Source organism: Rhizobium leguminosarum (genome assembly GCF_019798305.1).
Classification (GTDB): domain Bacteria; phylum Pseudomonadota; class Alphaproteobacteria; order Rhizobiales; family Rhizobiaceae; genus Rhizobium; species Rhizobium leguminosarum_U.
Window position 1 is genome coordinate 166,095 of the sequence record NZ_JAAXDD010000009.1, and the last position, 114,740, is coordinate 280,834.

At 61.7% G+C, this 114,740-nt stretch carries 100 protein-coding genes, 1 pseudogene and 2 riboswitches (2 of these 103 cut by a window edge); of the genes and pseudogenes, 49 read left to right on the forward strand and 52 right to left on the reverse strand.

Translation table 11 applies throughout. The annotated features are described in order from the left end of the window. The 6 genes from rpsD to HFO99_RS17905 form a co-directional block, all read right to left on the reverse strand. A protein-coding gene (rpsD, locus tag HFO99_RS17880) for a 30S ribosomal protein S4 (RefSeq protein WP_017964499.1) crosses the window boundary here: on the reverse strand, window positions 1–123 show its beginning. Its footprint begins 495 nt before the window's first position; only the first 123 of its 618 coding nucleotides appear in the window; its start codon is at window positions 121–123; the stop codon falls past the left edge of the window. 224 nt (window positions 124–347) lie between these two features. Next, window positions 348–1,862 (reverse strand): ATP-binding protein, encoded by a 1,515-nt coding sequence (locus HFO99_RS17885; protein WP_222251477.1) that lies wholly within the window; start codon window positions 1,860–1,862, stop codon window positions 348–350. 180 nt (window positions 1,863–2,042) lie between these two features. Further along, complete coding sequence (murI, locus tag HFO99_RS17890) at window positions 2,043–2,843, reverse strand: glutamate racemase (protein ID WP_222251478.1); 801 nt, start codon at window positions 2,841–2,843, stop codon at window positions 2,043–2,045. After that, window positions 2,824–3,654 (reverse strand): RNA methyltransferase, encoded by an 831-nt coding sequence (locus tag HFO99_RS17895; RefSeq protein ID WP_221956427.1) that lies wholly within the window; start codon window positions 3,652–3,654, stop codon window positions 2,824–2,826. The genes murI and HFO99_RS17895 overlap by 20 nt, the downstream gene beginning before the upstream one ends. A 4-nt stretch (window positions 3,655–3,658) precedes the next feature. Continuing rightward, window positions 3,659–5,698 (reverse strand): FUSC family protein, encoded by a 2,040-nt coding sequence (locus HFO99_RS17900; RefSeq protein WP_222335166.1) that lies wholly within the window; start codon window positions 5,696–5,698, stop codon window positions 3,659–3,661. 95 nt (window positions 5,699–5,793) lie between these two features. Then, window positions 5,794–6,321: a hypothetical protein gene (locus tag HFO99_RS17905; protein ID WP_222362583.1), complete on the reverse strand. Its 528-nt coding sequence runs from the start codon at window positions 6,319–6,321 to the stop codon at window positions 5,794–5,796. Window positions 6,322–6,506: 185 nt separating this feature from the next. On the opposite strand from HFO99_RS17905, the gene HFO99_RS17910 reads away from it, so the two are divergent. The 3 genes from HFO99_RS17910 to HFO99_RS17920 all read left to right on the forward strand — a co-directional run bounded on the left by HFO99_RS17910 (window position 6,507) and on the right by HFO99_RS17920 (window position 8,951). Further along, entirely contained in the window at window positions 6,507–7,718 is a 1,212-nt protein-coding gene (locus HFO99_RS17910) for an NADP-dependent isocitrate dehydrogenase (protein ID WP_064246881.1), read from the forward strand. A 71-nt stretch (window positions 7,719–7,789) separates the two neighbouring features. Next, window positions 7,790–8,236 carry a GNAT family N-acetyltransferase gene (locus HFO99_RS17915; protein ID WP_222308743.1) on the forward strand — a complete coding sequence of 149 codons (447 nt, stop codon included), beginning with the start codon at window positions 7,790–7,792 and terminating at the stop codon, window positions 8,234–8,236. 88 nt (window positions 8,237–8,324) lie between these two features. Next, the gene (locus HFO99_RS17920) at window positions 8,325–8,951 is read left to right on the forward strand and encodes a glutathione S-transferase family protein (RefSeq protein ID WP_222335006.1); all 627 of its coding nucleotides are present in this window, start codon (window positions 8,325–8,327) and stop codon (window positions 8,949–8,951) included. 44 nt (window positions 8,952–8,995) lie between these two features. Here the strand turns inward: HFO99_RS17920 and HFO99_RS17925 are convergent, their stop codons facing one another. From HFO99_RS17925 to recA, 3 genes are all read right to left on the reverse strand, one after another. Further along, on the reverse strand, window positions 8,996–9,847 hold the full coding sequence (locus HFO99_RS17925) for a GyrI-like domain-containing protein (RefSeq protein ID WP_222362584.1): 852 nt from the start codon (window positions 9,845–9,847) through the stop codon (window positions 8,996–8,998). Window positions 9,848–10,071: 224 nt separating this feature from the next. Further along, complete coding sequence (alaS, locus tag HFO99_RS17930) at window positions 10,072–12,726, reverse strand: alanine--tRNA ligase (protein WP_222362586.1); 2,655 nt, start codon at window positions 12,724–12,726, stop codon at window positions 10,072–10,074. Window positions 12,727–12,880: 154 nt separating this feature from the next. Continuing rightward, on the reverse strand, window positions 12,881–13,969 hold the full coding sequence (gene recA, locus HFO99_RS17935) for a recombinase RecA (protein WP_003568997.1): 1,089 nt from the start codon (window positions 13,967–13,969) through the stop codon (window positions 12,881–12,883). 229 nt (window positions 13,970–14,198) lie between these two features. On the opposite strand from recA, the gene HFO99_RS17940 reads away from it, so the two are divergent. Both HFO99_RS17940 and HFO99_RS17945 read left to right on the forward strand, forming a co-directional pair. Next, window positions 14,199–15,143 carry a carbohydrate kinase family protein gene (locus tag HFO99_RS17940; protein ID WP_222251484.1) on the forward strand — a complete coding sequence of 315 codons (945 nt, stop codon included), beginning with the start codon at window positions 14,199–14,201 and terminating at the stop codon, window positions 15,141–15,143. Between the two features lie 86 nt (window positions 15,144–15,229). Then, window positions 15,230–16,156 (forward strand): pseudouridine-5'-phosphate glycosidase, encoded by a 927-nt coding sequence (locus HFO99_RS17945; RefSeq protein ID WP_222335002.1) that lies wholly within the window; start codon window positions 15,230–15,232, stop codon window positions 16,154–16,156. 268 nt (window positions 16,157–16,424) lie between these two features. On the opposite strand, the gene cckA is transcribed toward HFO99_RS17945, so the two are convergent. Further along, the gene (gene cckA / locus HFO99_RS17950; RefSeq protein ID WP_222362588.1) at window positions 16,425–19,028 is read right to left on the reverse strand and encodes a cell cycle histidine kinase CckA; all 2,604 of its coding nucleotides are present in this window, start codon (window positions 19,026–19,028) and stop codon (window positions 16,425–16,427) included. 299 nt (window positions 19,029–19,327) lie between these two features. Between cckA and HFO99_RS17955 the strand changes: the two genes are divergently transcribed. Both HFO99_RS17955 and HFO99_RS17960 read left to right on the forward strand, forming a co-directional pair. Beyond that, on the forward strand, window positions 19,328–20,410 hold the full coding sequence (locus tag HFO99_RS17955) for a flagellar biosynthetic protein FliO (protein ID WP_222362590.1): 1,083 nt from the start codon (window positions 19,328–19,330) through the stop codon (window positions 20,408–20,410). Between the two features lie 409 nt (window positions 20,411–20,819). Further along, window positions 20,820–21,455 (forward strand): DUF1062 domain-containing protein, encoded by a 636-nt coding sequence (locus HFO99_RS17960; protein WP_222362768.1) that lies wholly within the window; start codon window positions 20,820–20,822, stop codon window positions 21,453–21,455. Window positions 21,456–21,517: 62 nt separating this feature from the next. Here the strand turns inward: HFO99_RS17960 and dksA are convergent, their stop codons facing one another. Continuing rightward, entirely contained in the window at window positions 21,518–21,937 is a 420-nt protein-coding gene (gene dksA, locus HFO99_RS17965; RefSeq protein WP_017964517.1) for an RNA polymerase-binding protein DksA, read from the reverse strand. 276 nt (window positions 21,938–22,213) lie between these two features. Between dksA and HFO99_RS17970 the strand changes: the two genes are divergently transcribed. The 4 genes from HFO99_RS17970 to HFO99_RS17985 all read left to right on the forward strand — a co-directional run bounded on the left by HFO99_RS17970 (window position 22,214) and on the right by HFO99_RS17985 (window position 26,217). Next, window positions 22,214–22,708, forward strand: a complete 495-nt coding sequence (locus tag HFO99_RS17970; RefSeq protein WP_222362592.1) for a SixA phosphatase family protein — start codon at window positions 22,214–22,216, stop codon at window positions 22,706–22,708. A gap of 195 nt (window positions 22,709–22,903) precedes the next feature. After that, the gene (locus HFO99_RS17975) at window positions 22,904–24,379 is read left to right on the forward strand and encodes a YcjX family protein (protein WP_222362594.1); all 1,476 of its coding nucleotides are present in this window, start codon (window positions 22,904–22,906) and stop codon (window positions 24,377–24,379) included. Further along, complete coding sequence (locus tag HFO99_RS17980; RefSeq protein ID WP_222362595.1) at window positions 24,376–25,455, forward strand: YcjF family protein; 1,080 nt, start codon at window positions 24,376–24,378, stop codon at window positions 25,453–25,455. Before HFO99_RS17975 ends, HFO99_RS17980 begins: the two co-directional genes overlap by 4 nt. Before the next feature lie 210 nt (window positions 25,456–25,665). Next, window positions 25,666–26,217: a hypothetical protein gene (locus tag HFO99_RS17985; protein WP_017964521.1), complete on the forward strand. Its 552-nt coding sequence runs from the start codon at window positions 25,666–25,668 to the stop codon at window positions 26,215–26,217. Between the two features lie 69 nt (window positions 26,218–26,286). Here the strand turns inward: HFO99_RS17985 and folK are convergent, their stop codons facing one another. The 3 genes from folK to folP are packed head-to-tail and all read right to left on the reverse strand — an operon-like array spanning window position 26,287 to window position 28,029. Beyond that, the gene (gene folK / locus HFO99_RS17990; RefSeq protein ID WP_222362769.1) at window positions 26,287–26,805 is read right to left on the reverse strand and encodes a 2-amino-4-hydroxy-6-hydroxymethyldihydropteridine diphosphokinase; all 519 of its coding nucleotides are present in this window, start codon (window positions 26,803–26,805) and stop codon (window positions 26,287–26,289) included. Next, a complete protein-coding gene (gene folB / locus HFO99_RS17995; protein WP_017964523.1) occupies window positions 26,798–27,163 on the reverse strand; it encodes a dihydroneopterin aldolase in 366 nt (121 codons plus the stop codon). The genes folK and folB overlap by 8 nt, the downstream gene beginning before the upstream one ends. Further along, a complete protein-coding gene (folP, locus tag HFO99_RS18000) occupies window positions 27,160–28,029 on the reverse strand; it encodes a dihydropteroate synthase (protein ID WP_222362597.1) in 870 nt (289 codons plus the stop codon). The genes folB and folP overlap by 4 nt, the downstream gene beginning before the upstream one ends. A 101-nt stretch (window positions 28,030–28,130) precedes the next feature. Between folP and HFO99_RS18005 the strand changes: the two genes are divergently transcribed. Continuing rightward, entirely contained in the window at window positions 28,131–28,757 is a 627-nt protein-coding gene (locus HFO99_RS18005; protein WP_017964525.1) for a DUF922 domain-containing Zn-dependent protease, read from the forward strand. 316 nt (window positions 28,758–29,073) lie between these two features. Here HFO99_RS18005 and HFO99_RS18010 read toward each other — a convergent pair whose 3' ends face one another. Further along, window positions 29,074–29,394: a 2Fe-2S iron-sulfur cluster-binding protein gene (locus HFO99_RS18010; protein WP_003540151.1), complete on the reverse strand. Its 321-nt coding sequence runs from the start codon at window positions 29,392–29,394 to the stop codon at window positions 29,074–29,076. A 261-nt stretch (window positions 29,395–29,655) separates the two neighbouring features. Beyond that, a complete protein-coding gene (locus HFO99_RS18015; protein WP_017964526.1) occupies window positions 29,656–30,039 on the reverse strand; it encodes an Hpt domain-containing protein in 384 nt (127 codons plus the stop codon). Window positions 30,040–30,501: 462 nt separating this feature from the next. Between HFO99_RS18015 and HFO99_RS18020 the strand changes: the two genes are divergently transcribed. Continuing rightward, window positions 30,502–37,380 carry a hypothetical protein gene (locus HFO99_RS18020; protein WP_222362599.1) on the forward strand — a complete coding sequence of 2,293 codons (6,879 nt, stop codon included), beginning with the start codon at window positions 30,502–30,504 and terminating at the stop codon, window positions 37,378–37,380. 325 nt (window positions 37,381–37,705) lie between these two features. On the opposite strand, the gene HFO99_RS18025 is transcribed toward HFO99_RS18020, so the two are convergent. Further along, window positions 37,706–38,455: an aminoacyl--tRNA ligase-related protein gene (locus HFO99_RS18025; RefSeq protein WP_222362601.1), complete on the reverse strand. Its 750-nt coding sequence runs from the start codon at window positions 38,453–38,455 to the stop codon at window positions 37,706–37,708. A 385-nt stretch (window positions 38,456–38,840) separates the two neighbouring features. On the opposite strand from HFO99_RS18025, the gene HFO99_RS18030 reads away from it, so the two are divergent. Further along, the gene (locus tag HFO99_RS18030; RefSeq protein WP_222362603.1) at window positions 38,841–39,716 is read left to right on the forward strand and encodes a D-alanyl-D-alanine carboxypeptidase family protein; all 876 of its coding nucleotides are present in this window, start codon (window positions 38,841–38,843) and stop codon (window positions 39,714–39,716) included. A gap of 354 nt (window positions 39,717–40,070) precedes the next feature. On the opposite strand, the gene HFO99_RS18035 is transcribed toward HFO99_RS18030, so the two are convergent. The 4 genes from HFO99_RS18035 to HFO99_RS18050 are packed head-to-tail and all read right to left on the reverse strand — an operon-like array spanning window position 40,071 to window position 44,105. After that, the gene (locus HFO99_RS18035) at window positions 40,071–40,682 is read right to left on the reverse strand and encodes an ABC-type transport auxiliary lipoprotein family protein (RefSeq protein ID WP_064246898.1); all 612 of its coding nucleotides are present in this window, start codon (window positions 40,680–40,682) and stop codon (window positions 40,071–40,073) included. Between the two features lie 26 nt (window positions 40,683–40,708). Next, window positions 40,709–42,079 carry an MlaD family protein gene (locus HFO99_RS18040; protein ID WP_222362604.1) on the reverse strand — a complete coding sequence of 457 codons (1,371 nt, stop codon included), beginning with the start codon at window positions 42,077–42,079 and terminating at the stop codon, window positions 40,709–40,711. Between the two features lie 9 nt (window positions 42,080–42,088). Further along, window positions 42,089–42,934: an ABC transporter ATP-binding protein gene (locus tag HFO99_RS18045; RefSeq protein ID WP_222362606.1), complete on the reverse strand. Its 846-nt coding sequence runs from the start codon at window positions 42,932–42,934 to the stop codon at window positions 42,089–42,091. A gap of 1 nt (window position 42,935) precedes the next feature. After that, window positions 42,936–44,105, reverse strand: a complete 1,170-nt coding sequence (locus HFO99_RS18050) for an MlaE family lipid ABC transporter permease subunit (protein WP_222362608.1) — start codon at window positions 44,103–44,105, stop codon at window positions 42,936–42,938. Window positions 44,106–44,207: 102 nt separating this feature from the next. On the opposite strand from HFO99_RS18050, the gene dgcA reads away from it, so the two are divergent. Beyond that, complete coding sequence (dgcA, locus tag HFO99_RS18055; RefSeq protein ID WP_222362610.1) at window positions 44,208–45,191, forward strand: N-acetyl-D-Glu racemase DgcA; 984 nt, start codon at window positions 44,208–44,210, stop codon at window positions 45,189–45,191. Here the strand turns inward: dgcA and HFO99_RS18060 are convergent. Continuing rightward, window positions 45,143–46,363 (reverse strand): MFS transporter, encoded by a 1,221-nt coding sequence (locus tag HFO99_RS18060; protein ID WP_222362612.1) that lies wholly within the window; start codon window positions 46,361–46,363, stop codon window positions 45,143–45,145. The genes dgcA and HFO99_RS18060 overlap by 49 nt on opposite strands. Window positions 46,364–46,588: 225 nt before the next feature. Beyond that, entirely contained in the window at window positions 46,589–47,431 is an 843-nt protein-coding gene (locus tag HFO99_RS18065; RefSeq protein WP_222334987.1) for a UDP-2,3-diacylglucosamine diphosphatase, read from the reverse strand. 255 nt (window positions 47,432–47,686) lie between these two features. On the opposite strand from HFO99_RS18065, the gene HFO99_RS18070 reads away from it, so the two are divergent. Continuing rightward, the gene (locus HFO99_RS18070; RefSeq protein WP_222362770.1) at window positions 47,687–48,436 is read left to right on the forward strand and encodes a histidine phosphatase family protein; all 750 of its coding nucleotides are present in this window, start codon (window positions 47,687–47,689) and stop codon (window positions 48,434–48,436) included. 127 nt (window positions 48,437–48,563) lie between these two features. Here the strand turns inward: HFO99_RS18070 and HFO99_RS18075 are convergent, their stop codons facing one another. Continuing rightward, complete coding sequence (locus HFO99_RS18075; RefSeq protein ID WP_222362614.1) at window positions 48,564–50,003, reverse strand: FAD-binding oxidoreductase; 1,440 nt, start codon at window positions 50,001–50,003, stop codon at window positions 48,564–48,566. A 185-nt stretch (window positions 50,004–50,188) separates the two neighbouring features. Further along, the gene (locus tag HFO99_RS18080; RefSeq protein ID WP_222362616.1) at window positions 50,189–51,076 is read right to left on the reverse strand and encodes a LysR family transcriptional regulator; all 888 of its coding nucleotides are present in this window, start codon (window positions 51,074–51,076) and stop codon (window positions 50,189–50,191) included. Between the two features lie 103 nt (window positions 51,077–51,179). On the opposite strand from HFO99_RS18080, the gene HFO99_RS18085 reads away from it, so the two are divergent. Both HFO99_RS18085 and HFO99_RS18090 read left to right on the forward strand, forming a co-directional pair. After that, complete coding sequence (locus HFO99_RS18085) at window positions 51,180–51,800, forward strand: NADPH-dependent F420 reductase (protein WP_222362618.1); 621 nt, start codon at window positions 51,180–51,182, stop codon at window positions 51,798–51,800. Window positions 51,801–51,953: 153 nt separating this feature from the next. Continuing rightward, window positions 51,954–54,266, forward strand: a complete 2,313-nt coding sequence (locus HFO99_RS18090; RefSeq protein WP_222362620.1) for an NADP-dependent malic enzyme — start codon at window positions 51,954–51,956, stop codon at window positions 54,264–54,266. 182 nt (window positions 54,267–54,448) lie between these two features. Here HFO99_RS18090 and HFO99_RS18095 read toward each other — a convergent pair whose 3' ends face one another. After that, window positions 54,449–54,982 (reverse strand): ribonuclease H, encoded by a 534-nt coding sequence (locus HFO99_RS18095; RefSeq protein WP_222362622.1) that lies wholly within the window; start codon window positions 54,980–54,982, stop codon window positions 54,449–54,451. 248 nt (window positions 54,983–55,230) lie between these two features. Here HFO99_RS18095 and HFO99_RS18100 point away from each other — a divergent pair, with 248 nt between their 5' ends. After that, window positions 55,231–56,319, forward strand: coding sequence for a DUF2865 domain-containing protein (locus HFO99_RS18100; RefSeq protein WP_222362624.1), 1,089 nt, complete (start codon window positions 55,231–55,233; stop codon window positions 56,317–56,319). A gap of 74 nt (window positions 56,320–56,393) precedes the next feature. On the opposite strand, the gene bluB is transcribed toward HFO99_RS18100, so the two are convergent. Further along, window positions 56,394–57,083, reverse strand: coding sequence for a 5,6-dimethylbenzimidazole synthase (gene bluB, locus HFO99_RS18105; protein WP_222362626.1), 690 nt, complete (start codon window positions 57,081–57,083; stop codon window positions 56,394–56,396). Window positions 57,084–57,124: 41 nt separating this feature from the next. Next, window positions 57,125–57,313: riboswitch (cobalamin riboswitch) on the reverse strand. 50 nt (window positions 57,314–57,363) lie between these two features. Here bluB and HFO99_RS18110 point away from each other — a divergent pair. The 4 genes and pseudogenes from HFO99_RS18110 to HFO99_RS18125 all read left to right on the forward strand — a co-directional run. Further along, window positions 57,364–57,675: pseudogene (locus tag HFO99_RS18110) on the forward strand (MFS transporter); the annotation flags it as partial. Between the two features lie 305 nt (window positions 57,676–57,980). After that, entirely contained in the window at window positions 57,981–59,855 is a 1,875-nt protein-coding gene (locus HFO99_RS18115) for a methyl-accepting chemotaxis protein (protein ID WP_222362629.1), read from the forward strand. Window positions 59,856–59,915: 60 nt separating this feature from the next. After that, window positions 59,916–60,497 carry a hypothetical protein gene (locus HFO99_RS18120; protein WP_222334980.1) on the forward strand — a complete coding sequence of 194 codons (582 nt, stop codon included), beginning with the start codon at window positions 59,916–59,918 and terminating at the stop codon, window positions 60,495–60,497. 400 nt (window positions 60,498–60,897) lie between these two features. Further along, entirely contained in the window at window positions 60,898–61,959 is a 1,062-nt protein-coding gene (locus HFO99_RS18125) for a 3-deoxy-7-phosphoheptulonate synthase (RefSeq protein WP_222362631.1), read from the forward strand. Here the strand turns inward: HFO99_RS18125 and HFO99_RS18130 are convergent. Beyond that, the gene (locus HFO99_RS18130; RefSeq protein ID WP_222362633.1) at window positions 61,956–62,783 is read right to left on the reverse strand and encodes a TolB family protein; all 828 of its coding nucleotides are present in this window, start codon (window positions 62,781–62,783) and stop codon (window positions 61,956–61,958) included. The two genes, HFO99_RS18125 and HFO99_RS18130, sit on opposite strands and share 4 nt — an antisense overlap. 114 nt (window positions 62,784–62,897) lie before the next feature. After that, the gene (locus tag HFO99_RS18135) at window positions 62,898–64,577 is read right to left on the reverse strand and encodes an NAD+ synthase (RefSeq protein ID WP_222362645.1); all 1,680 of its coding nucleotides are present in this window, start codon (window positions 64,575–64,577) and stop codon (window positions 62,898–62,900) included. 182 nt (window positions 64,578–64,759) lie between these two features. Here HFO99_RS18135 and HFO99_RS18140 point away from each other — a divergent pair, with 182 nt between their 5' ends. After that, complete coding sequence (locus HFO99_RS18140; RefSeq protein ID WP_222362648.1) at window positions 64,760–65,290, forward strand: DUF1003 domain-containing protein; 531 nt, start codon at window positions 64,760–64,762, stop codon at window positions 65,288–65,290. A gap of 88 nt (window positions 65,291–65,378) precedes the next feature. On the opposite strand, the gene HFO99_RS18145 is transcribed toward HFO99_RS18140, so the two are convergent. Then, window positions 65,379–65,777 (reverse strand): GFA family protein, encoded by a 399-nt coding sequence (locus HFO99_RS18145; protein ID WP_222362650.1) that lies wholly within the window; start codon window positions 65,775–65,777, stop codon window positions 65,379–65,381. A 406-nt stretch (window positions 65,778–66,183) separates the two neighbouring features. Between HFO99_RS18145 and HFO99_RS18150 the strand changes: the two genes are divergently transcribed. From HFO99_RS18150 to HFO99_RS18160, 3 genes are all read left to right on the forward strand, one after another. After that, the gene (locus tag HFO99_RS18150; RefSeq protein WP_222362771.1) at window positions 66,184–66,558 is read left to right on the forward strand and encodes a TadE/TadG family type IV pilus assembly protein; all 375 of its coding nucleotides are present in this window, start codon (window positions 66,184–66,186) and stop codon (window positions 66,556–66,558) included. Window position 66,559: 1 nt separating this feature from the next. Continuing rightward, window positions 66,560–68,296: a pilus assembly protein TadG-related protein gene (locus HFO99_RS18155; protein WP_222362652.1), complete on the forward strand. Its 1,737-nt coding sequence runs from the start codon at window positions 66,560–66,562 to the stop codon at window positions 68,294–68,296. 256 nt (window positions 68,297–68,552) lie between these two features. Continuing rightward, window positions 68,553–70,391, forward strand: a complete 1,839-nt coding sequence (locus tag HFO99_RS18160) for an ABC transporter ATP-binding protein (protein ID WP_222362654.1) — start codon at window positions 68,553–68,555, stop codon at window positions 70,389–70,391. Window positions 70,392–70,571: 180 nt separating this feature from the next. On the opposite strand, the gene HFO99_RS18165 is transcribed toward HFO99_RS18160, so the two are convergent. After that, complete coding sequence (locus tag HFO99_RS18165; RefSeq protein WP_222334930.1) at window positions 70,572–71,945, reverse strand: class II 3-deoxy-7-phosphoheptulonate synthase; 1,374 nt, start codon at window positions 71,943–71,945, stop codon at window positions 70,572–70,574. 219 nt (window positions 71,946–72,164) lie between these two features. Here HFO99_RS18165 and HFO99_RS18170 point away from each other — a divergent pair, with 219 nt between their 5' ends. Continuing rightward, the gene (locus tag HFO99_RS18170; RefSeq protein WP_222362656.1) at window positions 72,165–73,448 is read left to right on the forward strand and encodes a TadE/TadG family type IV pilus assembly protein; all 1,284 of its coding nucleotides are present in this window, start codon (window positions 72,165–72,167) and stop codon (window positions 73,446–73,448) included. A 205-nt stretch (window positions 73,449–73,653) separates the two neighbouring features. Here the strand turns inward: HFO99_RS18170 and gor are convergent, their stop codons facing one another. After that, window positions 73,654–75,039 carry a glutathione-disulfide reductase gene (gene gor / locus HFO99_RS18175; protein ID WP_222334920.1) on the reverse strand — a complete coding sequence of 462 codons (1,386 nt, stop codon included), beginning with the start codon at window positions 75,037–75,039 and terminating at the stop codon, window positions 73,654–73,656. A 188-nt stretch (window positions 75,040–75,227) separates the two neighbouring features. Here gor and HFO99_RS18180 point away from each other — a divergent pair, with 188 nt between their 5' ends. Further along, on the forward strand, window positions 75,228–75,440 hold the full coding sequence (locus tag HFO99_RS18180) for a hypothetical protein (protein WP_029768127.1): 213 nt from the start codon (window positions 75,228–75,230) through the stop codon (window positions 75,438–75,440). A gap of 33 nt (window positions 75,441–75,473) precedes the next feature. Here HFO99_RS18180 and HFO99_RS18185 read toward each other — a convergent pair whose 3' ends face one another. The 3 genes from HFO99_RS18185 to rpiA form a co-directional block, all read right to left on the reverse strand. Then, window positions 75,474–75,758 carry an acylphosphatase gene (locus tag HFO99_RS18185; protein ID WP_222334919.1) on the reverse strand — a complete coding sequence of 95 codons (285 nt, stop codon included), beginning with the start codon at window positions 75,756–75,758 and terminating at the stop codon, window positions 75,474–75,476. Window positions 75,759–75,854: 96 nt separating this feature from the next. Beyond that, the gene (locus HFO99_RS18190) at window positions 75,855–76,418 is read right to left on the reverse strand and encodes a DUF2059 domain-containing protein (RefSeq protein ID WP_222362658.1); all 564 of its coding nucleotides are present in this window, start codon (window positions 76,416–76,418) and stop codon (window positions 75,855–75,857) included. A gap of 15 nt (window positions 76,419–76,433) precedes the next feature. Then, window positions 76,434–77,132: a ribose-5-phosphate isomerase RpiA gene (rpiA, locus tag HFO99_RS18195; RefSeq protein WP_222362660.1), complete on the reverse strand. Its 699-nt coding sequence runs from the start codon at window positions 77,130–77,132 to the stop codon at window positions 76,434–76,436. Between the two features lie 225 nt (window positions 77,133–77,357). On the opposite strand from rpiA, the gene HFO99_RS18200 reads away from it, so the two are divergent. Then, entirely contained in the window at window positions 77,358–78,074 is a 717-nt protein-coding gene (locus HFO99_RS18200) for an HAD family hydrolase (RefSeq protein ID WP_222362772.1), read from the forward strand. 138 nt (window positions 78,075–78,212) lie between these two features. Here HFO99_RS18200 and HFO99_RS18205 read toward each other — a convergent pair whose 3' ends face one another. Both HFO99_RS18205 and HFO99_RS18210 read right to left on the reverse strand, forming a co-directional pair. Continuing rightward, window positions 78,213–80,126, reverse strand: coding sequence for a murein L,D-transpeptidase (locus HFO99_RS18205; RefSeq protein ID WP_222362662.1), 1,914 nt, complete (start codon window positions 80,124–80,126; stop codon window positions 78,213–78,215). Between the two features lie 94 nt (window positions 80,127–80,220). Continuing rightward, entirely contained in the window at window positions 80,221–80,457 is a 237-nt protein-coding gene (locus HFO99_RS18210; protein WP_222362774.1) for a hypothetical protein, read from the reverse strand. A gap of 90 nt (window positions 80,458–80,547) precedes the next feature. On the opposite strand from HFO99_RS18210, the gene fumC reads away from it, so the two are divergent. Next, window positions 80,548–81,939, forward strand: a complete 1,392-nt coding sequence (gene fumC / locus HFO99_RS18215; protein WP_222362663.1) for a class II fumarate hydratase — start codon at window positions 80,548–80,550, stop codon at window positions 81,937–81,939. 127 nt (window positions 81,940–82,066) lie between these two features. On the opposite strand, the gene HFO99_RS18220 is transcribed toward fumC, so the two are convergent. Then, window positions 82,067–82,900: a VCBS domain-containing protein gene (locus HFO99_RS18220; protein WP_222362666.1), complete on the reverse strand. Its 834-nt coding sequence runs from the start codon at window positions 82,898–82,900 to the stop codon at window positions 82,067–82,069. A 231-nt stretch (window positions 82,901–83,131) separates the two neighbouring features. On the opposite strand from HFO99_RS18220, the gene HFO99_RS18225 reads away from it, so the two are divergent. Further along, the gene (locus HFO99_RS18225; protein WP_222362668.1) at window positions 83,132–84,739 is read left to right on the forward strand and encodes a fumarate hydratase; all 1,608 of its coding nucleotides are present in this window, start codon (window positions 83,132–83,134) and stop codon (window positions 84,737–84,739) included. A 41-nt stretch (window positions 84,740–84,780) separates the two neighbouring features. On the opposite strand, the gene HFO99_RS18230 is transcribed toward HFO99_RS18225, so the two are convergent. Next, window positions 84,781–84,939, reverse strand: a complete 159-nt coding sequence (locus HFO99_RS18230) for a hypothetical protein (protein WP_222362671.1) — start codon at window positions 84,937–84,939, stop codon at window positions 84,781–84,783. 349 nt (window positions 84,940–85,288) lie between these two features. On the opposite strand from HFO99_RS18230, the gene HFO99_RS18235 reads away from it, so the two are divergent. Beyond that, window positions 85,289–86,356: a GGDEF domain-containing protein gene (locus HFO99_RS18235; RefSeq protein WP_222362674.1), complete on the forward strand. Its 1,068-nt coding sequence runs from the start codon at window positions 85,289–85,291 to the stop codon at window positions 86,354–86,356. Window positions 86,357–86,566: 210 nt separating this feature from the next. On the opposite strand, the gene HFO99_RS18240 is transcribed toward HFO99_RS18235, so the two are convergent. Further along, complete coding sequence (locus HFO99_RS18240) at window positions 86,567–87,178, reverse strand: pyridoxamine 5'-phosphate oxidase family protein (protein WP_105006345.1); 612 nt, start codon at window positions 87,176–87,178, stop codon at window positions 86,567–86,569. A gap of 37 nt (window positions 87,179–87,215) precedes the next feature. Next, window positions 87,216–88,196, reverse strand: a complete 981-nt coding sequence (locus HFO99_RS18245) for an alpha/beta hydrolase (RefSeq protein WP_222362676.1) — start codon at window positions 88,194–88,196, stop codon at window positions 87,216–87,218. A 47-nt stretch (window positions 88,197–88,243) separates the two neighbouring features. Here HFO99_RS18245 and HFO99_RS18250 point away from each other — a divergent pair, with 47 nt between their 5' ends. Continuing rightward, window positions 88,244–88,711 (forward strand): MarR family winged helix-turn-helix transcriptional regulator, encoded by a 468-nt coding sequence (locus HFO99_RS18250; RefSeq protein WP_011652244.1) that lies wholly within the window; start codon window positions 88,244–88,246, stop codon window positions 88,709–88,711. Between the two features lie 3 nt (window positions 88,712–88,714). Here the strand turns inward: HFO99_RS18250 and HFO99_RS18255 are convergent, their stop codons facing one another. Together HFO99_RS18255 and HFO99_RS18260 are read right to left on the reverse strand one after the other, a co-directional pair. Beyond that, window positions 88,715–89,905, reverse strand: a complete 1,191-nt coding sequence (locus HFO99_RS18255) for a low temperature requirement protein A (RefSeq protein WP_222362679.1) — start codon at window positions 89,903–89,905, stop codon at window positions 88,715–88,717. 62 nt (window positions 89,906–89,967) lie between these two features. Further along, entirely contained in the window at window positions 89,968–90,342 is a 375-nt protein-coding gene (locus HFO99_RS18260; protein ID WP_032992510.1) for a gamma-butyrobetaine hydroxylase-like domain-containing protein, read from the reverse strand. A 136-nt stretch (window positions 90,343–90,478) separates the two neighbouring features. Between HFO99_RS18260 and moaA the strand changes: the two genes are divergently transcribed. After that, entirely contained in the window at window positions 90,479–91,525 is a 1,047-nt protein-coding gene (moaA, locus tag HFO99_RS18265) for a GTP 3',8-cyclase MoaA (RefSeq protein ID WP_222362681.1), read from the forward strand. Between the two features lie 275 nt (window positions 91,526–91,800). On the opposite strand, the gene HFO99_RS18270 is transcribed toward moaA, so the two are convergent. Then, window positions 91,801–92,586: a class I SAM-dependent methyltransferase gene (locus HFO99_RS18270; RefSeq protein WP_222362684.1), complete on the reverse strand. Its 786-nt coding sequence runs from the start codon at window positions 92,584–92,586 to the stop codon at window positions 91,801–91,803. Between the two features lie 115 nt (window positions 92,587–92,701). Here HFO99_RS18270 and HFO99_RS18275 point away from each other — a divergent pair, with 115 nt between their 5' ends. The 3 genes from HFO99_RS18275 to HFO99_RS18285 are packed head-to-tail and all read left to right on the forward strand — an operon-like array spanning window position 92,702 to window position 95,661. Beyond that, complete coding sequence (locus tag HFO99_RS18275) at window positions 92,702–93,838, forward strand: ABC transporter substrate-binding protein (protein ID WP_222362688.1); 1,137 nt, start codon at window positions 92,702–92,704, stop codon at window positions 93,836–93,838. Between the two features lie 6 nt (window positions 93,839–93,844). Then, entirely contained in the window at window positions 93,845–94,915 is a 1,071-nt protein-coding gene (locus HFO99_RS18280) for a FecCD family ABC transporter permease (protein WP_222362689.1), read from the forward strand. Beyond that, the gene (locus HFO99_RS18285; RefSeq protein WP_222334897.1) at window positions 94,909–95,661 is read left to right on the forward strand and encodes an ABC transporter ATP-binding protein; all 753 of its coding nucleotides are present in this window, start codon (window positions 94,909–94,911) and stop codon (window positions 95,659–95,661) included. Before HFO99_RS18280 ends, HFO99_RS18285 begins: the two co-directional genes overlap by 7 nt. Before the next feature lie 21 nt (window positions 95,662–95,682). On the opposite strand, the gene HFO99_RS18290 is transcribed toward HFO99_RS18285, so the two are convergent. The 4 genes from HFO99_RS18290 to HFO99_RS18305 all read right to left on the reverse strand — a co-directional run bounded on the left by HFO99_RS18290 (window position 95,683) and on the right by HFO99_RS18305 (window position 100,013). Further along, the gene (locus HFO99_RS18290; RefSeq protein WP_025394819.1) at window positions 95,683–96,633 is read right to left on the reverse strand and encodes a sugar-binding transcriptional regulator; all 951 of its coding nucleotides are present in this window, start codon (window positions 96,631–96,633) and stop codon (window positions 95,683–95,685) included. A gap of 21 nt (window positions 96,634–96,654) precedes the next feature. Then, window positions 96,655–98,121 carry an FGGY family carbohydrate kinase gene (locus HFO99_RS18295; RefSeq protein ID WP_222362691.1) on the reverse strand — a complete coding sequence of 489 codons (1,467 nt, stop codon included), beginning with the start codon at window positions 98,119–98,121 and terminating at the stop codon, window positions 96,655–96,657. Window positions 98,122–98,247: 126 nt separating this feature from the next. Next, window positions 98,248–99,204: a transketolase family protein gene (locus HFO99_RS18300; protein WP_222362693.1), complete on the reverse strand. Its 957-nt coding sequence runs from the start codon at window positions 99,202–99,204 to the stop codon at window positions 98,248–98,250. After that, entirely contained in the window at window positions 99,201–100,013 is an 813-nt protein-coding gene (locus HFO99_RS18305) for a transketolase (protein WP_222362695.1), read from the reverse strand. Before HFO99_RS18305 ends, HFO99_RS18300 begins: the two co-directional genes overlap by 4 nt. A 204-nt stretch (window positions 100,014–100,217) precedes the next feature. Here HFO99_RS18305 and HFO99_RS18310 point away from each other — a divergent pair, with 204 nt between their 5' ends. The 7 genes from HFO99_RS18310 (at window position 100,218) to ribB (ending at window position 106,700) form a co-directional block, all read left to right on the forward strand. Then, window positions 100,218–101,198 carry an ABC transporter permease gene (locus HFO99_RS18310; protein WP_131642397.1) on the forward strand — a complete coding sequence of 327 codons (981 nt, stop codon included), beginning with the start codon at window positions 100,218–100,220 and terminating at the stop codon, window positions 101,196–101,198. A gap of 117 nt (window positions 101,199–101,315) precedes the next feature. Continuing rightward, on the forward strand, window positions 101,316–102,245 hold the full coding sequence (locus HFO99_RS18315) for a sugar ABC transporter substrate-binding protein (RefSeq protein WP_003540275.1): 930 nt from the start codon (window positions 101,316–101,318) through the stop codon (window positions 102,243–102,245). 27 nt (window positions 102,246–102,272) lie between these two features. Further along, the gene (locus HFO99_RS18320) at window positions 102,273–103,751 is read left to right on the forward strand and encodes a sugar ABC transporter ATP-binding protein (protein ID WP_222362697.1); all 1,479 of its coding nucleotides are present in this window, start codon (window positions 102,273–102,275) and stop codon (window positions 103,749–103,751) included. Between the two features lie 22 nt (window positions 103,752–103,773). After that, window positions 103,774–104,562 (forward strand): SDR family oxidoreductase, encoded by a 789-nt coding sequence (locus tag HFO99_RS18325; RefSeq protein WP_128407320.1) that lies wholly within the window; start codon window positions 103,774–103,776, stop codon window positions 104,560–104,562. A 28-nt stretch (window positions 104,563–104,590) separates the two neighbouring features. Further along, the gene (locus tag HFO99_RS18330) at window positions 104,591–104,731 is read left to right on the forward strand and encodes a hypothetical protein (protein ID WP_222362699.1); all 141 of its coding nucleotides are present in this window, start codon (window positions 104,591–104,593) and stop codon (window positions 104,729–104,731) included. A gap of 97 nt (window positions 104,732–104,828) precedes the next feature. Then, window positions 104,829–105,611 (forward strand): glucose 1-dehydrogenase, encoded by a 783-nt coding sequence (locus tag HFO99_RS18335; protein ID WP_077978351.1) that lies wholly within the window; start codon window positions 104,829–104,831, stop codon window positions 105,609–105,611. A 177-nt stretch (window positions 105,612–105,788) separates the two neighbouring features. Next, window positions 105,789–105,939: riboswitch (FMN riboswitch) on the forward strand. A 125-nt stretch (window positions 105,940–106,064) separates the two neighbouring features. Then, entirely contained in the window at window positions 106,065–106,700 is a 636-nt protein-coding gene (ribB, locus tag HFO99_RS18340) for a 3,4-dihydroxy-2-butanone-4-phosphate synthase (RefSeq protein WP_222317945.1), read from the forward strand. An 86-nt stretch (window positions 106,701–106,786) separates the two neighbouring features. Here ribB and HFO99_RS18345 read toward each other — a convergent pair whose 3' ends face one another. Beyond that, entirely contained in the window at window positions 106,787–107,554 is a 768-nt protein-coding gene (locus tag HFO99_RS18345) for an SDR family oxidoreductase (protein ID WP_222362702.1), read from the reverse strand. Window positions 107,555–107,892: 338 nt separating this feature from the next. Here HFO99_RS18345 and HFO99_RS18350 point away from each other — a divergent pair, with 338 nt between their 5' ends. Genes HFO99_RS18350 through mobB form a run of 3 tightly spaced genes read left to right on the forward strand, consistent with a single transcriptional unit; the run spans window position 107,893 to window position 109,975 of the window. Beyond that, a complete protein-coding gene (locus tag HFO99_RS18350) occupies window positions 107,893–108,801 on the forward strand; it encodes a DMT family transporter (protein WP_222362705.1) in 909 nt (302 codons plus the stop codon). A gap of 26 nt (window positions 108,802–108,827) precedes the next feature. Continuing rightward, window positions 108,828–109,457 (forward strand): molybdenum cofactor guanylyltransferase MobA, encoded by a 630-nt coding sequence (gene mobA / locus HFO99_RS18355; protein WP_222362707.1) that lies wholly within the window; start codon window positions 108,828–108,830, stop codon window positions 109,455–109,457. Continuing rightward, window positions 109,454–109,975 carry a molybdopterin-guanine dinucleotide biosynthesis protein B gene (gene mobB / locus HFO99_RS18360; protein WP_077978355.1) on the forward strand — a complete coding sequence of 174 codons (522 nt, stop codon included), beginning with the start codon at window positions 109,454–109,456 and terminating at the stop codon, window positions 109,973–109,975. The genes mobA and mobB overlap by 4 nt, the downstream gene beginning before the upstream one ends. Here mobB and HFO99_RS18365 read toward each other — a convergent pair. The 3 genes from HFO99_RS18365 to HFO99_RS18375 form a co-directional block, all read right to left on the reverse strand. Then, on the reverse strand, window positions 109,907–112,072 hold the full coding sequence (locus HFO99_RS18365) for a response regulator (RefSeq protein ID WP_222362773.1): 2,166 nt from the start codon (window positions 112,070–112,072) through the stop codon (window positions 109,907–109,909). The genes mobB and HFO99_RS18365 overlap by 69 nt on opposite strands. After that, window positions 112,047–113,558, reverse strand: a complete 1,512-nt coding sequence (locus HFO99_RS18370; protein ID WP_222289171.1) for an ATPase domain-containing protein — start codon at window positions 113,556–113,558, stop codon at window positions 112,047–112,049. Before HFO99_RS18370 ends, HFO99_RS18365 begins: the two co-directional genes overlap by 26 nt. A 107-nt stretch (window positions 113,559–113,665) precedes the next feature. After that, window positions 113,666–114,559, reverse strand: coding sequence for a LysR family transcriptional regulator (locus tag HFO99_RS18375; RefSeq protein WP_222362710.1), 894 nt, complete (start codon window positions 114,557–114,559; stop codon window positions 113,666–113,668). Window positions 114,560–114,678: 119 nt separating this feature from the next. Between HFO99_RS18375 and HFO99_RS18380 the strand changes: the two genes are divergently transcribed. Continuing rightward, window positions 114,679–114,740 carry the beginning of a cupin domain-containing protein gene (locus HFO99_RS18380; RefSeq protein ID WP_222334887.1) on the forward strand. 334 nt of this gene lie beyond the right edge of the window, so only the first 62 of its 396 coding nucleotides appear in the window; the start codon lies at window positions 114,679–114,681; its stop codon lies beyond the right edge, outside the window.

Consider the following 114,740-nt stretch of genomic DNA (forward strand, 5'->3'; position numbering starts at 1 on the left):
GCGGCGCTGGCCGTGCTGGCCTGGGCCGTATTCGCGGCGGTTCACCGGGGACTTCGGACGGCCCCAGATGTTTTCGCCCATACGGCGGTCAATTTTGTACTTGGACGATTCGCGCTTGCTCATCGTATTTCCTTTCAAAGGTTTAAGACGGTTTGTTGCCAAACCGCACGAAGGAAACACGCCCTCCTCTGATCTCTGCCGAGATCTGACAGGATGTTCCGGTTAGCGAACAGGAACGATCCACGGGACATGTCAAATGAAACACCGGACATTGCTGCCCGGTGCTTGCGGCGGTCTTTAGAGGGCCGTCATGAAAATGTCAACAGCGGCAAACCCTGAAAGCGCCACTATTCCGCCGCCAGCGATTGGTCCCCGCCAGCATCAGGCGCGTTGGCGTCGCCCGGCGCCGTCTGGCAGTCCATATCAGGGAAAGCGACGATACGCTTGCCGGAAAAATCGGCGTGCACGACGATAATACCCTGCTCCTCGAAATAGCCGAGCAGGCGCCGCGCGCGGCGGGCGGAATGGGTGCCGTAGGCGCGGGCTATGCGGGCGTCCGACGGGCACGGTTCGCCGCAGACGGCGGCCTTGGCGAGCATCAGGAAGACGCCCTGAAGGTCGTCGGTGATAGTTGAAGATAGCGACAGCGCCGTCGCCCAGGCATCGGTCGCGGCCGTTGCCGCATCGACGCCGGAGCGCGAGATCGCCACACGCCGGCGGAAATCCTGCAGCGCGATCGGCGGTCCCGGCACGCGGCGCATGCGCAGCCTTACCAGAAAATCCTGGTAGAGCACCGAATCAGTACGGAAGGCGGAGGTAGGATCGTCGAGGATTTCGGCAAGCACGCCGGCCAGGCGCTCCTCCCGCTCCTCGGCGGAGACTTCCACCTGGCTCGCCCTCGCCTCGGCAGGTGCTGCCGATGCCGCCGGCGTCGAGCGCGAGAGTTCGGCTAGAATATCCGTCGTCGGCCGCGGCGCGGGCGGGGCGCGGCGCACCAGCGGGCGCTGGAATTCCTCCGGATCGGGCGTGAAGATCAGATCCTCGACATCCTGAGGCGCATCCGGCAGCGGCATCAGCTTCGGGCTGGAAGAGCGCGCCGAGGTCTCCACCGCGCCGATCTGGATCGGCAGCGGCCGACGCGACAGGGCCGGTCCGAGAGCAACGAAATTGCCGCGCTTCAGGTCGCGGAACATCTCGGCCTGGCGCCGGTCCATGCCGAGCAGGTCAGCAGCGCGCGCCATGTCGATATCGAGAAAGGTGCGGCCCATCAGGAAGTTCGACGCCTCGGCCGCGACGTTTTTGGCAAGCTTGGCAAGCCGCTGCGTTGCAATCACGCCGGCAAGACCGCGTTTACGCCCGCGGCACATCAGGTTGGTCATCGCGCCAAGCGACATCTTGCGCGCATCTTCCGAGACATCGCCGCCGACCGACGGCGCAAACATTTGCGCCTCGTCGACCACGACGAGAACCGGATACCAGTATTCGCGATCGGCGTCGAACATGCCGTTGAGGAAAGCGGCGGCGGCGCGCATCTGGTCTTCGAGATCGAGGCCTTCGAGCGTCAGCACGCAGGAAACGCGATGCTGGCGGATCCGGTTGGCGATGCCCGCCAATTCCGCCTCTGTGCGCTCACCGTCGACGACGACATGGCCGAACCTGTCGCTGAGGGTGACGAAATCACCCTCGGGATCGATGATGACCTGTTGCACCCATTGCGCCGATTGTTCGAGCAGCCGGCGCAGCAGATGCGACTTGCCCGATCCGGAATTGCCCTGCACGAGCAGACGGGTCGCCAGCAGCTCCTCGATATCGAGCGTCGCCGGGCTACCGGACGCCAATCCCATATCGATGCCAACCTGCAATGCATATCCTCGCGGCGAAGAGACTCACATGAACGAACCGCCATTCTTCCGAAACGGCATCGCCCCGTCTATCAAAGAATGCGCGGCTTTTCAGGATCGGATTTTGCCAACCCACAGGACAATTGCTGGCATCATCCGAGAAGCTGATCCATCGCCGCGATCGCGCATCTCTTCGCCAAACTACGCCCTCAATCCGAATCCCTGCATCAGCCGCCGCGTGGCGAAGTCCTGCTGACCCGAGGTAAAAACCGCGAAGTCGAAATTGTCGGGGTGCACGGCATCGGCGATCAGCGGCACCAGCGTGCGGGCGCGGCGGGCGATCGCTTCGGCGGGGTCAAGCCAGTCGACCGGCCAGGGCGCGAGCCGCCGGAAAAGGTTCGCCATGAAGGGATAATGCGTGCAGGCGAGCACGACGATATCGGTCTTTCGGCCGTCCTTCTCGACGAAACATTGGTCGATCTCGGTCAGCACCGCCTCATCGGAAACGGTATCACCGCGAATATAGGCCTCCGCCATGCGCGCAAGGTTCTCCGAGCCGACGAGCCGGACATGGCATTGCTGGGCGAAGGACTGGATGAGATCGCGGGTATAGGCGCGCTTCACCGTGCCCGGCGTCGCGAGCACCGAGACGAGGCCGGAACGCGTGCGCTCCGCCGCCGGCTTGATCGCCGGCACGGTGCCGACAAAGGTCATCTGGGGAAAGGCGGCGCGCAGGTCAGCGCCGACAAGCGTGAAGGCAGTGTTGCAGGCGATGATGCAGACCTCAGCGTCGTAATCCTCAAGTAACCGGCCGAAGAGCCCGATGATGCGCTCCTTCAGAGCTTGTTCCTCCCAGGCCCCATAGGGAAAGCCGGCATCGTCGGCGACATAGATGAAACCGCGTTCCGGCATCAGCACGCGCGCCTCGCGCAACACGGTCAGCCCGCCAATGCCGGAATCGAAGACGAGGACGGGTTTCAGCTCATGCGTCGGCGCTGTCATCTGGTGGTGTTTCCTTGGCCGCTGTCGGGAACCGGCCGCCGCGCGGGCTCTTGCGCGAGAAGCGGTCGAGGGAGGAGATGACGCCGCGCAGCACGCTGATTTCCTGCTCCGTGAAGGCCCGGCGGGATAGAACAGCGCGCAGATTGTCGATCATTTTCGGCTTTTTCCCGGCAGGATGGAAATAACCGCGCGCATCGAGTGCCTCTTCCAACTGGTCGAACAGGCCGAACAGCTGTTCCTTGGTCGAAGGTGTCTGCCCCATCGCTTGGAAGGGCACGGCACCGAGATCCTCCATGCCGGACTTCATCCATTCATAGGACATCAGCAGCACCGCCTGGGCGATGTTCAGCGAGGCAAAGGCCGGATTGACGGGAAAGGTGACGATCTCGTCGGCAAGCGCCACCTCCTCGTTAGTCAGCCCCCAGCGCTCACGCCCGAAGAGGATGCCGGTGCCCTCACCGGCGCGAAATCTCGCCCGCAGCGTTTCGGCGGCAATGACCGGCGAGCGCACCGGTTTGTAACCGTCGCGCTCGCGCGCCGTCGTCGCATAGACGAAATTGAGGTCGGCGACCGCCTGTTCCAGCGTATCGTAGACCTTGGTCGCCTCGATGACGTGATCGGCCTTGGAGGCGGTCGCCAGGGCTTTCTCGTTCGGCCAGCCGTCGCGCGGATTGACGAGGCGCAGTTCTGCAAGGCCGAAATTCGCCATGGCACGCGCCACCATGCCGATATTCTCGCCCATCTGCGGCTCGACCAGAATGATGGCCGGCCCTTCGGCCAGAAGTTGACGCTCGCTATTCGTGCCTGCCATGACCTTATCCCTGTTTCGAGCGCGCAATAACCTCGCCCGGTGCAAACGGCAAGACATCAGCCTGCGGATAGAGCCTTTCCAGCGCCGAACCGATCATTTCGAGCCCCAGCCTGGTGCCCTCGCGCGACAGTGGCAGGTGCCGGCCTGTTGTCCGCGATGCCTTGCGCTCGATGAAGAAAGAGGTCGAGCCTTGAGCGGCCGCATCCTTCATCAGCGCCAGATCCGCCGCGATCAGCCTCTTCAGCCCGTCGGCCTCGGCCGGCGCTGTGAAACTCTTCGCCAGGATGCGCGCCCAGTAAGTGCAGGAGAGGAAGATCGCCAGCGTCTGGCGGATCTGTCCCGGACGCGTTACCACCGACCAGGACGAGCCGAGCGGCTTGGCGGCCACCGTCACATCGCGGTAGCAGGCATCGATCTTCTGCGACAGGGCGATCAGCTCGAAACCGCTCTTGCCCTCACCGATCGCGTTCAGCAGGTCCTCCAGCGCCTGGAACCAGCGGGCAAGTGCAGCATCGAGCGCACCCCGCGTGCGGGCCGGAAAGACCAGGAAGGCGACCGCCGTTCCGGCCACCGCGCCGATCACCGTCTCGCCGATGCGCAGCTGCAGCAGGTCGAGCGTCAGCACGCCAGTCATGCCGTAGACCAGGCAGAGCACGATCGAAATGAAGAAGGTCATCGTCGCATAGGAAACCTGCAGGAAATAGAAGGCGAGGAAAATGCAAACGGCGGCAACCGGAATGGCGATCGCCAGCTGCCCCGAAATCAGCGTCGCCAGCAGGAGGCCGATGGCGATCCCGAACACCGTGCCCAGCGAGCGCGACAGCGCCTTCATCGCCGTGTCGCCGCGCGAATTGGTATTGGTGAAGACGAGGAAGGCGGCCAGCACCGCCCAGAACCAACGCTCGCGCGACAAAAGCAGGCCGAAGCCCATGGCGATCGCCGAAGCGAGCGTGATCTGCAGCGCCGAGCGCAGCAGCGGATTGGCAAAGGAAAAGTCGATCTTTTCAGGCCGCACACTGTCCTGAACGGCATCGATGCCGGCAAAGCCGGAGGCCTGCCCCGCGCCGATCGCCTGCGTTAGCTGCTGTCGCGCCTCGCCGAGCCAGAGAAGCGCCCGCACGGTTTCGCCTTGCGGCTCGTCCCTGATGGCTTCCGCCATGGCGCTATAGGGTGCAAGTTCGGCTGCATCCGCCTCGATCACCGCATGGACGAGTGCGAAGGGCGGCGGGCTCTGGAAGCTCAGCACGATCGCGCTCTCAGCAGCAAGATGCGCATCGAAGAGCCGGATCGCCAGCTCTGCGGCGGGATCGGCGGTGGCATCGAAAACCCCGCCGACCGGGCGTGGAATGAAGGTTTCGGCCATCAGCACCACTTCCTTCAGCCGGTCTTCCAGCTGACGCAGCTCCTGCCTGTCGGCTTCGCCGATCTCGGCGCCACCGGCAAGGGCGGCGAGCTTGAAGAGGATCTGGTTGATCCGGCCGCGCACGCTTTCGAGCGAACGCAGCAGGTCGCGCCGCCAATCGTCCGGCAGGAGCACAGCTCTCACCAGATGCCCGAAGAGCACCGAAACGACGGGCCCGATCGCCACATCAGGCAGCTCGGCAAGAGAAGGCCGGAAATAAGACCCCATGAAATAGGAGGTGAAGGCGAACATGCCGATCGCAAAACCGCGCGGCCCGAACACGCGGCCCGCCGATGCGAGCGCGATCACCACCAGGAAGATCAGATCGGAGAGAAACCGTCGATCCTCGAGGCCCGCCGCGATGGCGACAACACCCAGGCTTGCGACGCAACCGAAGAGCCGCGTCACCAGCTGTCGCGTATTGCCCTTGTCGCGAACCGCCACCCCGCCCTCGATCGACAGCACGATGCCAAGACCAAAGGCCGCCGTCGGCAGTGGCTGGATGAACATCTGGATGGCAAGGAGGACCAAGAAGGAGAAAACGATCGTCAGCGTCACCCGCGAAGCCATGCGCAGGCGCGAAAGCGCCGGATCGTTGGCAAGCAGCCAGTCGCGGAACTGAAAACCGGAAAACAAATGCAAGCCCCTCATGCCGCCCAGGGATCAACAGATACCGCCGCAAGAGCGGAAATCAAACCGCCCGAGATCGAATCTCGATGCTCGCGAATGTCGCGCGCCTATTGGCCCTTGGCAATCAGCGCCATTGTCGTCTTCAGGGAATCGCGCGCCTGCGTTTCGATATTCTCGGTGACGATATCGTCGATGACGGGTTTGCCGCCTTCTTCGACCACGAGGAAATGAACGGTCGTATAATCTTTGGCGTCAGGAGCGTCCGAGCAGGCGGATTTTCGGAAGCGCACCGTCACCTCGACCATCCCGTTGACCGGCGGTGCCGCGACCATCGTCAGATCCTCCAACGGGCAGGCATCCTGGCCATTGACTATGACGTCGTAGTCGAAGGGCGAAATGCCGTCGTCGTCGATGGCGGGAAACTGCGCCGCCGCCTGGTATTTCGCGACGAAATCGCGGCTGTAGAGATGGTCGAGCCGGCTCGCATCGAAGATGTCGGTCCAGTCGCTGTTATTGTCGGCCCAGTTGCTCTTGGTCGCCTCCATAATCTCCTTCACGGGAGCAATGATGTCGGCGGCATGGCCGATGCCGGAAAAGGCGATAAGGCTTGCGATAACAACGGCGATTGTCTTCATGGTCGAATGTCCGGGGCGGCAGTTGAGGCGGACACTAGCTAAATTCCGGCACTTGGCAATGGCGCCAAAAACGCATTGTCGAACCCCTTGCAGCTTTGCGTTCACTGATCACAATGCTATAGCGCTCCTCATCACATCACCCACCCGGGACGCCGGTCCCATTCAAGCTCGAACGAGGCAGATACATGAACAAGATCAAGGTCGCCAATCCCGTCGCCGATCTCGACGGCGATGAAATGACGCGCATCATCTGGCAGCTCATCAAGGATAAGCTGATCCATCCGTATCTTGACCTCGATATCGACTATTTCGACCTCTCGGTCGAAAACCGCGACGCCACCAACGACCAGGTCACCGTCGACGCCGCCAACGCCATCAAGAAATATGGCGTCGGCATCAAGTGCGCGACGATCACGCCGGATGAGGCCCGCGTCAAGGAATTCAACCTCAAGGAAATGTGGAAGAGCCCGAACGGCACGATCCGCAACATCCTCGGCGGCGTCATCTTCCGCGAGCCGATCATCTGCAAGAACGTGCCGCGCCTGGTTCCCGGCTGGACCAAGCCGATCGTCGTCGGCCGCCACGCCTTCGGCGACCAGTACCGCGCCACCGATTTCAAGTTCCCCGGCAAAGGCAAGCTGACGATCAAGTTCGTCGGCGAAGACGGCACCGTCATCGAGAAGGAAGTCTTCAACGCACCGGGCGCCGGCGTTGCCATGGCCATGTACAACCTCGACGAATCGATCCGGGAATTCGCCCGCGCTTCGATGATGTACGGCCTGATGCGCAAATGGCCGGTCTATCTGTCGACCAAGAACACCATCCTCAAGGCCTATGACGGCCGCTTCAAGGACATCTTCGAGGAAGTCTACGAGAGCGAATTCAAGGATCAGTTCAAGGAAGCCGGCATCACTTACGAACACCGCCTGATCGACGACATGGTCGCCTCGGCGCTCAAGTGGTCGGGCGGTTACGTCTGGGCCTGCAAGAACTATGACGGCGACGTCCAGTCCGACACCGTCGCTCAAGGCTTCGGCTCGCTCGGCCTGATGACCTCGGTTCTGCTGACGCCCGACGGCAAGACGGTCGAAGCCGAAGCCGCTCACGGCACGGTCACCCGCCACTACCGCCAGCACCAGAAGGGCCAGGAAACCTCGACGAACTCGATCGCCTCGATCTTCGCCTGGACCCGTGGCCTGGCGCACCGCGCCAAGCTCGACGACAATGCCGAGCTTGCCCGCTTCGCCGCGACGCTCGAAAAGGTTTGCGTCGACACCGTCGAATCCGGTTTCATGACCAAGGACCTGGCGCTGCTGATCGGCCCCGACCAGCCGTGGCTCTCGACCACTGCCTTCCTCGACAAGATCGACCAGAACCTGCAGAAGGCCATGGCGTAAGCCGGCCTTTCCGAGATAACATCGAAGCGGCGGGGATTTCCCCGCCGTTTTCATTTTGGGAGAATGAACCGATGACGGCCATCCTGCGACCGCTCGAATCCTCGGACCGCGCCGCTTGGGAACCCTTGTGGGAGGCCTATCAGCGCTTCTACGAAGTGGTCATCCCGCCCGAAACCACCGATCTCACCTGGGCTCGCTTCCACGATCCTGACGAACCGATGCATGCGCTGGGCGCCTTCGCCGAAGACGGCCATCTTGTCGGCATCGTGCATGCCATCTTTCACCGCTCCTGCTGGCTGCCGCAATGGACCTGCTATCTGCAGGATCTCTATGTCGACAACAGCCAGCGCGGGCTCGGCACCGGTGCCGCATTGATCGAGGCCGTCGCCGATCTTGCCCGCGCCAACGGTGCAGGCAGGCTCTATTGGATGACCCACGAAACCAATGCAACGGCGCGGCGGCTCTACGACAGGATCGCCGAGCGCTCGGGTTTCATCCAGTACCGCAAGGCGCTTTAAAGGCCTGGGGTTGCACAAAGGCCCCGCCGCACTATTGATTCCGCGGAACGGCAAGGCCGCAGAATAACGGGAACACGAGGAGGATCGCATGACTGAAGAACTGGTATTCTATACGAACCCCATGTCGCGCGGCCGCATCGCGCGCTGGATGCTGGAGGAGATCGGCCAACCCTATCGCACCGAACTCCTGACCTTCGGCGAAACCATGAAGGCGCCGGAATATCTCGCGGTCAATCCGATGGGCAAGGTGCCGGCAATCCGCCACGGCGATACCATCGTCACCGAATGCGCGGCGATCTGCGCCTATCTCGCCGAGACCTTCCCCGAAAAGGCCCTGGCGCCGAGGCCGGAGGAGCGCGCCCGCTATTACCGCTGGATGTTCTTTGCCGCCGGCCCGCTCGAATCGGCGGTGACGATGAAGGCGCTCGGCTTCGAAATTCCGAAGGAGCGGCTGCGCATGGCCGGCTGCGGCGCTTTCGGCGACGTCATGAACACGCTTGAGAAAGCCGTCTCTGCTTCGACCTACGTCGCCGGCGAGCGCTTCACCGCCGCCGACGTCTATGTCGGCTCCCATATCGGCTGGGGCCTCGGCTTCGGCGGCATCGAAAGTCGCCAGGCCTTCGTCGACTATGTCGGCCGTATCAGCGAGCGCGAGGCCTACAAGCGGGCCAACGCCCTTGACGACGAAGCCATCAAGACCATCCAGGCCGCTTGAGAGCACGGGAGCGCGGCAGATCCGCCGCGTCCCAATCGACGGCCTCAGACGAGCGGCATGTGAATGTCCGTCAGAAGCTCGGTCGGCGGCACCTCGCGCGGATTGTTGAGATACTCCTCGAACATGACCCTGTCCTTCAGCTGCCGACCGGATTTCGGCAGCCATTCTGCAAAGAGCCACTGATAAGACTTTGGCATATTGGCATAGGGACCCTTGTGGCGCAGCACCGCATAATCGCCGCCGTCGATCGTGTGCCGCTCAAACGGCGCATCGGCCGTCACGTCGGCAGCGCCGGTGACGCAGGCGATCGAGCGCAGCTTTTCCTCCGGCACGATATCGGGATCGTCGAGATAGATGCCGATCATCCGCATCTCGGGCTTGGCGAGGCCGCGGGCGTAAAGCGTGCCGAACAGCGTCTCGAAGGCTTTGTCGATATGCATGTAGGAACCGGTATGAGGCACACCGATCAGCTCGATCGGTCCGATCTCGCGTACGGTAACGTCTAACATGACTTTGGTCTTTCCGTCGGGTGAGGGTTCAAAGGCTGTGTGGCTTCCCTCTTTCCGATAGCGCGCCGGCGGCATGCCGTAGACCGCCTTGAAGATACGATTGAAAGATTGGAGATTGGGATAGCCTGATCGCTTCGCAATTTCGCTGACGGCAAGCTCCGTGCGGACGATCTCGCCCGCCGCGTGATGCAGCCTGAGCCGCTTGACGGTGGCCGCCAGCGTCTCGCCGTAGATCGCCCGGTAGATCCTGTGCCAGTGATAGCTCGACATGCAGGCGATCTCGGCAAGCCGCTCCATATCCAGCTCCTCGTCGAGGTGGTCGTGAATATAGGCCGAAACCCGTCTCAGACGGTTTTCATAAAGTGCCCATGCCGTGTCGCCATTCATCTCAGAACCTCGTGCAAATCGATCGGCTTGAGAGAACCATAACCCGATTTGACAAATCCTGCGGAGTTGCTGGCTCCGGAGCGCCAATGCCCAAGAGAGCCTCATCCCGAGGTGCCCCGCAGGGGCCTCGAAGGACGAGGCTGGTGCTCCGGCATCTCCCCAACCTCCTTCATTCCTGTGACGAGCACAGGAATGAGGGAGGTTAGGGTGACGTAACCGGCAGCTCAGCCGGCAAGTGCCACGGCAACCGCCTCGATCGCCTCATCGGCCTTCGAGCCGTCGGGGCCGCCGGCCTGTGCCATGTCGGGGCGGCCGCCGCCACCCTTGCCGCCGAGGGCGGCCGAGGCGATGCGGACGAGATCGACGGCGCTGTAGCGCTGCACCAGGTCCGGCGTCACCGCCACGACAGCACTTGCCTTGCCGTCATCGGAAACGCCGATCAGCGTGACGACGCCGGAACCGATGCTGGTCTTGCCGTCATCGGCGAGCCCCTTCAAATCCTTGGGATCGACGCCCGATATCGCCTTGCCGAGGAACTTGACGCCGGCAACCTCGCGCACGGCATCGGCCGAGCCGCCCTGCCCGCCGCCCATGGCGAGCTTGCGCTTGGCGTCAGCCAGTTCCTTTTCGAGCTTGCGGCGCTCGTCCATCAGCGCTTCGACGCGCGACAGCACTTCGGCCGGTTGCACCTTCAGCGACGTGGCGAGCGCCTTCACGCGTTCGTCCTGTTCGGCCAGATATTCGCGCGCCGATTCGCCGGTGACGGCCTCGATGCGGCGAACGCCGGCGCCGACGGCACTTTCGCCCAGAACGCGGATCAGGCCGATCTGGCCGGTGGCCCCAACATGCGTGCCGCCACAGAGTTCGATCGAATAGGGCTTGCCGGCTTTGACGCCGCGCACGCCCTCGCCCATCGCAACGACGCGGACCTCGTCGCCGTATTTCTCGCCGAACAGCGCCATCGCGCCTTCGGCGATCGCATCGTCGACGCTCATCAGCCTCGTGGTAACCAGCGAATTCTGCAGCACGATCTCGTTTGCCATGTCCTCGACGATCTTCAGCTCGTCGGCCGACATCGGCTTCGGATGCGAAACGTCGAAACGCAGGCGCTCGGGCGCGACCAGCGACCCCTTCTGCGCCACATGGGTGCCGAGCACTTCGCGCAGTGCCTCATGCAGCAGATGCGTTGCCGAGTGGTTGGCGCGCAGCCGCGAACGGCGGGCATGATCGACCGTCAGCACGACCGCATCGCCGTCCCTGACCACGCCGTCGATGACGGTACCCTGATGCACGAACAGGCCTTCGCCCCTCTTCTGCGTATCTGAAATCTCGATCTTGCCGTGGTCGGACGAGATCACGCCGGTATCACCCATCTGGCCGCCGGATTCGCCGTAGAACGGCGTCTGGTTGACGACGATCTGCACCTTGTCGCCGGCCTTGGCCTCGGTCGAAACCGCGCCTTCTTTGACGATCGCCTGCACGACGCCTTCAGCCGTTTCAGTGTCGTAGCCCAGGAATTCGGTTGCACCGTGTTTTTCCCTAAGCTCGAACCAGACGGTTTCCGTCGCCTTCTCGCCGGAACCCGCCCAGTGCGAGCGGGCTTCGGCCTTCTGGCGCTGCATCGCATCGGTGAAGCCGGAGATGTCAACGCCGATCTCACGGGCACGCAGTGCATCCTGCGTCAGATCGAGCGGGAAGCCGTAGGTGTCGTAGAGCTTGAATGCGGTCTCACCATCCAGCATATCGCCCTTGGAAAGATCCGTCGTCGCGTCCGACAGAAGCGACAGGCCGCGTTCCAGCGTCTTGCGGAAGCGGTTTTCCTCCAGCTTCAGCGTTTCCGAGATCAGCGCCTCGGCGCGCACCAGTTCCGGATAGGCGCGGCCCATCTGCTGCACCAGCGTCGGCAGCAGCTTGTAGACCAGCGGTTCCTTGGCGCCGAGCAGTTGTGCATGGCGCATGGCGCGGCGCATGATGCGGCGCAGCACATAACCGCGCCCCTCATTCGACGGAAGCACGCCGTCGGCGATCAGGAAGGCCGATGAGCGCAGGTGGTCGGCGATGACGCGGTGGCTGGCGCTGCCTTCCGCCTTGACGCCCATCGTGTCCTCGATGGTGCCGATCAACGTGCGGAAGAGATCGGTGTCGAACACGCTCTGAACGCCCTGCAGAACGGCGGCCATGCGCTCCAGCCCCATGCCGGTATCGATCGACGGGCGGGGCAGCGGGTTGCGAACGCCGGGTTCGGTCTGCTCGAACTGCATGAAGACGAGGTTCCAGAACTCCAGGAACCGGTCGCCATCTTCCTCCGGTGAGCCCGGAGGGCCGCCCCAAACATTCTCACCCTGGTCGATGAAGATTTCCGAGCACGGGCCGCAGGGGCCGGTATCGCCCATCTGCCAGAAATTGTCAGAGGTCGGGATGCGGATGATCTTGTCGTCGGAAAAGCCGGCGATCTTCTTCCACAGCGTCGCAGCTTCTTCGTCCTCGGAATAGACGGTCACCAGCAGGCGGTTCTTCGGAAGGTCGAAGCCTTCGGTGACGAGCTTCCAGGCAAGCTCGATCGCATTCTCCTTGAAATAGTCGCCGAAGGAGAAGTTGCCGAGCATCTCGAAGAACGTCAAATGGCGTGCAGTATAGCCGACATTGTCGAGGTCGTTGTGCTTGCCGCCGGCTCGGACGCATTTCTGCGAAGACGTCGCCGTCGAATAGGGACGCTTTTCGAGGCCGGTGAAGACGTTCTTGAACTGCACCATGCCGGCATTGGTGAACATCAGCGTCGGGTCGTTGCGCGGCACGAGCGGGCTCGACGGAACGATCTCGTGACCGTTCTTCTTGAAATAGTCGAGGAAGGTCGACCGGATATCGTTCACGCCGCTCATGCTATGCCCTTCAATGCTGCCGGAGGCAGGTAAATTAAATTCATCGGCTTTTAACGTTCGCCCCCGCCACTGTCCAGCAGACAAACAAAACCGGCCGCATTCTCATCAGGGAATGCGGCCGGTTGGAACTGTCCGATGAGTTTAAGCGTGAAAATCACATTTCCGCAGCGGAGTCGCCATCATCGGGGTCCGGTCCGCCATTCTGTAGGAAGCGGTCGGCGATCAAGCCGGCATTCTGACGCAGCGACAGTTCGATCTCGCGGGCGAGATCCGGATTGTCGCGCAGGAAGGTCTTGGCGTTTTCGCGGCCCTGGCCGAGGCGCTGGCTGTTATAGGAGAACCAGGCGCCCGACTTTTCGACGATGCCGGCCTTGACGCCGAGATCGACCAGTTCGCCGGTCTTGGAAACACCCTCGCCATACATGATGTCGAACTCGACCTGCTTGAAGGGCGGCGCCATCTTGTTCTTGACGACCTTGACGCGGGTCTGGTTGCCGATCACCTCTTCGCGCTCCTTGACCGCGCCGATGCGGCGGATGTCGAGGCGCACGGAGGCGTAGAACTTCAGCGCATTGCCGCCCGTCGTCGTTTCTGGCGAGCCGAACATGACGCCGATCTTCATGCGGATCTGGTTGATGAAGATCACCATGGTGTTCGACTTCGAGATCGAAGCGGTGAGCTTGCGCAGCGCCTGGCTCATCAGTCGTGCCTGCAGGCCGGGAAGGCTGTCGCCCATCTCGCCTTCGATTTCGGCACGCGGCGTCAGTGCCGCGACCGAGTCGACGACGAGAACGTCGACCGCACCGGAGCGCACCAGCGTATCGGTGATTTCGAGCGCCTGCTCGCCGGTATCGGGCTGCGAGATCAGAAGGTTCTGCAGGTCGACGCCAAGCTTGCGGGCATAGACGGGATCGAGCGCATGTTCGGCATCGACGAAGGCGCAAATGCCGCCCTTCTTCTGCGCTTCGGCAATCGTCTGCAATGCAAGCGTCGTCTTACCGGAGCTTTCCGGCCCATAGATCTCGATGATGCGGCCCCTCGGCAGGCCACCAACGCCGAGTGCAATATCGAGACCAAGTGAGCCGGTCGAGATCGTCTCGATCTCGACAACATTCTCGTTGGAGCCGAGTTTCATGATCGAGCCCTTGCCGAACGACCGCTCTATCTGTGAGAGTGCCGCTTCAAGCGCCTTGCTTTTGTCCACCGATTTGTCCTCTACCAGCCGCAATGAATTCTGAGACATCCGATCCACCTTTAGGTTATTGAAGCCGCTCTAGCAATGTCGAGTTTGTACCCTATTTGTTCCATTCTCGCAATAGGCGATCAAATAGTTGAAAGAAAAAGGTAAAACGGCACGTGTTCTGTATTTGTTTTATCGATGAAAAGCAACAGCTTAGGCCAGAAATGCCGACTCAACCGCCGCTAGGCGCAACGTATCGATTCGTCCTTCGGGCATCGGGAGAGCGGATCGGATGAAGAAAAAGATTCTTGTTCTCGGCGGCGCCCATCTCGACCGGCGCGGCCGCATCTCCGGCGAGACGGCGCCTGGCGCCAGCAATCCCGGCACATGGTTCGAGGAGCCGGGCGGCGGTGGTTTCAATGCGGCGCGCAACCTGGCAAGGCTCGGCTTTCAGGTAACAATGATCTCGCCGCGCGGCGGCGATCCGATGGGCGAGACGGTCGGAGAAGCTGCCGATTTCGCCGGCATCGACGACCGGCCCTTCGTCTTCCTCGACCGCAAGACGCCGAGCTACACGGCGATCATCGAGAAGGACGGCAATCTGGTGATCGCCCTTGCCGACATGGATCTTTACCGCTTCTTCGTGCCGCGGCGTCTCTCCATCCGCTGGGTGCGGGAGGCCTTCGCCACCCATGATTTCATCCTCTTCGACGCCAACCTGCCGGAAGAGACGATCGCGGCGATCGTCGCAAAGGCACGTTCGCTAGCCAAGCCCGTTGCGGCAATCGCCATCTCGCCTGCCAAGGTCGTCAGGCTGAAACCCTGCATCGGCGATATCGACTACCTGTTCCTGAATGAGGCTGAAGCCGCCGCCCTTGCCGGCGAGCGGCCGGAAGACGCCGCCGACTGGCCGCCGTTGCTGCATGAGATCGGCATCAGGAACGCCGTCGTCACGCGCGGCCGGCGCGAGCTGATCGCGCTTTGCGAGGGCCGCGCCGTAACGCTGCAGCCGCCGATCGCCGACACCGTCGCCGATGTCACCGGTGCCGGCGATTCACTCGCGGCCGGCACGCTCGCCGCCTTGATATCGGGCCTGCCGCTCGAAGAAGCCGTTCGCCACGGCACCGCGGCCGCCACGCTGACCGTCCAGTCGCAGCATGCCGTCAACGAAAATCTGACGCCCGATCTGCTGAATGAGGCGCTTGCCCTTGTTCCCAAGGTCAGAATTCTGCATTGAAGCGGCCAATTAAATAGTTGAGCATGATGTCGTCCGAAAACCGCTCGCACTTCGGCATCATGCTCTGTCGATCACAGGACAAGACCATGACCAAGCCCATCTCCCCTCTTCTGCCGATTGCCTACTCAAAGGAAGTCGCCAGCGCCAAGCAGCGCGGCGCGCCGCTGGTGGCGCTGGAATCGACGATCATCACCCACGGCATGCCCTATCCCGGCAATATCGAGATGGCCCGCAGCGTCGAGGCGATCATCCGCGAACAGGGGGCAGTGCCGGCAACGATCGCCGTCATTCACGGCACGCTGCATGTTGGCCTTGAAGCTGCGGAACTGGAACAACTCGCCAAGGCGACCGAAGTGATGAAGGTGTCGCGCGCCGATCTCGCCTTCGCCATCGCCGAGCGGCGCACCGGCGCCACCACAGTTGCGGCGACGATGATCGCGGCGGCGCGCGCCGGCATCCGCGTCTTTGCCACAGGCGGCATCGGCGGCGTGCATCGCGGCGCCGAGGAAAGCTTCGATATATCAGCAGATCTCGAGGAACTCGCTCGCACCGGCGTCATCGTCGTCTGTGCCGGCGCCAAGGCGATCCTCGACATTCCGAAGACGCTGGAAGTGCTGGAAACCCGCGGCGTGCCTGTCGTCACCTATGAGAGCGAGGAATTCCCCGCCTTCTGGTCGCGCTCCTCGGGCATTCGCAGCCCGCTGTCGCTGAACAGCCCGGCCGCCATCGCCAATTTCCAGACGGTGCGCGAACAACTCGGCGTCGACGGCGGCATGCTCGTCGCCAACCCCGTGCCCGAGGCCGACGAGATTCCGAGCGAAGAGATGGAAATCTATATCGACCGAGCGCTCGACAGCGCCGAGCGCGACGAAATCACCGGCAAGGCGGTCACACCCTATCTTCTGTCGACCATCTTCGACCTGACGGATGGCCGAAGCCTCAAGACCAATATCGCGCTCGTCGAAAACAATGCGCGGCTTGCGGCTGAGATTGCGGTGGCGCTGGGTGAATGAGAGGTGATAGGGCTGGGGCCAGCAGGGCCTTCAAAACGGTCGTGCCGTGCAAGCCCCCGCTGCCCTCCCGGGCATCTCCCCCACAGGTGGGGAGATGACAAGCGGCGAAATCTTCCCGTCACATCAACGTTTCGCCGAGCCGCAATGAATATTTGGTTGGGGAAGCCGACGCGCCCAGCCGATCTCCCTCCTTGTGGGGGAGATGCCCGGCAGGGCAGAGGGGGTGCGTGTGGCACGGCACAAATCTTCCTCGCCGACAAACCTCCCCTCACCCGTCCAAGGTCTCCTTGACGACGACGGCGAGTTGCTTCAGCGAGAAAGGCTTCGGCAGGAAGCCGAATTTCGCCTCCGGCGGCAGATTGCGGGCAAAGGCATCTTCGGCATAACCCGAGACGAAGATGAATTTCATATCTGGGTAGGTCTTGCGCAGTTCGCGAAGCAGCGTCGGGCCGTCCATTTCGGGCATGACGACGTCGGATACGACGATGTCGACCTTGCCGTCGAGTTCTTCCAAGATGGCCAGCGCCTCGACGCCCGAGCCTGCCTCGTGCACGGTGTAGCCGCGCGTTTCCAGCATGCGCTTGCCGCCGCGGCGCACCGCCTCCTCGTCCTCGACGAGAAGAATGACGGCCGATCCTGTCAGGTCCTCCGGCTGCTGCGGTGATACCGGCAGCGGCACCACTTCGGCCCCGGCGATGGCGCCGTCGATCGAACCCGCTTCGGCGGCAACCGCCGGCTCCGGAATGTGGCGCGGCAGGAAGACGCGGAAGGTGGTGCCCTTGCCGACTTCGGATTCCGGCTGGATATAGCCCCCCGACTGTTTGACGATGCCGTAGACCATGGCGAGGCCAAGTCCTGTTCCCTTGCCGACATCCTTGGTGGTGAAGAAGGGCTCGAAGATCTTGTCCATGATTTCAGGCGCGATACCGGTGCCGTTATCGGCGACTTCGACAAGCACCATGTCCTCGGCCGGCATGTAGGAATAGTTGAAGGCCGAGACCTCGGCGGCGGTCAGATTGCGAGTGCGCAATGTCAGCTTGCCGCCTTCGGGCATTGCATCGCGCGCATTGACGCAGAGATTGATCAGCACTTGCTCGAACTGCGAAAGGTCTGTTTTGACAGGCCAGAGGTCGCGGCCATATTGCACGTCGAGCTTGACGTTGGTGCCGGAAAGCAGCCGGTCGACCAGCATGCGCAGGTCGCCGACGACATCGGTGAGGTTCAGCACCGAGGGCCGCATCGTCTGCTTACGCGAGAAGGCGAGCAGCTGGCGCACCAGCACGGCGGCGCGGTTGGCGTTGCGCTTGATCTCTATCAGGTCGGCAAAGCTGGCATCGGCCGGCCGCGCCTGCAATAGCAGATGGTCGGCGGAAAGCAGGATCGCCGTCAGCACGTTGTTGAAATCATGCGCGATGCCGCCGGCCAGCGTTCCCACGGCATTCATCTTCTGCGTCTGCGCCATCTGCGCTTCCAGCGCCTTCTGCTCGGTCACCTCAACGGCATAGACGATCGCCGCCTCCTCGGGCGCCTCGTCGCTCTGGTCGATGACGGCATTGACATAGAAGCGGAAATAGCGCGCCTCGTCGGTCGGCGTGCGGGTGTCGAGGGGCGCGATGTCGCCCTGCCGGTCCTTGGCAGCCGCCAGCGCCGCGGCCAGCTGTGGCCGGTCGCTTTCCTGCACGATGGTTTCAAGATGCGGCGCCTTTTCGAGATCGTCGCGCGAAACCACGCCGGAGAACATTTTCAGGAACGGCGCATTGGTCCGCAAGATGCACCCGTTGCCGTCGACCGAGGCGATCGCCATCGGCGTATTGTTGAAGAAGCGCGTGAAGCGCATGGCGGCGGCCGAAGCGGACTGGCCGCCGGCATCGCTCTTTTCACGCGCCAATACGATCGTCCGGCTTTCGCCGGGTGCGCCGTCGCGCATCGAGGTGACGCTATGGATGATCTGCACCGGCAGGCTCTGGCCGTTGCTCTTGCGCAGGTCGAGATCGAGCGTCACGGTCTTCTTCAGACCCGGTTCGGCCTGCACCGACTGGATCAGCGCCAGTCCCTCGCCCGCCACGACATCGCCGATCGTCATCGAGCCCGGCACGAACTTGGTGAGGTCAAGGCCCAGCCATTCGGCAAGCGTCGCATTCAGGTAAAAGATCTCGCCCTTCCTGCCGGCGGAAAAGAAGCCGGCCGGCGCATGGTCGAGATAGTCGATCGCGTTCTGCAATTCCTTGAAGAAGCGCTCCTGGTCGTCGCGCTCAGTGGTGATGTCGGTGATCTGCCAGATCTGCAGCGGCTTGCCGCCGTTCTCCTCCGGCTGCAGCAGCCGCGCCTTCAGCCGGTACCAATGCGCGCCGGAGCTGTTGCTGCCAGGCCCGACGGCGCGCAGCAAGCGAAATTCCTCCCGGCCTTCCTTGCCCTCGCGGAGCCCGTTGACCAGTCTGTAGAGCGCCTCGTTGGATTCGCGGTGGCGCGACAGCAGCGTTTCCAGCGTCTGCACCTCGGTCGCCTTGCGCGCGCCGGTCAGCGCGCCATAGGCGGCATTGGCATAGATGATCCGGCCCTTTTCATCGGTGATCAGCGTACCGTCGGGATGGCTGTTGAGGAAGGCGCGCGCCAGGCTGTCGGACTGGCGCTGCGGCATCACCTCGATGAAGCCGATGACCGAGGATACCAGGAAGAAGATGCCGACCATGGCGAGCACGCCGAGACCGCCAAGCACGACCTCGTTGTCGAGCGATTTCTTGAAGAAGACGAATGCGCCGGCCGCCGCGATCAGCACGAGCGCCAGCAGAAGAATGCGCAACACCGTGCCAGAACGCCCCCCACGATCCACAAGCGGTGCGTTATAGTCGTCGGCCTGACGCGGTTTCGTCATATATTCCTCACATAAGCCCTCCTGCTTCGTAGCACGAACACGAAGCAGGAATCAGGCACTCTCTACCTTCTTAGCAATTTGCCGCGTCGGCAAAAACACCGCTAGCCGGCAAGACTGCTTGAATTCACAGGCAACAGCGCCATCTGCCCCAGAAGCCAACGCTGCCACCCGCGCGCAAGGTCGCCGGGTGCCAAGCAGCGGAACACGAAATCGCGTTCTCCCATGACTGGACAGCACCGGCGGCCCTTGCCTAAGGAACGGAAAAGTCGTCAATATGTGCCGAATGCGAAATGGAGTAAGTGACTATGTTGGATGATGTTGTCGGAGCTTATGGCAGCCGTTTCCTGCTTGCGGCCGGTGGCGTCGGCTTGGCGCTTCTCCTGCTCATCATCGTGCTCTGGGTGATCCGCAGCCGGGCGCCCTCACCTTTCGTGCGCGGCGGCCGCAATCGCCAGCCCCGCCTGCAGGTGCTGGATGCCGCAGCCGTCGATGCCCGTCGCCGGCTGGTGCTGGTGCGCCGCGACGACGTCGAGCACCTGATCATGATCGGCGGCCCGAGCGATATCGTCATCGAAAGCCGTATCCTGCCGGCAGCGGCCGAACAGCCGGACGGCGCCAGCCGCCCGCAACCCGACGAGCAGCGGCCGATATCCGTCGCGCGGCCGGAAATGCCACAGGAAACGCCACCGGTTTCGCCACCGCGCCCAACGGTCGCAGCCCGGGTCGAGCCCGCCGCCGAGCCCTCTTTCGCTGCGCCGGCTTCGCCAGAGCCGCGCCCGCGCCCAGAGCCGTCGACCCAGCCGTCGACCCAACCGCCTGTCCAGCCGGCCGTGGCACCGCCGGTGGTCACGAGCCCTCTTCCGGCAGAGCCGGTGACTGCTCCGCTGTCGGCCGAACGCGACAATCCTCTGCGTGCTGCCCCGCCGCAGCCACGCCCGCCGGAGCATCCAGCCGCTCCCCCAGCGGCTCGGCCCGCACCGTTCCACGATACCTCAAGTGCCGCCGAGATCCTCGATGCCGCCCGTCAGCGCGTGCTGCCGCAGCACCGCATCGAACCCGAGGTCTCCGCCCCGCCTGTCCAGGAGATGCCGGCGGCCGCACGCGCCGCACCGGGTAGCGCCGAAGACGATTCGGCTGCGCAGTCGGCAGCAGCGAGCCGTCTTGATTTCCAGCGGGTGCTGGAACAGGAAATGTCGAACAATCTGACTGCCGAACGCATCGTGCCGGCGCCGGCAAACCAGGCGCCCCGGCCCGGAGCGCCGCAACCCGGAAACCCGCCGCGCCGCGATCCGGAAATGGCCCCGATCACCGGCGCCGATACCGATCTGCAGAAGGAAGTCGCCCGCATCTTCGGCGAGATGAGCGTCAACCGCGACAAATGATCGGGCGCGACAAGTGAGCGGAACGCACGTCCGACCTTCCTTCATCACCAAGTTGCATTAAAGCCGCAATGCGGCGACTTTCGGTTCCCGACGCAACAGGGGACTCCATCTTGTGCTGATAATTTGTTATCGCTCCGGTTGAAGAGCGCTGGCGCATCGAGGTCATACTTTGCCTAAGTAAATACCGGTCTCACTCCAGTTTCACCTGTACTGCCGGGCAGCGACACGCTGACGGCGTATGAACATGTTCATCGGGTGGCGGCGAGAGACCGGTTTGGCATTGTTACAATGTGCCATGTGCAGCTCCGCTGTCTCAGCTCTTCAGCCGCCCAGAACATCGCCACACCGCGCCCGCGAGGCTTTCTCACGCATCATTCTGATGGACTTCCGAACGGAAGACCAACACGATATGTGCAATACCCTTCGGGTCCGATGGACCATTCTGCCGAAAACAGCGCCCCAGCCCTGGATTGTATGCAGCGCCTGCGGGGGCCTCAGAGCTTTCCGATGCAGCGACAAGATCCGGCTCAACGCCAATGGCCGCAAGCTCGATGCCTGGCTTATCTACAAATGCTCGACATGCGAAAAGACGTGGAACCGTCCGATCTTCGAGCGTCGGAATGTTCGCGACATCGATCCCGCAGTCATCGAGGCGTTGCAGTCCAACGATCCGGATTGTATCCGGGCAGAAGCGTTCAACCTCGAGGCTCTCAGGCGCAAGTCGCTGCGTGTTGACGGGTTTGCCGAATTTGAAATCGCAAAAGAGATGCAGCAGGAAACTGCCAATTGGACGAGATTGGAAATCGAACTGATGGTCCCGTTTCCATCAAGCACGCGCCTCGACCGCCTGCTGGCGTCCGAGCTGCAAGTTTCACGCACCCGGCTACAGGCTCTTCACGATGATGGCATGCTGCGGACGGATTCGAATCGAGCCGACGTTTTGCGGCGGCGGATCAAGAACGGCACCAGAGTTGCAGTCGACCTCGCCGCCGAGACCGGCCGGGAGCAATGGTGGAGGTCTGTGGCGACCGGAAGCTCACTGTAATTGTAAAAGGCGCCGCGATCGGATCGCGGCGCCTTATTCACTTCATGCCTGCATGAAAACTCTCATTCGTCGCGATAGACCTTTTCGCGGCGTTCGTGACGCTCCTGCGCCTCGATCGACAGTGTCGCGATCGGGCGGGCGTCGAGGCGCTTGAGGCCGATCGGTTCGCCGGTTTCCTCGCAATAACCGTAGGTGCCGTCTTCGATGCGCTGCAGTGCCGCATCGATTTTGGAAATCAGCTTTCTCTGCCGGTCACGGGCGCGAAGTTCGATCGCCCGATCTGTTTCCGACGACGCTCGGTCAGCGAGATCAGGATGGTTTGCGCTTTCCTCGGCCAGATGGTCGAGTGTCTCGCGCGCCTCTCTAAGGATATCATTTCTCCATGCAACCAGCTTGGCCCTGAAATAGGCACGCTGGTTTACGTTCATGAACTCTTCCTCTTCCGAGGGAACGTAATTGCTAAGATCGATCTTCTCACTCAACGCGATTCTCCTGAAGAACATCTCATCTGGCGGGGTGTATATCCCAAGCGCTAGCCGCGATTCAAGCCAAATACGACAGGTAAACAGATTTTTAAATCTGTCACAGTTTTCGGCTAACAGACTATTTTCTCATCATTATTCCGGCTTGCGTTTTTTGCTTCGCCTTCAAAACGCCGTGTTATCAGCTGCGTTTTGGGCAGCTGGAGCAGCGCTGACGGTTGACGCCGACCGATTGCAACCGCTACTGAAAAGGCCCGCTGGATCCTGGATTTGCCCATGACCGTACCCCTGCCTCCGCCCAACCGCATCTATCTCCTGCGCCATGCCGAGGCCGCCTGGGCCGAACCCGGACAGCGCGATTTCGACCGGCCGCTCAACGAAAAGGGCTTTGGCGATGCCGAGATCATCGCCGATAAAGCCGCCGACAAGGGCTACCGTCCCGATCTTCTGATCAGTTCTACGGCGCTGCGCTGCCGCGATACCGCCGATGCGGTGTACCGGGCGATGGGCCTCACGCTCGAGGTTCGTTATGTCGACGCACTCTATAACGCCACGGTCGACAACTATCTCGAGATCATCGATGCGCAGAACGAGGCCGCTGTCATGCTGGTCGGCCACAATCCGACCATGGAGCAGGCGCTGGAGGCACTGATCGGCCATGAGGCGATGGCAGGCACTCTTCCCGGCGGCTTCCCGACGGCTGGCCTTGCCGTGCTCGATTTCGATGCTTCGGCCACCGCCTGGCGCCTCACCGATTTCGTGGTCGTCTGAAGACTTGATTCCAGCAACAGAGTGCCGCGGTTTTCCCAGACAAAGCGCGAAGCGCTTTTGCCGGGAATTGCGTGAAAACAAGGAAATAGAGCATTTCCGTGATTCGAAGAAAAACGGAAATGCTCTAGCGCCGCTTCTTTCGCGGGCGGGACGCCCTCCCTATATTGCAGGGCAGTCACCAACCGGAATCGCGCCTTGCCGCCACGCCTGACATCCTTTGCCGACGATGCTCGCATCGCGTTTGACAATCTCGCCGACCGGGCGAGCGGCCTCGTCAATCCGACCGTGCGGCTCGGTGTCACCGGCCTTTCCCGCTCCGGCAAGACGGTCTTCATCTCCTCGCTCGTCCACAATCTCCTGCATGGCGGCCGTCTGCCGCTGTTCGAACCGGTCCAATCAGGCCGCGTCTCGGCGGTACGGCTCGAGCCGCAGCCCGACGATGCCGTGCCGCGCTTCCAGTACGAGGACCATATCCGTGCGCTGGTGAAGGACCGTATCTGGCCGGATTCGACCCGCGCCATCTCAGAGCTGCGCATCACGCTGGATTACCAGAGCGCCAGCGGCTGGAACCGGTTGTTTTCGCCCGGCCGCCTGTCGATCGATATCGTCGATTATCCCGGCGAATGGCTGCTCGACCTGCCGCTGCTCGGCAAGGATTACCGCACGTTCAGCGAGGAAACGTTAGCACTTGCCGAAACCGGCGTCCGCTCCGAGCTGTCGCGCCCATGGCTGGCGCTGACGCGCGCCACTGACATCCATGCCGGCGCCGACGAGATGATCGCCCGCGACCTTGCCACCGCTTTTGCCGATTATCTCAAAGCCTGCAAAGCCGACGAACGCTCGCTTTCCACCCTGCCGCCTGGCCGCCTGCTCCTGCCCGGCGATCTCGACGGCTCGCCGGCATTGACCTTTGCGCCGCTGGCTCTGTCGCCGGACGGGCGTCCCGGCCGCGGCTCGCTCTGGACGATGATGGAGCGGCGCTACGAGTCCTATAAATCCGTCGTCGTCAAACCCTTCTTCCGCGAGCATTTCGCCCGCCTCGACCGCCAGATCGTCCTGGTCGATGCGCTGCAGGCGATGAACCGCGGCCCCGAAGCCGTGCAGGATTTGGAGCGCGCGCTGGCCGATGTGCTTGCCTGTTTCCGCCCCGGTACCAATTCGCTGCTCTCCTCCCTGCTCGGGCGGCGCATCGACCGCGTACTGGTTGCCGCCACCAAGGCCGATCATCTCCACCATGAAAGCCACGACCGGCTGGACGCGCTGACCCGCCGCCTGGTGGACCGCGCCATCGACCGCATCGGCATGGCCGGCGCCGGCATCGACGTCATGGCGCTTGCCTCCGTGCGGGCAACCCGTGAGGCGACCGTCAAGCGTGACGGCCATGAACTGCCGGTCATCGTCGGCACGCCGATGGAGGGCGAAACCATCGCCGGCGAGCGCTTTGACGGCCAGAGAAAGACCGCGATTTTTCCCGGCGACCTGCCGGAGAATCCGGAAAGCCTGTTCGACCGCATCGCCTCGGGTGTAACAGGTGTGCAGCTGCCCGATGTCAATGTCGTCAGGTTCCGCCCGCCGCACCTTGAGGAAACCGGCGGCGGCATCAAGTTGTCGGTGCCGCATATCCGCCTCGATCGCGCCATGCAGTTTCTGTTCGGAGACCGTCTCGCATGAGCAAGCCCCCGTCCGATCCGCCGCGCCGCGCACCCGCCGCCTTCAGCTATGAGGACGAGGCTGCCGATCCGCGCGACAACGGCCGGCAAGGAGGTGAGCGGCGCAAGCCGGAAAGCTTCTCCGAGAATATCGTCGTGACACCTGATGAGGACGATCCCTTCCTCAATCCCGACAAGGATCTGAGCGCGGTCCCCGTTGCCGCGCCGCGCAAGCGGCGGACCTCCTTCGGCAAGATCGCCGCCGGCGCCTTCGGCATCCTGCTGTCGCTCGCCATTGGCCTCTGGACCGATAGCCTGATCCGCGATCTCTTCACCCGCGCCGACTGGTTGGGCTATGCCGCCCTTGCCGTGCTCGCGGTCGGCATCCTTGCCGTGCTGGCCCTCGTCATCCGCGAAACCGTCGGCATGATGCGCCTTGCCGCCGTCCAGAAGATCAAGGCCGAAGCCGAGGCGGCGATCCTCGAGACTCGGCCGGCCAAGGCGCGCGCCGTCGTCGCCCAGCTGACTGCGCTGCTCTCGGCAAATCCCGAGACATCGAAGGGCCGCGCGACGCTGAAGGCGACCGAGGGCGAGGTCATCGATCCCCCACATCTGATCGCGCTGGCCGAACGGGAACTGCTCGCTCCGCTCGACCGCAAGGCCCGCGCCCTGATCGTCAATGCCTCCCAGCGCGTCTCGATCGTCACTGCCGTCAGCCCGCGCGCCGTGGTCGACCTGCTCTACGTGCTCTATGAAGCCGTGCGCCTCATTCGCGCCATGGCCGAGCTTTACGGCGGCCGTCCCGGCACGCTCGGCATGTTCCGCCTGCTGCGCGACGTGCTGGCGCATCTGGCCGTCACCGGCTCGATCGCCGTCGGCGACAGCCTGGTGCAGCAAGTGCTCGGCCATGGACTGGCGTCCAAGCTCTCGGCGCGGCTGGGTGAAGGCGTCATCAACGGGCTGATGACCGCCCGCATTGGAATCGCGGCAATGGATCTCTGCCGACCGCTCGCCTTCCGCGCTCTGAAGCGGCCGGGAATCGGTGATTTCATCGGCGATCTCACCCCGTCCATGTCGCCGCGCGGCAATAATCCCTGAATGACGCACTGGTTCGGCAGCTTTCGCCTTGCCCCACGTAAAGTGTATGAAGTTTCAGCGGATTCAATGCTTTAGTGGCGGAGTGTTGAAGTCTCCGTCACGCGAAAGCCCAGCATTTCCTTGCATTTCGGCACAATCGAAAGGAAGGATTAACCATTCTTCGGCAAAACTTGCAGCCAGTTCGTGAGTGGTGTTTGCCAAGGAAAATCCATGTATTCGCGCAAGTTTCTCATCGTATGCGGCTTGGCCGCCGCGGCATTGTCTCCCGTCGCAGATGTCGCACCGGCAGCCACCGCTGCAACCCGTGACAAGGCCTTCTTCGATTCCGTCGCCGGCTCCTGGAAGGGCCCCGGCGAAATCGTCGCCGGCAAATACAAGGGCACGAAATTCACCTGCAACCTGATCGGCGAGCCCACCGGCGACAGCAGCGCCGGCATCAAGCTCGACGGCACCTGCCGCGTCGGCGTCTTCAAGCAGCCGATGACCGCCGTCATCTCGCAGTCGGGCTCGACCTACAAGGGCAAATTCCTCGACGGCGCTGCCGGCAAGGGCCTTGACGTCGTCTCCGGCGCTGTCAGCGAGGATACCGTCGTCGTCGGCATCAACCGCGCCAAGCTGAACGGTGCGATGATCGCCCGCGTGCGCGATGACAAGACGATGAACGTCACCGTTTCGGTCAAGGTCGAAAGCCAGATGGTGCCGGTCATCGGCCTGACGCTGACCCGCCAGGTTGACGAGATGGCCGTCGGTTCCATCGAGTAGACAATCCCTACAGCGGATTTTCCTGAAGCGGCGGGTTTCCCGCCGTTTTGCGTTTCAGGTCCCCTTGCTTCAGGCGCTCAGCCACCAGTCGCGACTATCGTCGGCGACCTCGATTCCGATCACCTCGGCATCCGACAGCCACTCACTCACCGCCCTGCCTCTGACGAGCAGACCCGGCGCGACATCGGCAAGCGGCATCAGCACGAAACCGCGATCGGTCATGCGCGGATGCGGCAGTTCCAGCCGCGGCGCGTCCTGGATCACATCGCCATAGGTCAGCACGTCGATATCGAGCGTCCGCGGCCCCCAGCGCTCGATGCGCTCGCGTTTCATCTCCCGTTCGATCGACAGGCAGACATCGAGCAAAGCCTCGGGCGCCAGCCTGGTCTCGACGGCGGCGCAGGCGTTGAAGAAGAAGGATTGGTCGGTCTTGCCCCAGGGCGGCGTGCGATAGAGCCGCGAGACCGCCGTAATCCGACAGTCGTCCCGTCCGTCCAGCCTCTGCAGCGCGGCCGCCATCGCCTTTACGGGATCGCCGATATTGCCGCCGAGACCGAGCGTGGCGGATTGCAATGCGGCCTCAGGCAAAATGCTCAACGCTCACCTGCACGAAATCGAGCACGCCAGGGACCGGCGCGTTCGGCTTGCGCACCGTGATCTTCGCCCGCCGCACCTGCGGGAATGTCTCGCAGAGCCCCTTGGCGATATCGAGCGCCAGTGCCTCGATCAGATAGCGCCGTTTGCCCGTAACGATCTGCTCGATCACGGTGAAGGCGACACCGTAATTGACGGTATCGTTGATCGAATCGCTTTCCAGCGCCTCGCCGGCGACGACATCGAGCTCGGCATCGACGAAGAAACGCTGACCAAGGAATTCCTCCTCGTCATGCACGCCGTGGCGCGCGAAGAAGGCGCAGTTCTGCAGCGTAATCGTGTAGGTGGTCATGTCGGCCGCTTCCTCTCGAATTCCTGGCGCGCATTCAGCATAGCATCGGCGATATCGAGTGCATCCCTGTTGATTGCGACATTGTGCACGCGGAAAACCGCAGCCCCTTGAAGTCTGAGCAGCGCGCTGGTCGCAGCCGTCGCTGCATCCCTGTCTTGCGCCTCACGCCCCGTTACCGTGCCGAGGAAGCGTTTGCGCGACGTGCCGGCAAGCAGCGGCAGGCCGAAGCGGGAAAGTTCGGAAAACCGCGCCATCAGCTCCAGGTTCTCCTCCGCCGTCTCCTTGGCGAAGCCGAAGCCCGGATCGAGCACGATGCGGTCGCGGTTGACGCCTGATGCAGCGGCGATATCAAGCGACCGTTCGAGGAAATGCACCTGGTCGGCAATCACATCGACAAGTTTTACCCTGTCGCGGCCGGTATGCATGATGCAGAGCCCGGCCCCGGTCACCGCGGCAATATCGGCGATATCGGGCTCCTTCTGCAGCCCGAAGACGTCATTGACGATATGGGCGCCGGCACTGATCGCAAGCCGCGCCGTCTCGGAGCGATAGGTGTCGATCGAGATCAGCGCCTGAGTGCGGCCGCGCAGTGCCTCTATGACGGGCAGCACGCGCGCCTGCTCCTCAGAAGGACTGACCTTTGCTGCGTTCGGCCGGGTCGATTCACCGCCGATATCGACAATCCCGGCACCCTCGCTCACCGCCCGCAGCGCCTGTTCGACTGCTGCATCGACGGTTTCAAAGCGTCCGCCGTCGGAGAAAGAGTCCGGCGTCACGTTGATGATCGCCATGATCGTCGAACGACGACCGAGTTCGATCTCCCGGCCATGGCCGACACGCCACAATCTGCCTTCGAGCCCTGTCACCAGACTTATCCCATTGGAGACGAAAAAAGCGCCATCCGATATTGCGCTTGTGGTGGCTATGCCCCAAGCTCCCGTCGATTTCAACACGGGTTGCGTTCAGAATGCCGCTTGCAGTGCGTTATATGGTCCTTCCTATCGCCTTTTCCATTGCTCTTTCCCTCTGCAGCCCCGTGGCAGCCGAAGTGATCGCATCGAAAAGCTATTCTTATTTCGACATTCGCGGCAAAACCGCGGATGAGCTCGACCGCGAACTCAGCCGGCGCGGGCCGACAGCGAGCGGCTCTTCGGCGCGTCATCCCGGCGCCACGAAGATCCGCTTCGGTGGCGAGGCAACCTATATTCAGGATAACGGGCGCTGCCGCGTTGGCAACGTCAAGGTCACGGTCCACACCCAGATCATCCTGCCGCGCTGGAGCAGCCGCAATGGCGCCAGCAAGGAGCTGTCGATGATCTGGGACGCACTGTCGAGCGACATCAAGCGCCATGAGGAACGCCATGCCGAGATCGCCCGTGATCAGGCCCGCGCCATGGAGCGCGCCATTCGGGCGCTGCGGCAGCAGCGCAGCTGCGAAGCCATGCAGGAACTCGTCTCCGGCGAATCAGCTCGCGGTATAGAGGAGCACGACCGGCAGCAGGCGCGATTCGACCGGGTCGAGGCGGTCAATTTTCAGAAGCGCATGTTGAGGTTGCTGAACAATCGAATCAATGGTCGAGCCGGCGCAAAATAAGGCTTTTTCGGTCTCGTTGCGAGCGGAAAACCTTAGCTGTACAACGAAACTTGTGCGAAACTTGCACCCTCCCCAGCGATTGAATGGTCATTTTTCATCCTGGCAGACTCAACCGGAACGCGTTAATATGAACACATTCGAAAGTTCAGGTACGGCATCTGCACTTTCATCGCTGGGTTCTCCTGGCGCGTTCCGAAGCCGCGGATGTTCCTCCCTCATCCGTAGGTAATGCGCCCGCCTCGCCTCGCTCGCTCTAGCGCGCGAGGCGTCTTTTTTGATATCGAATTTTTCGGCGACGTTTGAAGCGCAGCGCGCTTCAGGCCTGGCGTTCCGGCACGTGCACCACGAGCCCGTCATAGACAGCCTTCATCCGGATCTGACAGGACAGCCGCGAGGTCGGGCGTACATCGAAGGCGAAGTCGAGCATGTCCTCTTCCATCGCTTCCGGCTGGCCGACCTTCTCCGTCCACTCCTCGTCGACATAGACATGACAGGTCGCGCAGGCGCAGGCGCCGCCGCATTCGGCCTCGATGCCGGGCACCGAATTGCGCACGGCATTCTCCATTACGGTGGAGCCTTGGTCGACGTCGAGGTCGAAGCGCGTGCCGTCGAAGGCGACGATGGTAAGTTTGGGCATCAGAACTATTTCCGGTCTTCAGGTGGATGGGCGGATTTTCTTCCGACAATTCGACGCGTCAGTCAACATTGGGAAATCGGCGACAGCCTCGCAGATCGGGCCTTCGCCCGCCGTCTTCAAAGCGTCATAAGGGACGTCGCAAAAAGACCCGTGGTTCCGCAATGGAACAACGGGCCTCGTTCGAACGGTACTTCATGCATCGCGGCCAAAAACGTGCGGCGGTTTTGGGACAACGACATGCGTCAGACGAAGACCTAGAGATCAGCCGCGGCAGAGCTTCAGGATGAAATTCTCGGCATCGATAACGGCAGCGCCGAGCGCTGCCGTCGCGCCGGCATCACCGCCGGTTTCCTCGACGGCTTCCGCCGTCTGCGACACGCGGAACGCGCCGACCGAGCTTGCCGCACCTTTCAGCCGGTGCGCGGCTGCGCCAATACGGATGGTTTCGCCACTCGCAATATCCTGGAGGCAGGCACGGGCCTGGCGCGCAAACATCTGAAGGACTTCGATTTCCAGCGTCTTGTCGCCCATCGTCTGCTTTGCGAGATGGACCAGGTCGATCGGCCGGACCTTCGAAGGACACGGTCCCTTTGCATTATCCGGCGCCTCGAATACGATGTTCAATGCTGCCATCTGGGCTGCCATTGCCAATTCTCCCGTCTCTATCGTCCGCAGTTGCAACAGTTCTGCGTCCGGAGAGTGGCCATCACGTTAAATTCCGACACATTCAGGGCGGAAATCTCGCCATATGGTTAACGTCCGTTAAATATCCCTAAATTATTGGTTTTTAAGCGATGCCTCGGATTCAAAGATGTTAACAACGGGTTAACGAGCCGTGAATCTCAAGCCTTCATTAATTGTGTGAGCAGCCCAGATGTGTCACTACGATACTGGTGGAGCGGGTTTATGGTACGCGCCTTTGCCGAGCGAGTGGATAATGGTAGTGTTTTGATACCTTCCGTTTGAAAAAGCGGCTATCTACTCTGAAATGACATGCTTATCCGTCCTTCGTTGGGATGGAAGGCTGGAACGGCAAAGTTGTTCCCGGGTGAGGCGGAAGCCAGGGATGCGCGGTTGGGCCGGCTGACAGTAACGAGGCATACCCGAATGGCGAACAACAAATACAACGAGTCAATTGAGGACAAGGCGTTCAAGGCATTGGACGAGGCGCTCCAGATCGATTTTAGCAAGGATAACGTACCGTCTCGCCGCGGCGACGCGCCCCAGGCCCCGGAGGCTAATGTGTCTGATCCATCGAATGCGCGTAATCAGCAGGCTCAGGACGAAGCGCAGCGCCGCAGCCGCCGCGGTGCCGCCGGCGAGCAGACTTCCAGGGGTCCGGCCTTCACGCCCGCTAACGATGCCAGCCGCAATACGCCCGCTTCGATCCTGAAATCCTTTGACGGCGCCTCCAGCCGCTCGGCTGTGCGCACCGCCATCCTGTTTTCCGTGCTTTGGGTCATGGCCGGCCTCGGCCTGATGTCGCTGCTTTATGCTCCGCAGATCTGGCAGATCCGTTCGCTCGCCGATCTCGTCGCCCTGCCCGGCGTCATCGCCGGCCTCGTCGGCATCATCGTTCCCGTGATGATGTTCTACGCCTTCGCCATCATGATCTCCCGCGCCCAGGACATGCGCAACGCCGCCCGCTCCATGGCAGAGGTGGCATTGCGCCTGGCAGAGCCGGAAACCATCGCCTCCGAGCGCATCATGACGGTCGGCCAGGCCGTGCGCCGTGAGGTCTCGGCCATGAACGAGGGCATCGAGCGCACCATCGCGCGTGCCTCCGAGTTGGAAACGCTCGTCCATTCCGAAGTCAATGCGCTTGAACGTTCCTATGCCGACAACGAGTTGCGCGTGCGCGGCCTCGTCCACGAACTCGGCTCCGAGCGTGAGGCGATCGTCAACCATGCCGATCGTATCCGCACCTCGATCGGCAGCGTGCACGACCAGCTGAAGGAAGAGCTGTCGCTTGCGACCGAAGAGATCGCGGTGCGGCTTGCCACATCGGGCGAAGCCTTCGCTTCGCTGATCGATACGCGCGCCGCGACGATCCTGGAAAAATCGGACAGCGCCCTGCAGTCGATGGGCAGCCTGCTCTCTGCCAAGACCGATACCTTGCTACAGACCCTGAATGCATCGGGTTTTGCGCTCGCCACAGAATTCGACAACCGCCTCGAAGCGCTCTCCGTCAATCTCAACGACCATGGCGAAAGATTGCTCAGCCAGTTCGAAACGCGCGCCTCGACCATGGACAGCAGCACCGAGAAGCTGAATGCGGCGCTGAACGAGCGCACGCACCAGCTCAACGAGATCCTGATCGCCCGCACCCGCGAGATCAACGAGAGCCTGACGTCAGGCGAACGCACCATCGGCGGCACGCTTGACGACGTGCTGTCGAAGCTGAACAGTGCGCTCGACGAAAAGGGCGCAAGCTTCCGCCAGAGCCTGCAGACCACCGCCGACGACGCCGTCATGGATCTCGATGTGCGCTCCGGCTTCTTCGAGGAGCGGCTGCAGACGACCGTCGCCCAACTGTCTACCGCCTTCGACGAACGCGTCGCCGAGTTCACCAGCGCCTTCGACAAGCGAACCGGCTCGCTCGACACCAAGCTGATGGAGAGCCTCGCTCGTATCAACGAGACGCTGACCGGCGGCTCGGATTCAATCGACGGCATCCTGAATTCCGGCATCGACCGGCTTGGTTCGTCGTTGACCGACCAGTCGCTGGCGCTCGCCACCGCGCTCGCCACCGGCCACGACGTGCTGGAAAGCACGCTCGGCAGCCGCGCAGACGAAATTACCACGGCACTCAACAGCCGCACCGGCGAACTGACCTCGGCGCTGCAGAGCGCTACGTCTGACATCGCGCTGACCCTTGCGACCGGCACCTCCGAGCTGCAGAGCAACCTTCAGACACGCTCGGCCGAATTCCGCGACACGTTGCGCACCACCACCACCGATCTGACGACTGCCGTTGCCGCCGGCACCGAGCAGGTGACCGCTGCCTTCGGCGGTCGCGCCGAGGAGCTGAGCGGCGTGCTTGCTGCGCGTGCGGCCGAAATCAGCGAGGCGCTTGGCACGGCCCACGGCCGTATCGACAGCATCATGGCAGAGCGCGGCGGCGCACTGGTCGAGGCGCTGACCACCCATCACGGCCGCTTCGAGGAAGCGCTGACGACCCGCTCCGACGCCATCATCAATGCCGTCTCCGGCACCCATGACCGTCTTGCCGAGACGCTCGACGAAAAGGCGATGGCGCTTGCCATCTCCCTGAACGAGAGCCAGGCCCGCATCGAGGACACGCTCGAGACCCGCTCCGAGGCCTTCCTCAACGCCGTGTCGGGCACGCATGATCGCCTGTCGGAAACGCTGGACAGCAAGGCGGCCGCCCTTACGACCTCGCTCGACGAGCGCCATGCCCGCATCGAGGATGCGCTTGGAACGCGCGCCGAGGCACTGCTGAACACTGTATCCGGCACCCATGACCGTCTTGCCAAAACGCTCGACGAAAAGGCGATGGCGCTCGCCATGTCCTTGAACGAGGGCCAGGCCCGCATCGAGGATACGCTGGAAACCCGCTCCGCGGCGCTGCTGAACGCCGTCTCCAGCACCCATGATCGTCTCTCGGAGACTTTGGACGGCACGGCGGCAGCTTTTGCCAACTCGCTGAGCGAAGGCCAGGCCCGTATCGAGAATACGCTCGAAACCCGCTCCGCAGCGCTGCTGAACGCAGTCTCCGGCACCCATGATCGCCTCTCCGAGACGCTGGACGAAAAGGCGATGGCCCTCGCCATCTCGCTCAACGAGAGCCAGTCGCGGATCGAAGACACGCTGGAAGCCCGCTCCGAGGCCTTCCTGAAGGCCGTGTCCGGCACGCACGACCGTCTCTCGGAAACGCTCGACGAAAAGGCGACGGCGATCGCCGCCTCCCTGAACGAAGGCCAGAGCCGCCTGCAGGACACGCTGGAGAGTCGCTCGGAATCCTTCCTCAATGCGGTCACCGCCACCCACGACCGCCTGTCCGAGACACTCGACGATCGGTCGATGGCGCTTGCCATCTCGCTGAACGAGAGCCAGAGCCGTCTCGAGGAGACGCTAACAACAGGTGCCGATGCGATCACCAATGCGGTTTCCGGCACGCATGTCGGCCTGAACGGTGTGCTCGACCAGAAGGCCGCCGCCCTCGCCGCCTCGCTGAGCGAAGGCCAGGCCCGCCTCGAGGAAGCCTTGGGGCACCGCACCGCCGCGATCATCGGCGCCGTAACGGCAACCCACGATCGGCTCACCGATACGCTCGACGAAAAGACCATGGCGCTCGCCATTTCGCTGGACGACAACCAGAGCCGCTTCGACAGTGTGCTCGAAGCCCGCAGCAACGCCATCATGGAGGCCGTCTCCGGTGCCGAGGCCCGGGTCGCCGGCGCCTTCTCCGACAAGACCGATGCGATCCGCACCGCCTATACCGACAATCAGCAGCGGCTCGAAAATGCGCTTTCCGAACATAGCGCCGCCCTCTCAGGCGTTCTCGATGCCGGCGGCACCCGCTTCGAGGATCTCGTCGGCGGCTTGACCGGCCGCATCGAAGGCCGTCTGACCGATGCACATACACGGCTCGGCGGCCTCGCCGACGAGGCCGCAGCGCGCATCGAGGGCGGGCTCGCCTCTGCCCATGAACGCATGCGCACGACCCTCGAAGACCGCGCCAACGCTATCGACCTGTCGCTGAACCAGGCCCATGCACTGATCAGCGATACGCTGGCCGAACAGGCGACCAGCATCGGCACTTCGGTGGCGACGAGCGTCGGCATGCTCGAATTGTCGCTGGAACACCGTGAAGCCGCGATCCGCCAGGCGATCGATGCCGGCGCCCAGACATTGGAAGATCGCATGCATGCCGGCGCCGGCCAGATCGCCGGCCGCTTCCAGGAGGCGGCAAGTGCGATTTCGAGCTCCACCCAGGATTTGTCCACCCATCTCGATCGGTCGGTCGAAAGTCTGACGGGCCGTTTTGAAGAAACCGGATCGCGTGTGGAAGCCGGTCTTGCGGCGATCGAGACCCGCATCCGCGACGGCGTCGGCGGCGTTGCCGAAAAGGTCGAAGCTGCCAGCGGCCAGCTGTCCGGCGTGCTTGCCGACGGCGTCTCCCGTATCGGCGCGCTCAGCGATGACGCCACTCAGCGCATCTCGGCGACGCTCGAAGGCAGTGCTGCAAACCTCACTCAGGCGATCGACAGCCGCACCGCCAATCTGGCCGAGACGCTGGACAGCCGCACCACCAGCCTGACCGGCGCCATCGATGGCCGCACCGCGAGCCTCGCCGAAACCCTCGACCGCGGCAATGAACGCATCGAGGAACGCCTCTCTACGATGGACCGTGCGTTGACCTTCGGCCTCGAGGCCGTCAACCGCACCATCGAAGGCAAGGCCGCCGGTCTCGCCTCGACGCTGCGCAACGCAGTTGCCGACGCGGCCCAGGGAATGGAAGGCGAAGCGACGAGAACCACCGAACTGCTCGGCAAGACCGGCCAGCAATTCGCCGAGGATCTCAATGTGAAAAGCGACGAATTCACCCGCACCATGGATGAGCGCTCGTCGCAGATCGTCACCCGCGTCGCCGAAGCTCAGAACCGGCTGGCAAGCCAAGCCGCTGCCGTTGCCCAAACCTTCTCGGAAGCCGGCAACGCCATCGTCAACAAGGTCGCCGAGGCTGAGACCATCGTCGGCACGCAAGTCAATGCCATCTCAAAGGTGCTGTCGGATGCCGGCCAGTCTCTGGAGGCGCGCGGCAGTGCCATCCGCTCGGCGCTGTCGGGCACTGGCAGCGAGATTTCCGCCACCATGGCGGATGTAGACCGGGCGCTCGAAGCCCGCAGCAGCGCCATCCGCTCCAATCTCGAGGAGCGAGCCCGCGAGATCGATACGACGTTCTCCGAAATCGACCGGGCGCTCGAAGCGCGCGGCAACTCGATCCGCTCGACGCTCGAGGAGCGCACCCGCGACCTCAACTCGATGCTATCAGGCCGGTCGGTCGAATTGACGCGCATCCTCGACGAAACGGCCCGCCCGATCATCGACCGCTACACCGATGCCGGCGAGCAGGCCGCCGCCAGCATCACTGCCGCAGCCAACCTCAGCGCCGACCGTCTGCGCGCCGAAAACGAAGCTCTCGCCAGCGCCGTTGCCGCCCGCACCGAGAATGTCGCCAATGCCGTCAGCGCAATCGAAGACAGCCTGGTCGGCAACGTCAACGGCCTCGTCCAGCGCATGTCGGAAAGCAGCGCGGCGATGGCGATGATGATGAACCGCGCCGCCGAGCAACTGACCAGCGTCGACGGCCGTCTCGGCGACACCACCACGCGCTTTGCCGACTCCGCCACCAAGGCCGCCGAGATGGTCTCCGCCTCGACCAGGCTTCTGGAAGGCAAGGTCGACCGTCTCTCCGATATCTCGGGCCAGACGCTGGCACAGGTCGGCGGCATCATCGGCCGCTTCGACGAACACTCCAAGGTTCTGACCCAGGCCTCGCAGCTTCTCGGCGCCGCCCAGTCCAACCTCGCCTCGACGCTCGAGGAACGCGAGAGCGCTCTGCAGACACTCTCTGTCGGCTTGGTCTCGCGCTCCGCCGAGATCGAAAAGACCATGCAAGGCCTCGGCAGCATGATCGAGACCGTGTTCGAGCGGGCAGAACAGCGCTCCAGCCAGGTCACCGGCAATCTGCGCCAGGGTGTGCAGTCCTCCTTCGCTGATATCGGCCGCATTCTCACTGAAACCGAGAAGCGCGCCCAGGAAGCGGCAGAAACGATGCGCGAGGCAATTACCCGCGCCGGCGACGAGGCCAATACGACGATCGACGGCACCTTTGCCAATGTCGAGCGCCGTTCCGGCGATCTCTCCAATCGCATTCGCGGCGGTCTCACCGCCTCGCTGTCGGAAGTCGAGCGCATGCTCGGCGAAGCCGGCCGCGCCTCCGACGGTGCCGCCCAGCACATGCGGGAAGCGCTGCGCGAGGCGATCGACGATGCAGTCGGCCGCTTCTCCGGCGCCACCGAAGATATCCGCCGATCTGCCGCCGACATCCGCAGTGAGCTCGACGCCACCCGTGCCGAACTGAAGCGCGGCGCCTTCGATCTTCCCGAGGAAGCCAAGGAAAGCGCCTCGGCCATGCGCCGGGCCGTTGCCGAGCAGATCAAAGCGCTGCAGGATATCTCCCAGCTCGTCGGCCGCTCCAGCCAACAGCTCGAGATCTCCGAGCCTGTCGCCCGCACGCTCGCTCAGGTGCAGCCGGCCCCGCGTCCCGCCCAGCCGGTCGCAGCCCAGCCGCCACAGCCGGCAGCGCCCCCGCCGCTTGAAGCGACGGGCCTGCGCGGAACGATCGCACCGTCTGCGCCAGCTGCCGCCCCACCGCGCGCCGCGCCGCAGCCTGCCCCCGCTCGCCAGGAAACAGGCCGCCCGGAAACAGGTCGCCCAGGAACAGGTCGCCAAGAGCCGGCTCGTCCGGAAAGCGGCGGCTGGATCAGCGATCTCCTGCGTGGCGCATCGCGTGAGGAGGCTGCCGACGAGGCAGCTGGCCGTCCTCCGGTCCGCCAAGCGGAAACCGCCGCCCCTGCGACGCGCAGCAACAGCGACAACCGCAATCCGCGCCACGTCGTCGAATCGCTGAATTCGCTTTCAGTCGATATCGCCCGCGCCATCGATCACGACGCCTCGGTCGATCTCTGGCGCCGTTATCAGCGCGGCGAGCGCGACGTCTTCACCCGCCGCCTCTACACGCTGAAGGGCCAGCAGACCTTCGACGAAATCAAGCGCAAATACGACCGCGAACCGGAATTCCGCACCGCCGTTGACCGTTACATCGGTGATTTCGAAAAGCTGCTCGCCGACGTCGCCCGCACCGACCCGAACCGGACGGTGACGCAGTCCTACCTCACCTCGGATACGGGCAAGGTCTACACCATGCTCGCCCACGCCGCAGGCAGGCTCGGCTGAGTCTGATGCGTAAAAACCGGAGCCACCAAGCGGCTCCGGTCGACGGCCGCGGCAGACCTTCTTCTCTCCAGCGGGTCCGAAGGACGGGTCGAGACCTGTGGCTCGACCACGGTCCGTGCCGGAGCGATAGCGAGGCGATGAGGGGGTGAGCGGCAAAGCCGCGAATGCAACGCAAGCGAAGAGCAATGAATGGCGCGTCGTGTGGCCCCCTCATCCGACCCTGCGGGCCACCCCACCTGGGTCGAGCCACGTGTCTCGACCCGTCCTTCGGACCCCCGCTGGGGAGAAGAAGGAGCAAGCCACGCCGGACCCGGCTTCCCGTATACTACCGATCGGCCGCTGTGTTCCAGTTGTAGATACAGCGATCGAGACCGATGGCGATCTCAAGCACGAGCACGTCGTGGTCGACGGCAGCTCCCTTCTTCGGCTGCGACCGGTAACGCTGCGGAAAATCCGTGCGCCGCGAGATCGAGCAGACCTCCATCCACTTGTCGCCATTGTCGACCTCGATATCCATCGTCACCTCGGAATAGGCCGGCAGCCGGTCGGAGGGTACGATCCGCGTCGGCAGATGGATCAGCGATGCGATCATCCGGCGGACCGGCTCGAGGCAGGCGGCGTGATAGTCGTTACCGCTATCGGCCGTGAAGGCGCATTGGAATTCGAGCTGCCAGAATTCCTTCAGCCGCATATGTTTGGTCGGCTGTTCCTGCTCGCGACGATAGGATCTGCCCGCTTGCCAGACGCAGAGCGGCAGCCGTGTCTTGGAATGATTGCCGAGAATATGCTGCATATAGATGTAGGTCGAAGGCGTGGTCTCCGGTCTCAGCACCAGCGCGGCCTCGCTGGTGGAGAGCTGTTCCTGGACCCAGATATCGGCGTTCGAATAGGCGGTTGAAACAAGTGACCGCGGCATCAGCGCCGGCGCCTCGACCCTCCTGACATCCCAGGCCGGATTGACGGATCTGAGAAAACGGCGGACTTCTTGCGAGAAGAAGCCGATCATATGATCGCGCAGATGGATCTCGGGCTCCTCCCAATGGACGAGCGAATTGACATGATAAATATTGAGCACGGTGCCTGTCTCCCTGGCAGCCTTGATTGACGTGGTGAGGGGCTTTACGTCCAGCAGCGCGCCGGACGCCGATAGCGCCCGTACGTCACAGCAGGACGCGGAGACCTCGTCCGTCAAAAGCGCGCAAGATCGCAACCTGCGGGCAGGTGCTGATATGACGGGAGATGGGCGCGCGCTTCGTGCTCATGGCGAAATTCTCTACGTGCCCAGCCGGACATTGTCAAACGGCCGCAGCGACCGGACGTCCGTCGAAGGACATGGTGAGACAAAAGGGATCATCTGTGGATGGCCCTTTTTTGTTGCCCCCGATCCTTCATTCCGTCACAAACCTTTTTAATCCCCTTGCGTTCAAGCTAATGACCAAACGATGGAGACAGCAACATTGATGATTAAGACGACATCCAGGCTCCTTGCCACCGCGCTCTCCTCTGCTTTCCTGATGGGCGCCGTCACGCTGGCTGAGGCCGGCCAGGCAAGTTTCGTCGTCGATGCGCAGTCCGGCCAGGTCCTTGAAGGTTCCAATCAGGACGATCTGAACTATCCCGCGTCACTGACCAAAATGATGACGCTCTATCTCGCCTTCGAGGCCCTGCATAACGGACGCCTCAACTGGGATCAGAAGCTCACCATGTCGGAAAATGCCGAAAGCAAAGAGCCCTTCAAGCTTGCCGTCGGGGCTGGCCGCAAGGTGACGCTACGCGAAGCGGTCGAAGGGATTGTCGTGCTGTCCGCCAACGACGCTGCTGTGGCGATCGCCGAGCAGCTTGGCGGCTCCGAAGAGGCTTTCGCCAAGGCGATGACCGACAAGGCACGCCAGCTCGGCATGAAGGATACGGTCTTCAAAAATCCATCGGGCCTTCCCGATCCTCAGCAAGTCACCACGGCGCGGGACATGGCGACACTTGGCGTTTCGCTGATGCGGGACTTTCCCGAGGAATTCAAGCTCTTCTCCATGCGCGGCTTCCAGTTCCGCGGCATGAAGCTGCGCGGCCACAACAACCTCATGTATCGCTATGACGGCGTCGATGGCATCAAGACCGGCTACACCGGCGCATCGGGCTACAATGTAGTGACCTCGGCGTTGAAGGATGGCCGCCGTGTAGTCGGCGTCGTCATGGGCGAAAAGACCGCGAGCATACGCGACGATAAGATGGCAAGCTTGCTGGACAGCACTCTGTCGCCGTCATCGACTGCCACTGCTTCCACGACACCCGGCAGCCAGCCGGGAACGACGATGACGGATTCGCAACCGACCAAATAGGCCCGATAGCAGAGACCTGCCGGCCCGAAAATCGGAAGCGATTTCCGGAAAGCACTATACGTAGGCTCAAAGAGTTAGAGCGTCCGAAAGTACGCACGGCGCCCTCGGAGCGTCGAGCAGATCGAGTTGCTGCAGCGCAGCCAGGCGAACATCTTCGCGCTGGATCGCTTCCGATGACGATCTCCCGAATACTCGTGCAACCACCATGCAGCATTCCTCCTGAAAGGGACTGTATGATGCGTTCCATAAATTCATCGAAAAATTGAATACGATGACGACCCTGGCGTCATCAGGGTCGAAAATTTTTCAAAAGACGGCAAGGCCGCACGCGAAATCCCGTCCTGGAAACGCAGATCAGATCGAACGCAGCGTCCAGCTGACGATCTCCGACGCGACCGTGGAGAAGGCGCGGTCGAGGCCCTTGACGAAGCCGTCATTGTCGCCGCCGGCCGGCGCCATGGCGCGGAACACCTCCTGAGCGCGCACCGAGCCGTTGCGGTCATTGAGGATCTTGGCGGAAATCTCGACCACCGCCTGGTTGCCGTTCGAAGCATCGATCTCGAAGGAGCGGATATCGGTGACGATCTGGTAGTCGATCGCCAGCCCCTGCCCCGGCATGCCGACGCCGCCGAGCTTGCCGGAGTTCTCGAAGGCTTCCACCAGCTTCGACTGCACTATGCGCGGCAGCTTGTCGCCCCACTGCGCCTTCGAGAGATACTGGATTTCCGAAGGCGAAACACGGATGACGATCTGCTCGCTGTCGAGCGACCTTAGCGCCGTCGGGCTGGCGATCAGGATCTGGCGGGATTTGGCCGCGGGCCCGCTGCCATCGACGGCGGCGGGCAGGTCATAGGTGTCGTTCTTGGCCGCGGTGCCGCACCCCGAAAGGATCAGCGCCGTCAGCGGCAGCGCGATCACCGTTCCCCTGATCCAAGAACGGCGTGACGACAGATGCGATGCGACCATATTCGGCTACCCCTGACTTCCCCAGTTTAACGCCGCGTCCGGCCGTCATATTGCTTGACCGTTTCCCCGCCGAAGATCAGGCGTTGCGGATTGCGGTCGAAGTTGCTGATCGTATCGTTCAGATTGCTCACGGTTCCGCGCATGTCGTTGACGAGAGTCTGCACGTCGCGCAAGCCGCCGCTCGAGAATTTCTGCAGATTGTCGGCGATCGGCCCGATGCGAGAATTCAGGCTGTCGGCCACCTTCTTGAAGGATTCCAGCGTCTCGCGCGCCTCAGTGAACAGCGATTGCGTATTGTCGGTGCCGAGCAGCGCATCGACCTTGATGAGAATGCCGTCGATGCGGGTCGAGGCCGAATTCAGCTTGTTGGAAAGCTGCGACACGTCCTGGATCGTCTGGTCGATATCTTTCTGACGCGCCGAAACCGTGTTGGCGACATCGCGGATCGAGGCGACGGCAGCGCGCGCATCCTTGGTCGCCTGCGCGATATCGTCGACCGAACCCTTCACCTTCGCCGGGTCGATCTGGGCAACGAGCGTATCGACGCGGTCGAGTGTCGCCTGCGCCTGCTTGCCGAAATCGTTGAAGGTGGTGGCCGTCTCGTCGAACTTCTGGATCGCGCCCTTGAGGTCGCCCGAAGCATCGGCGACATTGGCGGTAATCTTCTCGGCATTGGAGACGATGTTGTCGATCTTCTGTGCATCGACCGCCTTGACCAGCTTTTCGACGGCTTGAAGCGTCGAATCGACACGACCGGAGACCGCCTTCACCGTATTGGAGAGTTCACCCACGCTCTGCAGGAAGGAGTCGATATTGCCGGAATTCTTGGCAAGCGCATCCGAGAACGTCTCGGCATTCTTGAAAGTCTCGGTCAGCGGCCCGCGCGAATCTTCGATGAAACCTTGAAGTTCACCAACCGCGTCGTTGGCACGATCGAGGATCTTGTCGGCTGTTGCCAGCAGATTGGTGACGCTTGACTGGTCGGCGACGATGACGGCGCGTTTACCGTTGTCGATCGCATGCTGGAGGATGCTTTCCTCGCCCTTCCGGCCGCCTGACAGTTCGATATAGGCAGCGCCGGTCAAGCCCTGGATTTCAAGGGCGGCCTTGGTCGAGGGGTAGATCGGCGCATCGGTTCGCACCTGGGTGAAGGCCAGCGAATATTGCGGATCGTCGGCATCGATCGACAACGTCTGCACCGAGCCGATCTGGATGCCGTTGAAGCGCACCGGCGAGCCGACGCTGAGGCCGTTGGCCGAGCCCGGAATACGCACGATCAGTTCCGTCATCGGGCCGCCGCGGCCATATTCGGCCATCCAGTAGACGAAGCCGAAGGCAGCCGCGATCACCAGCACCGTGAAAAAACCGACAATCGTGTAATTGGCTTTGGTTTCCATCTTATCCGGTCACTTTCCGCTGCTGTCGTGCCGCGCGGCAGCAGCGTTCTGCGGCACGATCGACCGCGCGCGTTTGCCCTTGAAATAGGCCTGCACCCACGGATCGTCATAGGCCAGCATGTCGTCGATCGTGCCTTCCACCATTACGCGCTTCTTTCCGAGCACGGCAATACGGTCGCAGACCGAAAACAGGCTGTCGAGGTCGTGCGTGACCATATACACGGTCAATCCCAGACTATCGCGCAGGTTGGCGATCAGTTCGTCGAATTCGGCCGCGCCGATCGGGTCGAGGCCGGAGGTTGGCTCGTCCAGGAAGACCAGTTCCGGATCGAGTGACAGCGCGCGCGCCAGAGCTGCGCGCTTGATCATGCCGCCGGACAGTTCGGATGGATATTTGTCGGCGGCATCGGCTGCAAGCCCGACCATACGGATCTTCAGATACGCCAGCTCGTCCATGAGCGAGGTCGGCAGGTCGAGATATTCGCGCATCGGCACCTGGATGTTTTCCTTGACGGTCAGCGACGAAAACAGTGCTCCCTGCTGGAACAGCACGCCGAGCCGCATGTCGAGCGCGTTGCGCTGCGGCTCGTCGAGTTCGTCGAAATTCTGGCCGAGGATCTTGATCGTGCCGGAGCGGCGCGGCAGCAGCCGGAGCACAGTGCGCATCAGCACCGATTTGCCGGTGCCAGACGCGCCGACGAAGCCGAGGATCTCGCCGCGGTAGATATTGAGGTTCAGATTGTCGAGCACGACCTTGGAGCCGAAGCCGACGGTGACGTCGCGCGCCGACAGCACGATGTCCCTTTCGTCCTTGTCTTCCATATCGATCGGTTTCTCGTCCACGCGGTCCGCCATCCTAGAAATCGATCGCTGCATAGAACATCGCAAAAAGCCCGTCCATCAGGATGACGACGAAAATCGCCTTCACCACCGAGGCTGTCACATGCTGGCCGAGGGATTCCGCGCTGCCACCGACCTTCAGCCCCTCGACGGCGGCGACGATGCCAATGACCAGCGCCATGAACGGCGCCTTGATCATGCCCGACAGCACCGTCGACAGCGTCACCGCCTCGTGCAGGCGCGACAGGAAGTTGGCGAAGGTGATGCCGGAATATCCCCAGGCGACGGCGGCAGCACCGCCCAGCGAAGCGAAATTCGCGAGCACCGTCAAAAGCGGAAGCGCGATGGTCAGCGCCACCAGCCGGGGGAAGATCAGCACGCCGATCGGGTTCAGGCCCATCACTTTCAGCGCATCGATCTCCTCGCGCATCTTCATCGAGCCGATTTCGGCGGTGATCGCGCTGCCCGAGCGGCCGGCGATCATGATCGAGGTCAGAAGCACGCCGATTTCGCGCAATTGCAGAATGCCGACGAGATCGACGACAAAAACCTCAGCGCCGAAGTAGCGCAGCTGAAAGGCGCCCTGCTGAGCAATGATCGCCCCGATCAGAAACGACATCAAAAGAATGATCGGGACGGCGCGAACGCCCATATGATCGATCTGGTTGACGATCGAGGCCGGTGAAACGCCGCTGCCGCGGCCGAACTTCATCTGGGCGCCACGCACCGCCGAGCCGAGGATATACATGGCGGCAGCGAAATTGTCCCAGACCTCATAGGTCATTTTGCCGATCGGTGTGAAGATGCGTGCAATAAGCGAGACTTTCTCCGTCTGCTCCGGCTCGGGCTTGGCCGGCTCCTCGGAAAACATCTCCAGCATTTCGTCGATATGCGGATTGGTGCCTTCGAAGCGAACCACCCGGCCGCCCGCTTCTTCTTGTTTCTTCAGCCGGCACAGCAGCCAGATGCCGGCGGTGTCGATATCCGAAACGGCCGAGAGGTCTACAGTCAGGTCACCGGTCTTTTTCTGCAGCAGCTTTTCGAAATCGCGCAGCACCAGATGGATGTAGGCGCTGCGCCAATTTCCTTGAAGACGCACACGCTGTCCCGAGCCATCAGCCTGGTCGTCCACATCAAGAGAGGCAACGTTGCGATTCTCGGCGTTCAAGATACTTGTGTCTTTCAAGGCTTATAGCGACATTGCCGAATCGCGAAGCAGATCGTTCGTCGCCCGGCGCGTCAATATACAGAAGCACCGTGCAATTTCCATGCTCGTAGGAGAGCAATAATGCCGCGCACCCTCGATATCCAGATGAATTCCTTTCCGATTGCCGGGACCTTCACCATCTCGCGCGGGGCAAAGACCGAAGCCGAGGTCATCACCTGCACGCTTGTCGAAGCGGGCGCGCAGGGGCGCGGCGAATGCGTGCCTTACCGCCGCTACGGCGAGACCATGCAGAGCGTTTTCGCCCAGATCGAAGCGGCGCGACCGCTGATCGAGGCCGGCATTTCCCACCATGACCTACTGTCGGCCATGCCGCCGGGTGCGGCCCGCAATGCCGTCGACTGCGCCCTCTGGGACCTCCAGGCGAAGCAGACCGAAGACAGCGTCGCCGCCCGCCTCGGCATTGCCGCTCCGCAGCCGCTCACCACCGCCTACACCATCTCGCTCGGCGAGCCGGAGGTGATGGCCGCCCAGGCACGCGAGCATGCCGGCCGCGCCCTGCTGAAGGTCAAGGTCGGCACCGGCGACGATGAAAGCCGCATCCGCGCCGTCCGCGTCGCCGCGCCCGATGCCGCCATCATTCTCGACGCCAATGAGGGCTGGCCGGAGGCCGTGTTGGAGCGTTATCTCCATATCGCCGCGGAAGCAGGCATCGCCCTCGTCGAGCAGCCGCTGCCGGCTGGCCGCGATGGGCTGCTCGCCGAAATCCGCCGCCCGCTTCTCGTCTGCGCCGACGAGAGCGTCCACCACACCGGCGATCTCGCAAGCCTTGCCGACCGCTACGACGCGATCAACATCAAGCTCGACAAGACGGGTGGCCTGACGGAGGCGCTGTCGATGAAGGCTGAAGCCGAACGGCTTGGATTCAGAATCATGATCGGCTGCATGGTCGGCACCTCGCTTGCCATGGCGCCCGCCGTTCTGCTCGCCCAGAATGCCGATTTCGTCGATCTCGACGGTCCGCTGCTGCTTGCCCGCGACCGCGAACCCGGCCTGCGTTACGCCGCTTCCCTGGTCTTTCCACCCGAAAGCACCCTCTGGGGCTGAAGATAATAGGCTGAGATGACGAGGCCGAGTCCGGAGAACGCGACCACGGCCATGACGTAATAGCTGACGACGCCAAGCCAGGAATAGAGATAACCCGATGCCAGGGTCATCAGCGCCATCGCCATGCCGACATAAAAGAAATAGGCGCCTTGCGCCGAGGATTCCTGCGTCTCCTGCACCGTCGCCATGATCCGCCGCTGCACACCGGTATGCACGAAGGCGTAGGTGAAGCCGTGGAAACATTGCAGCAGGAAGAAACCGGCAAAGCCGGTATTCATCGGAAACAGGATCCAGCGGCAGACGCTGACGGCGCAGCCGAAGCGGATCAGCGTCCAGGCGTCATAGCGACGGTTGAGACGCTTCGACAGGAAGAACACCGTCACTTCCGAAGCGACGCCGGCGCTCCAGAGCAGCCCGACCTCAGTGCCGGAGAAGCCGAGCTGATGCCAGTAGATCGAGGAAAAGGCGTTCAGCACCGCATGGCTCGACTGCTGGATGGCGACGCCGATCAGAAGCAGAAGAAGATGCGGCTCGCGCAGGCCGCTGCCGGTAGCGGCCGGAATATTGATCGGCTGGCCGCGCCGCCGTGTCGGCCCGATGCGCGGACAGAAGATCGCCATGACAACGGTCATGATAAAGCCGAATACCATGACCGGCAGTACCATCTCTCCGCCCCACCGACTGATCAACTGGCCGCCGGCCAGCGTCGAAACGATGAAGGCGATCGAGCCCCATACGCGCATCGACCCGTAATCAAGCCCCCAGCGGCGCACACCCGAGATGACGATCGATTCGACGACGGGCACATAGGGCGCGAAGGTGGCGCCCTGCAGCGCATAGACGATCGTTACGGGCCAGAAGGTCGTCGTCCAGAAGAGCGTGATCGCCGTCAGCAGCGACAGGCCGCCCGACCAGAGCAGCACGTCGGCGCGCTCCTTCAAGCGGTCGGCGATCATTGCGACGACAGGCGCCACCAGCACGCGAACCACCATGGGTATCGCAAGGATAATGCCGATCTCGTGGTCGCTGAAGCTGTGGGTTGCGAGCCAGACGGGAAAGAACGGCAGAACGATGCCGTTGACGAGCAGCGGCGCACAATAGGAAAGCGCGCTGAGCAGCCGGAAGCGCGGCGGCGCTCCCTCACCCGTCGGGGAATTTTGAGCGGGAATCATGGGTGGACCTGCAGGAAACTGGACGCTGTCCTAACACACAACCCTGGAGGCGACTATTGCGAGAAATTGCCGTTCTGAAACGTTTTAGAAAATAAATGGGGCCTGTCGCCAAACGGTAACGGCCAAATACCTGCTGTATTATTTTAAGTGTTTACGGCGTCCTTTACGGGTCTGAAAAGACGCGCGGCGCTGTAAAGCGCAGGCGCGGACGCCCCGCCGCCGGAATTAAGCGGCCTGCGGGGCCAGTTCGTCCTCATCATGCATTTCGATGGCGGCAAGCGCCGGCACGCTACTGGCAAGCGCCCGCCATGTTATCAGTTCGAACGTGCCATCCTCGTGCTCGGCGACCGCCGTGCAGCTTTCCACCCAATCGCCGGTATTGATGTAGCGGATGCCGTCCATGTCCTGGATGATGGCATGGTGGATATGTCCGCAGATCACCCCGTCGGCGCCGTTTTTGCGGGCTTCCTCGGCTACGACGCGCTCGAATTCACCGATGAAATTGACGGCATGTTTGACCTGCAGCTTCGCCCAGGCCGAGAACGACCAATAGGGCATGCCGAGCCGGCGGCGCACCGCCGCCAGGATGATGTTGATGCGGATCGCCGTGTCATAGGCCCAGTCGCCGAGATAGGCCAGCAGTCGGGCGTTGCGGACCACGATGTCGAACTCGTCGCCGTGCAGGATCAGATATTTCTTGCCATCGGCACCGTCATGCATCATGCGCTCGACGACTTCGATGCCGCCGAAATGCATGCCCGGGAAGGCGCGCAGGAATTCGTCGTGATTGCCGGGAATATAGACGACGCGGGTGCCCTTGCGCGCCTTGCGCAGCAGCTTCTGGACGACGTCGTTGCAAACCTGCGGCCAGTACCAGCTGCGCTTCAGGCGCCAGCCATCGACGATGTCGCCGACGAGCACGATCGTATCGGCCTCGTGGTGGCGCAGGAAATCCAGCAGGAAGTCGGCCTTCGCGGCCTTCGAGCCGAGATGGACATCGGAAATGAAGAGCGTGCGGAAATGTCTGGGTTCCATCATGTCTTTCACGAGCTGCCGCTCATGTCCCATCTTTCATCTAGCCTTCCAAAACCAGACTCGTGTTTCAGGAAGATGACAAGCTGGGGAAAAGCCCTGCAAACCTGTTCATCCCGCGCGGCCGCCTGGCCGTCGCCGCGCGGCCGCCTGGCCGTCGCCGCGCGGACAGCATGCCCATCGCCGCGCGGGCAGCACGCCCGTCACCGCCAAGCCCACTGACGAGGTTGCCCTGTGCATTCAGGGCGTTCATGATGACGGCGATTCATGTCCGACAATGCGGGATGGCTGATGCGTCTCTTTCTCGTTCGCCACGGCGAATCCCTCGGCAACATCAACGAACGGGCCTACCGCCAATTCGGCGATCACAATGTGCCGCTGACGCAGTGGGGCCATCGGCAGGCTCTCGAAGCAGGCGGCGTGATCGCATCCTATCTGCAAGCACTGCCGAGCACAGCTTTCGGCAAGCTGGATATCTGGTATTCGCCCTTTCTGCGGACGCGGCAGAGCAAGGATGCGCTGCTCGAAGCCCTGCCGGAAAGTTTTATCGGCGATATCAGGGAAGATTATCTGCTGCGCGAGCAGGATTTCGGTCTCTTCACCGAAATCTACGACCACGCCGAACAGAAGCAGAAGTTTCCCGAGGAGTTCGAAAAATGGGCGAGGCTGCGCAGCAACAGCGGCAAGTTCTACGCACGGCCGCCGGATGGCGAGAGCCGGGCGGATGTGGCCCAGCGGGTGCGCCTGTTCCTCCAGACCGTCATGCACGATGCCGAAAGTAGCGACCACAACGTGGTGATCGTCGGCCATGGCGTCACCAACCGGGCGGTCGAAATGAATTTCCTGCACCGCCCCGTCGAGTGGTTCGAGCGCTCCGACAATCCTGGAAACGCCGATATCACGATGATCGAGGGGACGCGCTCGCAAGGATACGAGTCGATCCTGCTGCATCAGGCCGCCGACCGGCAGCCGGGACAGGAAGGCGACCTGCGCGATGCCTATGGCGCTGACGTGACGATCACGCCGAAGCCCGGCGGATAGCGACGCCGGACTGAAACGGTCGGCATGTTACCGGCCAAGGACATCATGCTACGAGCGCCAGAACATCGTGCCGCCGCGCGTAAACGCGCAGCGGAGGCTCCAACGCCTTGATTTTGCGCCATTCCCGTTAGGCGGCGCGTACGGCCGCCACGGGTTTGACGTTCTGGTTCATACGGAACAGGTTGTTCGGATCGTAGCGCAGCTTGATTTCGGCAAGGCGGTGGTAGTTGGTCCCGTATGCCATTTCGACCCGATCGGTTTCGTCTTCCGGCATGAAGTTGATGTAGGCGGTTCCCACAGCATGCGGATTGGTTGCCTCGAAAAGCTCCCGCGCCCAACCGATACAGCTTCCATCCATCCCGGTCTCCCGCCAGCGCGCATGCACATTCATGACGAAATGCGAACTTCGCTGCGGAAATGCGGTGGCCTCGGTGGGCACGCGGCCGGCAGCGCCGCCGACATGGCCGATGAAGATCTCGCATTCCGGGCCGGGCAGCTTGCGCACGGCACCGAGCAGGACGTCGATCGCCGGATCCGAAAGCGAGGCGAAATCCTGGCTCTTCCAGTAATTGCGCGCACCTGGCGTGAGCAGCGGGTCGAACGCCTGCTGCCAACCGGTGAACGGCACCGGGCCGACGACGTCGGCAATCGGATTTCCGATCGCGCGCAATCTGGCCGTCGCCTTTTCGCCGTCCGCGATATCTCCGCAATAGCACATGGCGAGCACGACTATTTCCTTGCCGTGCCATTCCGCAGGAAGGAACGGCAGCGGCGGCGCCTGGCGCATCACCACCCAGCAGGTCAGTTCGTCAGGTGCCGCTTCCAGCGCCTGTCGGTACTCCTTGAGCACCATTTCCGCATCGGCGAAGGGATGCACGACGAGCCCAGCGAGAACCTCCGTGTTGAGGGGGTTGAGGTTGAACTCGAACGAGGTCACGACGCCGAAATTGCCGCCACCGCCGCGTAGCGCCCAGAAGAGGTCGGGTTTTTCCGTCTCGCTCGCCTTGACCAATTCGCCGTCGGCCGTCACCACATCAACCGAAAGCAGATTGTCGATGGTCAGCCCGAATTTGCGGGTCAGCCAGCCGAAGCCGCCGCCGAGCGTCAGGCCGGCGATGCCGGTGGTGGAATTGATGCCGGTCGGCAGAGCCAACCCGAAGGCCAGCGTTTCCTGGTCGACGTCGGCAAGCGTTGCGCCCGGCTCGATCCTGGCGCGCCGCATTTGCGGATCGACCCGCACCGATTTCATCGCCGACAGGTCGATGACGACACCGCCCTCGCAGACCGCATTGCCGGCAATGCCGTGGCCGCCACCACGCACCGAAAGGAGCAGATTATTGTCGCGTGCAAACCGCACCGCCCGCACGACATCGGCAGCACCGGCGCAGCACGCGATAAGCCCGGGCCGGCGGTCGATCATCGCATTCCAGATCGTCCGCGCCTCGTTGTAATCCATGTCTTTGCTGGTCAGGAGACTGCCGCGAAATCCGGCGGCAAAAGCGTCGATGGCCACGTCATTGACCATCGTCTGCCCCTTTTGCAGGGTCGTCAGGTTCAAATTGTCCATGGTTTCCTCCATGCGACCGGCGCCCCGCACCGTCGCGGCCGGCATTTTGCGCTTGCTGCGGTCCTCAAACAAGTTTCGAAAAGGATTAGCCCTCGGCGGCAGCAAGGAAAGGAAGCGACTTCCTATTGAATTTTCATGGGAAATCGACGCCTACGGCGGCAATCCCGCAAGCGGCGGAACAACCGCTAATCCCGCAGCCCCCGAGCAATGGCATCAATGACCGCGCCAATCCTGCCGGGCACGAACCGGCGTGACGGATGGATGCCGTGGATCGGCAGCACCAGTTTCCGCCAGCCGGCAAGCACCTCCACAAGCCGGCCATTCGTTATGTCTTCCGCCACGAGATCCACCGGGACGTAGATGATGCCTGCCCCGGCAAGCGCCGCCGTCCGCAGCGCCTCTCCATTGTCGATCTCGATGTTGCCGCGAACCCCGACCGTGAAACTCTCCCCGCCCTTTGTCACGAACGGCCATTCGTCGCGGGGAACGAGATTGAGGTTGAGGATGCAGCGGCCGAGGCGAAGATCCTCAGGCCTCTCCGGCACGGCAAATCTATCGAGATAGGTTGGAGAGGCGCAGCAGACGAAATGATAGCTGCCGACGCGCCGCGCGATAAGCGACGAGGGCTTCAATTCGCCGATGCGGATCGCCAGATCATACCCTTCGGCCACCAAGTCGACATTGCGGTCGCTGAGATTGAGCTCGACCGAAAGTGCTGGATGCCGCTCCGCGAGTTCGGCCATCACAGGTGCAAGCCGCTTGATTCCCAATGTCGTCGGAGCGCTTAGACGCAGGCGTCCCGACATGGCCTCGGCGTCGGGGCGAGAGATCTCGTTGAGTTCCTCCAGCTCATCGATGATTCTGTTTGCCTTGACCAGGAAGCGGGACCCGACCTCGGTCAGCCGCTGCGTACGCGTCGTGCGTTCGATCAGCTTGACCCCATACTCCTGCTCCAGCGCCTGAATACGCCTGCCGACAATGGCAGGCGAAATGCCGAGCCGTTTCGCCGCGCCGGCAAAGCTTCCCGCTGTCGCCGCGGCAATGAGGGTCTGCAAGTTCAAGAGATCGGGCATTCGATACTTTTATGCAATTCTATTATCGGAATCAACGCAATTAACGACGGAATATTTCGGATGTATCCCTGTGACCATCGCATCGCAAACAGGAGACAGAATGATGAAGACTGCAATTATCGGCATCGGAAACATGGGCAAGGGCCTGGCCACGCGGCTTGCCGGGAAGACGGACCTGATCGTTGCGGGACGCAACGAGCAGGCCGCGCGCAGCCTTGCCGAAAGCCTCGGTGTTGAAAGCGCCACCATTGTAGAGGCGATCGCCGCCGCGGGTATCGTCATCCTCGCCGTTCCCTATGCCAGCGCCCTCGAGATTGCCGCCTCGCCGTCACTCTCTGGCAAGATCGTCGTCGACATCAGCAATCCCCTGAAGCCTGATTTCTCCGGTCTGCTCTTTGGCCACGAGACCTCCGCCGCCGACAAAATCCAGAATGCCGCGACCGGCGCCAAGGTGGTCAAAGCTTTCAACACCATCTTCGCCGAACTCTTCAACGCGTCCCGCGATGCCACGGCCAAGGTGCCGGTTTTTGTCGCCGGAAATGACGAAGACGCGGTGGAAAAGGTTTCCAGACTGGTCGTGGACGCAGGATTTGCCGTCGAAAAGACCGGAGGCCTCGACGCTGCCAAGCTCCTGGAACCGCTGGGCATGCTCAATATCCGCCTCGGCTACGGCCTTGGCCGGGGAACCGCCATCGCCCCGGCCTGGATCAACATCGCCGCCTGAGGTCTCTCATCGATCAGCAGACCGACATCCCGCCGTGAGGGCGGGATGTTTTTGTTGCCCGGACAAAAACTCGCCAACTCCGCCATTTCCATACTGTCGCCCGTAGCCGATTGATGTATGGAGGGAGCTCAAAAGACGTGCACGGAGGCGGCGATGGATCACCTGGAAAAATCGAAGACGGAAAAGAACCTGACGAGCGGCGATCTCGACGAGCAGGCGCTTTTCTTCCACCGCTATCCCCGCCCCGGCAAGCTGGAAATCCAGGCGACCAAGCCGCTCGGCAACCAACGCGACCTGGCGCTCGCCTATTCTCCGGGCGTTGCCGCCCCTTGCCTTGCCATCCGCGACAATCCCGAAATGGCGGCCGAATATACCTCGCGCGCCAATCTCGTCGCCGTCATCTCCAACGGCACCGCCGTGCTTGGCCTCGGCAATATCGGCCCGCTTGCCTCCAAGCCCGTCATGGAGGGCAAGGCCGTGCTCTTCAAGAAATTCGCCGGCATCGACGTCTTCGACATCGAGATCGACGCGGCAGCCGTCGACCAGATGGTTTCGACCATCGCCTCGCTGGAGCCGACTTTCGGCGGCATCAACCTTGAGGACATCAAGGCGCCGGAATGTTTCGAGGTCGAGCGGCGCCTGCGCGAGAAGATGAAAATCCCGGTCTTCCACGACGACCAGCACGGCACGGCGATCATCGTTGCCGCCGCGATCCTGAACGGGCTGGAACTCGCCGGCAAGGATATCGCCGACATCAAGATCGTTGCCTCCGGCGCCGGTGCTGCCGCCCTTGCCTGCCTCAACCTGCTGGTCATTCTCGGGGCGAAGCGCGAAAACATCTGGGTCCACGATCTCGAAGGCCTCGTCTATGAGGGCCGGGTCGAGCTGATGGACGAATGGAAATCCATCTACGCCCAGAAGAGCGAGACGCGCACGCTTGCCGAAAATATCGGCGGCGCCGACGTCTTCCTGGGCCTTTCCGCCGCCGGCGTACTGAAGCCGGAACTGCTGGCGCAGATGGCCGACAAACCGCTGATCATGGCGCTCGCCAATCCGACGCCGGAGATCATGCCCGATCTCGCCCGTGCCGCCCGCCCCGACGCAATGATCTGCACCGGCCGTTCGGATTTCGCCAACCAGGTCAACAACGTCCTCTGCTTTCCCTATATCTTCCGCGGCGCGCTCGATTGCGGCGCCGAGACGATCAACGAGGAAATGAAGATGGCGGCGGTGCGCGCCATCGCAGCCCTTGCCCGCGAAGAGCCGTCCGATGTTGCCGCGCGCGCCTATTCCGGCGAGACGCCGGTCTTCGGCCCCGATTACCTGATCCCGTCGCCCTTCGATCCGCGCCTTATCCTGCGCATCGCGCCTGCCGTTGCCAAGGCCGCAGAACAGAGCGGCGTCGCGCGCCGCCCGATCCAGGATTTCGACGCCTATCTCGACCAGCTGAACCGCTTCGTCTTCCGCTCCGGCTTCGTCATGAAGCCGATCTTCACCGCGGCCAAGGCCGCCGAGCGCAAGCGAGTCATCTTTTCCGAAGGCGAGGACGAGCGCGTGCTGCGCGCCGCCCAGGTGCTGCTCGAGGAAGGCCTTGCCGAACCGATCCTGATCGGCCGCCCGCAAGTCATCGAGACGCGCCTCAAGCGCTACGGACTGCGCATCCGCCCGCTGCAGGATTTCGAGGTCATCAATCCGGAAGACGATCCACGCTTCCGCGAATATGTCGATCTCTATTTCTCCCTCGTCGGCCGCCGCGGCGTCATCCCGGAAGCTGCCCGCACGATCGTGCGCACCAACACCACCGTAATCGGCGCGCTGGCGCTCAGGCGTGGAGAGGCCGATGCGCTGATTTGCGGCCTCGAAGGCCGCTACGAGAAGCACCTGCGCGATGTCCGCCAAATCATCGGCAAGCGCAAGAATGTCCGCGATTTCTCCGCCCTCAGCCTGATGATCTCGCAGCGCGGCGCCACCTTCTTCACCGACACCTATGTGACCTTCAATCCGACCGCCGAGGAGGTCGCCGAGGCGACGGTGCTGGCGGCCGAGGAAATCCGCCGTTTCGGCCTCACGCCGCGCGCCGCGCTGGTCTCGCATTCCAATTTCGGCTCGCGTGAATCCGAAAGCGCCACGAAGATGCGCAACGCCCTGCAGCTCGTGCGCGACGCCGCGCCCGACCTTGAGGTCGACGGCGAGATGCACGGTGAAAGCGCCATCACCGAGGCACTACGCAAGCGCGTCATGCCGGACACGACCCTGCACGACGAGGCGAACCTCCTGGTCTTCCCGAACCTCGATGCCGCCAACATCACCCTCGGCGTCGTGAAGTCGATGACCGACGGCCTGCATGTCGGCCCGATCCTGCTCGGCACTGCCCTGCCCGCCCACATTCTCGCCCCCTCGGTCACCTCCCGCGGCGTCGTCAATATGGCGGCACTCGCCGTCGTCGAGGCATCGCAACCCGCCTGAGCCGGCTGAGACCGCCGACAAAGCCGGCAACGCCTCTTTCGTCATGCTCGGGCTTGCCCTGGCTTGTCCCGGGCATCTGCAGCCGGTTGATTTGCAGCAGATATCAGGGCACGGGGCCTCGGATAAAATCCTTTGGTACGAGCGGCCATCGAAGCCGCTCCGACATATGTTCTGATGCCATATCAGGCGCCCCGTAACGACAGGCATCCTCTATCCGCAAGCGCATCCGCGCGCTCGTTACCGGCAATGCCGGCATGGCCCTTGCACCAGGCAATGGTCACCAGAACGTTCTGGGATAGTCGAAGATCGACTGCTTTCCAGAGTTCCACATTGGCGATCGTTCGGTTTCGGGCATTGCCATTCGGGTTGCTTTTCTTCCAGCCGTTGTTTTTCCAGATATGTCGCCGGCTGTTGCAGCCTTTGATGGCGTAGACGGAATCGGACCAGATTGTCGCGGGCTCGCCGCTTGCCTCGCTGTTGATCCAGACCACAGCCTTGAGGACGGCCATCACTTCCATCGAATTATTGGCGGAATCTTCCGCGCCACCAAAGCCGGACGCGATTTCCGCTGCATCGCGATTAACGACGAATGCCCAGCCTCCGTGCCCAGAACCGGGTTCATAACAACCGTCCACGAAGACATGGAGGCCGTGTTGAGCTTCGGGTATCCCGACTGTCGTTACGGGGGAGCGGAGTTCGTTGGCAATACCTGTCATTTTCGACGTCCGGATATGAGTACGTTCCCAGCGACCGAGGAGATTGGAGTGGAGTACTTGGCCTCGTTGATTACCATCGGTAGCGTCTTCATAATCGAACACTGGGTCTCTAGCGGTCCGCTGGATAAAATCGCGAAAATACGCTAGGAATTTAGCCCAGCTTATTAAGAGAAATACACTAAGAGAAACCCGCGGCGATCGGGGCCGCAAACGACCGATCGATTCTTTGCTCATTTCGGGACGACGCCGTGAAACGCCGAAACCTGTCTCTTGCCCTCTTCCTTGTCTTCGCAGCACCCGCTGCCGCGCAGACCATTGCTATCTGTGAGGATCTGCGTGGCCGCCTCGCCGACCTGCCGAGATCGATCGGTAACGGCAATGGTCCGGAAGCGCGCCAATACGCCAGCGCCATGGCCGAGCAGAACCTCGAGCTGCGCAAGGTCCGCAACGAGCTGCGCAGCAATGGCTGCACCTCGGGCAGCTTGGTCGTCATCGGCGGCGAGAATGCCGATTATTGCGGCGAACTCGCGCACGCCGAAGCCCGGATGATCGACAATATCCGCTATCTCCAGGATCGCCGTGACGAGCTGCGCAACCAGACCGACGGCAATGACGGCGCGCGCCGCGAACTCATTGCCGCTCTCGACCGTAATGGCTGCAACAGCGAAAACTTCTATGCCCCGAGCGATCGCAGCGCCGACGAACCGGCTCCGAGCATTGAGGAACAGGCGATGCGCACCGATACCTTCATTCCGCTCGGCGGCGGTGACGAGGTCGATCCGCGTTACGGCGTGCCGCGGGCCGAGATGCTCTCTCCGGTCAGCACCATGTGCGTGCGCAGTTGCGACGGCGGCTTCTTCCCGATCAGCTCGAACGCCACGTCGGTCGATTTCGGCCGCGACGCCCAGACCTGCGCCAAGATGTGCCCGGGCATCGAGACCGAACTGTTTTATCGTGACGTGACGAGCACCGAAGCCTCGAACATGATCTCGGTCGCAACCGGCACGCCCTACAGCGCCATGAAAAATGCCTTTGCCTACAAGAACCGCACGCCCGGGGAAAAGTCCTCCTGCGCCTGCAATCTCACCGCTTACTATGAGGAGATGCGCGGCAAGCAGGCGGTGAGCGAACCGCCGCAGCAGGGCTCGATCACCACCATCCGCACCAATCCGCCGGTAAAGGATGCCGCCGCGCCGCAACCATCCGTTCCCGAGCGCCCCTACGATCCCACGCAGAACCGCGTCCGTCAGGTCGGCCCGCAGTTTCTGGCCGGCGACCAGGGCTCGATCGACCTCGCCAATCCGGCAACGCCGGGCCCGCAGCCACAGCAGCAGTGATATCAATCAAGCCACCCAAAACCGCGCGGCGGTTTTGGGACTGCGACATGCATCTTCGATGCGACGCACTTTATTTACGGCTCGTTTCGTCCCCATCCATCATGAAAGATCAGTTCATCGAGCGGCAGCCGCTGCCGCCAACCTTTGACGGAGAGTTCCGGCTCGTCATAGAGCCGATCGACGAAACCGGCACAGAGCCAGGCGACCACCTCGATATGCTCGGGTATGCCGAGAATGCTCTTCAGGTCGCCTTCATGAAAGATGCTGACCCAGCCGATGCCGACCCCTTCCGCCCGCGCCGCAAGCCAGAGGTTCTGGATGGCGCAGACTGTGGAATAGCTATCCATCCTCGGATTGTGCGTACGCCCCAGCACCACGCTGCCGCTGCGCGTGGGATCGCAGGTCACGCAGATCCCGAGCGGCGCCTCGACAATGCCTTCGAGCTTGAGCGAGCGGTAGGCCTGCCGCCGTTCGCCTTCGAACATCAGCGCCGCCTCCTCGTTGGCGCTGGCAAAGGCATCCCGGACGCGCGCCCGCATAATCGGGCTTTTCACCAGAATGAAATTCCACGGCTGCATGAAACCAACCGACGGCGCGTGATGGGCGGCCGTCAACAGACGCTCCACAACATCGTCTGGCAAGGGATCGGGCAGGAACTGGCCGCGAACGTCGCGCCGCGTCATGATCGCATGATAGACGGCCTCGCGTTCGGCCAAGGAAAAACCGGACGCCGCCGAAAGGGCATCCTCATCAAAGGGTCGCATCGTCAAATCCCCAACAACGCAACCGCCCCGCCGTCCGCGCGGATCGGTCTATCTAGCCAGGCCGGTCTTCTGACTGGGCGTCATCCGTCTGCCGCAGCCTTCCCGGCAAGAAGCCAGTGGCGTGATGAAGCGGCAAACGTCGGCCTTACAGCGTTGGGCACGTTCCGGCTTTGCACCGGATTCCCGATTCTCCCGCCTTACCGGCGGGCACCTGACGGCACATCTATTTCAGGAAAGCGCGGCGGCGGCAAGGCGGCCCGCACGCCGCCGCCGACACGCTGCATTGGCCTTCGGCGATGTCGATGACGCCGACAGCAGCCAGGCGACCGCGATCAATGCCGTTGCCTAGCGTATCTCCATGGCGATGGGTGTGGCGATCGCCGGCGGCTTCCTCGAAATTTCGAGCAGCTTTCACGACGGCAGGCTGCTGGTCTCGGATTTCCACCTCGCCTTCTTCAGCGTCTCGGCGATTTCGGCACTGGCCTGTATCACCATCCTGCGCCCGCCGCGCGATGCCGGCGCGGAACTGACGGCGCGTGGCCGCAAGCGCCGTCGCATCGAGCCTGAAGAGGTCGTGGCGGAAAATAGCTGATCGAAACAGATCTGCCTTGCGCGATGGAAGCATTCCTCCACCGTCCAGCGCGATACGGCAGTACCCGCCGGTTCGCTGGGGTTGGCGCCGGCAGGCGCCAGGGTGAAACGACCCGCGTGTACGCCAGCACCCCATTCTACTTTATGATTTATTCACATATCAAATACACACTGCGTTTGCGCGTTTTGGGTTGCTATCAGGACATGGGCATGAGGGCTCGTGATGTGACCGTCAGCGTCGATGCCCGTATTGATACGCCAGTCGGGAACATGTCCGACTGAGCCGCAATTCTAGGCCGCCGCGGAATGTTCCAATTTTTGAAAACGATGCCTCTGACCGCCAAGCTGGCGGCGATTATCGTTGCCGTGAACCTCTGCGGTATTTCCGCTTTCGCCACCTATACCTGGATGTACGAAACCAGGGCCTTGATCGATGGCGCCAAGGCGAACTGGTCCAAGGATGCCGAGCAATTTGCATCTCTGGCAGCGGGCGGCGTGAAATGGGGGAAGGCGAACGCCGTTCGAGAGGCTTATTCGCTCTACCGCGACGACCCCTCACTCGATCTTGTGCAGTTTGCCGCATTCAACGCCGAACCTGCCGCCGTCGATACGTGGGCGCGCGATGGCGTCAGTGGTTTGCCTGCACCAGCCGATCTGGCGAAGAGCCTCAGCGCGAAACCGGAAAAGACGACCATCGATGACGGTAGAATATCTGCCGGCGTCGTGACGATCATCGCGCCGCTCCCGCTGGATAAATCGGGCAAGGCCACCGGCTACATCGTCACGAACTGGTCCGTCGAAAAAATCGCTTCCGAAGTCAGGCGGAAAGTTCTCATTTCGCTGCTCACGCAGTCCGCGATCACCGCCATGGCCGTCGTTGCCTTCCTTCTCGCTATGCGCAGCCTGGTCGGCCGGCCCATCAGGGTGATCAGCGAACGAATCAGCGCGTTGCAGAAAGGCGATCTGGTCTCTCCCGTCACCTACAGGGAAAATGGCGACGAGATCGGCTTTCTGGCGCGTGCATTGGAAGTTTTCCGTCACGAGGCGATTGCGAAGGTCGAGAGAGAGCAGGCCGCTGCCGAGCAGAGCGCTTCGCTCGGCGCCGAACGGGCGCGCAACGCATTGCTGACCGAAGAGGCCAGCAACACGCAACGGCTGGTCATGAACGCTCTCGCAAATGCATTGGAAGGGCTCGCCGCCGGCGACTTCTCGATACACCTGGCCAATGTCGGTCCGGAATTTGATAAATTGCGTCAGGATTTCAACAAAATGGTCGATGCGGTCGCGGCCGCTCTGACAGAGATCAAGACCGCTTCCGTGGCGGTTGAAACCGGCTCCAGCGAACTGGCGGTCTCCGCGGATCAACTCGCCAGGCGGACCGAGCAACAGGCAGCAGCATTGGAACAGACCGCTGCGGCACTGGATGAGGTGACCAACACGGTCAGAACATCGTCGCAACGGGCTGAAAATGCCGGGCAGTTGGTCGAGGAGACAAAGCGGAGCGCCCATGTCTCGGCGACGGTGGTGCGCGATGCAATCGGCGCGATGGACCGGATTCAAACCTCGTCAAGCCAGATCGGCCGCATTATCGGCGTCATCGACGAAATCGCCTTCCAGACGAACCTGCTGGCGCTGAACGCCGGTGTCGAGGCGGCGCGCGCCGGCGAGGCCGGCAAGGGTTTTGCGGTCGTCGCGCAGGAAGTGCGTGAACTCGCCCAGCGGTCGGCAAATGCCGCAAAGGAAATCAAGAACCTGATCAACGTATCCGGCCAGGAAGTTGCCGCGGGCGTCGGGCTGGTGAACGAAACCGGTGACGCCCTGCTGAAGATTGAAGAGCAGATCAACCGCATCAGCGATAGCATCGCTTCCATCGTCCAATCCTATCGCGAACAGGCGACGGGCCTGCAGGAAATCAACAGCGCGATCAACCAGATGGATCAGACGACACAGCAGAACGCGGCAATGGTCGAGGAAACCAACGCGGCTTGCCACGAACTGCTGTCGCAAGGACGCCTGCTGCAGGACTCGGCCGGTAGGTTCGTAGTTGGTGCGTCTACCGCCAGCCAGCCCAAACCCGTTCAAGCCGCCCGCCAAGCTCGTCCCGAGCCCAGAGCCTTCACGCAACGTCATGCAGGTAGCGCCGCCGTTGCCGCTGCTCCCGGTGCCTGGGAGGAGTTCTGACGTCGTCTGCATCCGATAAACCTTAGTTCTCAGCAACCTATAATCAGGAAGGAAACGCTTATGAAGAAAATCGTGCCCGCATTTCTTTTGGCCTGCACCGCATTTGCCATGCCGATCGGCGTATCCATGGCACAGGATGCCAAGCTTGCCCCGATCTCCGACTACGTGACAAGCGATGTAAAGCCCTGGCTTAGCGACCCCGCCATCATCGAGGCTATCAAGGTGCAGAACGCTGCCAACGCCAATCTCAGTGCTGCTGATGTCGACGCCCTTGACAAGAAGTGGCGTGCCGAAGTCGATGGCTCAGACCACTCAATGATCGATGGCGTGCTCAACAATGCCCTGTCGAAATTCCTTCAGGGAAAGAAGGAGGCTTCCGGCGGCAAGATCACGGAAATCTTCGTCATGGATACAAAAGGCCTGAATGTCGGTCAAAGCGACACCACATCGGATTACTGGCAGGGCGATGAGGGCAAGTTCCAGAAGTCTTTCGGAGCCGGCAAGGACGCTGTCTTCGTCGATGAGATCGAAAAGGATGAGTCGACCCAGACACTGCAGTCGCAGGCAAGCGTCACGATATCAGACGACAAGGGAACACCAATCGGCGCCATCACCGTCGGCGTGAACGTCGACGCCCTGTGATCTCAGGAACTCAGTTTTCTAGAACAGTGCGAATGACCGTCGGCCGGAAGCATCTTTAGGGCGACAGGTTTAAATAAAGCTTTGAGCGCGTCGCATGCACGAGATCGAGTGCGACGCGCTTCTTGCCTCGCCGGGGATGTCCCTTCCGCAGAAGCCGTTGCCATCTCCGGGAACGCCGGATTTTCAAGCAGAAAATTCTGCGTGACAACGCGTGGCCGTGACACTACATACGCCTCATGTCGATCACATCAATCTACGCCTCGCGATTTTATTGGTACCGCTACTCTCAGCGGATGCGGGTCCATGCGTAACTGAATTCGACGCGACGACAACCCGAACAGCCGCTAGTCTACCTGGCGGCTTTTTTGTTCCGCCGGTATGACCAAACAGGAGCCATACCGTGTCTGATACCATTGACGATCTGCGCATCGTCGAAATCACCCCGCTGACCAAACCCGCCGATATCATCGCGGAAATTCACCGCAATGCTGCTGTCACCGACACCGTGACCAGCAACCGTGATGCGATCCATAAGATTCTCCGGGGCGAAGACGATCGCCTGCTCGTCGTCATCGGCCCCTGCTCCATCCATGACCCCGTTGCCGCCAGGGAATATGCCAAACGGCTGGCGGAACAGCGCCGCCGCTTCGCCGGCGATCTCGAGATCGTCATGCGCGTCTACTTCGAAAAGCCCCGCACGACCGTCGGGTGGAAGGGCCTGATGAACGACCCGCATCTCGACGGCAGCTACCGGATCGAGGAAGGGTTGAGGATTGCGAGACGCCTGCTGCTCGATATCAATGCCATGGGCCTTCCGGCCGGCTGCGAATTCCTCGACACGATCACGCCGCAATACATCACTGATCTCGTCAGCTGGGGCGCGATCGGCGCGCGCACGACCGAAAGTCAGGTGCACCGGCAGCTTGCCTCCGGCCTTTCCTGCCCGATCGGCTTCAAGAACGGCACCGATGGAGGCGTGCGCGTCGCGCTGGATGCCATCCTCGCCGCCTCGCAGCCGCATCATTTTCCGGCAGTGACTAAAGACGGACAGGCAGCAATCGCCTCGACGACAGGCAATGAGGACTGCCACATCATCCTGCGCGGCGGTAAGCGACCGAACTATGAGACGGCTGATGTCGAAGCCGTCACCAGCGAAGCCGTCAAGCTCGGCGTGGCCCCGCGCATCCTCATCGATGCCAGCCATGCCAATAGCGGCAAGGACCCGATGAACCAGCCGCTCGTCGTCAGATCCGTTGCCGCCCAAATTGCCGCCGGAAACGGCGACATCAACGGCATGATGATCGAAAGCAACCTCGTCGCCGGCCGCCAGGACCTCGTTCCCGGCAAGCCGCTGGTTTACGGCCAGTCCATCACCGACGGCTGCATCGACTGGGATATGTCGGTCGCAGTGCTGGATGACCTGGCGACATCCGCCCGCGAGCGCCGCCGGACCCGCGTTTAGTCGGCGGGGAAATAGCGGACATAGGCGAACTCTTCGCCGTCAGGAGACCAGCAGGGCACGTTGATCGTGCCCTGCCCGCCGAAGAGCTCGAACAGCGTCCTCAGATTGCCGCCGTCCATGTCCATCAGCCGAAGGCGCACGTCGAGATCGCGCGGATGGTCGAACACCGAAGGGTCATAGGACAGGATCAGCACCTTGTCATTGGCAGGCGATGGATGGGCGAACCAATTGCCCTGATTGTCCGAGGTCACCTGCTCGAGCTCGGTGCCATTGGGATGGATGCGCCAGATCTGCATCAGCCCGGTGCGGCTGGAGTTGAAATAGATCCACTGGCCATCCGCCGACCAGTCCGGCCCGTCGTTGCGTCCCTCGCCATGCGTCAGCCGCGTTTCGGCGCCGCCATCGACGGAGATAGTGTAGATATCGAAGAGGTCGTCGCGGATACCGCAATAGGCAAGCTGGCGCCCGTCCGGCGACCAGCCATGCCAGTAGGATGGCAGGTTCTGGGTGACGAGCCGCGGCGTGCCGCCTTCGATCGGCAAGGTGTAAATCGCCGATTTGCCGAATTCGGTCTTGTCGGAGATGACAATCTTCGTCCCATCGGGCGAAATGCCGTGGTCATTGTTGCAGTTGACGGCAAAGCCGGTATCGACCTTGACCACCTCGCCACCATCGAGCGGCAGGCGATGGAGCAGCCCGTCGCCATTCAGCAGCAGGTAGGAACCATCCGGCGAGAAGTTCGGCGCCTCCACCAGCCTGTCCGTTTGCCAGACCTCGCGGGCCCTGCCCGTCCTGACATTGTAGATCTCGACCGAGCTGCGCATGTTTCCTCCCGAAAATCTTACAGCGCCGCGCGTCGTTCAGACGCGTAAAGGACGCTGGAGCACTTTGAATTGCCGCCGTCAGTGATCCCGATTGCGTCAGCGATCCCGATTGCGTCAGCGATCCCTGAAGCGGTTGGTGATCGGATAACGCCGGTCGCGGCCAAAATTCTTCTTGGTGATCTTAACACCCGGCGCCGATTGCCGGCGCTTGTATTCGGCGAGATAGAGCAGATGCTCGACCCGGTGGACGGTCGCAACATCATGGCCACGCGCGACGATCTCCTCGACCGCCATTTCCTTCTCGACAAGGCATTCGAGAATATCGTCGAGCACGGGATAGGGCGGCAGCGAATCCTGGTCCTTCTGGTCGGGACGCAGCTCGGCCGATGGCGCCTTGTCGATGATATTCTCCGGGATCACCTCGCCTGACGGCCCCAGCGCACCCGCCGGTACGTTTTCGTTGCGCCAGCGGGAAAGCGCATAGACCTGCATCTTGTAGAGGTCCTTGATCGGATTGAAGCCGCCGTTCATGTCGCCGTAGAGCGTGGCGTAGCCGACCGACATTTCCGACTTGTTGCCCGTCGTCACCACCATCGAACCAAACTTGTTGGAGATCGCCATCAGGATGACGCCGCGCGCCCGGCTCTGCAGGTTCTCTTCGGTGATGCCGCTATCCGTACCCTGGAAGAGAGCGGAGAGCGCAGTGCTGAAGCCCGTCACCGGCTGTTCGATCGGCACGATGTCGTAGCGGCAGCCGAGCGCCTTGGCGCAATCGGCCGCATCCTTCAGCGAATCCTCGGAAGTATAGCGGTAGGGCAGCATGACGGTGCGCACCCGCTCCTCGCCGAGCGCATCGACGGCGATTGCCGCGCAGATCGCCGAGTCGATGCCGCCGGAAAGGCCGAGCACCACGGTTTTGAAGCCGTTCTTGTTGACGTAGTCGCGAAAGCCGAGCAGGCAGGCGCGGTAATCGGCCTCCTCGCTTTCAGGGATATGCGCCATCGGCCCTTCAGCGCAATGCCAGCCGTTTTCGCCGCGCTTCCATGTCGTCACCGCGAGCGCCGTCTCGAACTGGCTCATCTGGAAGGCTAGCGACTTGTCGGCATTGAAGGCGAAGCTTGCCCCGTCGAAGACGAGTTCGTCCTGGCCGCCGAGCTGGGCGGCATAGATCAACGGCAGGCCGGTCTCGATCACCTGCTTCAGCACCACCTGATGGCGAATATCGACCTTGCCGCGATAATAGGGCGAACCGTTCGGCGACAGCAGGATTTCAGCCCCGCTTTCGGCCAGCGTCTCGCAGACGCCGAGATCGCCCCAGATATCCTCGCAGATCGGAATGCCGATGCGCACGCCGCGGAAATTCACCGGCCCGGGCATAGCGCCCTGGTCGAAGACGCGCTTCTCATCGAACTCACCGTAGTTCGGCAGGTCGATCTTGTCACGCACCGCGAGCACCTTGCCGGCGTCGAGCACGGCGACCGAATTGTAGCGGCCGGTCTCGTCCTGCCGGGGAAAGCCCATGATGACGCCCGGCCCGCCATCGGCAGTATCGGCCGCCAAGCTCTCGACCGCCTTCCAGCAGGCGCGGATGAAAGCGGGTTTCAGCACCAGATCCTCCGGCGGATAGCCGGAGATGAAAAGCTCGGTCAGGACGAGCAGATGCGCGCCCTCCCGCCCCGCATCGGCACGCGCCTCGCGCGCCTTGGCAAGATTGCCGGCGACATCGCCGACCGTCGGATTGAGCTGGCCGATGGCGATGCGGAAGATATCAGAAAGGGCGTTTTCCTGTGTCATGTCATTTATTTAGCCTGCACCTTTCACGACCGCAACATGTTGGCGCCAAAAGCGGCGCCTAACGGTGACGAAATTTTTATGAACGGATTGCGCATGGCGCCGCGCGGCGCCGATACGCATTGCAATTTACCGGCGGAGCGGAATACTGGCGCCGAAGTGATAACGGGCATCGGAAACAGGCCATGTATAATCTTTCGAATTTCGTGCATCTTCATTTCGATAAGCCGGCCGATGAACTCGGCGAGATCGAAAAGCGCGTGCTGGCGAAAGCACACGAACGCAAGATCATCTCCACGGATGTCAACGCCGCCTTCTCAGCCGACGCCTCCTTCGGCGAGCGCATCGCCGACAGCATCGCCCGCATCGGCGGCTCTTGGTCCTTCATCATCGCCTTCTTCGTTTTCCTCATCGCCTGGACTGTCATCAACACCATCATTCTGATGACCGGCGCCTTCGATCCCTATCCCTTCGTCTTCCTGAACCTGATCCTGTCGATGCTTGCCGCCATCCAGGCGCCGATCATCATGATGTCGCAGAACCGCCAGGCCGAGCGCGACCGCTTCGAGGCCGCCAAGGATTACGAGGTCAACCTTAAGGCCGAGCTCGAAGTACTCTCCCTGCACCAGAAGATCGACATGCACGTACTGACCGAGCTGACGGGGCTGCGCGAGGACGTGGCCCGCCTCAGCGCCGCGCTTGCCGCAAAGAGCTAATGCATGTCACCCAAAGTGTGCAGCGGTTTTGGGACAACGACATGCATCAGATAAAAGCTTAAAGCGCGTCACATGAATCCGACGCCCTTTAAGGTGGATTCACCGCGTATTGCGGAAGGCCATCAGGGATCTCGTAGAAATCGGCCTTGTCGGCACAGAAAATATGATAGCCGAAGGCCAGGCCGCTCGGTGCATCGAAGGCGCCGGCCATGACCGAAATCTGCGCCGATCCGTCGCGCCGCCAGAACAGCGCGGAACCGCAATTCGAACAGAAGCCGCGCTGCGCGCCCTCGCTCGATCGGTACCAGCGGATCGCCTCAGCGCCCTCGATCGAAAGAGCCGCGCGCGCCACGTCGGCGGCGGCGTAGTATAGCCCGGTCTGCCGGCGGCATTGCGAGCAATGACAGCCGACGACAGGTCCAGGCTTCGCCGTCGTTGAAAATCGCACGGCGCCGCAAAGGCAGCCGCCTGCATGTCGCTCGGTCATATCAGTCCCCTGTTCCTGAAAGAAACGTTGCCGCCGATCTTCTCCGGCGTCAAATCCATTTCCCTGAACGAGCCATCAGAAATCTTGAAGGTCGCAGGTCTTGTGCGTGCGTGTAGCAGCGAAACATCGGCGCAGCGCGGGAAACGGAAGCCCCTTATGCGTGCATCTCCTTACAACTTACCTTTGGTTGCATTGCAAAAAAAACTCCTCGGAAAGATTTTGATTTTCCGGAACATACCAAATTTCATAACATTCCTGTACATCCATTACGTTTATTAGATATTCCAAATTAATATCCTTTGATCTACAGTCGCAACCACTGATCGATATCCAGCGCGGTCAGCCTGCGAGGTGAAAGATGAGTATTCTCCACCGCTTCTCTTAGGACAACCGCGGCGCTGCGGCGATCGAATTCGCGATCGTCGCGCCGCTGTTCCTCCTTGTCGTCCTGACAATGATTGCTTACGGCATCTATCTGAGCGCTTCCCACGCGGTACAACAGCTGACCGCCGATGCCGCGCGCACCGCCGTTGCTGGCATGACCAGCCTGGAGCGATCGCAGCTAGTCGATGATTTTATCAGTCAGTCGACCATCGACCATCCGCTGCTCGATAAGACCAAATTGCACGTCACCGATACCACCGACCCCGGCAATGCCAACCAGTTCACCGTGACGGCGGAATACGACGCCAACAACCTGCCGATCTGGAATCTCTACACTTTTCCTCTGCCCGACCACATGATCCGACGCTTCGCGACCATCCGGATGGGAGGGCTTTGAGATGCGCACCTTCAGCGCCCGCCTGCGGTACCTCGCCACCAATCCGTCAGGCAATATCGCCATCATGGCAGCGCTCTCAGCCCCTCTCATCCTCTATTCGCTCGGTCTCGGCGTCGACTACGGCATGATGACGCTGCAGCAGCGCCGGCTGCAGCAACTGAGCGATATCGGCGCTATCGTTGCCGCCGCCGACATCAACCACGCCGCCGACAACCTCGTCGCCAATTTCGGCCAAAACGGCCTCAACATCGCCGTCCGCACCGACACGGGCTATGCGACGAAGAAGGGCGCGCAGCCGTTGACATCAGACCTCACGCAGTTCGACGCCGTCGCCGACTACACCCCCGGCACCTATCTCGCCGATGCCTCAGTGCCGCTCGGCAGCCGTTTTGCCGCCGGCACGCAGCCCTACGACGCGGTGAAGGTCGGCATCTCTCAGAAGGCGGAACTGATCTTCGCCACAGCCTTTGCCGCCGCTCCCAACCTGAGAGCGGTCGGCACCGCCTCGGCCTCCAAGCTTGCAGCCTTCTCGATTGGTTCACGGCTGGCGAGCCTCAATGGCGGCGTGCTGAACTCGCTGCTCGGCAGCCTGCTCGGCACGAGCCTCTCGCTGAAGATCGCCGACTACGAGGCACTCACATCAGCCGATATCAAGCTGCTCCCCTTTCTCGACATGCTGGCGACCGATCTCAACCTCACCGCCGGCACCTATGACGAGTTGCTGGCGACTGACATCTCTTATCCCAGACTCTTGAAGACGCTCGGCAAGACAGGCGGCCTGACGCCCACCGTCACCAATGCGCTCAATACGATCGAAAAGGCGCTCGGCACGACGCAGGTCAAGATCAACCTCGAGGATCTCTTCGATCTCGGCCCCACCGGCGAGCGCGGCATCGGTAGCGGCTCCCACCTTTCAGCCGAGGCGAGCGTGATGGATATCGTCTCGGCGGCAGCCGTTGCGGCGAACCAGAAGAAGCAGGTCGCCGCCAATCTCGGCGGCTCCGTGCCCGGGCTTGCCACGGTCAAGCTGACGCTTGCCATCGGCGAGATGCCGAAGGGTGCGGCCTCGAACGGGATCGGCGCCGCTGGCGCCACCGTCCGCACCGCACAGGTGCGCCTGGCGCTCGAAGTGTCGGTGCTCGGCGCCAATTCCCTCGCCGGGCTGAAGGTACGGGTGCCCCTCTATCTCGAGGTCGCCCATGCCGAGGCCAGGCTCGCGAGCATCACCTGTCTCGGCGGCGGTGCCAGAAACGCGAGCGTTGGGGTCGACGTGGTACCCGGCGTCGCCGAAATGTCGCTCGGCGACGTCGATCCCAAAGCCTTCGTCAATTTCGACAGCCCGGCACGCGTCAACCGCGCCACGATGATCGACGCGTTGCTACTCAGCGTCTCCGGCATGGCGCATGTCAACCTGAGCAACCTCAGCAAAAGCAAGCTGACCTTCCAGCCGACCGACATCGCCGCCAAGACCATCAAGAACGTCTCGACCAAGGATACGCTGACTTCGGCCTCGCAGTCGCTGATGAAGGAAACCGATATCCAGGTAAGCGTGCTCGGACTCGGCGTCGGTCTGTCGAAAACCGTCGTGCAGGCTGCCGTCGCCGATATGCTCTCGGGGCTGACCAAGCCACTCGACGAACTGCTCTTCAACCTCCTGACCCTGCTCGGTGTCAAGATCGGCGAGGCTGACGTGCGCATCACCGACGTACGCTGTCAGCAATCGGTGCTAGTGCAATAAGACCCTTTGCATCGCCCGTGCCTTGTCCCAAACTGCAGTTGGAATCTGTTGCCTGTCGACAACACCCGCCAACCTCATCCCATCGCTGCATTGAATCGGCGGCGGTTGTCGGCGATACTTACAGCGCCGCGCGTCTTTTCAGACGCGCAAAGGACGCTGTAACACTTAGAATTTCTCGATCAACCTCAGGAGACTGACATGAGAGCGAACCTGTCCAAACAGAAAGGAAACATCCTCCACAAGGACATTCAGCTTCATGAACATCTGGTTCTCCCGCGCGAGGAAAAACTCGCGACGCCATAACCCCTTCGTAAACCTCCTACGCGATCATCCGACTTCTGCAGACCGCAAGCGGCGCTGGCCGCGCATGCGCAAATTCCTCTTCTACTATCGCCCGCATCTGCCTCTACTGCTGGCGGATCTGCTTTGTGCCATCTTGGTCGCTGGCACGGCGGTCGCCTTGCCGCTCTGCGCCAACATCGTCACGAGCCGCCTTCTCGCTCTGCCCGATGCGCCGCAGGCCTTCGCACAAATCCTTGCGATGGGCGGCGTCATGTTGGCCGTCCTGGCAGTCCAGATCGTTGCCATCTTCTTCGTCGACTATCGCGGCCACGTGATGGGCGCCCGCATCGAGGCCACGGTGCGGCAGGAACTCTTCGAGCACTGCCAGAAGCTCTCATTCAGCTTCTACGACCAGCAGCGCACCGGGCAGCTGATGAGCCGCATCACCAATGACAGTCTGTGGCTGGGCGAGCTCTTTCACCACGGCCCCGAGGATCTTTCCATCGCCGTGCTCAAATATGGCGGCGCCATGCTGGTGCTGTTCCTCATCGATCCGCCATTGGCAGCCCTGATCCTGCTGCTCACCCCGGTGGCGGTGGCCTATGCGCTCTATTTCAACCGGCGTATGAGCCGCGCGCTCGAAGCCAGTAAACGGCAGATCGCCGCCGTCAACGAGCGCGTCGAGGATGCCCTTTCGGGTATTCGCGTCGTCCAGTCCTTTGCCAACGAGGCGCTGGAGAGGGAGCGCTTCGCCGAGCAGAACCGGCGCTTCCTGCAAAGCCGCGCCGAGGGCTATCGCAGCGAGGCCTGGTTTTCGGTCGGCGCCGAAACCTTCGCCCAGCTCATCACCATAATCGTTATCGTCATCGGTGGCCTGCGCATCCTGACGGCGGAACTGACCGTCCCCGATATGCTGACCTTTCTGCTCTGTGTCGCCGTGCTGGTCGATCCGGTGCAGCGGCTCGCCAATTTCGTGCGTCTCTGGCAGGAGGGCTACACCGGTTTTATCAGGGCCATGGAGATCCTGGAGATCGCCCCCGATATCACGGACCGGCCGGCCGCCCATCCGATGCCGGCGCCAACGGGCGAGATCCGTTTTTCCGACGTCGCCTTCGGCTACGAGGGCGATGGTCCGCGGGTGCTCGAGCAGCTCTCGCTCACCATCGCCCCCGGGGAGTTCGTCGCCTTGGTCGGTCCTTCGGGGGTCGGCAAGAGCACGCTTTGCGCGCTGATACCGCGTTTCTACGATGTCGAGGTTGGCACGATCCGCATCGATGGCACCGATATCCGTGACGTGACGCTGGCTTCGCTCCGCCGCCATGTCGGCGTGGTGCAGCAGGATGTCTACCTCTTTGCCGGCACGGTGGCCGAAAACCTGCGCTACAGTCGGCCGGAGGCCAGCGATGCCGAACTGGAAGCGGCCGCGCGCGCCGCCAATGCGCACGACTTCATCATCGCCCTGCCTCAGGGCTATGACACCGATATCGGCCAGCGCGGCGTCAAGCTCTCAGGCGGCCAGCGACAGCGCCTCACCATTGCCCGTGCCTTCCTCAAGAATCCCCAGATTCTGATCTTCGACGAAGCGACCAGCGCGCTCGACAACGAAAGCGAACGGGCAGTGCAGCAGGCGCTGCTCAGCCTCGCGAACGGCCGAACCACCCTGGTCATCGCTCACCGCCTGTCGACCGTCCGCCACGCCGACCGCATCCTGGTCCTGACGGCTGATGGCATCGTCGAACAGGGCACCCATGACGAGCTGATGGCGCAAGACGGCGTCTACGCCAACCTGCACAGCGTCCAGGCCAGCATCTGAGCGCTTGGTCCGTCCCGCGCAACAAAAAAGCCCGGCGTCACTGCGCCGGGCTTTTCATCATCCGTTTCAGGCTGCTGCATAATTCCTTAAATCGGAATCGATTTAAGGGCAAAATTAAGCAGCAATTCAAAATGCTACAGCGTGCTTTGCGCGTCTTTTCAGACGCGCGGCGCTGTAGTCTCAGCCGTTGGCGACCATGCGCTTTTCGTCGCGGCCGCCTTTCATGCGCTCGGCAAGCAGGAAGGCCAGCTCGAGCGCCTGGTCGGCATTGAGGCGCGGATCGCAATGGGTGTGGTAGCGGTCCTGCAGGTCTTCTGCGGTAACGGCGCGGGCGCCGCCGGTGCACTCGGTCACGTCCTTGCCGGTCATCTCGATATGGATGCCGCCCGGATGCGAGCCTTCGGCGCGGTGGATCTGGAAGAAGCTTTCGACTTCCGACAGGATCCGCTCGAAGGGACGGGTCTTGTAGTTGTTGAGCGTAATCGTGTTGCCGTGCATCGGATCGCAGGACCAGACGACCTTGCGGCCCTCGCGCTCGACCGCGCGAATGAGCTTCGGCAGGCTGTCGGCGACCTTCTCATGGCCGAAGCGGCAGATCAGCGTCAGTCGCCCGGCCTCGTTGGCAGGATTCAGGATGTCGATCAGCTGCAGCAGGTCGTCGGCCTGCAGAGACGGGCCGCATTTCAGGCCGATCGGGTTCTTGATGCCGCGGCAATATTCGACATGCGCATGGTCGGCCTGGCGCGTGCGGTCACCGATCCAGATCATGTGGCCCGACGTTGCATACCAGTCGCCCGAGGTGGAATCGACGCGCGTCAGCGCTTCTTCGTAACCGAGCAGCAGCGCCTCGTGGCTGGTGAAGAAATCGGTCTCGCGGAGCGCCGGATGGTTTTCCGACGTGATGCCGATCGCCGTCATGAAATCCATGGTCTCGCTGATGCGGTCGGCAAGCTTGCGGTAGCGCTCGCCCTGCGGGCTGTCCTTGACGAAGCCGAGCATCCACTGGTGCACGTTTTCGAGATTGGCGTAGCCGCCCATCGCAAAGGCGCGCAGAAGATTCAGCGTCGCGGCCGACTGGCGGTAGGCCATGGCCTGGCGCTCCGGGTTCGGAATGCGCGACTCCTCGGTGAATTCGATGCCGTTGATGATGTCGCCGCGATAGGCCGGCAGCGTCACGTCGCCCTGCTTCTCGACATTCGACGAACGCGGCTTGGCGAACTGGCCGGCGATGCGGCCGACCTTGACGACCGGCAGTTGCGCCCCGAAGGTCAGTACGACGGCCATCTGCAGGAAGGCGCGGAAGAAGTCACGGATATTGTCGGCGCCGTGTTCGGCGAAGCTCTCGGCGCAATCGCCGCCCTGCAGCAGGAAGCCGTTGCCTTCGGCGACATTGGCGAGATGCTTCTTCAGGCGGCGTGCTTCACCTGCAAAAACGAGCGGCGGATAGCTGGCAAGCGTGGCTTCCGTTGCCGCCAAAGCGGCTGCGTCGGGATAATCCGGAACCTGCAGGATCGGTTTTTGCCGCCAGCTGCTCGGGGTCCAATTTTCTGCCATCTCACTCACCTGTTCTCACATCCCTGCCTTAGGATGTCCTCAATATGCGGCGGCTTATAGACCTTTAGGTCAGGCTTGCAAAGACCAATCGCCGACAGTTGTCGCCTCACTACCGCCGCCCGCTGTTGTCTGGTTAAACCCGCATATACCATGTCGATTTCCCCATATTTTAGACTTTCAATGTAGAACCGCAAAGAGTTTCAACATCGGGGACATGGCATGGCGATCCTTCCGCCCGGTTTCATATCGGACCGCTCGGGCAATTTTGGCATCATGACGGCGCTGCTGGTCGTACCGCTCTTTGGTGCGGCCGGCATGGCGGTGGATTTCGCCCATGCGCTCAGCCTGAGGACACAGCTTTACGCCGCCGCCGATGCTGCCGCCGTCGGTTCGATCGCCGAGAAATCCGGCGCGGTCGCAACCGCCATGACCATGAGCGGCAACGGCACGATCTCGCTCGGCAAAGACGACGCCCGCAGCATTTTCATATCTCAAATGTCCGGGGAGTTGACCGACGTTCATGTCGATCTCGGCATCGACGTCATCAAGACCGCCAACAAGCTGAATTCGCAGGTTTCCTTCAGCGCGACCGTGCCCACAACCTTCATGCGCATCCTCGGGCGGGACTCGATCACGATGTCGGGCGTTGCGACGGCCGAATATCAAACCGCCGCCTTCATGGATTTCTACATCCTGCTCGACAACACGCCGTCCATGGGCGTCGGCGCAACCGCGACCGATGTTTCCAAGCTGCAGGCAAAAACAGGCTGCGCCTTTGCCTGCCATCAGATGGACCAGAGCACCAACAATTACACCATCGCCAAGAGCCTCGGCGTCGCCATGCGCATCGACGTCGTGCGCCAGGCAACCCAGGCGTTGACCGATACGGCCAAAACCGAACGGGTCAGCAGCGACCAGTTCCGCATGGGCGTCTATACTTTCGGCACCAAGGCCGAAGACGCCAAGCTGACGACGATCTCCAGCCCCACCTCCGACCTGACGAAGGTGAAGAATTACACTGACGCCGTCGACCTGATGACGATCCCCTACCAGAACTACAACCAGGACCAGCTCACGAGCTTCGATAGCGCCCTGACCCAGATGAATACCATCATCGATCCGGCCGGTGACGGCACGTCGAATATCAGCCCCGAAAAGATCCTGTTCTTCGTTTCCGATGGCGTCGGCGACAGCTACAAGCCGTCGACATGCACCAAGAAGACGACCGGCGGCCGCTGTCAGGAACCGATCGACATCTCCTTCTGCAAGCCGCTGAAGGATCGCGGCGTCAAGATCGCCGTGCTCTACACCACCTACCTGCCGTTGCCGAGCAACGATTGGTACAACAAATGGATCAGCCCCTTCCAGAGCGAGATTCCGACGAAGATGCAGGCATGCGCTTCGCCCGGCCTCTATTTCGAGGTGACGCCGACCCAAGGTATCGCCGATGCGATGAAAGCGCTTTTCCTGAAGGTCATCCGGGCGCCGCGCATCACCAGCTAGCGCGTCCGAAAATCGAAATCGATTTTCGGAAAGCACGATACGCAAATTCAAAAAGTTAGAGCGTTCCTTTATGCGTCCGAAGGACACACGGCGCTCTAATTGGACAACCTCCTGAAAGCTCACATCTAATGCATGTCGCCCGGAAGTGTGCAGCAGTTCCGGGTCAACGACATGCATAAAACAAAGAGCTAAAGCCCGTCGCGGCTCAAAGCCGCTTGCCGTCGCGGATCCTATAGCTCGGCGCATACATGGTCACGAGCTCTTCGGCGGCGGTTGGATGCAGCGCCATCGTGCGGTCGAAATCGTCCTTGGTGCAGCCGGCCTTCAGTGTGATGCCGAGCAACTGCGCCATCTCGCCGGCATCGTGGCCGAGGATATGGGCGCCCACCACCCTACGGCTCGCCGCATCGACGATCAGCTTCATGATCATCCGCTCGGTTCGGCCGGAGAGCGTGGCCTTCAGCGGCCGGAACTGGGCACGGTAAACCTCGAGCTCGCCGTAACGTTTGCCTGCATCCTCTTCCGAGAGGCCGACAGTGCCGATCTCCGGCTGCGAGAAGACGGCGGTCGGGATCAGCTCGTAGTCCGGCCGGGTCGGATTGTTCTTGTATTCGGTCTCGATGAAGCACATCGCCTCGTGGATCGCCACCGGCGTCAGCTGTACCCGGTTGGTGACATCACCGAGCGCATAGATGTTTTCAACATTGGTGCGGGAATATTCATCGACGATAACGGCGCCGCGTTCGTCGACGGCGACGCCGGCCGCCTCGAGGCCGAGGCCTTCGCTGTTCGGTTCGCGCCCGAGCGCCAGCATGACGACGCCGGCCTGCAGCGTGCCGTTATTCAGTGTCTCCAGAATGAGCCCGTCCTCACCCTTCGAAACCTTCTGCAGCGTGTCGTGGCAGAGGATGCGGATGCCCTTGGCGACCATAGCCTCGTGCAGCCCGCGTCTCAGATCCTCGTCGAAGCGCGACAAGATCTCGGCGCCGCGATAGATCAGCGTCGTCTCGACGCCGAGGCCATGGAAGATATTGGCGAATTCGACGGCAATATAGCCGCCGCCGGCGATGACGATCGATTTCGGCAACTCTTCAAGATGAAAGGCCTCGTTGGAGGAGATGCAGAGTTCGTGACCGGGAAGGGCTGCATGCGGGTTCGGCCGTCCGCCGGTGGCAATCACGATCGTCTTGGCCGTCACCGTCTGTCCAGTCTTCAGCAGCCGGACCGTATGGGCATCGACGAGCTCTGCGCGCGTTTCCAGGATTTCGGCATTGGCGCCGGCGAGACCTTTCTTGTAGAGGCCTTCCAGACGGGCGATTTCAACATCCTTGGCCGCCACCAGCTTCTTCCAGTCGAAGCTGCTTTCGCCAACCGTCCAGCCGAAGCCCGCCGCATCCTCGAAATGCTCGTGGAACTGCGAGGCGTAGACGAAGAGCTTCTTCGGCACGCAGCCGCGGATGACGCAGGTGCCGCCGTAGCGGTACTCCTCGGCGATCGCCACCTTCTTGCCGAGCGAGGCGGCGACACGCGCGCCGCGCACGCCTCCGGAACCGCCACCGATGACGAAGAGGTCGTAGTCGTAGGAAGACATGAGGAGCTCCGGAAGGGAATCGCAGGAAGGATGTTCCTGATATAGGGGCGATCATCACGAAAACAAAAGCCCGCTCCTGCGTCATCCCGTTCCCATCGCCGAATCTTCGTTGTAAACGGCTGCGATTGACGCGGTCGCCGAAGGCTGGCAGGCAATCCAAGGGATGGAACAGAATGCCGGAGCAAAAGATGGATCAAACTCTCTTCACCAACCTGTGCAGGGCAGGCAAATTCAAGGAAGCGCTCGGCCTCGCCATTCAGGGCCATGAGGACGAAAAATATACGCCGAGCCGTTTCTCGATCGACAAGAAGACGAGACTGCCGATATTCTACCGCGGCAACAAGCGCGTGGAGCCGGATGAGGAGGGTGTGTGGCAACTTGCAAAGAACCCGAACGCATAGGGGCTGATTGCACCCGCCGGCCGATTGCTGCGCTTAGCCGGTGATGCGGAATTCCGACGGCTTCTTCTCAAGCTGCACGGCTTCCGTCTCGATGCCCGAAACCGATGACCCTAAAGGCCCGCGCCCGAAACGCTCGATCATTGTCGTGACGGCGGCGTCGGGACCTGCGATCAAAGCGACGACGGCCCCGTTCTCTTCATTGCGAACCCAGCCCGTCAAACCGAGCCGCACCGCCTCGTCGCGCGTCCACATGCGAAAACCGACGCCCTGGACCTTGCCGGATATGCGTACTCGGACAGCCTTGTAACGATCGGACATGTCTGCAGTCACCTGAAGCCTCGCCGCGGCATTTGCCGCATCATAGCAAAAAAGCCCGGACGATGCCGGGCTTTTGCAAATGTGATGGCGCAGGTCTTACTGCTGGGCAGCCGGTGCCGGCGCCGGGGCGGTCGGGCTGTCGGTTGCCGGCGGCGGTGCTTTGATGACCTTGGAAAGCTCGGCGTTACTCTGCTTTTCCAGGTCGCGGGAAATGCCCTGCGCCCAGATGTCGGCAGCCTTCGCCGTCTCGCGCGAGGCAACCGGGCCGTCACGCAGCAGCTTCTTGCCGACGTCGGAATTATAGAAGTCAGCGATCGCCTTCAGCTCATCGACGGAGAAGGTCTTGGCATAGGTGAGTGCCGCCTCCTTCTCCAGATCGCCGCGGCGCGGCGCCAGCGCCAGCGCCTGCGCGTCGACCGTGGATGAAATGATGTCCTGGTAGTTCGGCGAATCCTGGATCAGGCCGGCCTTCAGGCGCTCGGCGAGACCAGGCAGGATGTTGTCGAACTGGGCAGTGGCGCCAATGGCGTCGATCGCCGCGCGAGATGCCTTCAGCTGCTCCTCGGAGACTTCCTGCGCCTTAGCGACGGAGCCGAAGGCAAGCCCGGAAAGAACGACGGCCGCAGCGGCGAGACGGCCAAGACCTGCAATGTTCATCATGAGTATATGCTCCTGTTATCTGTTTGCCTGCAGTGTGCGCACACCCGCAGGACCGGCAATGATCGCAAGTGCCGCCATATTGATAAAGAGCCCGTGTTCGACGACGCCGGGTATGGAATTCAGCTCGCTCGAAAGCGCCTCTGCATCAGGAATGCGGCCAAAAGATGCATCAATGATGTGATGGCCGCCATCCGTGGTAAACTCTCCGTCACCCGACTGGCGCAGAGCGAGTTCACCCGAGAGGCCGAGCCGGGCCGCGACCTTTTCGATCGCGATGCGCGTCGAGACGAGCCCGAACTGATTGACCTCGATCGGCAGCGCGAAGGCGCCGAGCATTTCGACCAACTTGCTCTCGTCGGCAATGACGATCATCCGCTCGGAGGCGGCTGCGACGATCTTTTCGCGCAGCAGCGCACCGCCGCCGCCCTTGATCAGCCTGAGCCCCGTATCGACCTCGTCGGCGCCATCAATCGTCAGGTCGAGCGCCGGCAGCTCGTCGAGCGACCTCAACGGCACGCCGAGTTCGACGCAGAGTCGCGCGGTTCTTTCGGACGTCGGAACGCCTTCGACCCTGAAGCCGCCCGCGACCTTCTCTGCCAGCAGGCGAACGAATTCTTCCGCCGTGCTGCCGGTGCCGATCCCGAGGCGCATCCCGCCTTCGACATGGGCGAGTGCGGCCTCGGCGGCCTTGATCTTCATTTCGCGGGCATCCATGCGCCGCCAGCTCCAATTATTGCGTTGGATGTGCTGTTTACACGGCTCGCCTGGCAAACGAAAGTCAAAATCATCACGGAAAATGAAAAGCCGAAACAGAGGCCTGCGGCCTTCCCAGCCATCGCCGGACGTTGCTTTCCGCCGCGCGATCGCCTACCTCAGGGACGATCCACCGCTCCCTAGGACGATCCATTGCTCCTCAAGACGACCATCGCTCAAAGAGACATGCCCTTGACCCCTGCCCCCGCTAGCCCAGCGCTTGTCGTCTTCGATCTCGACGGCACCCTCCTCGATACCCATGTGGACCTGGTCGAGAGCCTGAACCATACGATCTCGGCCCTTGACCTCGAACCGGTCAGCTATGACGAACTCACCCATCTCGTCGGCCAAGGCGCGCGCGTGATGATCGAGCGCGCCTGCCGGCTGCGCGGCCATCCGCTCGAAGGCGACGCCCTGCCGCAGCTGGTCGAGCGTTTCGTTGCCCACTATGCCGGCAACATGCCAGGCCGTACCGAACCCTATCCCGGCCTAATCGCCGCCATGGACCGGCTTAGATCCGAAGGTTACCGCCTTGCCGTCTGCACCAACAAGATGGAAAGCCTGGCACTCGGCCTGCTCGACAAGCTCGACCTCACCCGATATTTCGACGCAATATCAGGCGGCGACACCTTCCCAGTGCGCAAGCCCGACGCCCGCCATCTCACCGGCACCATCGAGCGTGCCGGCGGCGACATCGCGCGCACGGTGATGATTGGCGACAGCATCAACGACATCGCCGTTGCCAAGAATGCCGGCGTCCCCTCGATTGCCGTGCCGTTCGGTTATTCCGACGTGCCGGTTTCGAGCCTCAATCCGGATGTTATCATCACCCATTTCGATGAGCTGACATCGGAGCTGGTGGAAATGCTGTTACGGGAATACGCGGAGAAGGTTGCCGTCTGAGATCGGAGCCGTCTCTCCGCTTTCTGCTGAGGCGCCACACGGGACGCCCTCTCCACTTGTTCCCATTGCGCGCTCGCTGCAAAAAAAACGGGCGGCCCAAAGACCGCCCGCCAGCATCACTGTAATCCGATTCGATTATCAGATCTGCGCTCCACGTGCCTTGGTCGTCGCGTCGAAGGCCTTGTCGACATAGGCGTCGCGGCCGTAGACGTCGTCGAAATATTCCACCACGCCGTCCTTGTTCGGCCAAGCCGTGAAGTAGGAGACGTAGACCGGGATCTTCTGCGGCACGCGCACCGCATGGTTCTGCCCGTTGGCGATCTGCTTGGCGACGTCGTCGACCGTCGTGCTGAGCACCGCAGCCGCCATCGCACGCGGATCGGCAAGGCGCACGCAACCGTGGCTCAGCGCCCGCATGTCGCGCTTGAAGAAGCTCTTCGACGGCGTGTCGTGCATGTAGATCGCGTGGCTGTTCGGGAACAGGATCTTGAGTTCGCCGAGCGCATTGTCGCTGCTCGGCGGCTGGCGCACCGAGACGTTATCGGTCGAGCCGTACCAGTCGACGCTTGAAGAGGCGACGGCATGGCCGTTCACCTCGACTTCATAACCGAGCTGGTCGAGATAGTTCGGATCCGAGCGCAGCTTCGGCAGCATCTCGTTGATGATGATCGACTGCGGCACGCCCCAGAAAGGGTTGAATTCCACCGTCTCGATCTCGTCGTCGAAGAAATAGGTCTGATTGTTCTTGCCGCCGACCACCACGCGCATCGACAGCTGTTCCTTGCCGTCATTGTGGTAGTAGACCATGTAGGCGGGCTGGTTGATCATAACGTAGCGGGAACCAAGATCTTCCGGCAGCCAGCGCGCCTGCTCCATAGCGACGACGAGCTTGTCGATCTTCGAGGCATTGGTGTCGCCGCCGGTCATGGCGCGCACGGTCGCCTGGCCGATAACGCCATCGGGCTTCAGCCCGCGCTCCTTCTGGAAGTCCTCGACCAGCGAAACGATATCAGGCGAATAGTCGCTGCTGCCTGCGTAAGCGGCAAGCGTTGCCGCATGATCGGTCCTCAACGTTTCGGAGCCGTGCTTGCCGATCGCCTTGACGATATTGGCGATCTCGGGCGAGCTGTCGCCAGGCCTCAGCAAATTGTCGAGCGAAACGACGATTCGCTCCTCATTGCCGCCATCGGCGGCGCGAAGCTTTGCAAGCTCCGCCTTGAGCGCCAGGAATTGCGGACTATCAGGCGAGCGACTGGCGATGTAGGCGCCGACATCGGGGCTCATGCGGGCAAGCTTCAGCACCGGGGCCAGATTGACCACCTTGCGCTGGAAGTCGTGATAGCCGGAGATCTTGTTCGGATCGATGCGGCCGCGCACCGTATCCTGCACAAAGGCGAGCACTTTGGCGGAGAGTTCGAGCTCAAACTGTGTCAGCGCCCGGTCGCGGAAGGCGGGATCGGGATTGGCCGGGTCGATATCAGGAGCCTGGACGGCGTAATCTTCTGGGTCGAGGCCGACGAAGGCCGCATCGGCAAGAACTGACATCGCCGACTTGGCGCGGTCGTTGATCCGGTTGCCCTCGACCCAGACGAGCGGATTGCGGCTGTCGCCGTAGTAGGCTTCGAGCGCTTTTGCGACGTCGGCATTGGCGCGCACCTTGGCCTGCGCCAGGAAACGGCGCTGTACGGCGGGTTCGGCGCTGGCATCGCCGCTGCCCGAAACATCGGCGACTGCGCCGGTGACGACGGGATCGGCGAACTTGCCGGTATCGACGAACTGCAGCGTCTCGGTTTTGTAGGCATAATAACGCGGACCGCTCACCTTCGGCAGCGGCGCCTCAGGGTCGAGCCCGCCAAGCGATCCGCCGATGCCGCCGCGCTGGCCTACACGGCCGGGCGGCATCTGGTCCATGAAGATGGTGCTCTGGGTCCGCTGCCTGTCGCCGCGCAGCATATCCATCAGCGTATAGGCATGCGCGGGAGCAGCACTCATCACTGCCAGGCCGCAGGAGAGTGCCAATGCGGATACCGCGCTTTTCAAAACGAACGTCATATATCTTCCAGTCCCGGTGTCATGCTGTTCTTGTCACGAGCGCAAGGCTCAAGCTCAAATCCCGCGAAACTCAAGCAGCGTAGGGCCTCATTGATCAGAAACCGGCCTGCGCCGCCAGCGCTGGCGGACTCAATTTTGTGTGACGGAGATCCTGCACGGCGCCGCGCAGCAGTTCACACAAAATTATGAAATTATTAGTTAATTTTTTACCGAATTCTCGCTCCCAGACTAGTGTGGCGATAACGCCCGGACGCATAAAATTTCCAAAGTGGCTTAAAAAGCACGCCGAAAAGCTTGCGCAAACATGACTTCCGATTTCAATATTTCGCACGGCGTCCAGTTTTCTTGTTCGGCTTTCCAACCTATAAGACCTCATCTTTCGAAGATGCCCGAAAACAGCATGTAAGGGAAGGCAAGGCTGATGACCGCAACGCGCACCGAAACCGATACTTTTGGCCCGATCGACGTCGCCGCCGACCGATACTGGGGCGCCCAGGCCGAGCGTTCGCTCGGCAATTTCAAGATCGGCTGGGAAAAGCAGCCGCTGTCGATCGTGCGTGCGCTCGGCATCGTCAAACAGGCCGCCGCCCGCGCCAATGTGTCGCTCGGCCAGCTCGATCCTGCCCTCGGCAAAGCGATCGGCGACGCCGCCCAGGAGGTGATCGACGGCAAGCTGAACGACCACTTTCCGCTGGTCGTCTGGCAGACCGGTTCGGGCACACAGTCCAATATGAATGCCAACGAAGTAATCTCCAATCGTGCAATAGAAATGCTTGGCGGCGTCATGGGTTCCAAGAAGCCGGTGCATCCGAACGACCACGTCAATATGAGCCAGTCGTCGAACGACACCTATCCGACGGCCATGCACATCGCCTGCGCCGAACGGATCGCCCATCACCTGCTGCCAGCCCTGAAGCACCTGCATGCCGCCCTCGACATGAAGGTCACCGAATTCAGCCACATCATCAAGATCGGCCGCACCCACACCCAGGATGCGACGCCGTTGACGCTCGGCCAGGAATTTTCGGGATATGCCGCTCAGGTCGGCTCCGCCATCAAGCGCATCGAAATGACCCTGCCCGGCCTTTGCGAACTCGCCCAGGGCGGCACTGCCGTCGGCACTGGCCTCAACGCGCCGGTGGGTTTTGCCGAAAAGGTCGCCGAAGAGATCGCTGCGATCACAGGCATGCCTTTTGTCACCGCGCCGAACAAGTTCGAGGCGCTCGCCTCGCATGACAGCATGGTCTTTTCCCATGGAGCCATCAATGCGGCAGCCGCCGCCCTCTTCAAGATCGCCAACGATATCCGCTTGCTCGGTTCCGGCCCGCGCGCCGGCCTCGGCGAGCTGGCCTTGCCGGAAAACGAGCCCGGCTCCTCGATCATGCCCGGCAAGGTCAATCCGACCCAGTGCGAGGCGCTGACCCAGGTCTGCATCCATATATTCGGCAACAACGCGGCTCTGACCTTCGCCGACAGCCAGGGCCATTTCGAACTCAACGTCTACAATCCGATGATGGCCTATAATTTCCTGCAGTCGGTGCAACTGCTCGCCGACGCCGCCGTCTCCTTCACCGACAACTGCGTCGTCGGCATCGAGGCGCGCGAGGACAATATCAAGGCAGGCCTCGAACGCTCGCTGATGCTGGTGACCGCACTCGCCCCGAAAATCGGCTACGACGCAGCCGCGAAGATCGCCAAGACGGCGCACAAGAACGGCACGACGCTGAAGGAAGAGGCCCTCGCCAGCGGCCTGGTGACATCGGAAGAGTACGACGAGATCGTGCGCCCGGAAACGATGATCGGGCCGAAGTAGGAAGGTCGCATAGGCCACAGCCCCTGAGCCGGCTGCCGCCACCAACTTGGGTCGAGCCACAGGTCTCGACCCGTCCTTCGGACCCCCGCTCGCGGGGAGAAGGGGATATGCCGCAACTCCCTCAAGCCTATAGCAGGGCAAACAGCGAAAAATTGTCCATCACGACGGAATTGCCCATGAAGTCGAAACGGATTTCTTCGATGTCTTCGAGATTGACCTCGAGAGTGGGGCCGGTGACCTCGAGCTCCTGCTGATAAACGATCTGGCCGTCGTTCAGCGCGGTGAGCGTCAGGTGAAAGGGCGCTGCCGACAATTCGGCAATCGAAACGCTCTGAAAGGTGAATTCCCCGCCATCGAGCATTTTCAAGCTTACGGGCGCAGAACCCGGCGATAGAACGGTATCGCTGAAACCGTCCTCGGTGATGGCGTCGACACCCGGGATGGTATCATGGACATACCCGTTCAGAAGCGTCACCTCGTGGCTTCCATTCACCGAGAGCGCAAAGTTGCGATAATCAGGCAGAGAGAAATTATCGGCCCTCGACGTGACGCCCAAATCGTCGAAATCCGGGATTTCGTGGTATTTGTCGCCTTCGTTGACGCCGTCGATCGCGAGCGTCAACACGCCGAGGTCCGTGCCTCCTGAGCCATCGGACATCTTGAAGCTCAGCTTCTCGATGAGCTGATCGTATTTCGTTAAATTTTTCACGACGTCGAGCGTGTAGTCCAGCTCGTACTCGAAGTGACCGTCAGGTTTAAGTCTGAAGGTTCCGTATTCGCCCCTTATGATCGTTTCGTGGTCAGGTCCATGTTTGGCGTCGATACGCACGCCATTGACGAAGCGAACATACATGTCCGCTCCCTCCGGATCGCTGGAGAGGCGCAGCAGATTCCCGCGGATCCAATTGTCTTCGAAAAAAACGAGAAGGTCGTCGACAGCAGTTGGCTTTGCATTTGTCATTGGAAGCCCCGGCAGGTTAACGCTGCCGGGAATATGAACTGGCCTCGAGCAGAAGGCAACCTGGAGTCGTTTTTGTCGAGGCTATTACACTAGCCTCATCCACTGCGCGTGACGCAGCACGCGCGACCATGGCTTAACCTGCCAGACTCCGCCGCATCCCGATTGCATTTGCCCGGCAGCGGATTTAGACCGGTTCCAATCTAGCGACGCCCTACCAGAAAGGTCACTTCGATGGCTGACGATCTCTTCCCCCTCGGCAAGGATGCCACCCCCTATCGCAAGATCAGCGGCGGCCATGTCTCGGTCGATACGTTCAAGGGCCAGGAGATCCTGACCGTCGAGCCGGAAGGCATTCGCCTGCTGGCCGAAACCGCCTTTGCCGATATCAACCATCTGCTGCGCCCCGGCCATCTGAAGCAGCTTGCCTCGATCCTCGACGACCCCGAGGCCACAGACAATGACCGTTTCGTCGCCTACGATCTCCTGAAGAACGCCAATATCGCCGCTGGCGGCGTGCTGCCCATGTGCCAGGATACCGGCACGGCGATCATCATGGGCAAGAAGGGCCGCAGGGTGTGGACCGAAGGCGAGGATACGGCGGCGCTGGCCCGCGGCGTCCTGGATGCCTATGAGAAGAAGAACCTGCGTTACTCGCAGCTCGCGCCGGTCAAAATGTTCGAGGAGAAGAATACCAGGAACAATCTGCCGGCCCAGATCGACATCTACGAGGAAGGCACCGACGCCTATGAATTCCTCTTCGTCGCCAAGGGCGGCGGCTCGGCCAACAAGACCTTTCTCTACCAAGGCACGCCCTCGCTCCTGACGCACGATCGCATGATCGACTTCCTCAAGGAGAAGATCCTGACGTTAGGGACGGCAGCCTGTCCTCCCTATCATCTGGCGATCGTCATCGGCGGCACCTCGGCCGAGATGAACCTGAAAACGGTCAAGCTCGCCTCCACCCGCTATCTCGACGAGCTGCCGACCGAAGGGTCCGAGAGCGGCCACGCCTTCCGCGACATCGAGATGGAGAAGGAAATCCACCGACTGACGCAGCAAATGGGCGTCGGCGCCCAGTTCGGCGGCAAGTATTTCTGCCATGACGTGCGCGTCATCCGCCTGCCCCGCCACGGCGCCTCGCTGCCGATCGGCCTCGGCGTCTCCTGTTCCGCCGACCGCCAGGCCAAGGGCCGCATCACCCGCGACGGCATTTTCGTCGAGCAGCTCGAAACCGATCCGTCGAAATACATGCCCGAGATCGATGAGGCCCAACTGTCGGAATCGACGGTGCGCATTGATCTCAACCGGCCGATGGCCGAGGTGCTCACCGAGCTCTCCAGGCATCCGGTCAAGACGCGCCTGTCGCTATCGGGCACCATCATCGTCGCTCGCGACCTGGCGCATGCCAAGATCCGCGAGCGGCTGGAAAAGGGCGAAGGCATGCCGGATTACCTGAAGAACCACCCAGTCTATTATGCCGGCCCCGCCAAGACGCCTGCAGGTTACGCCTCCGGCTCCTTCGGTCCGACGACCGCCGGGCGCATGGACAGCTACGTCGACCAGTTCCAATCCTTCGGCGGCTCGATGATAATGCTCGCCAAGGGCAACCGTTCGCGCGCCGTGCGCGAGGCCTGCAAGAAACATGGCGGCTTTTACTTAGGCTCGATCGGCGGCCCCGCCGCCCGTCTTGCCCAGGACTGTATCCGCAAGGTCGAAGTCTTCGAATATCCCGAGCTCGGCATGGAAGCCGTCTGGAAGATCGACGTCGAAGACTTCCCTGCCTTCATCGTCATCGACGACAAGGGCAATGATTTTTTCCAGGAGCTAAATTTGGGGTGAGTGGCGGGCTGCGTTGCCGCCTGCTTTACCGAGCCGACGCCTTATCCGACGCGCTTATATTCTGTATTCTGCGCGCCATCGACCCTTGCGAGGATCTCCGTGCGCCCGGCGAAGAAGCCGGTGTGCTCCAGAAGCAAGGCCCCAGCGGCGAAAACGGTAAGGGCGAGGATGGCGAAAGAAATAGAGCGCGACGTTTCCATCATCTCACCCCCTGGTTTGCGAGCTGCGATCGCGCCCGCTGCCCAGGAAATATCCTTGCGAAATATTGGCGCTGCAATACGAAACGGCCAAAACCAGCTGTCGACAAGATGAATACGGTCTGCGGCAGAGAAGAACTGTAAGTTTTTTCAGACACTGTACCCGCCCAGCGAGTATGCACTGTCCCACTAAAGATACGTTTTTCCGTGGAGAATCATAGGTCTGATCGAAGTATTGCCCCATGGGGCATTTGTCGTATGTAATCTTCGGTATATATCGCTTTAATCTTTTCCCAAGAAATTTAAGCTAACAAATAGAATATTGCCTTTGAATATATGAGGAGTTCGCCGGATGAATACGGCTGTCGCGCCCAAGGTGCCGGTTCCCGACGTTGCGGGTCAGATCACCTATGCCATGCGCTCCATGAGCGTCGCGCCGATACCGCGCAATTACCAACTCTTCTACGAGGCCTATATCGGCTCCAATCCAGCCCTGACCCGCGAGCTCGCGGCCCTCGGCGGCCAGGTAACCCAGGCCGAACTCGATGCGCTCGGCGCGCAGCACTTCACCCACAGCCCGGCCCGTGTCTTCGACGATGCCCATACGCGCATATCAGGCGAGCTCGATGGCCTGCTGCGCATTCTCAGGCAGGAGCAGAGTTCGCTGGAAAGCTACACCAGACTGCTCGGCGAGACCCACAAGCGCATCACCTCCAAGAGCAATGCCAGCGCCGAACTGATCGAAAACGCCATCGATCTCCTGAGCCAGGCAACCGGCGACACCATGGCGCATGGCGAACGCACCGTCGAGGACGTCGTCCAGCGCTCGCAGGAGATGGATCAGGTCCGCAAGGAACTCGACGAATACAAGCGCATCGCCAACACCGACTCGCTGACGCGCCTTTCCAACCGCCGCGCCTTCGACGACCGCCTCGCCGCCATCTTCGACAATTCGAGCATGCGGCCGGTGACGGCGCTGCTGCTCTGCGACATCGACAATTTCAAGAAGATAAACGACACCTACGGCCATCCGGTCGGCGACAAGGTGCTCGCTACCGTAGCTTCCGTCATCCGCAGCAATGTCCGTCGCGACATCTTCGTCGCCCGCACCGGCGGCGAGGAGTTCGCCCTCATCATCGACGGTAACACGCCCGAGGAAGTCACCGGCATCGCCGAGCGCATCCGCCGCACGCTGGAGACGACACCCTTCAAGAATTCCCGCACGCGGGTGAATTACGGTCCGGTCACAGTCTCGATCGGCATCTGCATGGCCTCCAGCGCCGGGGATGCCGGCGAACTCTACAGCAAGACCGACATCGCGCTCTACGGCGCCAAGAATGCCGGCCGCAACTGCACCATCCTCTATCAGGACGGCATGCAGAAGGATTTCACCAAGAGCTGGCTGATCTACAAGACCTGACGGTGATCCGGCGCCGCGCGTGCACTGTCACCGGCAGGTGACGGGGACAAGCTGCTGGCACTCCGGCCAACTCCTGTTTCGTCATGCTCGGGCTTGTCCCGAGCATCTGCAACCGGTGCAGCAGATCCTCGGCACAAGGCCGAGGATGACGTCGAGTAAAGGCCGATGTTTGTCAAAAAAACTGAGCCGTCACAACAAGATGACGGCGTTTTACCACATCGTTTTCGCCGCCCGCCCCGGCCACTCCCGATCGTAGGTTTCCTGGTCGAAATCGCCGGTCGCGGCCTTCAGCATCTGCCCAGGCGTCGGCAGCTTCGCCGGATCGGCGAAGTGTTCTCCATTCCAGAGTTCGGCCCGCATCACGGCGCGCGCGCATTGAAAATAGACCTCGTCGATCGAGATGACGACGACGGTGCGCGGGTGTTTGCCGTCCATCTCGAAGCTCGAAAGCAACGCCTCATCGTCGGAGACGACGCCGCGGCCGTTGATGCGCATCGTCGTGTTCGAGCCGGGGATCAGGAACATCAGCGCCAGCCGCGGATCGCGCACGATGTTGGAGAGCGAATCGACCCGGTTGTTGCCGCGCCAATCCGGCAGATGCAGCGTCTCGTCGTCGGCGACGCGCACCACGCCGCCGAGATCGCCGCGCGGTGAACAATCGAGCCCTTCCGGCCCGACGGTCGCAAGCGCCGCAAATGGTGAGATCTCGATCATCTCCCGATAGAGCGGGGTCAATTGCTTCGTCACCTTGGTGACGGAGGCCGGCGAAAGTCCGGCGCCATAGATCGTGTTGAGCTCTTCGATGCTGCTGATGATTTTCATGAGGCGTCCCGCCGCGGCTTGATCTTCGCGACGGACGCTACAATGCCGCGCGCCTTGCCGGAAGCTCAAAAAACGGAATGATCTCCGCATCTTTTTTGATGTCTTTATCAGGCACTTCACCCACGCCCCGATCGCCGTCGAGAAACGCCGCGATCGCGGCAAGAACCGGTGCGGCGCCGATGATACGCCGGTGGCCGAAGCCGTTCGCCCAGAGAAGTCGAATGCCCTTTCCCGCCGCGCCGTACCGCCTGGCATGGAGAGACGACACCTCCTTATCATCTTCGGCATGGATGACGAGCACCGGCCGGCCGATGACGCCCGCCGCCTCGCCGGCGTCGAAATCCAAAAGTCTCCGGCCGGTGACGCGATGGACCTCGTTCTCCAGCGCCGCTTGCGTCGCAGGGCGAAGGCCGATCATCCGGCCGAAATCGGTAAACAGCCAGCCCATCTCGCTTGGCGCGCCGATCAGCACCAGTCGCTCGCCGCCAACAGGCGCAACGCCGGGCAGCAGGCCCGCCGCCGAGACCATCAGCGCCGCACCGCCGAAGGAATGGCCGATCTCCGCATCGAATGCGCCGAAGCGCGCCTCGGCCGCCGCGATCGTCTCGACCGCAAGCCCCATATGCAGGAAACGCCCGCCGGAACGGCCGTGGCCGGGAAAATCGAGCGCCACGACCTCCGCGCCCGTTGCCGAAAGCATCGAGACGAGTTCGGCCATATATGCCGCGCTCGATCCCCAGCCGTGCGTCACCAGGTAGCGCTTGCGTTTGCCCCTCGCCCCGCCGTTCAGCCGATAGGCGTGCGCTTGGCGTCCGCCGGAAAGCCGGAGGGTGAAACGTTCGGCGCCGGCAAGTCGGGCCGCACCCGCCACATGCGCCGCCCTCGCCTTTGCTCCCTTCGGCTTAGCCGATGGCGTCCGGCAGAACAGCCGGAACGCCGCTTTGCCTGCCAGATCAGGCGAAACCGCCTGCAGAACCGAAAACCCGAGGCGGGTGACGTCAAGCGCAAAGTTTGCCATAGTGGGATTCCAAAAGACTGTTCAACACTGAACAATAAAGTACAACGATGAACAAAAATCAATCCCTTCCCTGGGATCATCCGCGTTTTCGCAGCTGGATCGCGGTGGCACGCGCCTGCCAGCTGATGCAACAATCTCTTGCGCGCTCGCTTGCCGATCTCGACATCAAGCCGCCGCACCTCGATATCCTGGTCAATCTCTACCGCTTCGAAGGCATCTCACAGCAGGAGCTGGCGCGCAAACTCCTGGTCGGACGCTCCAATATGAGCATGCTGCTGCCGCAGATGGAAAAACGCGGTCTGATCCTTCGCCGCGATGACGAGCGCGACAAGCGCGTGCTGCGCCTCTATTTGACGCCAGAGGGTCGGAAGCTGAGTGAGGAAGCCATGGCCATCCAGACCGGCCTCATCGACCGCGTCCTGTCGGACGAGCCGATAGAGCAATGCATGGCGACTGCCGATTCGATGGAGCGCATCATCACTGTGCTGCTGAAAGATCTGCGCGACGAGGACTGATGTTCAATGCAGCGTCGGCGCCGCCTCCGTGCCCGTCAGCGAGCGGTATTCCCAGGCGGCGACGACGATCAGCACCAGCGTCGCCAGAATGCCCATTAGATAGACCTCGATGAAAGGCTCGACAAAGGCAAGCAGGATCAAAAACACCAGGCCGGCGAGATGCGAGAGCGGCATCCGCCCGCTGGTCGCGCCCTTGAACCAGAGATTGCCGATCAGGAACAGGCCGGAGCCGCCGAGCACGGCTGCGGCGATGCCGAGATCGCCGGTTTCGTGCGGATGCGAGAACATGAACTCGACCGCGACCGCATGGACGATGATGCCGGCAAGGATAGGGATATGCCCATAGGTGAAGGCCTGCCGCGCCAAGCTTCCCGGCGTCTCTTCATGCTCGATGCGGTGGGCGGCGCGCCCGTGGCCGAAGCGGAAGTAGAGCCACCACATGGCGACCGTGCCGATGAAAGCGGTGACGAAGACGACGCTGGTCAGTCCTGAGAACGGCAGCTCCGCAAAGGTGCGGCCGGACACGAGGATCGCTTCGCCGAGGCAGATGATCACGAAGAGTGCACAGCGCTCCGCCATGTGCGCGCCGGAAACGTCCCAGTCCCGCGCCGTGGAACGGCCGAGCCCCGGCACGGCAAAGCCCGCGGCCGGCCCGGCATATTCGATCGCAAGCGCTATCACCCAGGCGATCAGCCGGGCTTCATGCTCGAGCAGCCCGCCGGCAATCCAGAAGACCCCTGCTGCCACGAGCCAGGCGGTAATGCGGACGAAATTCAGCGTATTGGCGCGGTCGACGCGCGTCATCGCATAGGTCGTAAACAGCGAGCGCCCGACCTGCATCGCCACATAGGCGCAGGCAAACAGCAGCCCCTTGTCGCCGAAAGCCTCGGGGATGGAGGCAGACAGCAGCAGCCCGAGCATCATCAGCGCCACCAGCATCCCGCGCACCGGCATCTTGTCCGGATCGAGCCAGTTCGTCACCCAGGCGGTGAAGATCCACACCCACCAGACGGCGAAGGTCATCAGCGCCGCTTCGGCGGCACCGAGCGGCGTGTAGTGGGCGGCGAGCGCATGCGAGAGCTGCGAGATCGAAAAGACGAAGACCAGGTCGAAGAACAGTTCGAGGAAGGTCACCTTGTTGCTGCTGGCGCTGCCCTTGGCGCGCAGCCAGTTCTTTCCGTTCGTTTTCGCCATATGGCCCCCCGATGGCTGGAATTATGGGTCTATTGAAACTGATAGCGGCGCTCTCGTGAGCGTCAGCGCGGCTTCTCCGCCGTATCGCGGTTCATGCCCTTTTCGCGGAGCTCGTCTTCATAGGCGGAAAACAGCTCAGCGCCCCGTTCACCGAGCTCGCGCAGATAGGTCCAGGTGTAGATGCCGGTATCGTGCATGTCGTCGAAGCCGATCCGGACCGCGTAATTGCCGGTCGGCATCATCGAGATGATCGCGACATTGCGTTTGCCCGGCACCGTCACCTTCTGCCCCGGCCCATGGCCTTGCACCTCGGCCGAGGGCGACAGCACGCGCAAGAGTTCGGCCGACAGGTCGAAGCTCTGGCCGTCGTTGAAGGTCACCACCAGCCGCTGCCTGTCTTTCGAGACGCGAAGTTCGCTCGGCCAGATATCGCTCATCATTTTGTCCTCTTCTCATGCGAGGAGTAGGCGTTGATCTTTTTCAGCGCAAGCTGAAATTGGCATGCTCGCGCGGGCTGTTTCCCTTGACGCGACAATAGCATATGCCCACATTGATAAGAGTACGGAGATACAGGTGAACACCAGAATCGGAACGATAGGCAATGCATCGCCGCTGGTGGCAGGTGCGCACCCGATGATCGACCCCTTCGGGCGGGCGGTCACCTATCTCCGCGTCTCCGTCACCGACCGCTGCGATTTCCGCTGCACCTATTGCATGGCGGAGAATATGACCTTCCTGCCGAAGAAGGATCTCTTGACGCTGGAAGAGCTCGACCGGCTCTGTTCCGCCTTCATCGCCAAGGGTGTCAGCAAGATCAGGCTGACCGGCGGCGAGCCCCTGGTGCGCAAGAACATCATGTATCTGGTTCGCCAGCTCGGCCAGAAGATCGGCTCCGGCCTCGACGAATTGACGCTGACCACCAACGGCTCGCAGCTTTCGCGCCATGCCGAAGAGCTCTATGATTGCGGCGTGCGCCGGATCAACGTCTCGCTGGATACGCTCGATCCCGACAAGTTCCGCAAGATCACCCGCTGGGGCGATTTCGCCAAGGTCATGGAAGGCATCGACGCGGCTCAAAAGGCAGGATTGAAGATCAAGCTCAACGCCGTGGCGCTGAAGGATTTCAACGATGCCGAGATGCCGGAGCTGCTGCGCTTCGCCCATGGCCGCGGCATGGATCTCACCGTCATCGAAACCATGCCGATGGGCGAAATCGAAGAAGACCGCACCGACCGGTACCTGCCGCTTTCGAAGCTGCGCGCCGATCTCGAAGACCAGTTCACCCTTGCTGACATCGATTACCAGACCGGCGGCCCGGCGCGTTATGTCAGGGTCGAAGAAACCGGCGGCCGCCTCGGCTTCATCACGCCGATGACCCATAATTTCTGCGAGAGCTGCAACCGCGTCCGCCTGACCTGCACCGGCACGCTCTACATGTGCCTCGGCCAGAACGACGCCGCCGATCTGCGCGCCGCACTCCGCGCCACCGAAGACGACGCCCTCCTCCACGCCGCCATCGACGAGGCCATCACCCGCAAACCCAAAGGCCACGACTTCATCATCGACCGCACGCATAACCGGCCGGCCGTGGCAAGGCATATGAGTGTTACGGGTGGGTGAGAAGCGGTCCCGCAAAGCGGGAGCAATCGATCCAGTGAATCGATTGCAGCTTCGAACGCCCTGAGCCATGCGAAGGGCCGGGATACGGTGAGGCAGACTCCCTCTTCTCCCCAGCGGGTAGAAGATGCCCTTCAGGGCAGATGAGGGGGTGAGCGACGACAGGAGCGAATGCGCTGAGCGCAAGCGAAGAGCAATCAACGTTGTGCCGAGTGGCCCCCTCATCCGACCCTTCGGCCACCTTCTCCCCGCTGGGGAGAAGAGGGAGCCGCTCCTCATCACCCAGGCTTACGCGCACAAATCGCAAACCGCTCCTGCACCATACGCTCAAGCCCGCGCAGAAACGGCATCTTGCGGGCCTGCGCCCAATGGATGTCGGCGAGTTTGCGGTCGATGACGATATCCGTAAAACCGGCTTGGCGCAGAAGATCGACGACTGCTTCGGCCGGCATCTGGCTGGAGAAATGCACGCGTGAGCGGATCTTCTGGTGCCGCGCCATCATCTCCGGCGACATGTGGCTCGCCGGCGGCTTGCCGGTCACCTTCGTCCAGAGCTTCTGCAGGCCCTTGACCCAGGTATCCTTGCCCATATTGCCGTCGAGGATCAGCACCTTGCCGCCCGGCTTCAATACCGAGAACCATTCCCTAAAGGCCGAAGCCGGGTCCACCAGCGTCCAGACGAGATGGCGGTTGGTGATGACGTCGTAGCTGTCCTTCGGCTCCATCGTGTTTTCGGCGTCGCCGGAAACAAAGCGGATATCGGTGCCGCGCTTCTTCGCCTTGGCACGCGCCTGCGCAAGCATCGCATCCGACCAGTCGAGGCCGGTGACCGCAAAGCCGACATCATGCATCAGATGCGAGATGACGGCGGTGCCGCAGGCGAGATCGAGCGCCGCGCGCCCCTGCCCCTCGCCCAGATGTTTTCTGATCAGCCGCTGCCAGCCTTTCCGCTCAGCTTCCGAAAAGATTTCATGGCCGACGCTCTGGTCGAAGGTCGCCGCCCGTTCCGACCAGAAGTCGCGGATTTCATCGCGGATGGAGTAGTTCGTATTCATGGAATTCATCTGAGGCACCCCGGCATCGGATCAGTTTGGAAACGCTCTAAAACATAGAACTTGATTCATAAAGTCATATTTCTTATGCCTGCGAACATTATTCAGACACCGGGGGAATTTCCAGATGAATTTCGTGAAAATACTCGCAGTCTCCGCAGCGGCGATTGCGAGCCTGTTGCCGCTTTCGGCCTGGGCGCAGTCCTTCACCGTCAAGGATGTGGCCGGCCGTGAAGTGACCTTCGAGAAGCCGGTCGAGCGTGTGATCCTTGGGGAAGGCCGCATGCTTTACGCCGTCGCGCCGATCGAGAAGGAAGATCCCTTCGCCAAAATCGTCGGCTGGCGCAACGATCTCTGGACCACCGACAAGGACGGCTTCAACGCCTATGTCGAGAAGTTTCCGAAGGGCAAGGACCTGCCCTTCCTCGGCAACCTGACCGACGGCACGCTGCAGACCGAGACGGTCGTCAAGCTTCATCCCGACGTGCTGCTGCTGCCGATCGGCAACAAAGCGGCCGCCGACGAGGTGAAGCTTGAAGACATGCTGAACGGCATCGGCGTGAAGATCGTCTACATCGATTTCCGCGAGCATATCCTCGCCAACACCGAGCCGAGCTTGAAGATCCTCGGCCAGATCTTCGGCCATGAAGGCCGCGCCGAAGCCGTCGCCAGCTTCTGGAAAGAGCAGATGGCCCGCGTCACCGACAGACTGAAGGCCGCCAATCCGCCGAAGCCGAATGTCTTCATGTACCGCGCCGCAGGCCTGGTCGAATGCTGCGGCACCTTCGGTCCCGACAATTTCGGCCTGATGGTCGATTGGGCCGGCGGCCACAATCTCGGCTCCGATTTCCTGCCGGGCTATACCGGCTCGATCAATGCCGAGCAGGTCGTCGCCTCCAATCCTGACGTCATCGTCGTCACCGGTTCCAACTGGAGCCAGACCAAGAATGCCAAGGACTTTGTGAATGTCGGCCCGAATGCCGCCGTCACCTTCGACGACAGCCGCAAGGCGCTGAACACGCTGGTGGAAAACCCTGCCTTCACCGGCTCCAGAGCGGTTGCCGGCGGAAATGTCCATGCGATCTGGCACCAGTTCTATACCAGCCCCTACCAGTTCGTCGCCGTCCAGCAGCTGGCCAAGTGGTTCCATACGAACCTCTTTGCCGATCTCGATCCGGATGCCACCTTCAAGGAATTCCACGAAAAATTCCTGCCGGTCGCCTACCAGCCGGGTTACTGGGTCGACGCCAAGGCGGGTCAGTAGTCCAAAATGGCCGAGATCGCCGCCATATCGATCGAAGCCGAAGCCGGGAGGGAGCGCTACCGCGCCCTTGCCCGGCGCAAGCTGCTGATCCTTGCCGCCATGACGGCAGCGCTCTGCCTGTCCTTTGCCGTCGATCTCGCCTGGGGTCCGGCCCGCTATAGTCTTGCCGAGGTAGTCTCGGCCCTCCTCGATCCCTCCTCCGTTTCGGATCAGGTGCGAGCCGTCGTCTGGGACATCCGTATGCCGGTTGCCGTGATGGCGATCGTCGTCGGCGCATCGCTCTCCGTCGCCGGCGCGCAGATGCAGACGATCCTCGCCAATCCGCTCGCCAGCCCCTTCACGCTCGGCATTTCGGCGGCGGCAAGCTTCGGCGCCGCACTGGCGATCGTCACCAGCGTTCCGCTTCTGCCAGTCGCAGCCGGCCTGCTGGTGCCGGTTAATGCCTTCATCATGGCGCTGATCGCCACGCTCTTCATCCATTTCGTCTCGCAGGCCCGCGGCGTCTCGGTGCAGACCGTTGTGCTGCTCGGCATCGCACTGGTCTTCACCTTCAATGCCTTGCTCGCCTTCCTGCAATATCTCGCCTCAGAACAGGCGCTGTCGGCTGTCGTCTTCTGGACGATGGGCAGCCTTACCAAGGCCACCTGGCCGAAGATCTGGGTGACGCTCGCGGTTCTGCTGGCAGCACTTCCCCTCTTTGCCCGCAATGCCTGGGCACTGACCGCCATCCGCCTTGGCGAGGACAAGGCCGCGAGCTTCGGCGTCAACGTCCGCCGCATCCGGCTGGAAACCATGCTTGTGGTCTCGCTGCTTGCCGCAGTCCCCGTCAGCTTTGTCGGTACGATCGGTTTCGTCGGCCTCGTCGGGCCGCATATCGCACGCATGATCCTCGGCGAGGATCAGCGCTTCTTCCTGCCGGGCTCTGTCCTGTCGGGCGCGCTGCTCCTGTCACTGACCTCGATCGTCTCGAAGTCGATCATTCCGGGTGTCGTCTTCCCGATCGGCATCATCACCGCGCTGGTCGGCGTGCCCTTCTTCTTCTCGCTCATCCTCTCGAACAGGAGCCGGTCGTGGTAGCGCTTCAGTTGCAGTCGGTCGGCGCCTATCACGGTCGCAAGCTCTTCGTCGAGGACGTGACGACGCCGGTGATGACATCGGGCGAGGTCGTGGCGGTGATCGGCCCGAACGCTGCCGGCAAGTCGACCCTCTTCAAGCGCATCACCGGCCTCCTAAAAGGGCCGGGCCATGTCGTCGTCGAAGGCTCGAAGGCGAAAAACGCCATCGGCTACATGCCGCAGGATACCTCGGCAAACGCCGTGCTGACCGTCTACGAATCCATCCTGCTCGCCCGCAAGCAGGGCCAGTCCTGGGCCGTCAGCGACAGCGACCTCCGCTTCATCGACGAGATCATGAAAGCGCTCGATATGTCAGCCATCGCCTTCCGCGATCTGGGCGCGCTTTCCGGCGGCCAGCGCCAACTCGTCTCGATCGCCCAGGCCCTGGTCCGCGAACCCGAGATCATGCTGATGGACGAACCAACCAGCGCGCTCGATCTTCACCGCCAGGTCGAGGTCCTCGACTTCATGCGTCGACAGGCCCGCGCCAAAGGCATGATCGTGCTGATCGCCATCCACGATCTCAACCAGGCGCTCCGCTTCGCCGACAAGGTCCTCGTCATCGCCAACGGCCGCATGCACGCCTGCGGCACCCCCCGCGACGTCGTCACCGCCGAGATGCTGCGGGAGATCTACCGGGTCGAGGCCCGGGTCGAGAAATGCTCGATGGAATACGATCATGTGATCGTGGATGGGACAGCGCATTGAGGTGGGCAACAGCCTGCCTCGTCAGTTGATCAATCGCTGCGCGGTAAACTTGTCCGTAACAAGCATGTCGATGACCCCCACGCGGAGCGCGCCTGCAATCGCGTCAGTCTTTTTGGATCCGCCGGCAAGAGCAATGACCCGGTCCACTCGTTCAAGATCCTCGAGTGGAAGGCCGATAACCCGGTCGTCCAAGGGCGTCTTGACCGGCTTGCCGTTCTTATCGAAGAAGCGAAGAGAGATATCGCCGACGGCTCCCGCTTCCGCGAGATCAGACAGTTCGCGAGACGAAAAGATGTTGCCGGACCGGGCGAGAAGTTCGGACGGTTCGACTGCTCCGATCCCGACAATCGCAAGCGTTATGCTGCCGAACAGGTCCATCGTCTCCCGAACGTATGGATCGGCCTGCATAAGAAGCTTTGCCTCTCTGGACGTCGTAACGCCCTGCACAGCGAGCAGTTTCGGCTCAGCGCCGGTCAGCCGAGCAAGCCGCGTGGTAAGCTGCGTCGCATGCGTCTGCACTGAAGGATCGCCCATGCCGCCAAGGGTCTGGACGACGTATTTCGCCGGAGCGCTCTTCAGGGGATGAATGTTCTCGACCATCTTGGAGATGGTCTGGCTCCAACTCGAAACGCCGATGATCTCCCCTGGCGCAAGCGTCACCTCCAAGAGATGAGCCGCTGCCTCTCCGATACGGGCCATGATGGCGCCGTCCCGATCTTCCGTACACTCAACGACGATCGCCTCCGGCAGATCGTATCTTTCGCGAAGCGCGCTCTCAAGCTCGCTGTAGGTGCCAACGGGAGGGGTCACGCTGGTTCGCACAATATCTTCGGCCTCGGCACGCTTGAGCATGCGCGACACTGTCGCCTGCGACAGGCGAAGGTGCTGTGCGATCTCCGCCTGTCGCCGCCCCTCCAAGTGGTACATCTGGGCGACCCTTGAGATGAGGCGGAGTTCATTGAGGCGAGTCATCGCTAATCCTAGGGTGAATTTTTATTCATCATTAGCCGTTGTTTCGCGTGCCGTCGAGCGGGCAAGTGCATCATTCCAGGTATTCAGAAGCACCGCTCGATCCACGGGTTCCGGGTCAATGATATGTGAGCTCCGGGGCAGCTCCGCGATAACCTGAAGATCGCTCCACAAGCCAAGTGAGAGACCCGCGAGATATGCGGCTCCCAAAGCCGACGCCTCGGGTGCTTCGCATTGGATCACGGGATGCTCGATGAGGTTCGAGACACACTGCATCAGGAAGCGGTTTTGGCTCGGTCCGCCGTCCACATAGAGCGCCCCGAGCTCGCCGCCGCTTTGTGCTCGCATGGCGGCGATCACGTCGTGCACCTGGAAAGCGATCGAGTCGGTTACCGAGCGCGCCATTTGCGCACGTGTCGTATTGAAGTTGATCTGGGAGAACAGGGCACGGGCGTCGGAGTTCCAATAAGGTGCGCCCAGTCCCACGAATGCCGGCACGAAGCCCGGTCCGCCCGGTTCGGCGCTCGCCGCAAGTTCGACAAGGGCCGCCACGTCCGAAAGGCCGAGAATGCCTGCCATCCAGGGGAGACTGGCGGCGCAGACGAGAATATTGCCTTCGAAAGCGAAAGTCGGCTTTCCATGGAGACGCCATGCGACGGTCGTTGTGACGCCGTTGCGTGGGGGAATAAATCGCGGAAGCGTCGTCATCACCGAAGAGCCGGTTCCGAAGGTTACCTTGCCATCACCCGGCTTGAATGCTCCATGACCGAACAGCGCAGCATGACTGTCTCCGATCACGGCCATTATCGGAGTTCCATCCGGCACGCCTGGCAACCCTTGCGTCCTGCCGAAGTCGGCAGAGCTGTCGAGTACCTCGGGGAGGAGCGCGATATCCACGTCGAAAATCTCGCCAAGTTCCTCGCTCCATCTCTGCTCCCGGAGATCGAACAACTGGCTCCTGGCGGCATTGGAAGCGTCGCAAAAATGCCGGCGCCCGCCCGTCAGGCAGTGGACGAGCCAACTGTCGACCGTTCCCAGCCGCACCGATCGCCCGGCCGGAATACGGTCGAGCAGCCATCGGAATTTCGAACCCGGGAACATCGGATCCAGTGGCAGGCCCGTGAGCGCCTGCACCCGCTGAAGGTGGCCTTCGACAATGAGACGTTCGCAATCCTGTGCCGTTCGACGGCACTGCCAGCTCACCACCGGTCCAAGTGCTTCTCCGGTTTCGGCGTCCCAGGCAGTGACCGACTCGCGCTGGTTGGAAATCGCTACGGCCTCGACAGCCACGTCGGGGACGGCCTTCAGGCAGGCGTCGATCGCCTCGCAGACGGATGCGTAGAGCCGGCGTGGGTCTTGTTCGACCCAGCCTGGTTTCGGATAGGCGATGCCGACTGGAGCCGAACCTCTGCCAACAATTTCTCCCGTTTCGGAAACGAGAACTGCCTTTGAATTGGTCGTGCCCTGGTCGATTGCCAGAATTGCCTGCATTCTATCCTCCCCGGATCAGACGGCAGCCGGGACGACAAAAAGCGTCCCGGCTAGAGCAATTCCAGGAAAAGTGCCAAGCGGTTTTCCGTCCGGAATTGCGTAAGAACAAAAGTCACGTCATCCCAGTTACTTGCGCCTGATCAGCGACTGCGCGGCGTCGGCGATTGCGGACGGCGCCATCCCGAATTCGTCAAGCAGGAACTCTGCCGAACCGGTCGGAGCGTAGACGCCGGGAACTCCGAGACGTTTCATCGGGACTGGAGCATTGTCGACCACCACTTCGGCTACCGCGGAGCCGAGCCCGCCAAAGATCGAATGCTCTTCGGCTGTGACGATCGCTCCGGTTTCCTTCGCCGCGGCGATGATGGCGTCCTCGTCGATCGGACGAACCGTTGCAAGGTTGAGCACTCTGGCGTTGATACCGCGTTCTGCCAGGATCTCGGCAGCCTTTAAGATTCGATGAGTCAAAGTGCCGTTTGCGATAAGGGTGACGTCAGAACCCTGGCGAAGCAGATTTGCCTTGCCGAGTTCGAATTTGTGACCCTCCGGAAGCAGATCAGGCACACCTACGCGAGACAGACGCAGGAAACAGGGGCCGTTGTAGGCCGCGGCCCACTCAACCGCAGCAGCTGTTTCGATGCGGTCACAAGGCGCAATGACCGGAAGATTAGGCAGAACCCGCGTCCAGGCAAAATCCTCGATCGAGTGATGGGTCGGGCCGAGTTCGCCATACGCCATTCCGGAAGAAATGCCGACCAGCTTGACGTTGGCATTCGAATACGAAATATCGGCCTTGATCTGCTCCAGCGACCGTCCCGTTAGAAACGGAGCGGCGGCGCACACGAACGGAAGGCGTCCGCCACTGGCGAGGCCTGCTGCAACCCCCACCATGTTCTGCTCGGCAATACCGACATTGACGAGGCGCTCTCCAAACTTCGCCTTGAAGCCGCCGAGCTTGGAGGAGCCCACGGAGTCGTTGCAGACGGCAACGATCGTTTCGTTTTCGGCTGCCAGCCGCTCAAGCGTGGTGGCGAATGCGTCGCGGCAATCGTAGAGCTTGGGTGCGTTTATTGGCGCGTTCATGACAGTGCCTCCGACAATTCTGCCAATGCGATTTCGTATTGTTCCTTGCTCGGTACCTTGTGATGCCAGTCGACTCGGTCTTGCATGAACGAGATTCCATGCCCCTTGTTGGTGTGGGCCACGATGCAATGCGGTCTCGATACCCGGTATTCGAGGGCTGACACGACTTCGCTCATATTGTTCCCGTTGATCTCGGTGACTTCCCAATCGAAAGCTTCAAGTTTCGGACGAAGCGGGGCGAGATCGTTTGTTTCCGCCAGGGCGGCGCCCTGCTGGAACCTGTTGTGGTCGATGACCAGCGTCAAGTTATCGAGCTTGAACTGCGCAGCCGCCATGATCGCTTCCCAGTTGGAGCCCTCCTGCATCTCACCGTCGCCGGTGACGACATAGGTGTGATATTTTGCGCCTGAAAGCTTGGCGGCTTTTGCCATTCCTATTGCGACCGGGAGGCCGTGGCCGAGCGGGCCGGTATTCGTTTCGACGCCAGGGACCTTGTTGCAATTTGGATGCCCGTTCAGCCTCGAATGCGGCTGCAAAAAGGTGGAAATCTCTTCCTCCGGGATGAAGCCGCGTTTTGCGAGCGTCACATACAGAGCGCATGCGGTGTGCCCCTTCGAAAGAACGAACCTGTCGCGGTCGGGGTGCTTCGGCTGATCGGGCCAGACATTCAGCACACGAAAATAGAGGGCAGTCAAAATGTCGATGACCGACATTTCCCCGCCAATATGGCCGGCGCCCGCTTCAAAGACCGCCTGGAGATCGCGCAATCGGATCTCGCGAGCGACCCGCTCGAGTTCTGTCGTATTCATGGATTCCTCTCATGCATAAATATTCAGTTATCAATATTTTTGCACAAGACACCGATTAGTCAAGCCCTTTAAGTGCTACACCAACAGTTGCAAGTCTAGAAATCCTGTTGACAGCCGGAAAGCAACTTGTTAATGAATTTTCCAGCATAAGTGAATATTTATTCGCAGAATGAATTGCAGTCAGCCTAGGCATAGGGAGGAACAATGGTGGCGCTCGATATCAATGAACACGGGCTTTCGTCCGGCGCCTGGTTGAGCAAGCTCAAGGGAGCCACCGGCCCGCTCGTGGGGCTGCTCGCGCTTTGCGTTTTCCTGAGCCTCAGCACCGACACGTTTCTTTCGGTTCGCAACGGCCTCAACATCCTCGATCAGATCACTGTCCTCGGCATCATGGCCGTCGGAATGACCTTTGTCATTCTGATCGGCGGCATCGATCTCTCCGTCGGCTCGGCACTCGCTCTTGCGATGATGGTCATGGGCTGGACTGCGAATGTCGCCGGCCTACCGCTGCCGGTCGGGATCGCTTTTGCTCTGGTCGCATCGGGCGTTTCGGGGCTGATCGTCGGACTTCTGGTGACGCAGTTCAGGGTTCCAGCCTTTATTGCCACTCTTGCGATGATGTCCGCGGCTCGCGGCGTTGCAAATATGATCACGGACGGCCAGCAAATCGTCGGATTTCCCGACTGGTTCATGATGCTGGCAATCGATCGCCATTTCGGCGTGTTGACAGCCACTGTGTTTCTCATGCTTGCGGTTGTTCTTGCCGCGTGGCTTTTCCTGCACTTCCGGTCCGAAGGTCGTATGCTCTACGCGGTGGGAGGAAATCCGGAAGTCGCACGCCTGGCCGGCATCAACGTCCCGCTCGTGACGATAGCCGTCTATGTCGTGAGTGCCGTCCTTGCGGGGCTCGCCGGCATCGTGCTCGCCGCGCGGCTGGATTCCGTCCAGCCGTCCAGTGGTCTGGGCTATGAACTGGACACCATCGCTGCGGTCGTCATCGGCGGGACTTCGCTCTCCGGCGGCGCGGGCGGCATCGGTGGAACGCTGATCGGTGTTCTTATCATCGGCGTCCTTCGCAACGGGCTCAATCTTCTCAACGTCTCACCGTTCCTGCAGCAAGTGATCATCGGCATCGTCATCGTGCTCGCGGTCGGCGCGGAGACTATTCGTCGGCGTCGCGCCTAACGAACGAGGTCCGCCGCGATGGCGGACCAGGAATTCCGCTCCAAGGGTTTGGGGCGGATCAATACCCCGAGGGGGAGGACATACCCGAGGGTTCCATCAAACAACGGAGGAAATACAATGAAAATTGCGCGCACCATGCTCGCGTCTGCTGCCCTGCTCGGTCTCATGCTTGGCCCCGTACATGCGGCGGAATTGAAGAAGCTCGGCCTGGCCGTTGCCAACCTTCAGGCAAACTTCTTCAACCAGATCAAACAATCCGTCGAAGCCGAAGCCAAAAAGCGCGGCATCGAAGTCATCACGGTCGACGCAAAGGGCGACGGGCCGACACAGGTCAACCAGATCCAGGATCTTCTAACCCAGAAAATCGACGCGCTGATCTACATTCCGGCCGGCGCGGCGGCTGCGACCGTTCCGGTCAAGCTCGCGAAGAGCGCTGGTATCCCGGTCGTGAACGTTGACCGCAACGCCGAGGGAGCACCCGGCGATACCTTCCTTGCAACGGATTCCGTCGCGTCTGCCAAGGCCGTATGCGACTACATCCTGAAGGAAGCCGGCGGCAAGGGGAAGATGGTCATCATCCACGGCCAGAAAGGCACAACGCCGGAAGTCGATCGTTCGAAGGGCTGCGCTGAATCTCTCAAGGCATATCCGGACGTCAAGGTTGTCGCCGAGCAATTCTCAAACATCTGGAGCCAGGACGAAGGCTTCCAGATCATGCAGAATATGCTGCAGGCAAATCCGGACGTTTCGATCGTGTTCGCCCAGGCCGACGGCCTCGCCCTCGGCGCCGCGCAGGCGATCAAGGTCGCCAATCCGTCGCAGAAGATCGTGGTTGGCGGCTTCGATGGCGACACCGCAGCTCTCGAAGCGCTGAGCAAGGGCGTCTTCAACGTAACGGCGACACAGCAGACGCAGAAGATGGGCCGCGACGCGGTTGAAAACGCCGCCAAGCTTGTTGCCGGGGAGAAAGTGCCGCCGGTCCAGCTCCTGGATGCCACGCTGACAACCAAGGAAAACGTCGCAGGCTTCATCGCCAACCATCCGTAATGAAGTCGAGTCTAGAGGAGGTGTGCCGTGACTGATCCAGTTCTTTCCCTGAGGGGCATATCCAAATGGTATGGGCCGCTCCAGGTTCTGAAGAATGTCAGCTTGGACGTCTATCCGGGCGAGGTAGTTGCACTTCTCGGTGAAAACGGAGCAGGCAAGTCAACGCTATCGGGCATCATCGCCGGGTCCCGCACACCATCCGAAGGATCAATGACGTGGCTGGGGCAGCCTTATGCCCCGGCCACACCAAGGGAAGCGATCGACAAGGGCGTTGTCCTGATCCACCAAGAGCTGCTGCTTCTGCCGCAGCTGTCGATCGCGGAAAACGTCTTCATCGGACGCTGGCCGATGAAGAACGGCGTCGTCGACCGCGCCCAGATGGTTCGCCGGGCCCAGGACCAGCTCGCTCGCTTGAACCTTCACATCCCCGCAACGCGGACGGTCGCCGGCCTTTCCACGGCAAATCAGCAACTTATCGAGATCGCCAAGGCGCTGGCTCTCAACGCAAAGCTCCTGATCCTCGATGAGCCGACAGCCGCCCTTGGCGGCGCGGAAACGGAAGCTCTCTTCGAACAGGTTCGGAAGCTTCGCTCAGAAGGCGTCGGCATCGTCTACATTTCCCACCGTATGGAAGAGATCAAGCAGATAACCGACCGGATCGTCGTTCTTCGTGACGGGGAGCGGGTGCAAGAATTCTCAGACAGCGCGACCCCGGTGCGAACGATTGTCGAGAGCATGGTCGGGCGCCCGCTTGACCGCTTGTTCCCTACCCTGCCGGTTCCGACAGATCGTCCGGTACTCCAAGTATCCGGGCTGAGCTCGCCGGACAACTCGTTCCGTGAGGTTACCTTCGAGGTCCGGGCCGGCGAAATTCTGGGGATCGCCGGATTGGTCGGCGCCGGCCGCACCGAACTGGTGCGTGCGATTTCGGGAGCAGATCCAATCAGTGCTGGTTCGATCAAGCTGGAAGGCGAGGAACTCAGGCTGCGCGATCCGGCGGACGCGGTCGCCAAGGGTATCGTGATGGTTCCGGAAGACCGCAAGGAGCAAGGCCTGATCGTCGGGCACCGGATAAGCGAGAACATTATCTATGCCAATCTCGACAAACTGGGCGGTGGTTGGATCACGCCGCGCATCAAGCGCTCGTTTGCAGAAAAGGCAGTTGCCAAGTTCGGCGTAAAGGGCCGTGCTGAACAGCACGCCTCGGACCTATCCGGCGGCAACCAGCAGAAGGTCGTGATCGCGAAGTGGCTGATGCGCGATCCCAAGGTCGTCGTGCTCGACGAACCGACGAGAGGCATCGACGTCGGTGCCCGAGCGGGCATCTACGACATCATCGTCAATCTTGCCAAACAGGGCGTGGCGGTCATCGTCGTAAGCTCGGACCTCGAAGAAGTTCTCGGAGTCTCCAATCGCATTCTCGTGCTTGCGCAAGGCAAGCAGGCGGGGATTCTCAATCGTGACCAGGCAAATGACGTTTCGGTCATGGAACTGGCCACCATCTAAACAGACAGAGAAAGGAAGAGCGGTGTCCGACATCACTCTGAACGCCCCGAAGCTTTTCGATCTCAGCGGCCAGGTTGCCATCGTGACCGGAGCCGGCAGCGGTATTGGTCAGCGCATTGCCATCGGCCTTGCGCAATGCGGCGCCGACGTGGCGCTGCTCGACCGCCGAACCGACGACGGACTGGCCAAGACGGCTGAACATATTCGCGCCGCCGGCCGCCGCTCGATCCAGATCGCGGCGGATGTCACGAGCAAGTCTTCCCTTGGAGAGGCAATAGCACGGACCGAAGCCGATCTCGGCACACTGACGCTTGCGGTCAACGCGGCGGGCATCGCTAACGCGAACGCGGCGGAAGAGATGGAGGAGGACCAATATCAGACGTTGATGGATATCAACCTCAAAGGCGTCTTTCTTTCCTGCCAGGCCGAGGCCCGCGCCATGCTGAAGAATGGACGCGGCTCCATCGTCAACATCGCATCCATGTCCGGTGTGATCGTAAACCGCGGGCTGAGCCAAGCGCACTATAACGCCTCCAAGGCGGGCGTAATCCATATGTCGAAGTCCATGGCGATGGAATGGGTCGACCGCGGCATTCGCGTCAACACCATCTCCCCCGGATACACGGCAACGCCCATGAACACCCGTCCGGAGATGGTCCACCAGACCAAACTCTTCGAAGAGCAGACGCCGATGCAGCGCATGGCAGCGGTGGACGAGATGGTAGGTCCGGCGGTGTTCCTGCTGTCGAATGCAGCGAGTTTCGTGACCGGCGTCGATCTTCTCGTTGACGGCGGTTTCTGCTGCTGGTGATGGGAAAGCTCATTGCCGCCGCGGGAAAGTGACCGATCTCGCTTCCTCCCTGGCTGAGATCGAGGCGCTGAAGGGACCAACGGGCAAGACGGCGTGCGATATCGCCGTCTGCCCGCCCTTCGCGCTGATTGAACGGACGGAGAGCTCAGGCGTCGTCATCAGCGCTTAGGACTGCCTGAATTCACGACAACCAGTTGAGCTCCCAATGATGATCGCATGGTAGTTCGCATCCAGATTTGCTGTTTATCGATGGACAAGGAAAGAGCATGAAACGCTTTGAGCAGAAGACCGTCGTCATTACCGGGGGTAGCCGCGGCATCGGAGCGGCGATCGCCAAACGCTTTGCGAAAGAAGGCGCCAATCTCGTCGTCTCGGCCAACGAGGAGTTGGTTCACGGCGTTGCCGAACAGATCCGGGCCGAAGGCGGCAAGGCGATCTCCTTCATCGGCGACGTCACCGACAAGGCGAGCGTCACCGCCCTCTATGATGCCGCCGAGAAGGAATTCGGCTCGGTCGACGTCTCGATCCAGAACGCCGGCGTCATCACCATTGCCCGCGTCGAGGACCTGACCGAAAACGAGTGGGACAAGGTCATGGCCGTCAACACCAAGGGCGTCTTCCTCTGCGCCCAGGAGGCGATATCGAGAATGCGCAAGCACAAGCGCGGCGGCCGCATCATCAACACCGCTTCCGGCCAGGCCCGTGACGGCTTTATCTACACGCCGCATTATGCCGCCTCGAAAATGGGCGTCGTCGGCATCACCCAGAGCCTGGCCAAGGAAGTCGCGACCGAGAAGATCACCGTCAACGCCTTCTGCCCCGGCATCATCGAGACCGACATGTGGGCCTATAACGACCAGGCCTGGGGCAAGCTGCTCGGCAACTACGCCCCCGGCGAGTTGATGAAGGAATGGGTCGAGGGCATCCCGATGAAACGGGCCGGCTCAGGCGAAGACGTCGCCGGCCTGGTGACCTTCCTCGCCAGCGAGGATGCCGCCTATATCACCGGCCAGACGATCAATGTCGACGGCGGCCTGATCATGTCCTGATACATTTCGCCCAAAAGTGTGCAGCGGTTTTGGGACAAAGATCAAACCACCAACGATGCACTGGGGCGACACGGTCGTCGCCTCCTGTGAACAGTGTGTCCATTGGCGTTAGGGCAGCTTTGCATTTTTGCCCGGTCGTGTGACCTTGCCATCCGCCTGTTTTTGATCCTATCTTTGAAATGTTCTCAGGGCGGGGTGTAATTCCCCACCGGCGGTATCAGGAGCAATCCTGGAGCCCGCGAGCGCTTCCGGCACCTCCTGTCGGAAGGTCAGCAGATCCGGTGAGATGCCGGAGCCGACGGTATAGTCCGGATGGAAGAGGACAACACGGGCAGTCGCACTCCGTCCCGGAGTCGGCTGACGTTTGTTCGCCCAAGGGAAAAGGCTCGCTCACGGATTGAGCCGAGCAGACCATGTCAGCCCGCTGACATAACCCTTGAAAGGCCAGACAGCATGACTATCGCAAGAATTGAAGATGCCATATCAGCCATTGCCAGCGGCAAGATGGTCGTCGTCGTTGATGACCAGAACCGGGAAAACGAAGGCGATATCGTGGTCGCGGCCGATGCCGTCACCCCGGAAACAATCGCCTTCATGATGACCCACGCCCGTGGCCTCGTCTGCATCGCCATGGAAGGCGAGCGCCTCGATGCGCTCGATATTCCGCTGATGGTGCCCAACAATACGGAATCGCACAAAACCGCCTTCACGGTCTCGGTCGATTATCTCAAGGGCACGACGACGGGCATCTCTGCGGCGGACCGCGCCGCGACCGTCAGCGCCCTCGTCGACGATCGCACAAAGCCTGACGAATTCGCCCGCCCCGGCCACATCTTTCCGCTGCGCGCCAACCCCCGCGGCGTGCTCGGTCGCCCCGGCCACACCGAAGCCGCCGTCGATCTCGCCCGCCTCGCCGGAAGGACCCCGGCCGGCGTCATCTGCGAAGTCGCCAATGACGACGGAACCATGTCGCGCCTGCCCGAACTCACCCTTTTTGCCAAACGCCACAACCTCCTCCTCGTCACCATCGAGGATCTGGTCGCCTATCTCGAACGCCAGGCGGCAAAAGACGTACGCGAGGTCGCCTGATCGATGCCTTTGTTGCGTCGGCATAGCCCGCCGCAACAAAGAACATGCCGCAGTGATGACCCTGACGGCACCTTCGCTTGTCCGCCTTAAGTCCGGCTGATCGAAACGCCGCCGTCAGCCAGCATCGCCGTGCCGGTCACGAAGCTCGACATGTCGGAGGCGAGGAAAAGCGCCGCATTGGCGATCTCTTCGGGTTGCGCCATGCGTTTCAGCGCATGCAGTCCCTCGACAAAGGCAAGGACTTCTGGCGTGGCGTCCGGCGCGTTGGTGATGCTGGCGGGTGTGTCGGTGCCGCCGGGAAGTAGGGCGTTGACGCGGATGTTCTGCCTCCCGAGTTCAGCGGCGAGCACCTGCACGAAACCGATCAGCCCCGCCTTGCTCGCCGCATAAGCGGCCATACCAGGCATGCCGGCGGTGTGGCCGACGAAAGTCGAGGTGAAGATCAGCGATCCGCCGCGGTTTCCGATCGCCGCCGACTGGTGCTTAGCGCCGAGAAAGGCGGCGGTAAGATTGGTCTCGATCGTCTCGCGCCAACCTTCCAGCGCCAGTCCAGCCACAGGCGCCATGTCGCCGATGATGCCGGCATTGTTGAAGGCGATATCGAGCCCGCCGAAGCGCGAAACAGCGGTTTCCACGAGGTTTGCCTGCAACGCCTCGTCCCTGACATCGCCTGATATGGCGATGGCCTGACCGCCCTCCGCCTCGATTTCGGCGACGACGACCTCCAGCGCGTCCTGCCGCCGGCCGTTGACCACGAGCTTGGCGCCCTCCCGCGCAAAAAGTTTCGCCGCCGCGCGGCCGATGCCGGAGCTTGCGCCGGTGATGATGGCGATCTTGTCGTTCAGAAGAGTCATATCGGTTTCTCCTTCGTTGTTGCGGCATCTGAGATCTCAAACATCAGGCGATGCAGCCACCCGTTTCCCGCGCGGGAAAGGAAAAACCCGCCTATGGCCGCTGATTTCGGTCACAGCGACGCGCCACCGGGCCAGGTTCGAACCTTGATCGCCGCGTCGGAAGGATCGGTATTAAACCATGTAAATGGCGGTTTGCGGCGACCTCCACGCACACGCCTGCGTTGACGTAGACGCCATTGTGCACCGCATCATCGATTTATGCTTTGTGTGACATTCATCCGATTCCCTTCATGCATCTTCGCGACTAAAAGGAGCGCACAGGTAACGGGAATCTCTTCATGCCGCGGTCACGCAATACTGGGGGCGCCATCTATATGAGCTTGGCGATGGCCGGTTTTTCCGCAAGCGACGCTCTGTCCAAATCGGTGATCGCTGATATGAACGCCGGCGAGATCATGTTCCTGCGCGGCCTCTTCACCAGCCTGCTCGTCTATCTGATAGCCTGGAGAATGGGCGCGCTGCGTTCCTGGCGCATCGTGCTGGAGCCGATGATCATCTTCAGGATCATCTGCGAGGCGCTCGCCGCCGTCACCTATATCACCGCGCTCGGCATGATGCCGATCGCCAATGCCTCGGCGATCCTGCAATCGCTGCCGTTGGTCGTCACCTTCGGCGCTGCCCTCTTCTTCGGCGAGCCGGTCGGCTGGCGGCGCTGGTCGGCGATCCTCGTCGGCCTCGTCGGCGTGATGATCATCATCCGCCCCGGCCCTGAGGGATTCACCGCCGCCGCCCTCCTCTGCGTCGCCGCGGTGCTGACGACGGCCGGCCGCGATCTCGCCACCCGGAGCATCAGTCCGGAGATTCCCTCGCTGATGATAACCGTCATCACCGCCGTATCAGCCTCCTTCTTCGGCGCGCTCCTCATCCCGGTGCTCGGCGGCTGGCAGCCGGTCAGCGGCAACGCGCTTGGGCATCTCGCGCTCGCATCGGTGCTGGTGCTCGTCGGCTACCAGTCGGTCATCCTCGCCATGCGCACCGGCGAAATCTCCTTCGTCGCGCCGTTCCGCTATACCAGCCTGATCTTTTCCTCTCTGCTCGGATTCCTCTTCTTCGCCGAAGTGCCTGACAGCTGGACGCTCGTCGGGGCTGCGATCGTCATCGCCTCCGGCCTCTATACGTTCTATCGTGAGGCCAAGCGCCGTGTGTCGCCGATCGCGCAGAAATCTGCGCCGCGCGCGCCCGTCTGAAGCAAGATGATGGCTGAGGAAGGATGATGGCTGAATTCTCGTTGGATAAATCTCATATAGCGGGCGTCGTGCTGGCCGGCGGACGTTCGCAGCGCATGGGCCGCGACAAGGCGGGCGTAATGCTCGGGGCCGAGAACCTGCTCCACCATGTGCTGACCCGCCTCTCGCAACAGGCCTTGCTCGTTGCCGTCAATGCCGAAACCGCCCCCGAGGACGTGCCTGTCGTTCCCGACCGTTTTCCCGGCAAGGCCGGACCAATGGCCGGCATCCATGCGGCTATGGTTTATGCCGCCGGCCTTCCCTCAATCACCCACGTCGTCACGGTCTCGGTGGATTGCCCGTTCTTCCCGGCCGATCTCGTCGCCCGGCTGGCGGCGGCGATCGAGCACTCGTCGCAGATCGCCATTGCCGCCTCCGAGGGCCGCAGCCATCCCGTCTTCGGGCTCTGGCCAGTGACGCTGGCCGCCGATCTCGAAGCCTGGATCGCCGCCGACGAGAAGCGCCGCGTGCGCGACTTCCTGTTACGGCATGACGTTGCGGAAGTGGCGTTCCCGCTGCATCCGACCCGCGCCAGCCTGCTCGATCCCTTCTTCAACATCAACACGCCTGATGATCTCGTCGAGGCGGAACGCTGGCTGGAGGCCCTCCGCGCATGACCGCACCGAAAATCTTCGGCATCGCCGGCTGGAAGAACTCAGGCAAGACGGGGCTCGCCGTCCGACTGGTGACGGAGTTCACCCGCCGCGGCTATAGGATCTCGACGATCAAGCATGCCCATCATGATTTCGACATCGACAAGGTCGGGGCCGACAGCTACCGCCACCGCCAGGCCGGCGCCCACGAGGTCACCATCGTCTCTGGCACCCGCTACGCCATCATGCACGAGCTGCGCGGTGCGCCGGAACCTGAGTTCGAGGAGATCCTCGCCCGCCTCGCCCCCTGCGACCTCGTGCTGATCGAAGGTTACAAGCGCGAGCCGATCCCGAAGATCGAGGCCCGCCGCCTGGAAGCTGCAAATCGTGAACCATTGGCGCCGAGCGATCCCCATATCTGCGCTATCGCCGCCGATCATGCCGTCACGGATACGGCCCTGCCGGTCTTCGATCTAGACGACACAGGCGCCATCGCCGATTTCATCGCTGACATCGTCGGCCTTGAACAGCCGAGGCTTTGAACCACCTGCGTCGCCGCCGGATCTAAGAAGCGGAGCCGTTTCGCTTGCCATTGCTTTGGCGATTTCCTTGGCGAGCTGAGCCTGATCATAGGGCTTTGCCAATCTCGGAAGATCGATATCGGTCCCGGCAGGAAGATCGGCGTAACCTGTCGCCAGCACGATCGGCAATGCCGGATAAATATCCCGCGCGGCCTGGGCAAGCTGTGCGCCAGTCATACCGGGCATTGAATAGTCGGTGATGACAAGGTCGAAATGCTGACCGCTACTGATCAGTTCCAGCGCCTGCGAGCCGGAGTTTGCTTCGACGACCTCGTGGCCGAGATCTTCAAGCATGTCGACCGAACTCATGGCGATCAAGGCGTCGTCATCGACCAGGAGGATCTTCAGTTTGGATGCGGCTTGCTCAACAACCACCTCCGACTCGGCCGGAACCTCGGTTCGCCAGGCCGTCGCCGGAAGCCACAATTCCGCGGTCGTCCCCACCCCAAGCTCGCTTGTCAGACGAAGTGCGCCATTGAGCTGAACGGCAAGTCCATGGATCATCGACAAGCCTAGGCCCGTGCCCTTTCCGAGTTCCTTGGTCGAGAAAAACGGATCGACTGCCTTCTTCAGGGTCTCCGCGTCCATGCCGGTGCCGCAGTCGGCCACCGCCAAGACAAGATAAGGCCCTTCGCCGAGACCACCCTTATCGCCGGCAACATTTTCCTCGCGTAGCGAGATGGACAGCGCCCCTCCGTCCGGCATAGCATCGCGGGCATTGACTGCAAGGTTGAGCAGCGCCAATTCGAGCTGGTTCGCATCAACCAGGGCCGGCGGCAGGCTTGTCGGCAGATTGGTTTCGATGCTGATCGAGGATCCGACCGAGCGCCGCAGCAGGTCGTTCATGCCGGAGACCAGCTCGGCCAGATCGACGGGCTTGACCTGCAGATCCTGCTGCCTGGCAAAAGCCAGCAGACGTTGCGTCAGAGCCGCTCCGCGCCTCGCACCCTGAACTGCCCCCTCAACCAGACGCGTCGCCTTGGCATCTCCGGCAACGTGCTTGCCGAGCAATTCCAGATTTCCAAGAACGACCATCAGCAAGTTGTTGAAATCGTGGGCGACGCCGCCGGTCAACTGACCGATTGCCTCCATCTTCTGCGATTGGCGTAGCTGCTCCTCGGCTTTTTCACGCTGGGCGACTTCTTCGAGCAGCGTCTGGTGAGCGGCGTTGACCTCCCTCGTCCGTTCCCGCACACGCTCTTCGAGGTTTTCATTGAGGCGTCTCAGATTTTCCTCGATGGTCTTGCGGGCGGTGGTATCGGAACAGACCCCGACGAGTTTCCTGGCGGAACCATATCTGTCGGAATAAAGCTGCGCATGGACCTCCGTCCAATGGAGTGAACCATCCGGCCAGATTGTCCTGTGCTCGATCGAATAGTCGCGTCCGGTATCGATCGTCTCGCGCAGGCGTGCCACCACAAGATCCCGGTCGTCGGGATGGATGCTTGCGATCAGATCGTCGCGTGTGACATCATCGTCCGGCTTTCGGCCGAAGACTGCCTTGCAGGTGGCCGAGGCAGACAGGGCCATCGAGGATAGCTCCAGCTCCCACGCCCCAAGACGACCGGCTGCAAGCGCCGTCTGCAACCGTCGCTCGCCCTCGCCCAAAGCCTCGAGCTGAGCTTGAGCCTCATATTGGCGCAGGCGCCCTTTTAACGCGGTCCGCGCAATACTGATGAAGGAGGTCGCATGGAACGGCCTTTCCAGGAAAGTGACGTTGCCGAGAACCTCGGAAAGCCTGGCAGCGGCCGGATTTCGTTCAGGCCCGCCGCCGCGCGTGGTGAGCACGATGAACGGTAGATCGGACCAGCTTGGCTGGGCGGAGACCCAGGCAGCAATCGGCTTCAAATCGCTCCAGCGAACGGCCTCTTCGGTCAGCACGCCAAGCGCGATCTCATCGTTCAGTAAAGAGGCAAAGACATTCAGGTCGGCAGCCGCAATCGATGATAGGCCGGCTTCGTCGATTAGCGATACCGCCACCTGGGCATCGCGTCCGGCGGGAGTATAGATCAATGCTTTCGGCTTTACGGAGTTAGGAATTGCCGCGATCCCCGCCATCAGTCGACAGGAGCGGCTCTGCGCTAGTGACAAATTCGGGAACGCCGCGAAGCACACCTTGGAACCCGACCAGAGGATCCCCGAACGTCAGCCCCGAACTGTCGATACGGTACTCTCGGATTGTATCCTCATGCAGCCCAGTTCTTTTCTTGATCACGGAGACCGCTCGCCGCACCCTCCCCGCAGCCTCGAAGTAACGCAGCAGTATGACTGTGTCCGCAAGATAGGTCACGTCGACAGGCGCCTTCATGTCGCCGACAAGCCCATGTTGTGCAACGGTAAGGAAGGTATTGGCGCCTTGCCTGTTCAAATATTGAAGCAACTCATGCATGTGAAGGATCAGCGAATTTTCATCCGGCATGGATGCTTGATAGCCATTGATGCTATCGATGATGACGGTCTTGGCGTTCGACTTGTCCACGCACTGGCGCACGCGATGCGCGAATTCACCTGGTGACAGTTCAGCGGCGTCGAGCTGTTCGATGTGAATTAGACCACTGCTCCTTAGCGTCTCGAGATCTATTCCGAGCGCCTTGAGCCGCGTAAAGAGCAGGCCAAGCTCTTCGTCGAAGATGAAGGCCGCCGCTCTCTCGCCACGCGCAACCGCCGCGACCAGGAATTGAAATGAGAAAGTACTCTTACCGGTACCGGATGGACCGAGGATAAGCGTACTGGAACCTCTCTCCAACCCTCCGCCTAATAGGAGGTCCAGTTCCGGAATATTTGAGGATAACTCGTCGCGGACATAACTCGACCGATGTTCGGCGGCGACGAGACGTGGAAAGACAACGACACCGCCGGTTTGAATGGTGAAGTCGTGGAAACCGCCGCGGAAGGCTTGCCCACGGTATTTCGTGATCCTGAGCCGCCGGCGCTCAGCGCCGTAGCTCGGCGCCATCTCCTCAAGATGGATAACCCCGTGCACGACGCTATGCACCGTTTTATCAAGCACGTCGGACGTCAGATCATCGAGCAAGAGGACTGTCGCCCCCTGCCGGGCAAAGTAATGTTTGAGCGCAAGAATCTGGCGGCGGTAGCGCAGCGAGCTTTGAGCTAGAAGCCTTATCTCCGACAGGCTGTCGAGTACCACGCGACTTGGCTTAATCCGCTCGAAAGCGGCAAAGATCTCCTTTGTCGTCTCTCCGAGTTCCAGATCTGATGAATAAAGCAGGCTCTGCTGCTGGTCGGCATCCAGCAGGCTTTCCGGAGGTACGACCTCGAACACCTCGATATTGCCGTCGATCACCATGCCGTGCGATCCGGCACCGGCACGGAGTTCACTCTCGGTTTCCGAAAGGGTGATGTAGAGCCCCTGCTCGCCGAGCCGCGCACCCTCGATCAGGAACTGCAGCGCAATCGTTGTTTTGCCCGCCCCCGGATTCCCCTCCAGGAGAAACACGTGCCCCGGCGAAAGGCCCCCTGCCAGAATTGTGTCCAAACCGGACACTCCGGTCCGCGCTTTCATGGCAGGCACAGCAGTATTCATTCATTGTTTCCTTCAGTTTATACTGTGAATTAGTGGCGGTCGAAGGAATGTCAAATGGTCAAGCGCGTATGATCCCGACGTGCTGATCCGAGGCTGGGGTCGGCGATCTAACTCCGATAGCGAAGCGCATCGACGACGAGGGCGAATGCCGGCGACGTATGCCGGCGGCTCGGATAGTAGAGATGGTAGCCGGAAAATGGTGGGCACCAATCTTCGAGGACTCGCACCAGCCGCCCGTCGGCAAGATATGCCTCGACCAAGTCCTCCGGCATATAGGCCAGCCCAAGACCAGCCAGCACTGCGTTCAGCCGCAGGGCTATATTGTTGAAGACCAACTGTCCTTCGACCCGAACCCTGAGCTCGCGCCCGCCCTTCTCGAACTCCCATGCATAAACGCTGCCATAGGTCGGCAGGCGCAGATTGATGCAATTGTGATCCGTAAGGTCCTGTGGCGTCAGAGGCTTCGGCCTGGTGTCGAAATAGGCGGGAGCGCCGACCACGGCCATGCACATGTCGGGGCCGATGCGCACCGCGATCATGTCCTTCGCCACCTGTTCTCCAAGCCGCACCCCCGCATCGTAACGCTCGGCGACGATGTCAGTCAGACCGTAGTCGACGATGATCTCGACATTGATATCGGGATAATCGGGCAGCAGCTTTTCCAAGGCGGGCCAAAGGACGGCATCGGCCGCATGCTCGCCGGCATTGATGCGGACGGTGCCTGCCGGCTTCTCCCGCAATGCGCTCAAGGCAGCCAGCTCGCTCTCGATCTCGTCCAGCCGCGGCCCGATGGAGACGAGCAGACGTTCGCCGGCCTCTGTCGGCGAGACGCTGCGCGTCGTGCGTGTCAGCAATCGCAGTCCAAGCCGCTCCTCGAGCCCTCGGATGGTATGGCTGAGCGCCGATTGTGAAACACCGAGCTTGCCCGCCGCTTTGGTGAAGCTTTGAGCGCGCGCGACGGCGAGGAAGGCGATGAGGTCATTGACGACGGGGCGCGGCATTGATGAAACTTTCTCATGGGTTCTTGCCGTTTATACCAACTAATCGCGACCAAGCGCACGCGCTAAATACCTTGTTACTCGAGTGGACACGTCCACCCGGCATCGAAAGGAAGACAAAGATGGATATCAAGCGAAGCGGTTCGCAGCCTTCGGCCAAAGGACCCGCCGATTGGTTTACCGG

Excerpts from the sequence above, each read along its gene's own strand:
- HFO99_RS18030 (WP_222362603.1), top strand. The coding sequence starts at position 38,841 with ATGATTAAGACGACATCCAGGCTCCTTGCCACCGCGCTCTCCTCTGCT.
- HFO99_RS18035 (WP_064246898.1), bottom strand. The coding sequence starts at position 40,682 with ATGGTCGCATCGCATCTGTCGTCACGCCGTTCTTGGATCAGGGGAACG.
- ribB (WP_222317945.1), top strand. The coding sequence starts at position 106,065 with ATGACTATCGCAAGAATTGAAGATGCCATATCAGCCATTGCCAGCGGC.
- HFO99_RS18135 (WP_222362645.1), bottom strand. The coding sequence starts at position 64,577 with ATGACACAGGAAAACGCCCTTTCTGATATCTTCCGCATCGCCATCGGC.
- HFO99_RS18080 (WP_222362616.1), bottom strand. The coding sequence starts at position 51,076 with ATGCCCGATCTCTTGAACTTGCAGACCCTCATTGCCGCGGCGACAGCG.
- HFO99_RS18315 (WP_003540275.1), top strand. The coding sequence starts at position 101,316 with ATGAAAATTGCGCGCACCATGCTCGCGTCTGCTGCCCTGCTCGGTCTC.
- HFO99_RS18045 (WP_222362606.1), bottom strand. The coding sequence starts at position 42,934 with ATGGCGGACCGCGTGGACGAGAAACCGATCGATATGGAAGACAAGGAC.
- folB (WP_017964523.1), bottom strand. The coding sequence starts at position 27,163 with ATGACCACCTACACGATTACGCTGCAGAACTGCGCCTTCTTCGCGCGC.
- HFO99_RS18070 (WP_222362770.1), top strand. The coding sequence starts at position 47,687 with ATGCGTCTCTTTCTCGTTCGCCACGGCGAATCCCTCGGCAACATCAAC.
- murI (WP_222251478.1), bottom strand. The coding sequence starts at position 2,843 with ATGACAGCGCCGACGCATGAGCTGAAACCCGTCCTCGTCTTCGATTCC.
- HFO99_RS18290 (WP_025394819.1), bottom strand. The coding sequence starts at position 96,633 with ATGACTCGCCTCAATGAACTCCGCCTCATCTCAAGGGTCGCCCAGATG.
- HFO99_RS18305 (WP_222362695.1), bottom strand. The coding sequence starts at position 100,013 with ATGAATACGACAGAACTCGAGCGGGTCGCTCGCGAGATCCGATTGCGC.
- HFO99_RS17920 (WP_222335006.1), top strand. The coding sequence starts at position 8,325 with ATGACTGAAGAACTGGTATTCTATACGAACCCCATGTCGCGCGGCCGC.
- HFO99_RS18075 (WP_222362614.1), bottom strand. The coding sequence starts at position 50,003 with ATGGACAATTTGAACCTGACGACCCTGCAAAAGGGGCAGACGATGGTC.
- HFO99_RS18060 (WP_222362612.1), bottom strand. The coding sequence starts at position 46,363 with ATGATTCCCGCTCAAAATTCCCCGACGGGTGAGGGAGCGCCGCCGCGC.
- HFO99_RS17970 (WP_222362592.1), top strand. The coding sequence starts at position 22,214 with ATGACCGTACCCCTGCCTCCGCCCAACCGCATCTATCTCCTGCGCCAT.
- HFO99_RS18015 (WP_017964526.1), bottom strand. The coding sequence starts at position 30,039 with ATGGCAGCCCAGATGGCAGCATTGAACATCGTATTCGAGGCGCCGGAT.
- mobB (WP_077978355.1), top strand. The coding sequence starts at position 109,454 with ATGACCGCACCGAAAATCTTCGGCATCGCCGGCTGGAAGAACTCAGGC.
- HFO99_RS18220 (WP_222362666.1), bottom strand. The coding sequence starts at position 82,900 with ATGACAAATGCAAAGCCAACTGCTGTCGACGACCTTCTCGTTTTTTTC.
- HFO99_RS18375 (WP_222362710.1), bottom strand. The coding sequence starts at position 114,559 with ATGCCGCGCCCCGTCGTCAATGACCTCATCGCCTTCCTCGCCGTCGCG.
- HFO99_RS18365 (WP_222362773.1), bottom strand. The coding sequence starts at position 112,072 with ATGGCGGGGATCGCGGCAATTCCTAACTCCGTAAAGCCGAAAGCATTG.
- HFO99_RS18145 (WP_222362650.1), bottom strand. The coding sequence starts at position 65,777 with ATGACCGAGCGACATGCAGGCGGCTGCCTTTGCGGCGCCGTGCGATTT.
- HFO99_RS18250 (WP_011652244.1), top strand. The coding sequence starts at position 88,244 with ATGAACAAAAATCAATCCCTTCCCTGGGATCATCCGCGTTTTCGCAGC.
- HFO99_RS18230 (WP_222362671.1), bottom strand. The coding sequence starts at position 84,939 with ATGGAAACGTCGCGCTCTATTTCTTTCGCCATCCTCGCCCTTACCGTT.
- HFO99_RS18190 (WP_222362658.1), bottom strand. The coding sequence starts at position 76,418 with ATGATGAACATTGCAGGTCTTGGCCGTCTCGCCGCTGCGGCCGTCGTT.
- fumC (WP_222362663.1), top strand. The coding sequence starts at position 80,548 with ATGACCGCAACGCGCACCGAAACCGATACTTTTGGCCCGATCGACGTC.
- HFO99_RS18225 (WP_222362668.1), top strand. The coding sequence starts at position 83,132 with ATGGCTGACGATCTCTTCCCCCTCGGCAAGGATGCCACCCCCTATCGC.
- HFO99_RS17960 (WP_222362768.1), top strand. The coding sequence starts at position 20,820 with ATGTGCAATACCCTTCGGGTCCGATGGACCATTCTGCCGAAAACAGCG.
- HFO99_RS18310 (WP_131642397.1), top strand. The coding sequence starts at position 100,218 with ATGGTGGCGCTCGATATCAATGAACACGGGCTTTCGTCCGGCGCCTGG.
- HFO99_RS17985 (WP_017964521.1), top strand. The coding sequence starts at position 25,666 with ATGTATTCGCGCAAGTTTCTCATCGTATGCGGCTTGGCCGCCGCGGCA.
- HFO99_RS18350 (WP_222362705.1), top strand. The coding sequence starts at position 107,893 with ATGCCGCGGTCACGCAATACTGGGGGCGCCATCTATATGAGCTTGGCG.
- HFO99_RS18170 (WP_222362656.1), top strand. The coding sequence starts at position 72,165 with ATGGCGATCCTTCCGCCCGGTTTCATATCGGACCGCTCGGGCAATTTT.
- HFO99_RS18205 (WP_222362662.1), bottom strand. The coding sequence starts at position 80,126 with ATGACGTTCGTTTTGAAAAGCGCGGTATCCGCATTGGCACTCTCCTGC.
- HFO99_RS18345 (WP_222362702.1), bottom strand. The coding sequence starts at position 107,554 with ATGACTCTTCTGAACGACAAGATCGCCATCATCACCGGCGCAAGCTCC.
- HFO99_RS18300 (WP_222362693.1), bottom strand. The coding sequence starts at position 99,204 with ATGAACGCGCCAATAAACGCACCCAAGCTCTACGATTGCCGCGACGCA.
- cckA (WP_222362588.1), bottom strand. The coding sequence starts at position 19,028 with ATGACGAAACCGCGTCAGGCCGACGACTATAACGCACCGCTTGTGGAT.
- HFO99_RS18280 (WP_222362689.1), top strand. The coding sequence starts at position 93,845 with ATGGCCGAGATCGCCGCCATATCGATCGAAGCCGAAGCCGGGAGGGAG.
- HFO99_RS18240 (WP_105006345.1), bottom strand. The coding sequence starts at position 87,178 with ATGAAAATCATCAGCAGCATCGAAGAGCTCAACACGATCTATGGCGCC.
- rpiA (WP_222362660.1), bottom strand. The coding sequence starts at position 77,132 with ATGGATGCCCGCGAAATGAAGATCAAGGCCGCCGAGGCCGCACTCGCC.
- HFO99_RS18165 (WP_222334930.1), bottom strand. The coding sequence starts at position 71,945 with ATGGCAGAAAATTGGACCCCGAGCAGCTGGCGGCAAAAACCGATCCTG.
- alaS (WP_222362586.1), bottom strand. The coding sequence starts at position 12,726 with ATGAGCGGCGTGAACGATATCCGGTCGACCTTCCTCGACTATTTCAAG.
- HFO99_RS18270 (WP_222362684.1), bottom strand. The coding sequence starts at position 92,586 with ATGAATTCCATGAATACGAACTACTCCATCCGCGATGAAATCCGCGAC.
- HFO99_RS18180 (WP_029768127.1), top strand. The coding sequence starts at position 75,228 with ATGGATCAAACTCTCTTCACCAACCTGTGCAGGGCAGGCAAATTCAAG.
- HFO99_RS18155 (WP_222362652.1), top strand. The coding sequence starts at position 66,560 with ATGCGCACCTTCAGCGCCCGCCTGCGGTACCTCGCCACCAATCCGTCA.
- HFO99_RS17940 (WP_222251484.1), top strand. The coding sequence starts at position 14,199 with ATGAAGAAAAAGATTCTTGTTCTCGGCGGCGCCCATCTCGACCGGCGC.
- HFO99_RS17905 (WP_222362583.1), bottom strand. The coding sequence starts at position 6,321 with ATGAAGACAATCGCCGTTGTTATCGCAAGCCTTATCGCCTTTTCCGGC.
- HFO99_RS18040 (WP_222362604.1), bottom strand. The coding sequence starts at position 42,079 with ATGGAAACCAAAGCCAATTACACGATTGTCGGTTTTTTCACGGTGCTG.
- HFO99_RS18090 (WP_222362620.1), top strand. The coding sequence starts at position 51,954 with ATGGATCACCTGGAAAAATCGAAGACGGAAAAGAACCTGACGAGCGGC.
- HFO99_RS18115 (WP_222362629.1), top strand. The coding sequence starts at position 57,981 with ATGTTCCAATTTTTGAAAACGATGCCTCTGACCGCCAAGCTGGCGGCG.
- HFO99_RS18130 (WP_222362633.1), bottom strand. The coding sequence starts at position 62,783 with ATGCGCAGCTCGGTCGAGATCTACAATGTCAGGACGGGCAGGGCCCGC.
- gor (WP_222334920.1), bottom strand. The coding sequence starts at position 75,039 with ATGTCTTCCTACGACTACGACCTCTTCGTCATCGGTGGCGGTTCCGGA.
- mobA (WP_222362707.1), top strand. The coding sequence starts at position 108,828 with ATGGCTGAATTCTCGTTGGATAAATCTCATATAGCGGGCGTCGTGCTG.
- HFO99_RS17925 (WP_222362584.1), bottom strand. The coding sequence starts at position 9,847 with ATGAATGGCGACACGGCATGGGCACTTTATGAAAACCGTCTGAGACGG.
- HFO99_RS18140 (WP_222362648.1), top strand. The coding sequence starts at position 64,760 with ATGTATAATCTTTCGAATTTCGTGCATCTTCATTTCGATAAGCCGGCC.
- HFO99_RS17910 (WP_064246881.1), top strand. The coding sequence starts at position 6,507 with ATGAACAAGATCAAGGTCGCCAATCCCGTCGCCGATCTCGACGGCGAT.
- HFO99_RS18370 (WP_222289171.1), bottom strand. The coding sequence starts at position 113,558 with ATGAATACTGCTGTGCCTGCCATGAAAGCGCGGACCGGAGTGTCCGGT.
- HFO99_RS18200 (WP_222362772.1), top strand. The coding sequence starts at position 77,358 with ATGCCCTTGACCCCTGCCCCCGCTAGCCCAGCGCTTGTCGTCTTCGAT.
- HFO99_RS17980 (WP_222362595.1), top strand. The coding sequence starts at position 24,376 with ATGAGCAAGCCCCCGTCCGATCCGCCGCGCCGCGCACCCGCCGCCTTC.
- HFO99_RS18245 (WP_222362676.1), bottom strand. The coding sequence starts at position 88,196 with ATGGCAAACTTTGCGCTTGACGTCACCCGCCTCGGGTTTTCGGTTCTG.
- HFO99_RS18020 (WP_222362599.1), top strand. The coding sequence starts at position 30,502 with ATGGCGAACAACAAATACAACGAGTCAATTGAGGACAAGGCGTTCAAG.
- HFO99_RS17945 (WP_222335002.1), top strand. The coding sequence starts at position 15,230 with ATGACCAAGCCCATCTCCCCTCTTCTGCCGATTGCCTACTCAAAGGAA.
- HFO99_RS17895 (WP_221956427.1), bottom strand. The coding sequence starts at position 3,654 with ATGGCAGGCACGAATAGCGAGCGTCAACTTCTGGCCGAAGGGCCGGCC.
- bluB (WP_222362626.1), bottom strand. The coding sequence starts at position 57,083 with ATGCGACCCTTTGATGAGGATGCCCTTTCGGCGGCGTCCGGTTTTTCC.
- dgcA (WP_222362610.1), top strand. The coding sequence starts at position 44,208 with ATGCCGCGCACCCTCGATATCCAGATGAATTCCTTTCCGATTGCCGGG.
- HFO99_RS17915 (WP_222308743.1), top strand. The coding sequence starts at position 7,790 with ATGACGGCCATCCTGCGACCGCTCGAATCCTCGGACCGCGCCGCTTGG.
- HFO99_RS18095 (WP_222362622.1), bottom strand. The coding sequence starts at position 54,982 with ATGACAGGTATTGCCAACGAACTCCGCTCCCCCGTAACGACAGTCGGG.
- HFO99_RS18260 (WP_032992510.1), bottom strand. The coding sequence starts at position 90,342 with ATGAGCGATATCTGGCCGAGCGAACTTCGCGTCTCGAAAGACAGGCAG.
- HFO99_RS18085 (WP_222362618.1), top strand. The coding sequence starts at position 51,180 with ATGAAGACTGCAATTATCGGCATCGGAAACATGGGCAAGGGCCTGGCC.
- recA (WP_003568997.1), bottom strand. The coding sequence starts at position 13,969 with ATGTCTCAGAATTCATTGCGGCTGGTAGAGGACAAATCGGTGGACAAA.
- HFO99_RS18235 (WP_222362674.1), top strand. The coding sequence starts at position 85,289 with ATGAATACGGCTGTCGCGCCCAAGGTGCCGGTTCCCGACGTTGCGGGT.
- HFO99_RS18295 (WP_222362691.1), bottom strand. The coding sequence starts at position 98,121 with ATGCAGGCAATTCTGGCAATCGACCAGGGCACGACCAATTCAAAGGCA.
- HFO99_RS18160 (WP_222362654.1), top strand. The coding sequence starts at position 68,553 with ATGAACATCTGGTTCTCCCGCGCGAGGAAAAACTCGCGACGCCATAAC.
- HFO99_RS18335 (WP_077978351.1), top strand. The coding sequence starts at position 104,829 with ATGAAACGCTTTGAGCAGAAGACCGTCGTCATTACCGGGGGTAGCCGC.
- HFO99_RS18010 (WP_003540151.1), bottom strand. The coding sequence starts at position 29,394 with ATGCCCAAACTTACCATCGTCGCCTTCGACGGCACGCGCTTCGACCTC.
- HFO99_RS18255 (WP_222362679.1), bottom strand. The coding sequence starts at position 89,905 with ATGGCGAAAACGAACGGAAAGAACTGGCTGCGCGCCAAGGGCAGCGCC.
- HFO99_RS18005 (WP_017964525.1), top strand. The coding sequence starts at position 28,131 with ATGCCGCTTGCAGTGCGTTATATGGTCCTTCCTATCGCCTTTTCCATT.
- HFO99_RS18185 (WP_222334919.1), bottom strand. The coding sequence starts at position 75,758 with ATGTCCGATCGTTACAAGGCTGTCCGAGTACGCATATCCGGCAAGGTC.
- HFO99_RS18120 (WP_222334980.1), top strand. The coding sequence starts at position 59,916 with ATGAAGAAAATCGTGCCCGCATTTCTTTTGGCCTGCACCGCATTTGCC.
- HFO99_RS18065 (WP_222334987.1), bottom strand. The coding sequence starts at position 47,431 with ATGGGACATGAGCGGCAGCTCGTGAAAGACATGATGGAACCCAGACAT.
- HFO99_RS18275 (WP_222362688.1), top strand. The coding sequence starts at position 92,702 with ATGAATTTCGTGAAAATACTCGCAGTCTCCGCAGCGGCGATTGCGAGC.